The 111,271-nt window shown below is 72.1% G+C and carries 104 protein-coding genes and 4 pseudogenes; 48 read left to right on the plus strand and 60 right to left on the minus strand.

Annotated elements, in window-relative coordinates; translation table 11 throughout:
* Positions 1–327: 327 nt before the first annotated feature.
* Both ACZ63H_RS02845 and ACZ63H_RS02850 read right to left on the minus strand, forming a co-directional pair.
* Positions 328–648: a CBS domain-containing protein gene (locus ACZ63H_RS02845; protein ID WP_469861484.1), complete on the minus strand. Its 321-nt coding sequence runs from the start codon at positions 646–648 to the stop codon at positions 328–330.
* Complete coding sequence (locus tag ACZ63H_RS02850; RefSeq protein ID WP_469861486.1) at positions 536–2,920, minus strand: phosphoketolase family protein; 2,385 nt, start codon at positions 2,918–2,920, stop codon at positions 536–538. The genes ACZ63H_RS02845 and ACZ63H_RS02850 overlap by 113 nt, the downstream gene beginning before the upstream one ends.
* Before the next feature lie 406 nt (positions 2,921–3,326).
* On the opposite strand from ACZ63H_RS02850, the gene ACZ63H_RS02855 reads away from it, so the two are divergent.
* The 3 genes from ACZ63H_RS02855 to ACZ63H_RS02865 all read left to right on the plus strand — a co-directional run bounded on the left by ACZ63H_RS02855 (position 3,327) and on the right by ACZ63H_RS02865 (position 5,253).
* A complete protein-coding gene (locus ACZ63H_RS02855) occupies positions 3,327–3,881 on the plus strand; it encodes a GNAT family N-acetyltransferase (RefSeq protein WP_469861488.1) in 555 nt (184 codons plus the stop codon).
* Between the two features lie 404 nt (positions 3,882–4,285).
* On the plus strand, positions 4,286–4,774 hold the full coding sequence (locus ACZ63H_RS02860; protein ID WP_469861490.1) for an effector-associated constant component EACC1: 489 nt from the start codon (positions 4,286–4,288) through the stop codon (positions 4,772–4,774).
* Positions 4,775–4,929: 155 nt separating this feature from the next.
* Positions 4,930–5,253, plus strand: a complete 324-nt coding sequence (locus ACZ63H_RS02865) for a hypothetical protein (RefSeq protein WP_469861492.1) — start codon at positions 4,930–4,932, stop codon at positions 5,251–5,253.
* Between the two features lie 60 nt (positions 5,254–5,313).
* On the opposite strand, the gene ACZ63H_RS02870 is transcribed toward ACZ63H_RS02865, so the two are convergent.
* Positions 5,314–5,988 carry a hypothetical protein gene (locus ACZ63H_RS02870; protein ID WP_469861494.1) on the minus strand — a complete coding sequence of 225 codons (675 nt, stop codon included), beginning with the start codon at positions 5,986–5,988 and terminating at the stop codon, positions 5,314–5,316.
* 382 nt (positions 5,989–6,370) lie between these two features.
* On the opposite strand from ACZ63H_RS02870, the gene ACZ63H_RS02875 reads away from it, so the two are divergent.
* From ACZ63H_RS02875 to ACZ63H_RS02890, 4 genes are all read left to right on the plus strand, one after another.
* Positions 6,371–7,714: a uracil-xanthine permease family protein gene (locus tag ACZ63H_RS02875; protein WP_469861496.1), complete on the plus strand. Its 1,344-nt coding sequence runs from the start codon at positions 6,371–6,373 to the stop codon at positions 7,712–7,714.
* Entirely contained in the window at positions 7,711–9,039 is a 1,329-nt protein-coding gene (locus ACZ63H_RS02880; protein ID WP_469861498.1) for an amidohydrolase family protein, read from the plus strand. The genes ACZ63H_RS02875 and ACZ63H_RS02880 overlap by 4 nt, the downstream gene beginning before the upstream one ends.
* Positions 9,040–9,305: 266 nt before the next feature.
* Positions 9,306–10,292, plus strand: coding sequence for an isopenicillin N synthase family dioxygenase (locus ACZ63H_RS02885; RefSeq protein WP_469861500.1), 987 nt, complete (start codon positions 9,306–9,308; stop codon positions 10,290–10,292).
* A 4-nt stretch (positions 10,293–10,296) separates the two neighbouring features.
* Positions 10,297–11,670 (plus strand): nucleobase:cation symporter-2 family protein, encoded by a 1,374-nt coding sequence (locus ACZ63H_RS02890; protein ID WP_469861502.1) that lies wholly within the window; start codon positions 10,297–10,299, stop codon positions 11,668–11,670.
* Positions 11,671–12,032: 362 nt separating this feature from the next.
* Here ACZ63H_RS02890 and ACZ63H_RS02895 read toward each other — a convergent pair whose 3' ends face one another.
* Together ACZ63H_RS02895 and ACZ63H_RS02900 are read right to left on the minus strand one after the other, a co-directional pair.
* A complete protein-coding gene (locus ACZ63H_RS02895) occupies positions 12,033–12,683 on the minus strand; it encodes an NAD(P)-dependent oxidoreductase (protein WP_469861504.1) in 651 nt (216 codons plus the stop codon).
* A 227-nt stretch (positions 12,684–12,910) separates the two neighbouring features.
* Complete coding sequence (locus ACZ63H_RS02900) at positions 12,911–13,810, minus strand: NADP-dependent oxidoreductase (RefSeq protein WP_469861506.1); 900 nt, start codon at positions 13,808–13,810, stop codon at positions 12,911–12,913.
* 226 nt (positions 13,811–14,036) lie between these two features.
* Between ACZ63H_RS02900 and ACZ63H_RS02905 the strand changes: the two genes are divergently transcribed.
* Positions 14,037–14,450, plus strand: coding sequence for a winged helix-turn-helix transcriptional regulator (locus tag ACZ63H_RS02905; RefSeq protein ID WP_469861507.1), 414 nt, complete (start codon positions 14,037–14,039; stop codon positions 14,448–14,450).
* A gap of 108 nt (positions 14,451–14,558) precedes the next feature.
* On the opposite strand, the gene ACZ63H_RS02910 is transcribed toward ACZ63H_RS02905, so the two are convergent.
* From ACZ63H_RS02910 to ACZ63H_RS02950, 9 genes and pseudogenes are all read right to left on the minus strand, one after another.
* Positions 14,559–15,086 (minus strand): DUF6584 family protein, encoded by a 528-nt coding sequence (locus ACZ63H_RS02910; protein ID WP_469861509.1) that lies wholly within the window; start codon positions 15,084–15,086, stop codon positions 14,559–14,561.
* Positions 15,087–15,511: 425 nt separating this feature from the next.
* Entirely contained in the window at positions 15,512–16,567 is a 1,056-nt protein-coding gene (locus ACZ63H_RS02915) for a type II toxin-antitoxin system Phd/YefM family antitoxin (RefSeq protein ID WP_469861511.1), read from the minus strand.
* Positions 16,568–16,628: 61 nt separating this feature from the next.
* Positions 16,629–16,777: pseudogene (locus ACZ63H_RS02920) on the minus strand (telomere-protecting terminal protein Tpg); the annotation flags it as partial.
* A gap of 146 nt (positions 16,778–16,923) precedes the next feature.
* Complete coding sequence (locus ACZ63H_RS02925; protein WP_469861513.1) at positions 16,924–17,586, minus strand: hypothetical protein; 663 nt, start codon at positions 17,584–17,586, stop codon at positions 16,924–16,926.
* Positions 17,583–17,888, minus strand: coding sequence for a PadR family transcriptional regulator (locus tag ACZ63H_RS02930; protein ID WP_469861515.1), 306 nt, complete (start codon positions 17,886–17,888; stop codon positions 17,583–17,585). The genes ACZ63H_RS02925 and ACZ63H_RS02930 overlap by 4 nt, the downstream gene beginning before the upstream one ends.
* 251 nt (positions 17,889–18,139) lie before the next feature.
* Positions 18,140–18,911: pseudogene (locus tag ACZ63H_RS02935) on the minus strand (calcium-binding protein).
* Between the two features lie 249 nt (positions 18,912–19,160).
* A complete protein-coding gene (locus tag ACZ63H_RS02940; protein ID WP_469861517.1) occupies positions 19,161–19,685 on the minus strand; it encodes a DoxX family membrane protein in 525 nt (174 codons plus the stop codon).
* A 983-nt stretch (positions 19,686–20,668) separates the two neighbouring features.
* Complete coding sequence (locus tag ACZ63H_RS02945) at positions 20,669–22,228, minus strand: UbiD family decarboxylase (protein WP_469861518.1); 1,560 nt, start codon at positions 22,226–22,228, stop codon at positions 20,669–20,671.
* Positions 22,229–22,414: 186 nt separating this feature from the next.
* Positions 22,415–23,011 (minus strand): UbiX family flavin prenyltransferase, encoded by a 597-nt coding sequence (locus ACZ63H_RS02950; protein ID WP_469861520.1) that lies wholly within the window; start codon positions 23,009–23,011, stop codon positions 22,415–22,417.
* Between the two features lie 160 nt (positions 23,012–23,171).
* Here ACZ63H_RS02950 and ACZ63H_RS02955 point away from each other — a divergent pair, with 160 nt between their 5' ends.
* Entirely contained in the window at positions 23,172–24,089 is a 918-nt protein-coding gene (locus tag ACZ63H_RS02955) for a helix-turn-helix domain-containing protein (RefSeq protein ID WP_469861522.1), read from the plus strand.
* Between the two features lie 237 nt (positions 24,090–24,326).
* On the opposite strand, the gene ACZ63H_RS02960 is transcribed toward ACZ63H_RS02955, so the two are convergent.
* Positions 24,327–25,469, minus strand: coding sequence for a methyltransferase domain-containing protein (locus tag ACZ63H_RS02960; protein WP_469861524.1), 1,143 nt, complete (start codon positions 25,467–25,469; stop codon positions 24,327–24,329).
* Positions 25,470–25,732: 263 nt separating this feature from the next.
* On the opposite strand from ACZ63H_RS02960, the gene ACZ63H_RS02965 reads away from it, so the two are divergent.
* Positions 25,733–26,053 carry a transposase gene (locus ACZ63H_RS02965; RefSeq protein ID WP_469861526.1) on the plus strand — a complete coding sequence of 107 codons (321 nt, stop codon included), beginning with the start codon at positions 25,733–25,735 and terminating at the stop codon, positions 26,051–26,053.
* A gap of 75 nt (positions 26,054–26,128) precedes the next feature.
* Here ACZ63H_RS02965 and ACZ63H_RS02970 read toward each other — a convergent pair whose 3' ends face one another.
* Both ACZ63H_RS02970 and ACZ63H_RS02975 read right to left on the minus strand, forming a co-directional pair.
* The gene (locus tag ACZ63H_RS02970; protein ID WP_469861527.1) at positions 26,129–27,133 is read right to left on the minus strand and encodes an LLM class flavin-dependent oxidoreductase; all 1,005 of its coding nucleotides are present in this window, start codon (positions 27,131–27,133) and stop codon (positions 26,129–26,131) included.
* 107 nt (positions 27,134–27,240) lie between these two features.
* Positions 27,241–28,452, minus strand: a complete 1,212-nt coding sequence (locus tag ACZ63H_RS02975; RefSeq protein ID WP_469861529.1) for an MFS transporter — start codon at positions 28,450–28,452, stop codon at positions 27,241–27,243.
* An 89-nt stretch (positions 28,453–28,541) separates the two neighbouring features.
* On the opposite strand from ACZ63H_RS02975, the gene ACZ63H_RS02980 reads away from it, so the two are divergent.
* Positions 28,542–29,303 carry a DeoR/GlpR family DNA-binding transcription regulator gene (locus tag ACZ63H_RS02980; protein ID WP_469861531.1) on the plus strand — a complete coding sequence of 254 codons (762 nt, stop codon included), beginning with the start codon at positions 28,542–28,544 and terminating at the stop codon, positions 29,301–29,303.
* 65 nt (positions 29,304–29,368) lie between these two features.
* On the opposite strand, the gene ACZ63H_RS02985 is transcribed toward ACZ63H_RS02980, so the two are convergent.
* The 3 genes from ACZ63H_RS02985 to ACZ63H_RS02995 all read right to left on the minus strand — a co-directional run bounded on the left by ACZ63H_RS02985 (position 29,369) and on the right by ACZ63H_RS02995 (position 31,654).
* The gene (locus ACZ63H_RS02985) at positions 29,369–29,632 is read right to left on the minus strand and encodes a hypothetical protein (RefSeq protein ID WP_469861533.1); all 264 of its coding nucleotides are present in this window, start codon (positions 29,630–29,632) and stop codon (positions 29,369–29,371) included.
* A 227-nt stretch (positions 29,633–29,859) separates the two neighbouring features.
* Positions 29,860–30,354: a GNAT family N-acetyltransferase gene (locus ACZ63H_RS02990; protein WP_469861802.1), complete on the minus strand. Its 495-nt coding sequence runs from the start codon at positions 30,352–30,354 to the stop codon at positions 29,860–29,862.
* A 370-nt stretch (positions 30,355–30,724) separates the two neighbouring features.
* Positions 30,725–31,654 (minus strand): mechanosensitive ion channel family protein, encoded by a 930-nt coding sequence (locus ACZ63H_RS02995; protein ID WP_469861535.1) that lies wholly within the window; start codon positions 31,652–31,654, stop codon positions 30,725–30,727.
* 451 nt (positions 31,655–32,105) lie between these two features.
* On the opposite strand from ACZ63H_RS02995, the gene ACZ63H_RS03000 reads away from it, so the two are divergent.
* A complete protein-coding gene (locus ACZ63H_RS03000; RefSeq protein ID WP_469861537.1) occupies positions 32,106–32,315 on the plus strand; it encodes a hypothetical protein in 210 nt (69 codons plus the stop codon).
* Positions 32,316–32,802: 487 nt separating this feature from the next.
* Here ACZ63H_RS03000 and ACZ63H_RS03005 read toward each other — a convergent pair whose 3' ends face one another.
* The 3 genes from ACZ63H_RS03005 to ACZ63H_RS03015 form a co-directional block, all read right to left on the minus strand.
* Positions 32,803–34,020: a PP2C family protein-serine/threonine phosphatase gene (locus ACZ63H_RS03005; RefSeq protein WP_469861539.1), complete on the minus strand. Its 1,218-nt coding sequence runs from the start codon at positions 34,018–34,020 to the stop codon at positions 32,803–32,805.
* 613 nt (positions 34,021–34,633) lie between these two features.
* Entirely contained in the window at positions 34,634–35,002 is a 369-nt protein-coding gene (locus tag ACZ63H_RS03010) for an STAS domain-containing protein (protein ID WP_469861541.1), read from the minus strand.
* Positions 34,999–36,423, minus strand: a complete 1,425-nt coding sequence (locus ACZ63H_RS03015) for a PP2C family protein-serine/threonine phosphatase (protein ID WP_469861543.1) — start codon at positions 36,421–36,423, stop codon at positions 34,999–35,001. Before ACZ63H_RS03015 ends, ACZ63H_RS03010 begins: the two co-directional genes overlap by 4 nt.
* Before the next feature lie 43 nt (positions 36,424–36,466).
* Between ACZ63H_RS03015 and ACZ63H_RS03020 the strand changes: the two genes are divergently transcribed.
* Positions 36,467–36,820, plus strand: a complete 354-nt coding sequence (locus ACZ63H_RS03020; RefSeq protein WP_469861544.1) for a hypothetical protein — start codon at positions 36,467–36,469, stop codon at positions 36,818–36,820.
* A gap of 374 nt (positions 36,821–37,194) precedes the next feature.
* Here the strand turns inward: ACZ63H_RS03020 and ACZ63H_RS03025 are convergent, their stop codons facing one another.
* The 5 genes from ACZ63H_RS03025 to ACZ63H_RS03045 all read right to left on the minus strand — a co-directional run bounded on the left by ACZ63H_RS03025 (position 37,195) and on the right by ACZ63H_RS03045 (position 39,508).
* Positions 37,195–37,377, minus strand: a complete 183-nt coding sequence (locus ACZ63H_RS03025; protein WP_469861545.1) for an antitoxin — start codon at positions 37,375–37,377, stop codon at positions 37,195–37,197.
* A 409-nt stretch (positions 37,378–37,786) separates the two neighbouring features.
* A complete protein-coding gene (locus ACZ63H_RS03030) occupies positions 37,787–38,392 on the minus strand; it encodes a hypothetical protein (RefSeq protein ID WP_469861546.1) in 606 nt (201 codons plus the stop codon).
* The gene (locus ACZ63H_RS03035; protein WP_469861804.1) at positions 38,392–38,844 is read right to left on the minus strand and encodes a Ku protein; all 453 of its coding nucleotides are present in this window, start codon (positions 38,842–38,844) and stop codon (positions 38,392–38,394) included. Before ACZ63H_RS03035 ends, ACZ63H_RS03030 begins: the two co-directional genes overlap by 1 nt.
* 46 nt (positions 38,845–38,890) lie before the next feature.
* A complete protein-coding gene (locus tag ACZ63H_RS03040; protein WP_469861548.1) occupies positions 38,891–39,112 on the minus strand; it encodes a hypothetical protein in 222 nt (73 codons plus the stop codon).
* Between the two features lie 258 nt (positions 39,113–39,370).
* The gene (locus ACZ63H_RS03045; protein WP_469861550.1) at positions 39,371–39,508 is read right to left on the minus strand and encodes a hypothetical protein; all 138 of its coding nucleotides are present in this window, start codon (positions 39,506–39,508) and stop codon (positions 39,371–39,373) included.
* Between the two features lie 236 nt (positions 39,509–39,744).
* Here ACZ63H_RS03045 and ACZ63H_RS03050 point away from each other — a divergent pair.
* Positions 39,745–40,182: pseudogene (locus ACZ63H_RS03050) on the plus strand (SDR family NAD(P)-dependent oxidoreductase); the annotation flags it as partial.
* Positions 40,183–40,255: 73 nt separating this feature from the next.
* Here ACZ63H_RS03050 and ACZ63H_RS03055 read toward each other — a convergent pair.
* Positions 40,256–41,536 (minus strand): MFS transporter, encoded by a 1,281-nt coding sequence (locus ACZ63H_RS03055; RefSeq protein ID WP_469861552.1) that lies wholly within the window; start codon positions 41,534–41,536, stop codon positions 40,256–40,258.
* A 1,524-nt stretch (positions 41,537–43,060) separates the two neighbouring features.
* Here ACZ63H_RS03055 and ACZ63H_RS03060 point away from each other — a divergent pair.
* Entirely contained in the window at positions 43,061–43,798 is a 738-nt protein-coding gene (locus ACZ63H_RS03060; RefSeq protein WP_469861554.1) for a class I SAM-dependent DNA methyltransferase, read from the plus strand.
* Positions 43,799–44,245: 447 nt separating this feature from the next.
* On the opposite strand, the gene ACZ63H_RS03065 is transcribed toward ACZ63H_RS03060, so the two are convergent.
* Positions 44,246–44,731, minus strand: coding sequence for a GNAT family N-acetyltransferase (locus ACZ63H_RS03065; RefSeq protein ID WP_469861556.1), 486 nt, complete (start codon positions 44,729–44,731; stop codon positions 44,246–44,248).
* Between the two features lie 617 nt (positions 44,732–45,348).
* Between ACZ63H_RS03065 and ACZ63H_RS03070 the strand changes: the two genes are divergently transcribed.
* Together ACZ63H_RS03070 and ACZ63H_RS03075 are read left to right on the plus strand one after the other, a co-directional pair.
* Complete coding sequence (locus ACZ63H_RS03070; RefSeq protein ID WP_469861558.1) at positions 45,349–46,515, plus strand: cellulase family glycosylhydrolase; 1,167 nt, start codon at positions 45,349–45,351, stop codon at positions 46,513–46,515.
* Positions 46,516–46,791: 276 nt separating this feature from the next.
* Entirely contained in the window at positions 46,792–47,706 is a 915-nt protein-coding gene (locus tag ACZ63H_RS03075; protein ID WP_469861559.1) for a dipeptidase, read from the plus strand.
* A 276-nt stretch (positions 47,707–47,982) separates the two neighbouring features.
* On the opposite strand, the gene ACZ63H_RS03080 is transcribed toward ACZ63H_RS03075, so the two are convergent.
* Positions 47,983–48,537, minus strand: coding sequence for a helix-turn-helix domain-containing protein (locus ACZ63H_RS03080; protein ID WP_469861561.1), 555 nt, complete (start codon positions 48,535–48,537; stop codon positions 47,983–47,985).
* A 192-nt stretch (positions 48,538–48,729) separates the two neighbouring features.
* On the opposite strand from ACZ63H_RS03080, the gene ACZ63H_RS03085 reads away from it, so the two are divergent.
* The 3 genes from ACZ63H_RS03085 (at position 48,730) to ACZ63H_RS03095 (ending at position 51,951) form a co-directional block, all read left to right on the plus strand.
* The gene (locus ACZ63H_RS03085) at positions 48,730–49,854 is read left to right on the plus strand and encodes an aryl-sulfate sulfotransferase (RefSeq protein WP_469861563.1); all 1,125 of its coding nucleotides are present in this window, start codon (positions 48,730–48,732) and stop codon (positions 49,852–49,854) included.
* The gene (locus tag ACZ63H_RS03090; RefSeq protein WP_469861565.1) at positions 49,851–51,203 is read left to right on the plus strand and encodes a uracil-xanthine permease family protein; all 1,353 of its coding nucleotides are present in this window, start codon (positions 49,851–49,853) and stop codon (positions 51,201–51,203) included. Before ACZ63H_RS03085 ends, ACZ63H_RS03090 begins: the two co-directional genes overlap by 4 nt.
* 241 nt (positions 51,204–51,444) lie before the next feature.
* Positions 51,445–51,951, plus strand: coding sequence for a GNAT family N-acetyltransferase (locus ACZ63H_RS03095; protein ID WP_469861567.1), 507 nt, complete (start codon positions 51,445–51,447; stop codon positions 51,949–51,951).
* Between the two features lie 98 nt (positions 51,952–52,049).
* Here ACZ63H_RS03095 and ACZ63H_RS03100 read toward each other — a convergent pair whose 3' ends face one another.
* Positions 52,050–54,989, minus strand: a complete 2,940-nt coding sequence (locus ACZ63H_RS03100) for a type 1 periplasmic-binding domain-containing protein (protein WP_469861806.1) — start codon at positions 54,987–54,989, stop codon at positions 52,050–52,052.
* Between the two features lie 432 nt (positions 54,990–55,421).
* On the opposite strand from ACZ63H_RS03100, the gene ACZ63H_RS03105 reads away from it, so the two are divergent.
* Entirely contained in the window at positions 55,422–56,036 is a 615-nt protein-coding gene (locus ACZ63H_RS03105) for a DUF1326 domain-containing protein (RefSeq protein WP_469861569.1), read from the plus strand.
* Positions 56,033–56,791: a DUF2182 domain-containing protein gene (locus ACZ63H_RS03110; RefSeq protein WP_469861571.1), complete on the plus strand. Its 759-nt coding sequence runs from the start codon at positions 56,033–56,035 to the stop codon at positions 56,789–56,791. Before ACZ63H_RS03105 ends, ACZ63H_RS03110 begins: the two co-directional genes overlap by 4 nt.
* A 309-nt stretch (positions 56,792–57,100) precedes the next feature.
* Here ACZ63H_RS03110 and ACZ63H_RS03115 read toward each other — a convergent pair whose 3' ends face one another.
* The 5 genes from ACZ63H_RS03115 to ACZ63H_RS03135 all read right to left on the minus strand — a co-directional run bounded on the left by ACZ63H_RS03115 (position 57,101) and on the right by ACZ63H_RS03135 (position 63,800).
* Complete coding sequence (locus tag ACZ63H_RS03115) at positions 57,101–58,177, minus strand: DUF917 domain-containing protein (protein ID WP_469861573.1); 1,077 nt, start codon at positions 58,175–58,177, stop codon at positions 57,101–57,103.
* Complete coding sequence (locus ACZ63H_RS03120; RefSeq protein ID WP_469861575.1) at positions 58,170–59,744, minus strand: hydantoinase/oxoprolinase N-terminal domain-containing protein; 1,575 nt, start codon at positions 59,742–59,744, stop codon at positions 58,170–58,172. The genes ACZ63H_RS03115 and ACZ63H_RS03120 overlap by 8 nt, the downstream gene beginning before the upstream one ends.
* A gap of 61 nt (positions 59,745–59,805) precedes the next feature.
* Positions 59,806–61,215, minus strand: coding sequence for a purine-cytosine permease family protein (locus ACZ63H_RS03125; protein WP_469861577.1), 1,410 nt, complete (start codon positions 61,213–61,215; stop codon positions 59,806–59,808).
* 97 nt (positions 61,216–61,312) lie between these two features.
* On the minus strand, positions 61,313–62,632 hold the full coding sequence (locus ACZ63H_RS03130; RefSeq protein WP_469861579.1) for a hydantoinase/oxoprolinase N-terminal domain-containing protein: 1,320 nt from the start codon (positions 62,630–62,632) through the stop codon (positions 61,313–61,315).
* Positions 62,633–62,777: 145 nt separating this feature from the next.
* Positions 62,778–63,800, minus strand: a complete 1,023-nt coding sequence (locus ACZ63H_RS03135) for a DUF917 domain-containing protein (protein WP_469861580.1) — start codon at positions 63,798–63,800, stop codon at positions 62,778–62,780.
* Between the two features lie 89 nt (positions 63,801–63,889).
* On the opposite strand from ACZ63H_RS03135, the gene ACZ63H_RS03140 reads away from it, so the two are divergent.
* Complete coding sequence (locus tag ACZ63H_RS03140) at positions 63,890–65,479, plus strand: PucR family transcriptional regulator (protein WP_469861582.1); 1,590 nt, start codon at positions 63,890–63,892, stop codon at positions 65,477–65,479.
* Positions 65,480–65,733: 254 nt separating this feature from the next.
* Here the strand turns inward: ACZ63H_RS03140 and ACZ63H_RS03145 are convergent, their stop codons facing one another.
* Positions 65,734–66,162, minus strand: a complete 429-nt coding sequence (locus tag ACZ63H_RS03145; RefSeq protein WP_469861584.1) for a hypothetical protein — start codon at positions 66,160–66,162, stop codon at positions 65,734–65,736.
* Positions 66,163–66,723: 561 nt separating this feature from the next.
* On the opposite strand from ACZ63H_RS03145, the gene ACZ63H_RS03150 reads away from it, so the two are divergent.
* Positions 66,724–67,935, plus strand: coding sequence for an RICIN domain-containing protein (locus ACZ63H_RS03150; RefSeq protein ID WP_469861586.1), 1,212 nt, complete (start codon positions 66,724–66,726; stop codon positions 67,933–67,935).
* A 312-nt stretch (positions 67,936–68,247) separates the two neighbouring features.
* Here ACZ63H_RS03150 and ACZ63H_RS03155 read toward each other — a convergent pair whose 3' ends face one another.
* A complete protein-coding gene (locus ACZ63H_RS03155; protein ID WP_469861588.1) occupies positions 68,248–68,628 on the minus strand; it encodes a winged helix-turn-helix transcriptional regulator in 381 nt (126 codons plus the stop codon).
* A gap of 89 nt (positions 68,629–68,717) precedes the next feature.
* Here ACZ63H_RS03155 and ACZ63H_RS03160 point away from each other — a divergent pair, with 89 nt between their 5' ends.
* From ACZ63H_RS03160 to ACZ63H_RS03170, 3 genes are all read left to right on the plus strand, one after another.
* Complete coding sequence (locus ACZ63H_RS03160; protein WP_469861589.1) at positions 68,718–69,647, plus strand: NADP-dependent oxidoreductase; 930 nt, start codon at positions 68,718–68,720, stop codon at positions 69,645–69,647.
* Positions 69,648–69,906: 259 nt separating this feature from the next.
* The gene (locus ACZ63H_RS03165) at positions 69,907–70,491 is read left to right on the plus strand and encodes a sigma-70 family RNA polymerase sigma factor (protein WP_469861591.1); all 585 of its coding nucleotides are present in this window, start codon (positions 69,907–69,909) and stop codon (positions 70,489–70,491) included.
* Positions 70,488–71,237 (plus strand): anti-sigma factor, encoded by a 750-nt coding sequence (locus ACZ63H_RS03170; RefSeq protein WP_469861592.1) that lies wholly within the window; start codon positions 70,488–70,490, stop codon positions 71,235–71,237. The genes ACZ63H_RS03165 and ACZ63H_RS03170 overlap by 4 nt, the downstream gene beginning before the upstream one ends.
* A gap of 967 nt (positions 71,238–72,204) precedes the next feature.
* Here the strand turns inward: ACZ63H_RS03170 and ACZ63H_RS03175 are convergent.
* From ACZ63H_RS03175 to ACZ63H_RS03185, 3 genes are all read right to left on the minus strand, one after another.
* Positions 72,205–72,867, minus strand: a complete 663-nt coding sequence (locus ACZ63H_RS03175; protein WP_469861594.1) for a fasciclin domain-containing protein — start codon at positions 72,865–72,867, stop codon at positions 72,205–72,207.
* Between the two features lie 100 nt (positions 72,868–72,967).
* Positions 72,968–74,599: a molybdopterin-dependent oxidoreductase gene (locus ACZ63H_RS03180; RefSeq protein WP_469861596.1), complete on the minus strand. Its 1,632-nt coding sequence runs from the start codon at positions 74,597–74,599 to the stop codon at positions 72,968–72,970.
* A gap of 207 nt (positions 74,600–74,806) precedes the next feature.
* Positions 74,807–75,634: an alpha/beta fold hydrolase gene (locus ACZ63H_RS03185; RefSeq protein WP_469861598.1), complete on the minus strand. Its 828-nt coding sequence runs from the start codon at positions 75,632–75,634 to the stop codon at positions 74,807–74,809.
* A gap of 839 nt (positions 75,635–76,473) precedes the next feature.
* On the opposite strand from ACZ63H_RS03185, the gene ACZ63H_RS03190 reads away from it, so the two are divergent.
* From ACZ63H_RS03190 to ACZ63H_RS03215, 6 genes are all read left to right on the plus strand, one after another.
* The gene (locus tag ACZ63H_RS03190; protein WP_469861600.1) at positions 76,474–77,613 is read left to right on the plus strand and encodes an alpha/beta hydrolase; all 1,140 of its coding nucleotides are present in this window, start codon (positions 76,474–76,476) and stop codon (positions 77,611–77,613) included.
* A 231-nt stretch (positions 77,614–77,844) separates the two neighbouring features.
* Positions 77,845–78,444 carry a molybdopterin-dependent oxidoreductase gene (locus ACZ63H_RS03195; protein ID WP_469861602.1) on the plus strand — a complete coding sequence of 200 codons (600 nt, stop codon included), beginning with the start codon at positions 77,845–77,847 and terminating at the stop codon, positions 78,442–78,444.
* Entirely contained in the window at positions 78,444–79,187 is a 744-nt protein-coding gene (locus tag ACZ63H_RS03200) for a ferredoxin reductase (RefSeq protein ID WP_469861604.1), read from the plus strand. Before ACZ63H_RS03195 ends, ACZ63H_RS03200 begins: the two co-directional genes overlap by 1 nt.
* Before the next feature lie 32 nt (positions 79,188–79,219).
* Positions 79,220–79,507, plus strand: a complete 288-nt coding sequence (locus tag ACZ63H_RS03205) for a DUF6510 family protein (protein ID WP_469861606.1) — start codon at positions 79,220–79,222, stop codon at positions 79,505–79,507.
* Between the two features lie 167 nt (positions 79,508–79,674).
* Positions 79,675–80,085, plus strand: a complete 411-nt coding sequence (locus ACZ63H_RS03210) for a fluoride efflux transporter FluC (RefSeq protein ID WP_469861607.1) — start codon at positions 79,675–79,677, stop codon at positions 80,083–80,085.
* The gene (locus tag ACZ63H_RS03215; protein ID WP_436960755.1) at positions 80,082–80,453 is read left to right on the plus strand and encodes a fluoride efflux transporter FluC; all 372 of its coding nucleotides are present in this window, start codon (positions 80,082–80,084) and stop codon (positions 80,451–80,453) included. Before ACZ63H_RS03210 ends, ACZ63H_RS03215 begins: the two co-directional genes overlap by 4 nt.
* 127 nt (positions 80,454–80,580) lie before the next feature.
* On the opposite strand, the gene ACZ63H_RS03220 is transcribed toward ACZ63H_RS03215, so the two are convergent.
* Both ACZ63H_RS03220 and ACZ63H_RS03225 read right to left on the minus strand, forming a co-directional pair.
* Positions 80,581–81,486, minus strand: a complete 906-nt coding sequence (locus tag ACZ63H_RS03220; RefSeq protein WP_469861808.1) for an alpha/beta hydrolase — start codon at positions 81,484–81,486, stop codon at positions 80,581–80,583.
* A 393-nt stretch (positions 81,487–81,879) separates the two neighbouring features.
* Positions 81,880–82,731 (minus strand): helix-turn-helix domain-containing protein, encoded by an 852-nt coding sequence (locus ACZ63H_RS03225; protein ID WP_469861610.1) that lies wholly within the window; start codon positions 82,729–82,731, stop codon positions 81,880–81,882.
* Between the two features lie 94 nt (positions 82,732–82,825).
* Between ACZ63H_RS03225 and ACZ63H_RS03230 the strand changes: the two genes are divergently transcribed.
* Together ACZ63H_RS03230 and ACZ63H_RS03235 are read left to right on the plus strand one after the other, a co-directional pair.
* The gene (locus tag ACZ63H_RS03230; RefSeq protein ID WP_469861612.1) at positions 82,826–83,584 is read left to right on the plus strand and encodes an SDR family oxidoreductase; all 759 of its coding nucleotides are present in this window, start codon (positions 82,826–82,828) and stop codon (positions 83,582–83,584) included.
* Between the two features lie 14 nt (positions 83,585–83,598).
* The gene (locus ACZ63H_RS03235) at positions 83,599–84,372 is read left to right on the plus strand and encodes an SDR family NAD(P)-dependent oxidoreductase (RefSeq protein ID WP_469861810.1); all 774 of its coding nucleotides are present in this window, start codon (positions 83,599–83,601) and stop codon (positions 84,370–84,372) included.
* 603 nt (positions 84,373–84,975) lie between these two features.
* Here ACZ63H_RS03235 and ACZ63H_RS03240 read toward each other — a convergent pair.
* Positions 84,976–85,830 (minus strand): NAD-dependent epimerase/dehydratase family protein, encoded by an 855-nt coding sequence (locus ACZ63H_RS03240; protein WP_469861614.1) that lies wholly within the window; start codon positions 85,828–85,830, stop codon positions 84,976–84,978.
* 135 nt (positions 85,831–85,965) lie between these two features.
* Here ACZ63H_RS03240 and ACZ63H_RS03245 point away from each other — a divergent pair, with 135 nt between their 5' ends.
* Positions 85,966–86,814 (plus strand): helix-turn-helix transcriptional regulator, encoded by an 849-nt coding sequence (locus tag ACZ63H_RS03245; protein ID WP_469861616.1) that lies wholly within the window; start codon positions 85,966–85,968, stop codon positions 86,812–86,814.
* A gap of 80 nt (positions 86,815–86,894) precedes the next feature.
* Here the strand turns inward: ACZ63H_RS03245 and ACZ63H_RS03250 are convergent, their stop codons facing one another.
* From ACZ63H_RS03250 to ACZ63H_RS03265, 4 genes are all read right to left on the minus strand, one after another.
* Entirely contained in the window at positions 86,895–87,263 is a 369-nt protein-coding gene (locus tag ACZ63H_RS03250; RefSeq protein WP_469861618.1) for a hypothetical protein, read from the minus strand.
* A 246-nt stretch (positions 87,264–87,509) separates the two neighbouring features.
* On the minus strand, positions 87,510–88,049 hold the full coding sequence (locus tag ACZ63H_RS03255; protein WP_469861620.1) for a hypothetical protein: 540 nt from the start codon (positions 88,047–88,049) through the stop codon (positions 87,510–87,512).
* Positions 88,050–88,196: 147 nt separating this feature from the next.
* Positions 88,197–88,607 (minus strand): peptidoglycan-binding domain-containing protein, encoded by a 411-nt coding sequence (locus ACZ63H_RS03260; RefSeq protein ID WP_469861621.1) that lies wholly within the window; start codon positions 88,605–88,607, stop codon positions 88,197–88,199.
* Positions 88,608–89,217: 610 nt separating this feature from the next.
* Complete coding sequence (locus ACZ63H_RS03265; RefSeq protein ID WP_469861622.1) at positions 89,218–89,598, minus strand: winged helix-turn-helix transcriptional regulator; 381 nt, start codon at positions 89,596–89,598, stop codon at positions 89,218–89,220.
* 73 nt (positions 89,599–89,671) lie between these two features.
* On the opposite strand from ACZ63H_RS03265, the gene ACZ63H_RS03270 reads away from it, so the two are divergent.
* Positions 89,672–90,355: an NADPH-dependent F420 reductase gene (locus ACZ63H_RS03270; protein WP_469861812.1), complete on the plus strand. Its 684-nt coding sequence runs from the start codon at positions 89,672–89,674 to the stop codon at positions 90,353–90,355.
* Positions 90,356–91,016: 661 nt separating this feature from the next.
* Here the strand turns inward: ACZ63H_RS03270 and ACZ63H_RS03275 are convergent.
* On the minus strand, positions 91,017–91,832 hold the full coding sequence (locus tag ACZ63H_RS03275; RefSeq protein ID WP_469861624.1) for a MerR family transcriptional regulator: 816 nt from the start codon (positions 91,830–91,832) through the stop codon (positions 91,017–91,019).
* Positions 91,833–91,911: 79 nt separating this feature from the next.
* Between ACZ63H_RS03275 and ACZ63H_RS03280 the strand changes: the two genes are divergently transcribed.
* The 3 genes from ACZ63H_RS03280 (at position 91,912) to ACZ63H_RS03290 (ending at position 94,044) form a co-directional block, all read left to right on the plus strand.
* Positions 91,912–92,706, plus strand: a complete 795-nt coding sequence (locus tag ACZ63H_RS03280) for an SDR family oxidoreductase (protein ID WP_469861626.1) — start codon at positions 91,912–91,914, stop codon at positions 92,704–92,706.
* A 26-nt stretch (positions 92,707–92,732) separates the two neighbouring features.
* A complete protein-coding gene (locus tag ACZ63H_RS03285; protein WP_469861628.1) occupies positions 92,733–93,086 on the plus strand; it encodes a nuclear transport factor 2 family protein in 354 nt (117 codons plus the stop codon).
* A gap of 415 nt (positions 93,087–93,501) precedes the next feature.
* Complete coding sequence (locus ACZ63H_RS03290; RefSeq protein ID WP_469861814.1) at positions 93,502–94,044, plus strand: DUF4232 domain-containing protein; 543 nt, start codon at positions 93,502–93,504, stop codon at positions 94,042–94,044.
* A gap of 30 nt (positions 94,045–94,074) precedes the next feature.
* Here ACZ63H_RS03290 and ACZ63H_RS03295 read toward each other — a convergent pair.
* Positions 94,075–94,176: pseudogene (locus ACZ63H_RS03295) on the minus strand (IMP dehydrogenase); the annotation flags it as partial.
* 235 nt (positions 94,177–94,411) lie between these two features.
* Positions 94,412–95,044, minus strand: a complete 633-nt coding sequence (locus ACZ63H_RS03300) for a TetR/AcrR family transcriptional regulator (protein WP_469861630.1) — start codon at positions 95,042–95,044, stop codon at positions 94,412–94,414.
* A 101-nt stretch (positions 95,045–95,145) separates the two neighbouring features.
* Here ACZ63H_RS03300 and ACZ63H_RS03305 point away from each other — a divergent pair, with 101 nt between their 5' ends.
* The gene (locus ACZ63H_RS03305; RefSeq protein ID WP_469861632.1) at positions 95,146–96,078 is read left to right on the plus strand and encodes an NmrA family NAD(P)-binding protein; all 933 of its coding nucleotides are present in this window, start codon (positions 95,146–95,148) and stop codon (positions 96,076–96,078) included.
* Positions 96,079–96,398: 320 nt separating this feature from the next.
* On the opposite strand, the gene ACZ63H_RS03310 is transcribed toward ACZ63H_RS03305, so the two are convergent.
* Positions 96,399–97,055: a CGNR zinc finger domain-containing protein gene (locus ACZ63H_RS03310; protein WP_469861634.1), complete on the minus strand. Its 657-nt coding sequence runs from the start codon at positions 97,053–97,055 to the stop codon at positions 96,399–96,401.
* Between the two features lie 67 nt (positions 97,056–97,122).
* On the opposite strand from ACZ63H_RS03310, the gene ACZ63H_RS03315 reads away from it, so the two are divergent.
* The 4 genes from ACZ63H_RS03315 (at position 97,123) to ACZ63H_RS03330 (ending at position 101,086) form a co-directional block, all read left to right on the plus strand.
* Positions 97,123–97,887, plus strand: coding sequence for an AzlC family ABC transporter permease (locus ACZ63H_RS03315; protein WP_469861635.1), 765 nt, complete (start codon positions 97,123–97,125; stop codon positions 97,885–97,887).
* Positions 97,884–98,192 (plus strand): AzlD domain-containing protein, encoded by a 309-nt coding sequence (locus ACZ63H_RS03320; RefSeq protein ID WP_469861637.1) that lies wholly within the window; start codon positions 97,884–97,886, stop codon positions 98,190–98,192. Before ACZ63H_RS03315 ends, ACZ63H_RS03320 begins: the two co-directional genes overlap by 4 nt.
* Positions 98,193–98,373: 181 nt before the next feature.
* A complete protein-coding gene (locus tag ACZ63H_RS03325; protein WP_469861639.1) occupies positions 98,374–99,945 on the plus strand; it encodes an alpha/beta hydrolase in 1,572 nt (523 codons plus the stop codon).
* Between the two features lie 640 nt (positions 99,946–100,585).
* Positions 100,586–101,086, plus strand: a complete 501-nt coding sequence (locus ACZ63H_RS03330; RefSeq protein WP_469861641.1) for a DUF4232 domain-containing protein — start codon at positions 100,586–100,588, stop codon at positions 101,084–101,086.
* A gap of 51 nt (positions 101,087–101,137) precedes the next feature.
* Here ACZ63H_RS03330 and ACZ63H_RS03335 read toward each other — a convergent pair whose 3' ends face one another.
* Positions 101,138–101,485 carry a hypothetical protein gene (locus ACZ63H_RS03335; RefSeq protein WP_469861643.1) on the minus strand — a complete coding sequence of 116 codons (348 nt, stop codon included), beginning with the start codon at positions 101,483–101,485 and terminating at the stop codon, positions 101,138–101,140.
* Between the two features lie 327 nt (positions 101,486–101,812).
* On the opposite strand from ACZ63H_RS03335, the gene ACZ63H_RS03340 reads away from it, so the two are divergent.
* The 3 genes from ACZ63H_RS03340 (at position 101,813) to ACZ63H_RS03350 (ending at position 104,042) form a co-directional block, all read left to right on the plus strand.
* A complete protein-coding gene (locus ACZ63H_RS03340; RefSeq protein WP_469861645.1) occupies positions 101,813–102,640 on the plus strand; it encodes a class I SAM-dependent methyltransferase in 828 nt (275 codons plus the stop codon).
* Between the two features lie 152 nt (positions 102,641–102,792).
* On the plus strand, positions 102,793–103,605 hold the full coding sequence (locus ACZ63H_RS03345) for an LLM class flavin-dependent oxidoreductase (RefSeq protein ID WP_469861646.1): 813 nt from the start codon (positions 102,793–102,795) through the stop codon (positions 103,603–103,605).
* Complete coding sequence (locus tag ACZ63H_RS03350; protein ID WP_469861648.1) at positions 103,602–104,042, plus strand: nucleoside deaminase; 441 nt, start codon at positions 103,602–103,604, stop codon at positions 104,040–104,042. Before ACZ63H_RS03345 ends, ACZ63H_RS03350 begins: the two co-directional genes overlap by 4 nt.
* A 64-nt stretch (positions 104,043–104,106) precedes the next feature.
* On the opposite strand, the gene ACZ63H_RS03355 is transcribed toward ACZ63H_RS03350, so the two are convergent.
* The 6 genes from ACZ63H_RS03355 to ACZ63H_RS03380 form a co-directional block, all read right to left on the minus strand.
* On the minus strand, positions 104,107–105,330 hold the full coding sequence (locus tag ACZ63H_RS03355; RefSeq protein ID WP_469861650.1) for a chitinase: 1,224 nt from the start codon (positions 105,328–105,330) through the stop codon (positions 104,107–104,109).
* A gap of 550 nt (positions 105,331–105,880) precedes the next feature.
* The gene (locus ACZ63H_RS03360; RefSeq protein ID WP_469861652.1) at positions 105,881–106,597 is read right to left on the minus strand and encodes a class I SAM-dependent methyltransferase; all 717 of its coding nucleotides are present in this window, start codon (positions 106,595–106,597) and stop codon (positions 105,881–105,883) included.
* A gap of 235 nt (positions 106,598–106,832) precedes the next feature.
* Positions 106,833–107,510 (minus strand): HdeD family acid-resistance protein, encoded by a 678-nt coding sequence (locus ACZ63H_RS03365; RefSeq protein ID WP_469861654.1) that lies wholly within the window; start codon positions 107,508–107,510, stop codon positions 106,833–106,835.
* A gap of 209 nt (positions 107,511–107,719) precedes the next feature.
* Positions 107,720–108,979, minus strand: coding sequence for a cytochrome P450 (locus ACZ63H_RS03370; RefSeq protein ID WP_469861656.1), 1,260 nt, complete (start codon positions 108,977–108,979; stop codon positions 107,720–107,722).
* Between the two features lie 62 nt (positions 108,980–109,041).
* The gene (locus ACZ63H_RS03375; protein WP_469861657.1) at positions 109,042–110,445 is read right to left on the minus strand and encodes an NAD(P)/FAD-dependent oxidoreductase; all 1,404 of its coding nucleotides are present in this window, start codon (positions 110,443–110,445) and stop codon (positions 109,042–109,044) included.
* Positions 110,442–110,660: a ferredoxin gene (locus ACZ63H_RS03380; RefSeq protein ID WP_469861659.1), complete on the minus strand. Its 219-nt coding sequence runs from the start codon at positions 110,658–110,660 to the stop codon at positions 110,442–110,444. Before ACZ63H_RS03380 ends, ACZ63H_RS03375 begins: the two co-directional genes overlap by 4 nt.
* Positions 110,661–111,271: the final 611 nt, after the last annotated feature.

Here is a 111,271-nt window from a genome sequence, read left to right on the forward strand (position 1 = left end):
GCACCGCCACCCAGCGGCCGCCCTCGGCACGGCCCGACCAGACCTCTCGGAAGGGGAATGCCGCTCCCCCGCTCCCGTCGGCGAGGCGGCGGCCCGGGCCGAGCGGCCCGCCGGTACGGCGCCTGCTCCGCCGGCCCGGTCCGCCGGTGCGGAGCAGCGGCGGCCGCGAGTCCTGCGCCCTGGGCAACGCGGCGGCCGGGCCGCTGCCGGACCGTCCGGCGGGCCGTCGCCTCGTCGCGGTCCCGATCGCGGGCATGGCGGCCGCCCTCTCGCTCATCCCCGCGGGCTCACCAGGTGACATGGCGTCTTGATGTGTGCGACTTCGTTTCACACTCTGGCCCGGATCGCGCGGGCCGAGTAAACACGGTCGGCCAGGAGTAACACCTCCAACTGGTCAGCACGGCTGACGACACCGCACAGCCGGCCCTCGTCATCCATGACCGGCAGCCGTTTGGCGTGGTGTTCGGCCATGAGGCGGGCCGCGTGCGCCAGGGTCTGCCCCGCCCCCCGCGGGCAACAAGCGGAAGACGGCCGGTCAGCCGTCCCAGGTCCAGTCGGCGACCTCGGGCAGGTCCATGCCGTGCTCGCGGATCCATGCGTGATGGCGGTGGCGGGCGTCCTCCATGCGCTGGCGTACGGCGGCGGCACGGACCGCGAGGCCGGGGACGCGGTCGATGACGTCCATGACGAGGCGATAGCGGTCGAGGTCGTTGCGGACGACCATGTCGAAGGGGGTGGTCGTGGTGCCGATCTCCTTGTAGCCGCGCACGTGCAGGTTCCGGTGCCCGGTGCGGCGGTAAGCCAGGCGATGGATGAGCCACGGGTAGCCGTGGTAGGCGAAGATCACCGGCTTGTCGGCCGTGAACAGGCCGTCGTACTCGAAGTCGCTCATGCCGTGCGGGTGTTCCTCGCTGGGGAGCAGCCGGGCGATGTCGACGACGTTGACCACCCGCACGGCCAGGTCGGGCAGGTGCATGCGCAGCAACTGGGCGGCGGCCAGCACCTCCTGGGTCGGGACGTCGCCCGCGCACGCCAGCACCACGTCCGGTTCACGGGAGTCGTCCTCGGTGCCGGCCCACTCCCAGATCCCGGCGCCGCGGGCGCAGTGGACCTTCGCCTGCTCCATGGAGAGCCAGTCGAAGCAGGGCTGCTTGCCGGCCACGATCACGTTGACGTAGTCCTTGCTGCGCAGTGCGTGGTCGGCGACCGACAGCAGCGTATTGGCGTCCGGCGGGAAGTAGACCCGGACCGCTTCGGGACTCTTGTTGAGGATGTGGTCGACGAAGCCGGGGTCCTGGTGGGAGAAACCGTTGTGGTCCTGGCGCCACACGTGCGAGGTCAGCAGATAGTTGAGGGAGGCGATGGGAGCGCGCCAGGGCAGTCGGCGGGTGGTGCGCAGCCACTTGATGTGCTGGTTCACCATGGAGTCGACGATGTGCACGAACGCCTCGTAGCAGGAGAACAGCCCGTGCCTGCCGGTGAGGAGGTAGCCCTCAAGCCAGCCCTGACAGGTGTGTTCGGAGAGGATCTCCATCACCCGGCCGTGACGCTCGAGGTGCTCGTCCACCTGGAGCACTTGGGCCTGCCAGGCCTTGCCGCTGGCAGCGTAGACCGCCTGGAGCCGGTTGGAGGCGGTCTCGTCGGGACCGACGAGGCGGAAGTCGCGCCGTCCGCTCGTGGCGTGCATGACGTCCTGCAGCAGGTCACCGAGGACACGGGTGGGTTCGTGCAGGGCCGCCCCGGGCTTGTCGACCTCGACGGCGTACTTCTCCAGCGGTGGCAGGGGCAGCTCGTGCAGCAGCAGGCCGCCGTTGGCGTGGGGGTTCGCGCCCAGCCGGCTCCTGCCCTCCGGGATGCAGGCGAGCACGTGCGGGCGCGGGGCGCCATGCTCGTCGAACAGCTCCTCCGGCCGGTAGGACCGCATCCACTGCTCCAGCTGCCGCAAGTGCTCCGGATTGTCCCGCACGGCGGCCAACGGCACCTGGTGGGCGCGCCAGGTCCCCTCCACGGGCAGACCGTCGACCTCCGCCGGGCCGGTCCAGCCCTTGGGGGTGCGCAACACGATCACCGGCCAGTGCGGCCGCTCTGTCACACGGCCCTCGCGGGCGCCGCTCTGGATGGCGGCGATGCTCTCCAGAGCGTCGTCCATCGCGGCGGCCATCGCCCGGTGGACGGCCATCGGGTCGTCGCCGGTGACGTGGATCGGGACGTGTCCGTAACCGCGCAGCAGCTCGTCGAGTTCGCGCTCGGGCAGGCGGGACAGCACGGACGGGTTGGCGATCTTGTAGCCGTTGAGGTGCAGGATCGGCAGCACGGCACCGTCGTTGACGGGGTCGAGGAACTTGTTCGAATGCCAGGAGGCGGCCAGCGGTCCGGTCTCGGCCTCGCCGTCACCGATCACGCAGGCGACCAGCAAGTCCGGGTTGTCCAGGGCGGCGCCGTAGGCATGGGAGAGCGAGTAACCGAGTTCGCCGCCCTCGTGGATGGAGCCGGGGGTCTCCGGCGCGACGTGGCTGGGCACCCCGCCGGGAAAGGAGAACTGCTTGAACAGCCGCCCCATGCCGGCCGCGTCCCGCGTGATGTCGGGGTACGTCTCGGTGTACGAGCCCTCCAGCCAGGAGTTGGCCAGCACGGCCGGACCGCCGTGACCAGGCCCCCAGATGCACAGGGCGTCCAGACCGCGGGCCTTGATGACGCGGTTGAGGTGGGTGTGCACCAGGTTCAGGCCGGGCGACGTGCCCCAGTGGCCCAACAGCCGAGGTTTGATGTGCTCGGGGCGCAGTGGCTCGGTGAGCAGGGGGTTGGCCATGAGGTAGATCTGGCCCACGGCCAGATAGTTCGCGGCGCGCCAGTGGGCGTCCAGCGACCTCAGCTCGTCCTCCTCCGGCTGGGTGGGTGTCAGCTGCGTGTCGTCGGGCATCGCGGATCCTTTCCGGGTCGGGGCACGGCTCCGGGTGCCGTGTACGCCGATCTGCACACTCCACCCTCTGCCGCGGCGCCGAGTACCCGACAGGGCCGTTCGGGCTACACGCGCCGCGCGAGGGAACCGAACGGAGCACGGCCGGGCCCCTCCGTACACCCGGAGAGACTCGGAACGGTGTGGGGGCGCCGGTCTCCGGTCCGTCCTCGTACGACGTGTTCGCACCCCACCGCCGGGGTTTCGAGGCTGGTGCGTACTTCGGCCACCTCCGACGTCGTACGGATCGAGGACGGTGATGACCGAGCCCCGGCTTGAGTCATGGTGACGTCGGGTATGGGTACTGTCCGGCCCTGGTGGCAGCGGAAACCGGAGTGCGCTGAGGTGGCGGTCCCGGCAGCATGTGGGCATGGTTGCCCCCTTGGATGTCCCGCGTTTGGTTGCGGGCGACGGTTTTCTGCTGCGGGCCTGGGAGCTCGGGGATCTGCCCCTTGTCCAGGAGGTGTCGAGTGACGACTACATCCCGTTGATCACCAGTGTTCCCTCGACGTACTCGCAGGCTGCGGGCGAAGCCTTCGTCCAGCGGCAGTGGGAACGGGCGTCTACCGGCAGCGGGTATCCGTTCGTCATCGCGCGGATCGAGGACGGCCGCCCGCTGGGGATGGTCGGTCTCTGGGTGAGGGATCGGGGCGAGGGACGAGCGTCGCTGGGTTATTGGCTTGCCGAGTCGGCCCGTGGCCAAGGCATTGCGGCGAAAGCCCTGCGAGCGGTTGTCCGCTGGGCCCTCATGGACCTGCGGATTCCCCGTCTTCAGCTGCACGTCGAGCCGTGGAATGTCGCATCACAGCGAACGGCTGAGCATGTGGGCTTTCAGCGTGAGGGCGTGCTGCGCAGTTGGCAGCAGGTGGGCGACGAGCGCCGGGACATGATCATGTATTCGATGCTGGAGGTTGATCTGCCCTGACCGGCCGCCGGCCGGCTTCGGCGGCGCAGGCGCCGACGGAGGATCGTTGCCGGGCAACGGCTTTTGCGGGTGTCCGGACCGGCCTGGCCCACAGGCCGCCGACGCCCAGTGGAGCCGGGACCGGGCGTGGTAGGGGCCGCACCGGGTGAGCGGCGAGCTGACCGTGCTGCACCGGGTGGCACCCGAGGAAGCCGATCCCCGGGGGGCGGTGGCTGCGCCGACGGACGCCGTCCGGCGCGCCCCGCGGTCCCACCCCGCGGGTCATGATGGCGTCCGTGTGCGAGTGGCGGTGCCGTCCGCACCTGCCTATGAGTGATATTTGCCTCAATTCAGGCGTTACCGTGCGAAGTTGGCGCTGGTAAAGTCGACGGGCTCAACAGCCGTGTCGTCGTCTCGGAGGCGCAGTGAAGGTCACTTTGTTCTCGGCCGGTTCGGACGGTGGGCGGGTCGCGGGTACGAGTGAGCTACACAGATGGTTGCAGCGCCAGCCGGAACTGCGCGCACGCCTCGTACGGCAGTCGTCAACCGCGCCGCCGCCCGGGACCATGGGTGCGTCCGGAGAGTTACTGACCCTGCTGCTGGCCCCCGGAGGCGTCACCGCAGCCTTGGCGGCGGCCGTCGTGGCCTGGCTGCAGAACCGGCGCGGCGACCAGACCGTCACGATCACCCTGCCCGACCAGACGCAGATCACCGTCTCCTCCACCAAAGTGCGCGGACTGACCGCGCAGGCCACCGGTGACCTGGCCCAGCGTGTCGCGGCGGCGATCGACGGGGCCGGACGCACTGCGGACAACGGCGCTGAGCGCGGTGCGCCGGGAGCCGGTGCGGCCCCCGGGGAGGTGAACTCGGACAGACCGTCGCAACCGGCGGGAAACGACGGGGAAAGAGCCTGAGCGATGGCGATGGCGAACCAGGGAGACCCGCGAGGCTTGCTGAGCGACGACTGCCGGGCCCTGGTGGTCGGCACTGGCCGGCATGATCCGTCCGTCAGGAGGGTGGCCAGCCGACCGCCGGTGACTGGAAAGAACCTCGTCACAGTACCGGGCGGGTGCACTTCTGGAACATCAGCGACGTTGGGCACCCCGAACGCCAGGAGACCCTCCGGCTCGACCACACCGTGTTCTCCATCAAAGTGACTCCGGACGAGCGGCACGTCGTGACCGGCATGAGTCGTGACGGCCTGGAGCCGGGGCAGGAATGCCGCATATGGGACACCGAACCGGACGGACGATGGCGCAGCCCCGCCCAGACCAGCCTGGCGGGCGTGTCCGACCTTGGCGGGGGGACGAGGCAGTCGTCCAGCGTGAACTGTGGACCGAACGTGATCCGCGAGTGCCGCCGCACCGCCGAACGCACTGACTGCGTACGGTGACGGCCGATCGGCTCGTCCGACCGGCCCGGGCGCTCCGCTGTGAGGCGAAGGGTCATGCGGCTATCGAGCGGCGTGGGGAGCTGCCTGTGTGCGAACGACCAGCACGTCCAGGTGCAGCTCGTCAGGTGGCACTGGTATGTCGGACCATTCGGCAAGCAGAGCGAGGAGGTTAAGAGCACGTCGGGGTGCGCACTCGACGACAGGGAAGTCGGCCGAGCCCTCGGTGAGACAGGTCAGCGTAACGCGGGCGGCAGCCTCGGCATCGGCAGCGTGCTGGCCGGTGGTCACCGGCACTGGTTTGCCGGTGCCGGAGACGAACGCTTCGGTCAGCAGGAGGTTGGCCCCGCCGGCGGTGAAGCGCTGGGACTGAGTGGTCGCGGTCGCTCGCGGGGCGAGGGTACGCAGGCGGGAGAGCATCCAGGCCGTCTGGGCGAGTCCGGTGGCCAGCGCTCCGGCGCCGGCACCGGCGGACCAGGGCCGGTTGCCCTCCCCCGTGCGGGCTCGGCCCAACCGGCGCCACTCATCGCTGTTCGGCTCCGGGATCGGGACGGCCATCGGCGCTTCCACGGCCAGAACCGCGCTTCCGTCCTCTGCCAGGGCCTGGGCCAGAGCCTGGACAGCGCCCTCCGGATCATCCCCGCAGGAGAGCACCGCGTGCTCCGGCGAGTCGACGGCTGCCCAGGCGAACTTGGACGGCGATTTCACTGAGCCGATATCCACGCCCACGACACGCATCGGAGCTGATCCTTTCCTGGCGACAAGCTCGTTCAGTCGGCACTACCCATCCGTGGCTACGTACAGTGCCCGTCACCGCTCCAGTGGTACTGATTCCTCACGAACCCTGGCACAACTGCTGTGCATGGGGCGCGGATTGGCGCATTTTCGCTGGATCCGGTGCCCATCGCATCGCGGACCCCGTACCCCGTACCGTGACCGCACCCTGGAGACGACCATGCCCTCGGGTACGCCGCGGTTTCTTGAGCGCAACGCCGCCGAAACACCGCCTTCCTACCGTCACCCCTACACCGGTCATGGCTGCAACGGTCGGTGTGCGTCCGGGTGCGGGGCTTGCTTGGGCGCTAACCAGCCGTCTTCCGCCGAGCTGCGAGGAGGAACGATGGCTGTTGTCGAGCATGCCGTCGCGCCCGCACACCAAGGACCCCACCCCGTCGATGTACGGCCGCCGTGGCGGCGGCTCGTGCCGCTGAGCCTGCAGCATCTGCTCGTCGCGTACGCGGGCATGGCTACGATGCCGCTGCTCGTGGGGACCGCGCTCCATCTGCCCGAGGACCGGACAAGGCTGCTCATCAGCGCGAACCTGCTGGTCAGCGGGGTCGCCACCGTGTTGCAGTCGGTGGGTCTGAAGTGGTTCGGGGCGCGGTTGCCGATCGTGATGGGTTCCACGTTCACGGCGATCACCCCCGCCGTCCTCATCGGGCAGCAGCACGGGCTCGCCGCCGTGTTCGGGGCGACCGTCGTGTCCGGTCTGGTGACGCTGGCCGTCGCTCCCTGGTTCGGACGCTGTCTGCATCTGTTTCCGCCGCTGGTCACCGGGACGGTCATCGCTGTCATCGGGTTCTCGCTGGTGCCTTCGGCGGCCGGCCTCGTCGCCGGGGAGGGAACCGGCGGCAGCGGTGGCCGCGGGCTCGCGCTCGCCGCCGGGACGGTGCTGCTCGTGGTCGTCTTGGAGCGCGTCGCGCCACCCGCGCTCGCCCGGTTCTCGGTGCTTCTCGCCATGGCCGTGGGCACCGTGGCCGCGCTGCCGCTGGGACTGTTCGACGGGTCGGGGGTCGCGGACGCGCGCGTCGTCACGGCACCCGATCCGACCGCTTTCGGGGCTCCCGCGTTCGTGGTGCCCGCCATCGCCGCGATGCTGGTCGTGCAGCTCGTGAACATGGTGGAGTCCGTCGGCGACACCCTCGCGGTCGGCCAGATCGTCGGCCGTGGCAACGACGCGCCCACCGTCGTGCGGGCGCTGCGCGCGGACGGAGCCGCCACTGTGCTGTCGGGGGCACTCGCCTCCTTCCCCATCGTGACGTTCGGGCAGTCGGTGGGCCTGGTGAGCGTGACGCGCGTCAGGAGCCGTCATGTGGTGGCGCTGTCAGGAGCGTTGATGGTGGCTCTCGCGTTCGTGCCCGTACTCGGTGCCGCCGTCGCCGCCGTGCCGGGGCCGGTCCTGGGCGGCGTCTCGCTGGTCATGTTCGGGACCGTGGGCGCCGTCGGGCTGCGCATCCTCGCACGCGCCGATCTGGCGGAGCCGCGGAATCTGCTGACCGTCGCCCTCTCCTTCGCGCTCGGCATGATCCCCCTCGGCGCACCGGACTTCTACGCGCCGCTCCCCTCGTACCTGCGCACCGTCCTGGACAGCGGCATCGCCGTCACCGGGATCGTGGCGTTCCTGCTCCATCTGCTGTTCTCCCGCACGGGAGCTGCCCCTCGCCGGAAGGAGTCCACCCGATGACACTCGGGACGGTCACGGACGTCACTGTCCACACCGGGAGCCGCTGGCTGCCCGGGATGGATGTGCACATCGCCGACGGACGGGTCACGGCGATCTCGGCTCACGGTGAACTCCCCTGCAGTGGTGAGATATTGGAGGGACACGGCGGACACCTGACGCCTGGCCTCGTCAACACCCACACCCACCTCTTCCAGGCGGGACTGCGCGGCATCGGCGAGGGGCTCGGGCTGCTCGCGTGGCTGAGTGCCGTCGGTGAGGAGGCGGTGCGGCTCACGCCCGAGCGGGCCTACGCGACCGCCGCCGCCGCGGCGGCCGAAGCGCTGCGCAGCGGCACCACCACGCTCGTCGAGCACATGTGGCCGCACCCGTCGCCCGAGGTGCACGACGCGGTGCTTCGGGCTCTCAAGGACAGCGGCGTACGGGCCGTGCTGTGCCGGGGTGTCGCCGACCGGGCCGACCGGAGCCGCAAGTGGGGCTTCGATCCGCGGCTGATGCAGCCGCTGAAGGAGGCCCTCGCGCACACCGACGAGCTGATCGTGCAGGCGCGCGGCAGCCGGGTGAACGTCGGCGTGGCCGTACCCAATCCGCGGTGTCTGACGCCGGAGGGCATGGGCGCCGTGCGCACGTACGCCGAGGAGCGCGCACTGCCCGTCTCGCTGCACCTGCTGGAGACCACCACGGACGACACGATGTGCCGTGACCATGTGGGCGTCGGCGCCGTCGAGTACCTGGAGCGGGCCGGGTTTCTGTGGGAACGGCTGCTCGCGGTGCACTGCGTGGAGCTCGACGCCGAGGGGCGGGCCACCCTCGCCCGGCACGGCGTCGGTGTCTCGTACAACCCGCTGAGCAATATGCGGCTCGGCAGCGGGATCGCACCGGTGCCCGAGATGCTGGAGGCCGGCCTGAGTGTCGGTCTCGGGGTCGACGGGGCCGCCAGCAACGACACGCAGGACATCCTGGAGGCGCTGCGCATCGGCGCCTACCTGCAGCGGGCCGCGCACCGCAAGGCGGATCTGTTCGGGTTCCCCGAGATGTTCACGATGGCGGTGGGCGGCGCGAACCGGGTGCTCGGGATCGAGGAGAACCAGGACGGCGGGGTGCGGGTCGGGATGCGGGCGGACCTCGTCCTGCACCGCTTCGACCGGGACTACGCCTGCCTTCCGGTCCGCGATCCGGGTGCGACGCTGTTGACGTGCGCGGGCAGCAGGACGGTGGCGTCCGTGCTGGTCGGAGGCGAGGTGCTGGTACGTGACGGGGCGCATGTCCGTTTGTCGTCGCGGGAGTTGGCGGCAGGCCTCACCCGTTGGAGCTCGTGCGGCGACTGACCGGTGGAGCCCTGAGACCTCTGCGGGGGCTCCTTGGGCTTTACGGCGGTGTAACAGCACGATCCCCACCGGTAACACACCCCCTGCAAACTGAACCCATCGCGTGCGGGCCCCGGCGACCGGGGCCCGTGCCAGCCCACGGCGCCGGACCCACGAAGCGGTCCGCCGTGACCGTGCACGCGGGCGTCTGAGTGCCCGTGCTGGGGATCGCAGGGGCGGTGACTGCATCCCGTACGCAACTCCGTGCCAGAGGAGCAACAGCCGCGATGACGAACACCACGTACACCCTCGACGAGTTGGCCAAGGAGTCCCGCATGGGCGGGGCCGGGACGGAGACATCCGCCCGGGAGATCCGCCGCATCGACCTCACCGACTGCGAGCGCCGCAAGGCGGAGATCACCGAGGAACTGTGGGCCGCCGCCACCGGCATCGGCTTCTTCCAGCTGGTCAACCACGGCATCGAACCCGGCGTCGTGGACGGCGCGTTCGCCGACGCCGAGGCCTTCTTCGCCCGGCCGGAGGAGGCCAAGGCGCGGCACGCCCTGAAGAAGGGGCTCAACTCCGGTTGGGAGTCGATGACCCAGGTGCGCCCCTCGATCGGGACGCCCGACCAGAAGGAGTCGTACCAGGTGACCCGCCCGCACATGGAAGGGCTGTGGCCGGACGACGCGCTGCCCGGCTTCCGCGAGCGCGTGCTGGCGTTCGAGGGGCGCTGCCGGGATCTGGCGATGTGGGTGCTGTCCTGCTTCGCGGACAGGCTGGGGCTGCCCGAGGGGTTCTTCGCGCGCGCCCACGACCCGGTGAGCCCGCGCTACCAGTCGACCCTGAGGATGCTGCACTACTTCGCCGTGCCCGACGACGCCGTGATCCCCGCGAACGTGTGGCGGGCCGGGGCGCACACCGACTTCGACTGCCTGACACTGCTGTTCCAACGGGACGGGCAGGGCGGGCTGCAGGTGTGCCCGGGCAAGGAGGCCGAGGCGCAGGAGTGGACGCCGGTCGAGCCGGCGGACTCCGTGATCACCTGCAACATCGGGGACATGCTGATGCGGTGGAGTGACGACCGGCTCCCGTCGAACTTCCACCGGGTCAGGTCGCCGGGGCCTGGCGACGACCGGTCGGCCCGCCACAGCATCGCGTTCTTCGCGCAGGCCGACGGCGACGTGGTGATCGAGGGCCCGGAGGGCCGCTATCCGCCGATCACCGCGGCCGAGTACATCCGGCAGCGGATCGCCGCGAACTTCGCCCGATAGGAACATGATCGACGTGACGATGCCTGCGAAGGGCGGACGGCGGGCCGGTTTCGGGCGGCTCGCGGTGCTGGGGGTCCAGCACGTGCTGGTGATGTACACGGGGTGTGTGACCGTGCCGCTGGTGTTCGGTGCCGCGGCCGGGCTCGATGCGGCGACGATCGCGGTTCTGATCAACGCCGATCTGCTCGTCGCGGGCGTCGTCACGATGATCCAGGGTGCCGGTGTCGGCCGCTTCCTCGGTGTGCGGATGCCGGTGATGGCAGGTGCCGCGTTCACCGCGGTGACGCCGATGGTCCTGATCGCCGGGGAGTACGGCCTTCAGGCGGTGTACGGGTCGATGCTCGCGGCCGGAGTGTTCGGACTGCTGATCGCCTATCCGTTCGCGAAGGCGGTCCGCTTCTTCCCGCCGCTGGTGAGCGGTGTGGTGATCACGGTGGTGGGGCTTGCGCTGATCGGCGTGGGCGTGGACCTGGTCGTCGGGAACGACCCGAAGGCCGCCGGTCACGCGGCGCCTTCGCGGCTCGCGCTCGCCGCGTTCGTCGTCCTCGTGATCCTGCTGGTGGCACGGTTCGGGCGCGGGTTCCTCGCCCAAACCGGCGTACTACTGGGCCTGCTGGCGGGGACGGCGGTCGCCGTTCCGCTCGGCCTGGTCGACTTCTCGGCGGCACGGGCGGCGGACTGGATCGGGCTCAGCGCCCCGTTCCACTTCGGCGCCCCGGAGTTCCCCGCGGTCGCCGTGCTGTCGATGTGCGTGGTGATGCTGGTCCTGTTCGCCGAGTCGACGGCCGATCTGATCGCGGTCGCGGAGCTGACCGGGAAGCGGCTGACCACCGCCGACATGGCACGCGGACTGGCCGCGGACGGGCTCTCCGGGGTGCTGGGAGGCGTCATGAACGCCTTCCTTGACACGGTGTTCGCGCAGAACGTGGGCTTGGTGACGATGACGAAGGTGCGCAGCCGGCACGTCGCGACGATCGCGGGCGGCATCCTCGTCCTCCTCGGCCTGGTTCCCAAACTCGGGGCGCTGGTCGCCGGGTTGCCGCAGCCGGTGGTCGGCGCAGCGGGGCTCGTGATGTTCGCGACGGTCGCCGCGGTCGGTATCGGCACGCTCCGCAAGGTCGACTTCGACGGCACGCACAACCTGCTGATCGTCGCGGTGTCGATCGGCGTCGGCATGGCGCCCGAGATGGCGCCCGACCTGTACTCGCGCTTCCCCGAAGGCGTCGGCATCGTCCTCGGCTCACCGGTGACGAGTGCGACGCTGCTGGCGTTCTGCCTGAACCTGGCGTTCAACGGCGGGAATGCACGACGTGACGCCGGGCTTGTACGGGTGCCTGCGGCGGAAGGGAAGCGCGAGGCGCCGGCAGGGCGGACGTGAGTGTGACGACAGGCCCTGGTCCCGATTCACCCTGGCGACGGCGCGGCTGCTTCACGCAGGCATTGCTCGCCTTGGCCCACCTGTGGAAGAACGAGACGCTTGCCCCGCTCGCGACCGGGTCCGGCGTGGACGCCGGGCCCGCACGAGGTCCTGACCGGGCCAGCCATGGTTCGGCATGGTCCGAGCGGCCGCCTGCCCTGGCGTGATCCGCGGCGGTTGTGCGGGTGCTCATTGCTGAAGCGGTGACAACGACTGTGGTCGGCCGGCCCGTCGCCTGGCGGCTGCGCCGAGGCGTCGCGGTATGCGATCCGGCCCGCCGTCCTGCCGGGGGCGGGCCGGGGCCTGGTCGCGCGGGGCGGTGGTCAGTAGCCGACGGTGAAGCGCTGGTGGTGATGGCGGGGCCGCTCGATCTCGTCGAGGAGGGCGACGGCGTAGTCCTCGACGGAGATGGTGCTGTCGCCGTTCTCGTCCGTGACGAGGTCGTCCAGGGCGGTCCGGTAGACGCCGGTGCGGTCGCCGGGGGCGATCGTCGCCGCGGGGCTGAGGTTGGTCCAGTCGACGTCGGTGACGGTGCGGTAGTGGTCGAGTGCGTCGCCGTGGGCGTGCATGATCTGCAGGAGGGAGTCGGGCAGGCCGGGGGCGTCCCAGACCTGCTTGCCGTCGGGGGTGCGCAGGGAGCCGGCGCCGCCGACGGTGATCAGGCGGGGGGCCCGGGCGCCGAGGGTGCGCAGACCTTCGGTGAGGGCCTCGGCGGCGGGCCGGATGGTGGCGAGGTGGCCGGGGCCGTCGCCGCCGCCGACGGCGCTGACGACGACGTCCTGGTCCTTCGCGGCGGCGGTGACCGACTGGGGGGCGAGGACGTCGCCCGTGGTGACGGTGAGGTCGGGGTGCCGTTCGGTGACCTTCGCGGGGTCGCGGACGACCGCGGTGACGCGGTGGCCCCGGCGCAGGGCCTCGCGCACGATGGCGGAGCCGATGGTGCCGCTCGCGCCGAAGACAGCGATGTTCGTCATGGGATGTCCTCCGTGGTTGGTGGTGCGTGGTGCGGTCGTGGGGTGGATGTGGATCAGGTGACGGGGGGCGAGGTCCTCGCCCGGGGCGTCGGCGAGGAGGGCGGCGCCGCTGCCAGGGCCGCCGGGGCGGTCGACGCGGCCGGGAGTGGGCGGGCACCGGGCGGGGTGGGCGCTGCGGCGGGACATGCACAGGGCGCCGCCGGGGCCGTCGTCAGCGGGCGGGCGATTCACGGCACGAGGACTATGCGTCCGGGCAGGCCTTTGCGGGCGAGTCGTGCGTGGGCCTCGGCCGCGGCGGTCAGGGGGTAGGTCTTGGCGACGCGGGCGAAGAGCACGCCCTGGTCGGCCAGGCGGGACAGGTCGGCGAGGAGGGCGGCGTCGGACCGCACGCTGACGGCCTCGACGCGGATGCCGCGCTCGGAGGCGGGTTCGCTGCCGGGCCACAGGCCGGCGTAGGCGCCGCCGTCGCGGACGGCGGCGAGCGCGGCGGCGCCCAGGCTCGCGGTGTCCAGGACGCCGTCGAAGGACGCGGGCTCGGGGGTCTGGTCGCGGGGCAGGAAGTGATCGGCGCCGCGGGCCCGGACGAAGTCCTCGAAGGCGGCGTCCCCGGCCCCGGTGACCTTCAGGCCCCGTTGGTGGGCCAGTTCCACCGCGTGGGCGCCCACCCCGCCGTTCGCGCCGACGATCAGCAGGCTCTGTCCCGGGACAAGGGCGAGCAGGTCGAGCGCCTGGGAGGCGGTCGTGGCGTTCAGCGGCAGCGTGGCGGCATGGACGTCGTCGAGGGAGGCGGGGGACGGAGCGAGGATGCCGGCGTCCACGACGATGTAGTCCGCGTGGGTGCCCAGCGGCTTGTGGTGTCCGGTCACCACCGCGAAGACGCGCTCGCCCACCTGCCAGTCGGCGCCGGGGCCGACGGCGTCGACCACACCGGCCACGTCGAAGCCGAGCCCGACGGGGCCCTGGCCGCCGAAGACGCCGGAGCGCATGGCGACATCCACCGGGTTGACCGCGGCGGCCCTCACCTTGATGCGTACCTGCCCCTGGCCCGGTACGGGGAGCGGGTGCTCGGTGATCTCGACGGCCTCGGGGCCGCCGAAGCGGGAAACGGTCGCGGCGCGCATGGTCATGATCTTCCTCCAGAAGGCGGGCGGGTGCCGCTCGAGCGGTGATGGGGGGTGACGTTCCGTCTCGCGGGTGCCGGCGCCGCTCCTCACGGGATGCGCGCCGGGCCGATGTTCCTCTGCGCACCGATGGAGCCGTTACGTACGATTGGTGCGTAATCCCATGGTGCGTCGCCATGGAGAGGTCTACAAAAGGCACACGCGTGTGCGGAACCGGAAAGGCAGGTGCGTCATGCGGGCCGACGCGAAGGACGGGCGGGCCGCCGTGCTGTCGGGGCCGTGTGCCCGCTGGCCTGCCCAGCAGGGCGAGACGATCCGGCAGATCGTGGACCGGGCCGGCGACAAGTGGACCGTGCTCGTGATCGGCACCCTGGAGCACGGCCCCCTGCGCTACACCGACCTCCAGAACGCCGTCACCGGCATCTCCCAGCGCATGCTCACCCACACCCTGCGCCAGCTCCAGCGTGACGGCCTGGTCACCCGCACCGCCTACCCCGAGGTGCCCCCGCGCGTCGAATACGCCCTGACCGACCTGGGCACCACCCTCCTCGACGCCGTCACCGCCCTCGTCGACTGGGCGGGCACCCACCACGACGAGATCACCGCGAACCGCGCCCGCTACGACGGCGAGGCCACCGCCGGCTGACCCGCTGCGGCCCCTGAACTCACCGAACGCCTCACCCGGCCGCCGAGCCGACCGGTCCAGTGATGCCGAACCTTGAACGGCGCTTGTCAGCAGCCCGGGTGACCGGAGTCAGTCGAAGAGGGCGACGACTCCGTTCACCCAGATCGCGAGAAACCCGAGGACCGCCACCAGGCAGCCTGCGCCCGCCAGCACACCGCCGACCGTCCACGGCTGGGAAGGCGCCTCGTACACCCCGTCGAGGTCGTCCCGGTAGGAGGCGGGGTCCTCCCAGTCGACGGGGTGCCCCAATTCCTCGGCGCAAGCGGTCCGCACCGCGGCCAACTGCTCCTCCGCGAAGACGGTGGCGGCCTTCGTTTCGGGGCCCTGCCAGGCGAGGGCTTTCATACGCCACCCGGGAGACCCGTACCGCGCCTCGAAGGCAGCGGTCTCGTCGGCGTTCCGGTCCTCTTCGAGGTACATCCAGCGCCCGGCTTCGGCGGCGTCGCCGTAGAGCCGGTACACCTCGGCCAGACGACGGCGGAGCGTCAAGTCGTGCGGGAAGGACGAGACGAGGCCGCGCAGGCGCTGGCGCGCGACGGGGACCCGGCCTGCGGCCAGGTCTGCGTCGACTCGGGCAAGGGTCTCTCTCAGGGGCATGAACGCATGATCGGGTACTGCACCGCCATGCGTCGACCTGGATTCGCCGCTCAGCACTCGCCCGCTCTTGCCGGCAGCGGCCGAACCTCACTGAGACGGGACACCGCCAGTTACGGGACAGCCTTCACGAGCTCGTGCACGGTAGGCGGTGAGGCGTCGAGCTCCTGATCGCCGACTCGTGGCCGAGCCGGGCCCGTTGTGGCATGAACGGCACCAGGCCAGGGTTGCGTCCAGGCAGCGGAAGCGGGCCGTAGGCGCCGGCGCGAAGCACCTGGTCTTCATCGGATCGGCTCCTCGCCACCCTCGTGCACCTCCGTCACGGGCCGGGATCGTCGACGGCACCGGGATCCGGGTCCGGCGGTCGGCCGCCGGGCGCAAGGACCGGGACAGGTTCGTCTCCGACAAGAGCACCTCCCGCTTCTGGTTCAGCGGCGGGCCGGACGGGCGCAGCGCAGGTTCCCGGAGGTGATCGCGTCCTGGGGCAAGGTGAGGCCGAAGGCCCGTTCCAGGCCTTCGAAGAACAGCGCGATGTTGTCCGTCCAGTTGCCTGCCTTCTCCGCGATGCGCAGGTGCAGGTTGAGGAAGGACAGAGGTGCTTCCGGGGCGAATGGTGCCTCCCCGGGGGTGTACCAGATGATCTCGTACATGTCTCGCCGGTCTTCGGCGCCGTCCTCGATGGGGAAGGGGTTCTGGTACACCCCGTCCTCGAAGTAGCTGAACGCGTAAATGGCCTTGGCCGTGGTCGCGGCGAGCGTGATCTGCTGCTCGGGCGGCGGATCGAGGGGGCGCGAGAAGGCATGGTCGAAGTCGTGGTGGCCCAGCCACGTCCAGCCGTTCTCCTCCCCGAAGGCCAGCACGCGGGTGACGTCGTCGGTGCCCTCCCGGGCGTCTTGTTCCTCGACCTGGTGGAGCAGCAGCCCGTCGGCGATGTCCTGCGCATCGGCCCCGTAAGCGAGGGCGACATCCTCGGCGGTCGGCCCCTTGATGAACTCGATTCGAGTGAAGGGCTGTTGGCACCGCCAGCTATCGGCGATCCACGCCACTCCGTCGCCCACCGGGCCCTGGCGGGCGAGGAACTCCTCGAAGGCGGCCGCCTGCCGCGGGGGCATGTAGCTCTGGCGGGCCGTGCGCGCCCTCTCCTCCAGCCAGTCGATCTCCGCCACGGACCTCAGCTCGGCCACGACCACCCGGCCCCGCACGAAGGTCATCCGTCTCCCGTCAGCGTGGACGTATCGGATGTACGGGCCCTGCGGGTCCGGGCCGAACGGCTGCCCCGGCCCCGGCCCGCACCGGGGCCGGGGCCGTACGCCGCCGGGGGCTCGTTGGGCGAAGTGTTCCAGCTCGGCGAGTTCCGCTGCCGGGATGAGTACACTCGTCGGCTCGCCGCCGTCGGTGACGCACACCCGCTCGCCGGTCTCCTCGACGCGACCGACGAGATCCGCCAAGTCCGCTATGGCATCAGTCAGTTCAACGTTGTCCATATGAGGAGACATTACTGGCGGCGATGCGGTCCCCCGGCGGCGATCCCCTGGAGCCGCTGGTGCCGGTGCCGGCCTCCCGGGCGTCGAAAAGGCGGGCGGCGTAGGCGGGCGGCAGGGCGACGGTCAGGTGCCGAACGCGGTCTTCGTCCGTCGGCCCGATCGGCGCGGTGTAACCCAGCGGGCGCGGGTGTCGATGACGACACCGCCGGTCACAGGTTGAGCTCCGGCGTGTCGACCGATCGCGGACCTCTTCGCCCCACGGCATGGGCCGGGTGCCCCTCCGTGCTTGACCAGTGGTGCCGCCGGGCGGGGCGGTGGCCCGCCGGAGGGCGCGCGGACGGCAGCCGGAGGCGGACCTACTCCTTCGTCGTGTCGTCGTTGCCCGCCAGTTCGATGCCCCGTCGCCGGCCGAGCCAGCCGAGCAGTCCCCAGGCGGCCACGCCGGAAGCCGCCAGCCAGGCCCAGCCGTAGGTGACGAGGGTGTGGAAGCCGTCGTGCCAGGCGATGTAGACCGCGTGCGCGCCGACCACGGCCGCGACGAAGGCCTCGCGCCGGTCCCGCGTCTTCAGGAGCCAGTCCAGGGGGACGGTCACGGGCCGTGTGAGGTCGTGGAGGCGGTAGCGCAGCGCGGACAGGAAGTAGCCGGCCACCAGCCCGGCCTTCCGCCGCCGGCTGAGGCTTTCCCCTCGCTCGGGGTCACCACGGAGGTCGTCCAGCCATGCGGAGCCTACGTTGCGGCGCTCGCCCGCGATCCAGGCGGCGAGGCCCGTACCGCGCTCGGCCAGGCGGAGGCGGACGGGCGCCGGCCCGAAACGCACCTCCAGCACGACTTCCTTGCCCCAGGCCCGGCCGCCGGAATCCGTGAACCACCGGGTCGCCAGACCGATCGCGCCTCCGAAGACCGAGACCGCTCGGAGCAGGGTATCGAGCTGGAGCCAGCTCCCCACCGCAGCCGTGCCGGCGAGCGCGACGGTGCTGCCGATCATGACGAGGTGGCCGTTGGTGATCCGGATCTTCACGCCGTACCCCCGATCGGACGCGGGCCGAAACGGCTGCGGCGCTGTTCACGAGCCTCCAGCGCCTGTATGGCGAGTTCACGTCCTTTGCCCGTCAACTCGTAGAAGCGACGGGCGGGCCGGCCGGGGTGCGGTTCGGTCTCGTCCCGGCACACGACCCACTCCTGCTCCATGAGGCGGTCCAGGATCGGGTAGACGGTGCCGGAGCCGAGGTCGGCGTCGCGGCAGATGCTGTAGCCCCAGGGCGGGCTGTCGGGGCGGGCCGCCAGGAGGACTTCCAGCACGCCGATCGTGGGCTTCGTCAACCGGATCGTGGGCCTTGAACCTGCCGCGCCGGGGCGCGGCTCTCTCGCGTCACGCGAGTCTGCGGAACGTGCCATGGACCGAGTGAAGCATGTGTCGAGAACGATACACAAGACCGCCGGGCCGGAGTCGCGCCCGCTCCTCCACCGGCCTTCCCGGCCGAGCCGTGGCGGACCCTTGTCCGCGGGAAGGAGCCCCGTACCGCGCCGAGTTCGGTGCGGGGCTCCCCCGCTCCGGCCTGCCCGGTCCGGAACTACTGCAGGACGACGTCGCGGCCCGGGCCGCCCTGCACGGTGTCCCGTCCGGGACCGCCGACGACCAGGTCGTCGCCGTCCTCGCCGTCCAGGTTGTCGTCACCGGGACCGCCGAGGAGGGTGTCCCGGCCGTCCCCGCCCAGGGCGCGGTCGTCACCCGGGCCGGCGTACACGATGTCCGCGCCGCCGTACGCCTCGATCATGTCGTCGCCCCGGCCGCCCCACAGCCGCTGGTCCGTATCGTCGCCCATCAGGTGGTCGTCGCCGTCGCCGCCGTCCAGAACCACGCGTCCCATGACCATGTCGTTGCCCGCGTCGCCCCGCACCGTGTGCGCGGTGTGGGCGTGCAGTACGTCGTCGCCAGGCCCGCCCCGCACGGTGCCCACCCCAAGGTCGCTGGTGACGATCTCGTCGTCGCCGTCGCCGAGGAAGATGTCGATCCTGTCCGGCTGGGCGCTGCCGGTGGGCAGTTCACAGACGACGAAGGTCTCGTCCGCGGGATCGAGGTAGGCGCAGTGGTCGCCGGGAGAGAGCGGGACCGCGTCGCGGAAGCCGATCTGCCGCACGTCGGCGCCGCGTTCCATGGGGGAACACGTGCAGGTCGTTGACCTGTCCCGCGGCGGCAGTGAAGGCGATCGACTGGGTGGCCCAGTCGGCACCGACGCGGGCCTTCGCCCCGGTGGCGGGAACGGCGGCGGCCGGGGTTGCGGCGAGACCGGCGGCGAGCAGCGCCACGGCGGCCGCGCGGGCGGTGACCGGGTGTCGGTTCATGAGACCTCATCTCGATACGGCGACCGTGGGTCGGCCGGACGACAGGGAATGCGGGAGATACGGGAGATGCGGGGCACTGATGGCGTACGCGCTGCGTACGCCATCCGTACGGTTCACTGGGGCGTACCCGGCAACGACGGCAGGCGGCGGCGTCCACGCGGCCGCGCCGTACCGGGGCGGAGCACCGTGCGAGCGTCCCGTGCCGGAGGGCCGTGCGGCGTTCCGGTGCGCTCCGGGGCCGGAAGGTGATCAGGGCGGTGCCGTGCGGCCCCACTCGTCGGCCGCCACCACGGCGCAGGCCGCGACCAGGACGAGGTTCTTGATGATGTACTGGCCCTCCAGGGTGGGTACCGGCATGCCCGGCTGCCACATCTCCCCGGACAACAGCAGCAGCGCCGAGAAGACCCCGGCCATGTGGGCGAAGAAGGCCGCCAGGGCCACACGGAGCAGTACCCCTGTGACCAGGCCGAGGCCGATGGCCGTCTCGGCCACCGCCAGCATCCGCAGCACCGCGTCCGGCGGCAGCAGCCCGAGGGTGAGCTTCGTCGCGGCCCGTACGGCGACCCCCTCGGCGGGGCTCGTCGCGGGGAAGAACTTCAGGACGCCGAACCAGAGGTAGACCACGCCCACGCACAGCCGCAGCAGCACCGGTCCGCGCCGCTGGACCCGGCAGGCCAGTGTCCGCGCCGCCCGGGCGGCCCGCCCGTCGCTCCCGATGTCCGTCCCCGCCGGCCCCTGGGGGGCGCTCGGGCTTCGCTCGCCGACTCTCTCCACCGTCGTACCCGACCTTCCGCGCGCTCGTCCGAGGCCTCCGGCCGCCGCCGGGCGGCCGGGACACCGGCCGGTCCGGGGACCGGCCGGTGTCCCGGCACAGCCGGCCTGACGCTGTGTCAGCCCACGGTCACGCAGGACAACATCCGCATGCCGAGCGGCAGTCCCGAGACCGCGGGGACGGACACGATGCGAGGGGAGCGTACCGTGCTTGGTCTAGACCAGACTAGGGTCGCGCGGCCAAGGAGGAGCGCAGCCGCTCGGTCCGCCGACCGTGCCGACGTGTCAGGCCGGGTATCTGCGCGACGAAGGGACCCTGTTGGTTCCGCAGCCTGCCACGCTCGGCGTCCCGCACCGCGGATCGGGCACCTCCCCCTTGGCCGACGGGCCGGCCCGCTCACGGGAGCTTTCGGACTCTGCTTTGACGTCTTCGCAAGCGAAGCCGGTAGCCTCGCCGACGGTCATCGGCAGTTGACCTCGCCGAGAGGCCAAGCGGGCCGGCAGCCGCCTCCTCGGTGCCGCCGCAGCGGGCAGGGACGGGCGGCGGGGCTGCCAACACGTTCCGTCGGCTGGGCACGACCTTGGCCATCGCCGCCTTCGGCACGCTCTTCACCAGCCGGGCGGCCGCGGCCGCCGTGCTCGCCGGACCCCGCACGGTGCCGGAGCCACGGAAGGGTGCCTCGGCGCCGGCCGCGGGGCAGGCCGGCGCCTGGTGGACGCGGCGCACGCCACCGACCGGAGCGCGGTGCGCCAGTTGGCGGACACGGCCTTCACCACCGGCCTCGATCGGGTGTTCTCGGCCTCGGCGCCGCCGGCGGCGGTCGGCGGGCGCGTCGGACCACGACCTCGGCCATGGTCGTCCTCGTCTCGAAGACGACCTCGTCGTCGATGCCGGCCCGGCGGCACCGCGCCCGGTCGATCCTGCCGGGGCCGGTGTTCGTCACCGCGCGCCCCGCGGTCACCGCTGCGGTCAGGTCCCCGGACCGTCAGGCGTCGTAGCCGTAGTCGGTCCAGTTCTCCAGCACGTGCTCTTGCAGTTCGCGGGGGTAGGACGTGCGGAAGGAGGCGGTGGTGCCGCGGAAGCCGTCCGGCAGCAGGCAGTCCGTGACCGACTTGCCGCCCCGGGCGGCGCGGACCTCCTCCGGGGTGAGATAGGGGACCATCGGAATGCCGGGAGCCTGGGGGAAGGTGTGGTGGCCGGTGTCCGGGTGGCTGCGGGTGGCGAGCGCCCAGACGACCTGGCCGATGTCGGTGACGTCGATGTCGTCGTCGACGACGATCACCTTGGGCACCAGCCATCCGGCGTGCGAGGCGAACAGCACGTCGGCGATCGAACGGATCAACCCGGCGCGGTCCAGGCCGAGTTCGGTCCGCCGGGCGCGGTCGACGGAGACGGCGAGCCAGCAGGTGGCGGCCTCGTAGGGGCACCACGCCAAGGTGACCGGCAGCCCGGCGGCGCGCAGCACGTCCAGGGCGGCGGCCGCGATCATGGTGCCCCAGATCGTGTGGTTCTCCTCCGGCGGCACCCCGGCCGCGCAGACCGGCAGGATCGGGTCGTCGCGGTAGGTGACCGCCTCGACGTGGAAGACGGGCTGCTCCTTGCCGTCGGGGAACGCGTACCCGTGGTACTCCCCCATCGGGCCCTCGGGGGCGGTCTCGTCGCTGCTGAGGTACCCCTCCAGGACGATTTCGGCGTTGGCGGGCACGTACAGCCCGTTCGTCTCGGTACGGACCACCTCGACCGGGCTGCCGGTGAGCGCGCCGACGTAGCCGTCCTCGTCGACGTGCGCCGGGAGCGGCATCCCCGCGGCGGCGAGCGCCGCGGGCGGGGCGCCCAGGACCATCGCCCACGGTGTGTGCCGGCCCGTCCCCCGCCACGCCTCGCGGATCATGCCGACGTGCTGCTGCGCCATGGCGGGACCGACCAGGGTCCTGCGGTCGCGCAGCATGGTGCGGGCCACCGACCAGCTCGTCCACGAGCCGTCCGGGGTGCGCACCACGTGGAAGCCATAGGTGCCGAAGTACCGTCCGCCGTCCTCCTGGTGGAGCAGGGGTACGGGGAAGAGTTCCAGGTCGACGTCGTCACCGGTGCGGACGTTCTGCTTGCACGGGCCGGTGGCGACCTCGACCGGCGCGACGGGGTCCGCGTGCATGGCGGCGACGAGGTGTTCCACGATCCGGCGCGGACCGGCGTCGCGGGGCAGCCCGACGTGCGCGGCGAGCCGGGCGTGGGCGGCGCCCGACCGGGGGTCGCCCAGTCCGGCCGGGGCGCCCAGGACGCGGTGGCCGGGGGCGGCGCCGGTGAGGGAGGTGAACAAGGGGGCAGGTGCGCCCGTCTCGTACGCCCGGCGGGTCACGGCGCCCACTTCGAGGTGCGGATCGACGCTCCTGCCGATCTCCACCGCGTCGCCGTCGGCCAGCAGCCGTGCGACGAAGGCCCGGAAGTCGAGGGCGGGGTCGGGAGCGGGGTGCCGGGAGTGGCCGGGGGCAGGGTCGGGGTCACGGCGGGTGCGGGGGGCGGGGCTGGGGTCGGAGTGCGTGGTCATGGCGCGGGCGGGCTCCTGTTCGTCTGGACTGGACGTGGGGTGGGTCGGGGTCGGGGACCGGTCGGGGGCGGGTCGCTGGGCAGGTCGAGGGGGGCGCCGGTCGGGGGCGGGGCGTCGGGCCGCTCAGGGGGCCGCCGATCGGGGCAGCGGCGTCGGGCCGGTCGTCCGTGAACGGGGTGGGGCCGGTCAGGGGGCGCCGGCGGGTCGCTCGGCGCGGGCTGGGCGCATGCCGGCCCAGCGGCCGTGGGCGGGGCTCTCGACACCGAGCTGGTCGAGGACGCGTACCACCAGGTGGTCGACGAGGTCGTCGACGGTGCGCGGATGGTTGTAGAAGGCGGGCATCGGGGGAACGATGCGCACGCCCATCCGTGCGAGCGCGAGCATGTTCGCCAGGTGGATCTCGTTGAGCGGGGTCTCGCGCGGGACCAGGACGAGCGGTCCGCCTTCCTTGAGAACGACGTCCGCCGCACGGCCCACGAGTCCGTCGGCGTGCCCGGCACGGATCCCCGCCAGGGTCTTCATGCTGCACGGCACGATCACCATGCCGTCGGTGCGAAAGGAACCGGAGGACAGCGGCGAGCCCTGGTCCTCCGGGCGGTGGGTGGCGTCGGCCAGTGCGCTCACCTCACGCACCGTGCGGCCCGTCTCCAGTTCGATGGTGGCGCGCGCCCAGCGGCTGATCACCAGGTGGGTCTCGATCCCGGGATCGGCGGCCAGCCGTTCCAGCAGCCGCACCCCGAGCACGGCCCCGGTCGCCCCGGTCATCCCCACGATCAGCCGCATCCGCCGTCCTCCTCCGCTCGGCGCACGGCCCGGTGGCCGGGTGCGCAGAATCAGTCGCCGGGTAGGCCGCCGACGCTCGGCGCCACGCCCGTTCTCCGGCCGTTCCACAGCTCACGCTAGGGATCCGTGGACGCTGTCCGGCGATAGACTCGGGCACGAGATGAGCAGAATCGGACAGGATTCCGGCCCCGTCGCCTTCCCCTTCCCCACCACACCCGGCGGACCGCCCGGCGTGGAGGTCACCGACCTGCCCGGGCTGCTGACCAGGATCGGGCGGCTCGGTGCGACGGCCGACACGCCCGTGCGCCTGGAGTTCCACCTAGTGATGTCCGTGCGCTCGGGGCTCCTGCGCTGCGTGGTGGACACCACCGACTGCCAGGTGGCGCCCGGGAGCTGGCTGTGGATCCGGCCCGGCCAGTTCGTACGGTTCCCGGACGGGTGCCGGGGCGGCGCGGACGTACCGGATACGGCGGTGGTGCTGTTCCAGGCGAGTTTCCTCGACGCGGCCACCGTCACCGGGGCGCAACTGGACCGCAGGGCCTGGAGGCTGCCGATGTCCCCCGCGCCGCAGGCCGCGCAGCCCCTGGATCGGACGCTGGAGCTGTTGGAGAGCGAGTACCACCGGCTGCGTGACCTGCCTCTGGAGGTCCACGTCGCGGTCGTCCGACATGCCCTGTCGGTCCTGGTGTTGCGCCTGGCGAACCTGCCGGGCGGGCAGCGCAGGCATGCCGGAAACGCCGCCTTCCGCCGCTTCCGTGACGCCGTCGAGCAGGACTTCGTCCGTCACCACCAGGTCGAGGCGTACGCGGCGCGCCTCGGCTACAGCGTGCGGTCGCTGACCCGCGCCACGAACGCCGCAGTCGGGCGCGGGGCCAAGGCGTTCATCGACGACCGGCTGGTCCTGGAGGCCAAACGGCTGCTGCTGCACACACAGCTCCCGGCGTCCGAGGTCGCGGACCGGCTCGGCTTCTCCAGCACGACGGTCTTCACCCGCTTCTTCCGCCACCGCACCTCGGAGACACCCCTCGGCTTCCGCAGACGCGCGCGCACGGAGACACAACGGCCCCCGGCACCGTGACCCGCGGCGGGACGGGGCCCGGACCGCCGGACGGGGGTGTGACGCGCAGGGCGGTGACGGCTCCCGGAAGGTGCCTCGGCGTCGGGCAGTCAGGTCGCGAACAGCGCCCGGCAGCCGGCCTGCGCACCGGTCCGCGGCGGCTGGTTGCGACCGGCATTCCCGCACGGGGCGGATCCCACCTGTCCGCGCGCGGTCATGACCCGGTCCTTGCGGGTCGGATCGTCCGCATGGGTTGCGTCAGGGGATCAGCCAGCGGGGTTGTGCCGCGGGGTCGTTGACCCAGATGTACTGCGTTGCACCGTTGTCGGTGACGGTCATGCCGAAGTCGTACAGGTCGGGGCTGCCCAGGTCCAGCCATGTGTCCCAGGCCGCCTCGAGTTCGTCGGCCAGGCGTCGGGGGCCGCCCTGGGCGGCGATCGTCCGGCCGCCGCCGATGGCCGAGAGCATGGCCCAGGACTGTTCGGCGTCGTGGATCCATGCGTTGAGGCCGTCAGCGTCGTGGGCGAGCGTGGTCCTCAGGTGAGGCAGGACGACGCGCAGCGCGAACCGCAGGTGTGCGTTGTCCTGGAGCGGGGTGAGATCGCGGAGGAAGGGGCGCTCCTCGGCCGGTTCGCTGCGGGCGCGTACCTGTGTGAAGTCCGGTTCGCGGCGCAGCGCGCCGCGGTCGGGCATGAACTGGGCCAGGCCCTGGACCCAGCCTGTCGCGGACCTGCCGTCGTCGGCGACCGTAAGGGCGACGTGTCCCAGCCGGCCCCAGGGGGTGACGATGCGTCCACCCGGCCGGGCCTGTGCGATCCAGGGCCACGGGATCCGCTCGACGGCGTAGGTGGCTATGACCCGGTCGTAGGGTGCTGCGGGGCCCCATCCCTGGTTTCCGTCACCGACTTCGACGTGCGCGGTGAGTCCGGCTGCGGCCAGTGCCCGGCGTGCCGCCTGTGCCAGGCCGCGGTTCGCCTCGACGCTGACGGTGCGACCGGGGCCGGCCCGCCGGCTGAGCAGGGCCGCGTTCCATCCGCTGCCCGTTCCCAGCTCCAGGACGCGATGGCCGGGTTCCAGGAGCAGGGAGTCCAGCATGTCGACCACGACGGCCTGACTGGACAGGCTGGATGTCGGCAGCCCGTCGGTGACCTCGGTGACGGTCGCCGTGTCGGGGCCCGGATACACCTCCCTCGCCCAGCCGGCCGGATCGCTGCGCTGGTCCACCGGCACATAGGCGTGCCCGTCCCACCGCCACACGCGGTCCGAGGCGAACCGGTGCCGGGGCAGGGCATCGACGGCCTCACGGATCCAGGGGGACCGCTCGGGCCAGTCGCCCCGCTGCTCCATGGCGGCGGCCAGCGATCGCCGCAGCCTGTCGATGCCGGATGCGGTCGTCAGCACCGTGCTGCTACTTCTTGCGCTTGCCGGTACTGGGCGGCGGCGGAGGGACCTGTCCGTCGCTGTTGCCGGGCGGCGGGGTACCCGTACTCGGGTCGGCCGGCGGCTTTTCGTGCTTACCCATCGCTGTCTCCCCAAGATCGGCCGGAAAGATGGTGCTTCTATGGTGAGGCTCCCGAGGGGCGCTGTCCGCCAAGAGCCGGAAAGAGCCAACCAACGGCTCGAACCGGCACATCGGTGGACAGCCGGAACAGCGGCCCGGGGTGGTGCGCGGTGCACCGGAGTCGTGGCGAGGGCGGGAACGGCCGGACGACCGCAGCCTCCTGAACGGGATCGTGGGGAGGTCCCGGACCGGGACGGCCTGGCGGGACGTACCCGAGCACTATGGTCCGGGGACGACGCGGCACACGCGGTTTCGCGGAGCTGGTCTGCCGTGCGGCCCGTCCCGGCGGCCCTCCCACCCCTGCGGGCCGAGGGTCCGTATCTCCGGGGCCGTTCGGGCGGTTGAAGAGCCGCCCACGCACGGGGTGCGCCGCTCAGGGCGGCCGTTTCGTCCATGGCGTCTGGGCGTTGCTCGCATGCGATGACGCCGAAGAGGTCGAACAGCACGATGGGGCGGCGGGGGAACATGGCGAGGGTTCCTCCAGGTCCGGTGGCGGGTGTCAGGGGCGGTGGGGCAGGGCGCGGGCGAGGGAACCGAGGGATGCCAGGGGGTCGGGGCCGGCGGGGGCGAGGACGACGCTGGTCGCGCCGGCCGCGTGACGGGCTGCGATCGCCGCGCGGGCCTGGTCGGGGGTGCCGGCGACGCTCAGCTCACGGACCCAGTGGGCGGGCATGGTCTCGGCGAACGTGCGGCCGTCGGGGCAGGCGGCGCGGTGTGCGCGCAACTCGGCAGCGAAGGGCAGGGGCTCGATGTGCGCGGCCCAGTCCGGCTCGCCGATGGCCTCCAGCCCGGGGCGGACGCGGGTGAGGGCGGTCTCCTCGTCATCGTCGACGGCCGCTGCGTCGTAGGTGACGATCTCCAGGTCGCCCCCGGCGGAGGCGGCGCTGCCGTCCATGTGCTGCAGGGAGGCGGTGATGTAGGCGGGGGCGGCGGGTTCGGCCAGGAGGAGTCCGTCGGCGACCTCGCCCGCGGCCTGCTGTGAGCGGGGGCCGCGCACGCCCAGGACGACCGGCGGGATGGCCTCGGGGATGGGGGTCTCGGTGAGGACGACGCCTTCGCAACGTACGTAGCGGCCGCCCGCGGGCCCGGGTTCGCCTCGCAGGAGCAGGCGCAGGGCGGTCGTGTATTCCTTGATCAGTGTCAGTGGGCTGGCGGGCCAGTTCCCGGCCCGGCGCATCCAGTCGGGCATGCCGTGGCCGATGCCGGCGATCAGGCGCCCGGGGTGGAGCTGGGCGAGGGTGGCCAGTTCCATCGCGGTGAAGCACACGTTGCGGGCGCCGGCGGGCAGGATGCCGATGCCGACGGTGATGTGCGTGGTAGCGGCCAGGACGGTGGCGGCCTGGGCGATGCCGCCCCGCCAGCCGAGGTCCTCCACCACCCAGATCTGCTCGAAACCCAGTTCCTCGGCGCGCCGCGCGTACGGCACCAGGTCACGGGCGGGGAGGTCACGGGGCAGCAGGACACCGACACGGCCGCGGGCGGGCTGGGTGTGGGGCACGGGCATCAGGGGCTCCTTCGGGACGGCGGCGGATTTCGGCCTCCCGGTCCTCGGCGGACCGGGGAGTTGGGGGGCTTGTGCGGCACGGGGTCAGGTCCGTGCCGCACAAGCGGTCAGTGGACGCCGGCTGCCATCTCGCCCTCGCGGGTGCGGACGGCTCCGGTGCGCAGGACGCGGGCGCCCACGGCGGTGGTCGCGCACAGCAGGGACAGCAGGACGAAGGCGTGGTTCAGGGCGACGAGGTGGGTCAGCCAGCCGATGACAGCGGGGCCGGCGAGCATGCCGACGTAGCCGAGTCCGGCAACGCGGGAGACGTTGGCGCCGGCGGCTGCGGGGTCGGCGTGCCCGGCCGCGCTGAACAGCTGCGGTACACAGCCTGACAGTCCCAGCCCGAACAGTGCCCAGCCGGCGAAAGCGGCCCACATCCACGGGCCGAGGGCCACGAGTGTGATGCCGGCGGCGGCCGTGGCCGCGCCGCGGCGCAGGATCGCCATGGAGCCGAACCGGGCGACGAAGCGGTCCGCAAGCAGCCGGCCGAGGGTCATGGCCGCGGCGAAGGTGCCGTACGCGAAGGCGGCCGTGCCGGCGGGTGCACCGAGGACGTCCTTGAGGTGCAGGGCGCTCCAGTCGTTGGCGGCGCCCTCGCACAGCATGACCATCAGCGCCAGAGTGGCCAGCAGCCGGACCCGCCCCCTGGTGCTGCGGCGCCTGGCGGTCGGTGCCGCATCGGGCTCCGTAGCGGAGCCGGAGCAGGCATCGGGGCTCTCAGTGGCGGGCAGCAGGGCGCGTGCCGAGGCCAGGGCGATCACGATGCCCACGGCTGCCATGGCGGCCATGCCCGCGGCCGGGTTCAGGCCCGCGCTCGCCGCGCCCGCTGCGACGAGCGCGGCGAGGACGCCGCCGACGGAGAACGTGGCGTGGAAGCCCGACATGACGGGCCGGCCGTACGCCTTCTCCACGTGCACGGCGTGCGCGTTCATGCTCGCGTCCAGGCAGCCGTTGCAGAACCCGAAGACCAGCAGTGCGCCGGCCAGCGTCCAGGGATCACGGGCGAGACCGGGCAGGACCAGGGCAGCGCCGCACAGGATGCCGCTGGCGGGGACCACGATGCGCGAGCCCAGGCGGTCGGTCAGGGGGCCGGCCACCTGCATCCCGACGAAGGCTCCGAGTCCGAGCAGCACCAACTGGCCGCCGAGGGCGGCGTGGCCGATGCCCAGACGGTCCTCGATCGCGGGGATGGCCACCACCCAGGTGCCCATCAAGGTGCCGCACAGGACGAAGTAGACGTAGGTCGCCACACGGGCGGCTCGGAGCGAACGTTCCATGCCCCCACGGTAACGAACGGCAGTCATGTTCAAAAGGCCAATTAATGAACAGGTTTTCTGTTTGTTGTCTGGTGGTGTTCAATCGCGGTATGAGCAACGCAGACCGGCACGGACTGATCGCGAAGGTCGTCAGGGACTCCGGCGGCGCCACGGTCCAAGAGCTCGCCGAGCTGACCGGCGCCTCGGAGATGACCATCCGCCGCGACCTCGACACCCTCGCCGCCCAGGGCGTCCTCGAACGCGTCCGCGGCGGGGCACGCACCCTGCTGCTCCGCGGCGAGGAGCCCCCCTTCGCGCTGCGCGCCCACGAATCGGTCGAGGCCAAACGCCGGATCGCTGCGGAGGTCTCCGCGCTCATCGCCGACGGCGAGAGCGTTCTGCTCGACAGCGGCACCACCTGCCTGGAGGTCGCCCGCCTCCTGCGCGAGCGGCCCGTCACCGTGATGCCGCTGTCCCTCCAGGCCATCCACCTGCTCGGCGAGACACCCGGCCGGGCCACACTGGTCGTGCCCGGCGGACAGCCCCGCGCCGCCGAGGGAGCCCTCACCGGCCCCCTCACCCTCGCCTCCCTGGCCGCCCTGCGCTTCGACACGGCCGTCATCGGCTGCTGCGGGCTGAGTGCGGCCGACGGCCTGACCGCCTACGACCTCGACGACGCCGCGGTGAAGAAGGCGGGCATCGCCTCGGCCCGCCGCACCATCGTCGCCACCGACGGTGCCAAATTCGGCCGCACCGCCTACGCCTACGTCGGCCCCGCCACCCTCCTGCACACCCTCGTCACCGACACCACCGCACCCACCGACGACGTGGCCGCGCTCGAAGGCGCGGGCACCACGGTCAAGACCGTCTGACCACTCCGCCGTGCGGGCGCGCCACCAGCGCACGGCGGAGGCCGGCCTCGCGGCCCGCTTCCCGCTCACCCCTGGGGGCCTGGTGACAGCCTGCGCACCGGGAGCCCGGAAGCGGAGTCCGATGCGGACGGCCGGAGTTCGGCGGCGTGGACGAGGGCGGGCAGGTAACGGTGGCGGCGGAGGAAGGTGCGGTCGGCGCCCGCCTGCCGGGCGGTGCCGCTCACACCGATCGTGCTGCCGTCCTGGGTGGCGCGAGGAACGGCGCCCTTCACGCGCTGGCGACGGCGTTCGCCATCGGCCCGCCGGCCGTCGGCCACGGCGGTGCTCATGCGCTCCTTGTGCGGTGGACGTCGGGCAGGGGCCGGCCGATGCGGGGCATACCGAGCACCACGCCTCGGCTGCGGCGTACGACGGCGACGGCCTCGCCCGACCTGGGCCTGTTCCTCTGCGGTGAGGCCACCGAGATCGGCCGCCACTCTCTCGATCAGCCGACGCATCCGGCGGATCTCCTCCTGGCAGGGCACCGCCGCACCGCCTCGCTGCGCACCGTGGCAGGTCAGGCCTTCGTGTCCGCCAACGCCCCCGGTGGGCGCATCATGAAGACGTCGATATCGTCCTCGGCTTCCACGACGAATCCATGGCGCTCGTAGAGCCGACGGGCACCGCTGCCCTGCAAGACGTTCAGGCCCACGGTCATGCCCTGCGCGTCCGTTCGCTCCAGTACCGTGCGCAACACACCGGATCCGAGCCCCCGCCCCTGATAGTGCGGAGCAAGGTAGAAGTGCTCCAGCCACTGCCTGCCTTCGGCGGGCCGGACCGTGACGCATCCCGCGAGTTCACGGCCGATCATGATGATCGACGTGTACTGCGGGGAGAAGGAGTCCCGCAGCCGCTGCCGTACCCGGTGGTCGTCGTAGCGCCCAAGGCGTTCCAGGTCCGCACGCATGACCGTGGCCCGCAACTCCGCGATCACCTCGATGTCCGCTGCCACCGCAGAACGCAGCGCCCAGCCCGCAGCATGCGACGACCCGGCCCGGGCAGGCGGTGCCATGTCCGATCGCGGCCCGCTCCCCATCCCCCCAGCATCCATGGCCGCAGTATCCCAGTGCATCTGCCCGGAACAGGCACAGGGGCATCCCGTCCCGGAATGAACCATCCCGCCCCCGACCTCCATCGTGGACCGGGTCGTTATACGGACCCCGACCTACACAGCCGATTCGGCTCGCTGCCGCTGCTCCACGACGGCACCGCGCGCAGCACCTAACGCGGCCAGGTCGGGGCCGTCCGGGCCGGCGCGGTCGGCTCCGGCTCCGGCAACGCGGTGGTGCTCGCCGCCGCGGCCCGCGCGGGTGAGACCCCGCCGCGCCGCGCCGGCCTCACCTGGAAGCCGGGGCCGGGCAGGGCGACGGCGGCCGGGAGGATCAGCGGGCCGACGGCAGCGGACCCGTCGTGTCGTCTGTGCGCAGCCAGATGGTGCGCTGGGGGTAGGGGATGTCGATGCCCGCCTCATCGAGGGCGTCCTTGACGCGGCGGCGCAGTTCACGGGTGACTGCCCACTGCTGCGACGGGACGGTCTTGACCGCGATGCGTACGACGACCCCATCGGCATCCAGGGACTGCACGCCCCACACCGAGGGGTCCTCGAGCAGGAGGTCCGCGAAGGCCGGCTCCTCACGCAGCGCGCGTCCGGTGTCTTCCAGGACGCGGTAGACGGCGTTGAGGTTCGCCTCGTAGGCCACAGCGACGTCCACGACGGCGCGGGCCCAGTCCTGACTGTCGTTGCGAACCCGAAGGATCTCGCCGTTGCGGATGTGCCACAGACCGCCGTTGAGGTCACGTACGAGTGTCAGGCGAAGGCCGACGTGCTCCACTTCGCCGACGGCCTCGCCAAGGTCGACGGAATCGCCGACGCCGTACTGGTCCTCGATCATGATGAGGAGCCCGGACAGGTAATCAGCCACCAGCTTCTGTGCACCGAAGCCGATCGCCAGACCGACTACACCTGCACTGGCCAGCAGCGGTCCAAAAGCGATGCCGATCTGTTGGAACACCATGGCGACACCGACCAAAGTGAGGATGATCGTCACGGTGCTGCTGAGCACCGAGCCGATCGTCCGGGCCCGCTGCTCGCGTCGCTGGCGGGCGCGGGTCCGGTCACGATGCAGTACAGCAAGCCCCCGCACGGGCGATCGCGACGACCTGGCGCCGGCGTCACCGGACGCAGGTTCCAGCACATGTCGCACGATCCGGGTGATGGCCCGCTTGGCCACCCAGCGGAGCACCGCCAGGACGGCGACGATCAGGGCGATACGCAACGGAATCGCAATCAGCGCAGCGGTGTGTTCTCGCATCCAATCCGTCCATGACGCGGCCAACTGGGTGCTTGCGTCCGCATCCGGCCCGGCGGGTGGGGGTGTCATCGGCACAGGGTCTCCGTTCCTCGGCGTACTAAGGTCGTCGACCGCGCCTACCCACTGTGCAGCCAGCCATGATCACCGGCATCTGCTCGCCCCGGCCGGCTCGGAACACAGCAGAAGACGAGGATGGCGGCGCGCCCAGTTCGGGTGCGCTTTGGCTCCGACGGGGCCCGGAGAAGAATGCGTCCCCCGCATGACCGGAACGGGAGCAGCGGTCACTGCAGCTCGAGAGCGAGGTCGAACGCTCGGTACGACGTTCGACTGGTGTGCCGCGCGCCGCCTGGGGTAGCCGCACCGACCGGAACGATGTACTCCGCTTTTGGGGTACGCCGCTACACGAGACCGGAGGTCAGATATGACAAGGCTGCTGCGGCACCTTGCGACCGTGAGCGTCCCCACCGTGGTCACCGCGGTCGCACTCCTTGGCTCCGGTGGCCACGCAACAGCGGCCACCGCGCAGCCGTCCACTCAGAAACCTGCCTTGGCCAACGAGCGGGCGGCTACCCACCGGCACATGGATCCTTGGATTGCCGATCAGCTGACGCTGTTCGACCAGCAGCCGCCCGCCGAATTGCGGTTGACGACGCCTGAGTGAAGGACCGGCTGGCGCAATTCGCCAAGCAGGTGAGGTCACCGGCGGAGGGCGGGACGGCGGTCTACACGTGCTCCCGCCACCCGCTACGGCAGCCACCGCCGCAGCTGAGATACGACCGTCAGGGCAGGCAGAAGGCGCGTGTTCCGTGACCGTCAAGGTCTCCTCGCGCCGGCCGCTGCCCGACCCCGGGACGGCCATGGGCGGGGCCGGCTGCGACGTGGCCTTCAGTCTCGTCCTCTCCCAGTCCTGGGACAGGACAATCATCAGACGTTCACGCTCTGCCGAGCAGACGGCGGGCAAGCACTCTCTCACGAGGCGGGTGGGCGCGATCTTCGCCGAGGGGTCGGTCACCTTCGGCTCGGAGCCGAGATCATCGTCTCGGCCCCCTACCGGGTCTCGGCCGGGCTGACCGAGGGCCCGCAACCCGCGATCGAACAGCGGCCACAGGGCTCATCACATGTGCTGCGCGATGACCGCTGGCTTGGAATTACAGCAGGACGACGACCAAGGCGGTGTCATCGCTGACGCCTTCGGCGGGGAGCAGATCGTTCACGACGGCGTCGGCCAGGGACTCCGGATCAGCGACTGCTCTGTGGCGGACCAGTGATGCAGTGAGACGGCTCAGTCCGACGTCGATGTCCTGGCGGCGCCGTTCGATCAGACCGTCGGTGTAGAGCAGAAGGACGTCGCCATCGGTGAAGGCGATCGCGGCCTGTGTGCGCGGGGCCGGTGTCGGGGCGGCGTCCAGGGGCGGGTCGGTCGCCTGGTCGAGCAGCGCCGTGGTGCCCTCTGCGCGCAGCAGGACCGGCGGAGGGTGCCCGGCGCTGGAATAGGTGATGACGTGGCGGTCCCAGTCGATGAAGGCGGTCACCACGGTGGTGGACTCGGCGCCGTCGAGGGAGTGTGCGTAGCGGCCGAGGACTTCGAGGGCTTGCGCAGGCCCGGCGGCGACACGGGAGGTCGCGGACAGGGCGCTGCGGAGCTGGCCCATGACGCCCGCGGCTTCGAGGCCGTGGCCTACGACGTCTCCGACGGCGACGGCGATCTTGTCTTCCCCGTGCAGTTTGACGAGGTCGTACCAGTCACCGCAGACGTTGAGGGATCCGACGGCCGGCCGGTAGCGGACGGCGACGCCGTGGTGGTCGACGGGGCCCGGCACCGGGAGCATGGCACGCTGGAGGACGAGGGCGACCTCGCGTTCGCGGGCGTGAGCGCGGCGCAGGCGTTCATTGACCTGGTGCAGTTGCCGCATCCGGCTGAAGAGCTCCGCCTCGAGCTGGCGGCCACCGTCCGGCTGGCTGGTGGCGCGCAGCACTTCGGTGACGTCCTCGACCCGGTGGATGATCAGGGCGATGTGACCGTCGGGCGCGAAGACGGGCGCGTTGACCGGGCTCCAGTAGCGCTCTTCCCAGTGGCCGGGGTGCGCGGTGGATTCCACGTCGTAACGTTGCAGCGCCATCGTGTCGATCTCGCGGTTGGCCAGGACGGCGCGCAGGGACAGCTCCAGATTGCGGGCGCCGGAGGCCGCGGGGTCGGCCGGGTTGTCGGGGAAGGCATCGAAAAGGTAGCGGCCCACCACCTGCTCCCGGGTCCGGCCGGCCTGCCGCAAGAACGCGATGTTGGCATCGGCGAACGCCAGATCGGGCGTCAAAAGCGCGACCGCGCCGGGCAGCGCCTGAAAGACCGCCTCATAGTCGATACCCATTTACGCAGCATATGGACATATAGGGAGATCTACGGCTTTTCACGCGCTGATCCTGCCCCACGTGCGCGGGAGACGGCGAGGATCCCGAGGTCGTCCTGCCCCCCTCCGTCATACACAAAAGCTACACAACAGAGGCCTGGAGATCACGATTCAGCAGAGGGCAGCTTTCACGACCCTCCAGTCAGGCGCGTTGCCGGACACGGCCGCTGCCTCCAGGGATGGGCGGCAGAGGACGCGGCCCGTCCCACCCTCGGAGACCTCACACCCATCCGCAGGGAACTTGCCGCGGCCGCCCGCGCGGCCGCCCCGCACTTCACCACGTCCGCTCGCTCCCCCATGCGGGAGGTCGACAAGATCCACCAGCTCCCTCGCCGACACCCGCCGCGATGCCCGCTCCCGGCATGGGGTGGCCGTGTCCTGGGCCGAGCGAGAGGCCGGCGTGCCGGTCCGCAGCCGCGCGTCGCCGCTCCGGATGGCCGGGGCACGTCGCGGGCGGGTGCGGACCGGCACACCGCACGGTCGTTGAGTTGTGGACTCTGTCACGCACTCCCCACCGTTGGAGCGCGCCGAGTTGTGCGGTGATGGCCAGTCAACGCATGGCGAGCGATGGGTTTCAGGTGGTGGTGCTGTTGCCTTGGCGTGCGGCGAGAGCGGCGTCGGCGCTGGAGTAGGCGGGCAGGAAGGTGTCCATCCCGGTGACGCTGAGCAGGCGCCCGAGCCGGTCGGGGATGGCCGCCAGGGTCAGGGAGCCGTCGGCGTCCGTGGCGCAGCGCCAGATGCCGATGAGGGCGCCCAGGCCTGAGGAGTCGCAGAAGGTGACGCCTGAGAGGTCGGCGACCAGATCAGGGTGGCCGTTCGCGATGAGTTCCAGGGCACGGCCGCGTACGGCGGGTGCGGTGGTGATGTCGAACTCGCCGGACAGGGCGATCACGGCGAGGGTGCCGTCGGTGTGGGGGACGTCGATGTGGAATGCGTCGGTCATGGGCGTGGGTTCTCCTGCCCGACGGAGGTGTCGGCGGTCGGGGCGGCGGCGCTGTGGGCGGTGGTGGTGATGCCGGCGGGAGCAGCATCGGGGGTGGGGACGGACAGGGCCAGCAAGGCCACGTCGTCGCGTTCGGTGTCGGGGAGGGTGTCCAGGAGCGCGACGGTGTCGTCGATCAGTGCGCCGGCACTGACCGGCGCCGGCCGCTGGGCCAGGAAGTCGGTCAGGCCCGTGTCGGCGAGCATGCGGCCATCGGCGGTTCGGGCCTCGGTCAGCCCGTCGGTGTACAGCAGCAGTCCCTCGCCGGGTGCCAGGCGCAGGGTGCGGGAGGCGAAGGCGGCTTCTGCGAACGCGCCGACCAGCATGCCGCCCTGGGCGCGGGCTGCCTCGACCCGCACGCCGCCGCCCTCCATGGGGCTGAGGTGGTAGGCGGGCGGGTGACCGCCGGTGGCCAGCGTGACCGTGAAACCGCCGTCCCGGGCTGGATCGAGCAGGCCGAAGATGGCGGTGCAAAAGCGGGTACCGACCGCCGCGTCCAGCAGCAGCGCGGTATTCAGGGCCTTGAGCGCAGCCGTGGGGTCCGCGTCGACGAGGGCTGCGGCCCGCAGGGTGTAACGGGTCAGTGAGGTGATCGAGGCGGCTTCGGCGCCCTTGCCGCACACATCGCCCAGGAAGAACGCCCACCGGCCCCCGTCCACGGGGAAGACGTCGTAGAAGTCCCCGCCCACTTCCTGCGGGGAGGCGGTCTTGTAATGGCAGGCCAGCTCCAGCCCTGGTACCGCGGGCAGTGCCGGGGGCACCAGGGTGCGCTGCAGGGTGGAGGCGAACGCGGCGATGGCCGCCTTGTCCCGCTCCGCGCGCCGGCGGGCCTCTTCCTCCGCCTGGCGCCTTTCCTGCTCGGCCTTGCGTCGCTCCTGCTCGGCGCGCACCGCGTTCAGTGCCGACAGCCGCAGCTCAAGCTGGTCACGCACGATCGCGGCCAGGTCCCCGAGGGTGGAGGCATCGGCCTCGCTGATCTCGCGGGGGCGGGTGTCGAGGATGTTGACCGTGCCCAGCCGGTGCCCGTCGGCGGTGATGATCGGAGCGGCGGCGTAGAACCGGACTCCCATCGGGCCGGCGACCAGCGGGTTGGAGCAGGCGACCGGGTCCAGCAGCGTGTCGGGGATGACGGTGGTGTCATCGGTCAGCACCGCCGAGGCACACAGGCCCGGATCGCGGCCGATCTCGCTGACGCCTTCCAGACCGTGCGCGGCCTTGAACCAGATCCGGTCCTCGTCCACGATCGTCACCGTCGCCACCGGCACCTCGAACAACCGTGCCGCCAGCGCCGCGACCCTGTCGTAGGCGCCGTCCGGTGGAGTGTCGAGAATGTCGTAACGGCGCACCGCCGCCATCCGCGCCGCCTCGACCGCCGCGGCCACAGGCCGGCTCGGTGTTATCACAGGCGGGCTCGCTTGCTCCGGCATGTCCCTCGTCTCGTCATCCCCCCCAGGAAGGCACCGACCGGACAGCCAGCACCCCGGAACCCTATCGAACGTTCCCTGTGTCACCGCTCAGGAGGCGCCACCGAGCCTGCTGCTCGGCGCGGCCGGTGCCACCATCGACGTCGACCTGCCCGTGACCAGCGGCACCACCGGTACGAACACCGCCACGCTCAGCGGCACCGCCACCGTCACCGTCGCCGGCGCGCTCCCACTGTCCCTCTCGGCCACCGCGCACCTGGCCGGCTCCGGCAGCACGCCCGGCCTCCAACTCACCGTCGCGGGCGTCACGCTGCCCGTCCTGCCCATCGGCAACAGCGGCATCGAGATCGGCTGACCATCCCACCCTCACCGGCACGCGCACCGATGATCTGGCAACAGCGCGACGGGACCCGACGCTTTCAGTGTCGGGTCCCGTCGTCAGTGCGGTCAGGAGAGCGCGCCCGATCCTGTGGAACACGCCAGGTGTTTCACGCCCCCGTGGGGGTGGCTGACGCCCAGTGGGGGCGGATCGAGCTGCTGCTGCCGGACCGGGCGCCCAGGGGGGCGGTCGGTGGCGCGATCAACGTGGGAGCAGCGGCTGAGAACGCCCGTCAGGCGGCCGCTTCCCCTTCGTTCGCGCTCTGGCCACCGCTCCGTGTCCGGAACACAACCGGGCCCCGGCGATCGACGCCGGGGCCCGGTTCCGGGTGCCGCGGGTTCAGCGGTCCCTCACTCGCCGCCGCCGTAGGAACGGTGCACGGCGTCGGCGGCCTTGTCGGTCTGTGCGTCGTACTTGTCCCCGGTACGCTCGTCGACCATCCGCTCGACGCCGTCGACACCCTTGTCGGCCTGGTCCGGATGGGCCTTCGCCATCTCCTTGGCCTTGTTCGCCATGTCTCCCAGCTTGCCCATGAGGTACCTCCCTGCGCTACGTGTGTGTCGTACCGGGCGGGGAGTACCCCCGGTGTCCAGTTCGAAGCATGCGTGGCGGATCCGCCGTCATGCCGGGCCCAGGCTCCCTCCCTCCTTGACGGCGCGGCAGCGGGCGCCGGCCTGGTGCGGCAGCGGGCGGGGTGCGTGCGGTGCGGATCGCATTCTGGACGGCGAGGCCGGCGCCCCGGGCCCGCTCGTACCGGCTCGACTCGCGGGGAGGCTACAACTACCAGACCTGCAGTTTCTGACATCAGCCGCTCTCCGGCGCGATGAGGCCCCATCCTCCCTTCCCGCCACTGGCCCGCAGCCGCCCGGCTGCGGGCCTCGCCCGTGTCCGGTCTCCCGAGGGCGAGCCCGAGCACGATCAGCTCGCAGTCGGAACAGGACTTCAGAATGGAACGGCCAGCCCGGCCTCGCGCAATCGAATCAGGGCCCTGCCCATGCACTCGGCGACCGAGGCTCCGTCGGCCCTCAACCCACCGTCCAACGGCCCACCGGAAGCGGCGAACGTCCACGCCGGCTGACCGTCGCGCATGCGCTCCGCGTCGATCCGGATCATGGCACCGACCCCCTGCTCGCCAAGCCACTCCAGGATGGACAGCGTCACGTCCTCGACGCCGCTGTCCAGGCCCACCCTGGTTCGCCGTTCCATCCCCTTGGCCATGATCACAACCCTACTCAGCGTCTGATCGGGTCGCGTCACGCACTCTCGAAGCCGGACCGGACCACAACGAACAAGCTGAGCAACGAGCCGGGAAGACACGCTCCGAGCCGGCCCGCGGCGGAGGCGCCGGTCCGGGATGCCGCGCTCTGCCGCACCAGGCTCAGGACTGCGCGGCCGGCGACACGCCGTCTTCCTTGCCCCGGCCTGCTTGGCCGACTGGTTCTTCGCGTCCGTCTTCTTCTTCGGCTGCGGCAGCTCGTACACGTCGGCCGGCCCGGCGCCGCTGCGGAAGGACTTCGCCTTGGACACCGACTCCTGCAGGGCGGCCATCAGATCCGGCACCCGGGCGGGCTGCTCCGGCTCGGGGGCCGCGGGGAGCGGCGGCTCCTCCTCCCGTTTCGCCTCGACGATCTGGCGAGCGCCTCGGTGCAGCGGTCGGTGAACTCAGGGCCTTCCAGGTCGTCGACGCTCATGGTGTCCATGAGGGCGAGGGCGCCGGCGACGCCCTCCTCGGAGACCTCCGTGGGCCGGGGGGCCGGAGGCGGGTGTGGGCGCGGATCTCGTCGGGGCCGACGCATGGCGTGCAGGACCAGGACGTCGTCGCGAACCCGCAGCAGCCCGAGGCGTTCACGGCCGGACCAGGCGTACTTCGCGACGGCCGCTTTCGCCGAGCGGGACAGGGCCTTGACCAGCAGCTTGTACGGCTCGTCCCCGGCTTGGCCGGAGGGCTGGGGGTAGAAGCTCCCGGCGATCCGGATCGGGGCGGGCGACTCCAGCGGCAGGAGGCGGGAAGCGGGCCTGCCGAGGGCGGCGCCGGGCGAGGGGCTGTCAGGCGTGCGGCCGGCCGGTGACGGTCGGCAAAGTCGTTGTCTTGATCCGGCGGTAGGTCCTGAAGCCGTACGCGGTCAGTCCTGCCCAGATGACAGTACTGACCAGAGGCCACCACAGATCCCGTCCGCCCTCACCCCGGGCGAGATTGACGACCCAGTTCACCGCCCAGCTGATCGCAAGGACGAGCGCCACCCACCTGGCCCACCGCCAGATTCCCATGGTTCCCCGGGCCCGCGCTTCCTGGGGGCTCCGCTTGTCTTGCCGCAATCGTGTGCCATCCATACCTACGCGCCTACCCCCTGCCCGTCCCTTGCCTCCCGGTACCTGAGGGATGGCCGAAAACGAACGGACCCACCCGGCCTCAGAGATCTGGCCGGCGCACGGGTGCCCGCCCGTGCCGAAGAGGTCGCGCGGCTACGCCTCGGTGACGACGTCGCCCGCCGCCAGGCCGAGGACGGCGGGACCCCGACCCATCCCTCACCCGGCCGGGATCCCGGCCTCTTCCTGTGGCCGAGCGCGGGGCTTGCGGACCGGTCGGCGGCTGTCGCCAACGACGACCTGACGCAGGTAGTAGCGGTACACCTGCCCAGCGGTGATCAGCGCGATACCCACCATGGAGACCACCTCACACGGTCCTGACCTGGAATCGACGGCCGATCGGCCGCACGCCCAGCCGGGCGGGAGCAGCGGCCGGGCTCCACTCTCAGACGCTGGTCAGGCGGGAAGCGGCTCCGGCCGGTGAGCCAGTGTCATCTGTGCCCCGGAAAACTGATACCGGTACGGTCGGTCCCCCGGGCGCGGTCGGAAGGCCTGTCGTGCCCGACGGTGCGTTGCGAACCCTTGGCCGGGCCGTGCGGGTAGTCCAGCGCCGGCAGACGCCCTCGGCACCTCACTCCCGACGACATCCCCGACCAGACCGGCCGCACCGCGCTGATCACCGGCGGAACGGCGGGATCGGAATCGAGACCGCCCGCGCGCTCGCCCGGCACGGGGCCCGCGTCATCCTGGCCGGCCGCAGCCAGGCCAAGCTGGACCAGGCCGCGGAAGCTGTGCGCGCCGCGACCCCCACAGGCCCGGACCGACACCCTCGTGCTCGACCTCTCCGACCTGTCCTCCGTCCGCGACGCGGCCACCCACATCGCGAGACCGAGACGGTCGACCTGCTCTTCAACAACGCCGACGTGATGAACCTGCCCGAGCGACGGACCACCCACGACGGCCTCGAGATGACGGTCGGCACGAATCACCTCGGCCACTTCGCCTTCGACGCCCAGGTCTGGCCCGCCGTGCGCCGCTCGTCCGCACCGCGCGTGGTCACCGTCAGCGCCATCGCGACGCGGTGGCCGATGGGCAGACTGCCCGCTATGCGGAGGGGCTATCCGTGGCTGGGGACGGAGCGGCTTCCGTCGTGGGCGCCGGAACCCTCCCCGCGACGATGCGTTCCCTCCGCCACGGCAGGAGCAGCGCGCTCGCCAGGCACAGCAGCCCAGCGATGAGCAGGGCACCGCGGACCCCCACTGGGGCGGCGATGAGACCACCAGCGATCACGAAGGCCGCCTGGCACGCCTTCGAGCCGACGGACCAGGATGTGCCGACGCGGGACATGAAGGCGTCCGGTGTGGCCGCCATGCGATACGTGGTGAACGACGGGTTGAAGACCCCGGCGGAGAAGAGCAGGCCGAAGTCGGCGGCCACGATGACGAACACGCCGAGGGCCCCGGAGGGCGTCAGTGGCAGCAGGATCGTCCAGAGCGTCCGCGCAACACCGGACAGCAACAGAATGCGGCGCAGCCCACATCGCTGGGTGAGCAGCGGGGCCAAGCGTGAGCCCAGCACGCCGCCCAGGCACGGCAGTCCCAGGGCGAGTCCGTACTGCCACGGTGCCAGGCCGAGGTCGTTCAGCATGAGGACGGCCATGAGTGGTGACGTCATCATGATGGATCCACCGAAGAGCAACGCGTTGAAGAACAGCGGCCGCAGTCCTGGGTGCCGCAGGAGGTACTGCCAACCGGCAGCGATGTCGCGGCCCAGGTGCGAGGTGGCGGCGCGGGCCGGTGGCGCGGGTTCGGGCTGTCGGATACGGCGGATGCCCAGGGCCGATCCGAGGAAGGACAGCGCGTCGACCACCATCGTGGAGGCCGTGCCCAGTGTCCCGACGAGAAGCCCGCCCACGGGCGGGCCGGCGCTGACGCTGATCCAGTTGGCCGTCTCGAACAGGCTGTTGGCACGAAGGCGGTGCTCGGGCGGGACAAGTGCTTTCAGGTGCGCGCCACTCGCCGCGTCGAACGCGACAGACGCTGCCGTCTGGAGAACGCCTACGACGCACAGCTGGGTGTAGGTGAGTCTGCCGAAAGCCATGGCGACCGGGACGCTCGCCAGCAGAACGCAGCGGGCCAGGTCGGCGGTGAGCATGACCGGCCGCTTGTACTGGTGCTCGATACGCACACCGAGCGGCAGAGCGATCACTCCGCTGGCCACAGCAGACAACGCAGCGAGCAAGGAGACCTGGAACGCAGAGGAGTCCAGCTCCAGGAGGGCAATCAACGGCAATGCCCCCATGCCGACGGCACTGCCCGCTGCGCTGACCGCGTAGGCACCCCACAACTGCCGGAAGTCCTGTCCGAGCGTGCTCAGCCGTACCAACCGAACCTCCAGGGGTGTGAAGGCGCTCAGCGTAGTGACTCGGACCAACCGCCACGGCGTGATGCCGGAGACCGGCCGACCCGGTCGACGACGCGCCGACCACGGCCGGTGCGCGGAGCCGGCACGCGCCAGGCGGGATGCGCGGCCGTCGGCGCGGGACTGCGGGGCCGAACGAGACGGCATGGTGACGCGGCGGCAGGGTGGGGCGTGGGCGGGCCGCAGCGGTGGTGGACGCAGGCGGAGCGGCGGCCCGGGGCCAAACGGCGATCCGGAGCAGCAAGCAGCACCGTCCCACGACAGCTCCCCCATCCGTGCGGGCGCCGTCGTGTACCGCCTCCGGGTGCCCCGGGCCCTGATCCGCACTGTCGCGGCTCCGCGCGTCTGCGGGGGTTTCGCCGCCGTACCACCGCCCGCCTGCGTTCGCCCGGCCAGCAAATGCCTCCTCCGGCCGGTATGCCCGCGTTCCGCTGCGCACCCGCACGACCGGTAACTGCCCGGTCGTTCCCCGTCCAGACGGCGCCGTGCGACGCACCGCCCGGGAGTACGCGCCGCGCTGCCGCCCGGCTGCCGCGCCGCCCTCGGTGCCGCTCGGCCGCTGCCCGGTTCCCGGCCCGCGCGCTGCCTCCCCGTTTCCGCGCCCATGTTGGTCGCCCCGATACGACACGACCGCCTTCTGCCCGCCGTCGGCGTGCCCGCGCTCAAGGCGGGCTCGTAGATGTGCGCCGGGATCGGCGCGCTGTGCCGGATAGGGGGGCGGGCCAGGTGCGCCGAGGAGACCGCGCCAGGGCCGCGCGGTACAGCGGCCCGTCCATGAGATGGATGTACTGCTTGCGGCAACTCACCTCTTCGGTGGTCTGGGTGGTGAAGCCGGCCGCATCTGCGGCAGGGACGGTGCCGGCACCCTGCCCGTACCTCCGGCTATCACTTGACTCGAAGGATAGACCGAGGCGGCAAGGTCATTACTGCTGCAAGGTGGTCCATCGTAAAGCAGTAGATTCGGCCTGACGGCGACCTTTTCGTCGTAGAGCAGGGTCGCCCGCAATTTCAGTACGGCAATGGCGCCGTCTGCGCACACTTCGAACTTCAAGGGTGATGTGACTGCGACTGCTACGGCATGTCCGAGTTTCGTCTTCACACCTCGCACACCCAGGCTTGTCGGATAGCGTAGGTACGGCGGTCTGCGGGAATGAAGTTCTCAGGCGGGGTGTGGGGCGAGCGGTTCCCCGATTCGTGTTGCCAAATCCAGCAAACCACCCTGCTCACGGGGCAGCAAACCCGGGAGGGTGACCGCCGCCGCGAGCTCCCGCCGCACCAGCGCGCGCTGGTCGGCCCGATGCGTGCCCTGACGGCGGCGCGCGCTCACTCCAGGGTGGTTGGGCCACTCCGCGACCGATGATCCGGGGTGCCGGGCGGTTCGGCCGAAGCCCTGGCCAGGCGACGACGAATCGTGGGCGGTGCACGCTGCGCCGCGGGGAACGTAAATGCGTCGACAGCACCCCTCGGCACCCGGCAGAGTGGCCACCCGTGACGAGCAGTGAACTGTGGACCCGCGCGACCGCCGAGTGCTACGACGCCGAGGAGGCCGAAAGGTCCTCGGCGGCCGCTCTCGGACCGACCCTCGCCTTCCTCGCCGAGCTCGCCGGAGAGGGCCGGGCGCTGGAGTTCGCCATCGGAACGGGACGGGTGGGAGTCCCGCTCCGGGAACGCGGCGTGCCGGTGGTGGGCATCGAATTGTCCGAGCACATGGCAGCGGTACTGCGGCGCAAGGTCGACGAGGACACCCTCCCGGTGGCCATCGGGGACATGGCCACCACCGTCGTCACCGGCGGGTTCACCCTGGTCTACCTCGTCTACAACACCATCACGAACCTGCTGACGCAGGACGAGCAGGTCGAGTGCTTCCGCAACGCCGCACGGCATCTGGAGCCCGGCGGTCGGTTCGTCATCGAGCTGGGTGTGCCGCCGCTGCGGCTCCTGCCGCCCGGCCAGGTCGCGGTGCCGTTCGACGTCTCCCCGCAACACCTCGGTTTCGACACCTTCGACCTGGTCGAGCAGATGCTCGTCTCGCACCACTTCACCCGCGACGACGACGGCCGCTACCGCCGCGCGAACTCCCGGCACCGCTACGCCTGGCCGGCCGAGCTCGACCTGATGGCGCGGATCGCCGGCCTCGAACTGGAACGCCGCGTCGCGGACTGGGACGGGGCCCCGTTCACCCAGGACTCCACGAAGCACGTCTCCGTGTGGCGCAAGCCGGCCTGAGGCCGCCCACCGGGCCATCAACGTCGGCCGTGCCGGTCTTGGACCTCTGCCGGGAGTTCAGGCGGCGCCGGCAGATCAGTGCGCATCCGAGGGCGAGGAAGGCTTCGTGGATGTCGTCGTGGATCTCCCGGCGGATCCGCATACGGCGGGACCAGTGCAGGTGGGCCAATGCTCGCTCGCTCCACCACCCGGCGTTGCGCGCCCAGGCCCTGGCCGTGCTCGGTGCCCCGGCGGGCGATCAGCGGCTTCACGCCGGGATCCCCGGACGAGGCGACGGTACTTGACGTGGCCGTAGCCTCCGTTCGCCCAGCACCACGTCCGGGTGGCGCCTGGGCCGGCCAGGTACACCCAGCCCGGACGCCGTCATCGCCTCCGCCTGGCCAGGGCCCCGACCGCGCAGAGGACGGCCGAGGCCCGGCGCGGGGACGTCCCCGTACGGGGACAGGGTTACGGTCGGCCGCCCTGGCCCCCCAGAGCGGTCAGCGCTTGGTCCGTGAGCCGGTACACCGCCCACTCGTCCTGGGGACGGGCGCCCAGTGCCTCGTAGAAGTCGATCGCGGGACGGTTCCAGTTCAGTACCGACCATTCCAGGCGCTCGTAACCGCGTGCGACGCAGATGCGGGCGAGCTCCGTCAGCAGGGCCTTGCCGTGGCCGCCGCCGCGGGCTCCGGGGCGGACGTACAGGTCCTCCAGGTAGATGCCGTGCGCACCCCGCCAGGTGGAGAAGTTGAGGAACCACAGGGCGAAGCCCACGACTTCACCATCGGCGTCCTCGGCCACGTGTGCGTAGGCGGCCGGGCGCTCGCCGAAGAGGGCCTCGGTGAGTTGCTCCTTCGTCGCCCTGGCCTGGTCGAGTGCCTTTTCGTACTCGGCGAGCTCGCGGATCAGAGTGTGGAGGACGGGGATGTCGGCGGGGGTCGCAGTACGGATCATGCTGTGAGTCTCACACGCGGGTGCCCGCCCGATGACGGGCCGGGTGGCGCTCGGCCTTGGCGGGCCGGCTCCGGTGGCCTCTGCCCACGTCCGGCCGACGGTCCCTGCCAGGCACTTCGTGCTTCGTGAGGTGACCCGACCGACGTCCTCCAGGACCTGCGGAACGGCCGAGGATCTCCCCGTACGGCCCTGCCCCCGAATCGGCGCCTCGTCCCACGGTCGGGACTGCCACCAGGAATGAAGCGGCCGGACACCGGGCTGTCGGGACCTCACCCAATGGCGTTCCGGGCGGCCGCGCCACCCACCTCGGGCGTCAATTTAAGGCAAGGTGAGTTGTTGGGCAACAGCCCCGACAGGCGCAAGAAGAATTTAGTAACGGTTTAGCTGAGTGAGCGAAACGCATCCCGGAGAGAAGCACAAATCAGTTGCCGTCTCTATTGACATGACCGCAACATAGAGTGCTCTCATTGAGCCATCACGGCGCAGCCCGGCGTGTATCCGCCTATCCGGTCGGCACTGCCACTTCGCCACCTTTGGACAACGTTGTCACACTTCGGTGACCGGGTGCGGATACCTCCGTCCGCCACCCCGTCCGCCGCCATTCCCTGAGGAGCGACATGACACATGCACAGCAAAGACGCGCAACTGCCCGGCGGGCAACAGCCGCCGCGGCGCTGACCGCGGTCGTCGGTCTGCTGCTGTCCGTACTCGGCAGTTCCGTCGGCGAGGCGCAGGCCGCCGCCACCGGTCTGCGGGTGAACAACGGACGCCTCTACGAGGCGAACGGCAACGAGTTCGTGATGCGTGGGGTCAACCACGCACACGCCTGGTACCCGGACAAGACCAACTCCATCGCCGACATAGCGGCCAGCGGCGCCAACACCGTCCGAGTCGTGCTCGGCAGCGGCGACCGCTGGACGAAGACGACCGGTGCCACGGTGTCCTCCCTCGTCAGCCGCTGCAAGGCCGGCAAGGTCATCTGCGTGCTGGAGGTGCACGATACGACCGGCTACGGCGAGGACTCGGCCGCCGTGTCCCTCGACAAGGCCGCCAACTACTGGATCGGCATCAAGAGCGCGCTGGTCGGCCAGGAGAACTATGTCGTCGTCAACATAGGCAACGAACCGTACGGCAACAACGGTTACAGCGCCTGGACGCAGGACACCAAGAAGGCCATCGTCAAGCTGCGCAACGCCGGTATCAACAACATGCTGATGGTCGACGCCCCCAACTGGGGCCAGGACTGGTCCAATACGATGCGTGACAACGCCGCTTCGGTGTTCGCCGCCGACCCTGACCGCAACACCGTCTTCTCCGTCCACATGTACGGCGTCTACGACACCGCCGCCGAGGTCCGGGCCTACCTGAACTACTTCGTCGACCACCGACTCCCCGTCGTCGTCGGCGAGTTCGGCAACATGCACAGTGACGGCAACCCCGACGAGGACGCCATCATGGCCACCGCGCAGTCCCTGCGCGTGGGTTACCTCGGCTGGTCCTGGAGCGGAAACGGCAGCGGCGTCGAGTACCTCGACCTGGTCGACAACTTCAACGCCCGCTCACTCACCGCCTGGGGTCAACGCCTGTTCAACGGCGCGGACGGCATTCGCGCCACCTCGAGAATCGCCACCGTCTACGGCGGCGGGGGCTCCACGGGCGGCGGAACCGCGCCGAACGGCTACCCCTACTGTGTGAACGGCAGCTCCTCCGACCCCGACGGCGACGGCTGGGGCTGGGAGAACAGCGCCTCCTGCGTCGTCCGGGGCAGTGCCGCCGACCACTGAGGGAGAAGCCACCCGCCATGTCTGAACAGCCGGGGCCCGGACCAGGGCCCCGGCCGCCGTGCGTCCCACCGCGGTCGAGCGCGCCTCCGGCACCAGGCCGACAGGGCCCGGCCCGCCCCCGGACTCAGCCGGTTACCCCAGCCAATGCGGAGGAATCCTGGCTGACGGGGCCCGGTCTGGGGGTGGGAAGAGATGGGCACGATCCCTGTTATGGCACACGCAGATTCAGTACCATGCCGCCCGCGCTTGCTGTGGGAGCAGCACTGCTGTCTGCCCTTGGAGCGGCATGCGGATGTCGGTGAGCTGGCCCGCTACCGCAGGCCGGGCGGCAGCTTTGTGTCGGTGAACGTGGGTTACGTCCCGCATTCCGCGGATGACGTCACCGGTCTGATCACGAGCTGGCGGGAGCGGATCGCCGCGGATGACCGCTTGCGGCCGGCAGAGAGCGTCGGTGACGTCGACGCCGCCGGCCGTGACGGGAGCGTGGCGGTGGCCTTCGACCTGGAGGATTCCGGTCCGCTCGCGGGGCGGCTGGAACGGGTGCGGCAGTTCTACGAACTCGGTGTCCGCACGATGCTGCCCAGCTACAACAACCGCAACGCGGCGGGCGGCGGCTGCCTCGATGCGGTCGACGAGGGGCTCACCGCCTACGGCCGGGCGCTGGTCAGGGAGATGAACGCCGTCGGCATGGTGGCGGACGGGTCTCACTGCGGGACCCGCACCGGGCTGGACATGTGCGGAGTCTCCGAACAGCCGGTGATCTACAGCCACTCCTGCATGCGCGCGCTGTGGGAGCACCCCCGCAACATCACCGACGAGCAGGCCAGGGAGTGCGCCGCCACGGGCGGGGTCGTCGGCATCACCGGCGTCGGCATCTTCCTCGGCCCCAACGACGCCACCCTCGACGCCCTCGTACGGCACATCGACTACGCGGTCGAACTCGTCGGCCCCGAACACGTCGGAGTGTCGACCGACTACCCGTTCGACCACGACGACTTCAACGCGATGCTCAGGCAGAGCCCGGAACTGTTCCCCGACTCCTACACCCGCTGGGGGCCGATCGACTTCCTGCCCCCGGAAGACCTGCCGACCGTCGAAGACGCGCTGATCGCCCGCGGATACCCCGACGACGCCGTCACCGCGATTCTGGGCGGCAACTTCCGTCGCGTCGCCGCACAGGTGTGGCGGTAACCCCCGGGTTCTCAGACCGTCCGCCCGCCACGCTCCCCAGCCTCTCGGGCGGGACTGTGTCGGGCGGGACGACGCGGACGTCTGCCGGCCGCCCTTGCGGCCCAGCAGGTCCGCCACCGCGTCGTAGGTCACGGGGTGCGCCGGGCAACGGCGTACCGTCGTGCAACGGGGGCAGCAGCACCGGGCCGGACAGGCGTGCGAAGGCGTGGGGCCCGGCCTCCACGGCGTAGCCAGCCGGGCCGGGCACGCCGGCGTACCGGCGCGCCGTGTCACCCGTCAGGGCTCGACCACCTCCACGTGGTCGCCGACAGCGACCACCAGGACCCGCGCGCCCGGCTCGGTGGAGCACCAGCGGTGCCGGACGCCGCCGGACAGCAGCAGCGTGTCCCCGCGCCCCAGCCGGTGGATCCGCCCCTCGGCCTCCACCTCGACCGAGCCGTCCGCCACGTACATCAACTCGTCGTTGCGGTGCAGGAACTCGCGGTCCGCCTCGTGCTCGCCGACGAACTCCAGCGCGTGCAGCTGATGTCGGCCGCGCACCACCGGCCGGACGCGCGCCTGCCGGTCGAGGCCGCTGTCGTCGCCCGCGCGCACCACGTCGACCGTGCGGGTCTCGTCCGAGGCGGCGAGGAGCTGTACCGCCGTGGTGCCGAGGGCGTCCGCGATCCGCTGCAACGAGCGCATGCTGGGGCGCGCCCGGTCGTTCTCTATCTGGCTCAGGAACGGGGAGGAGAGCCCGCTGCGCCGCGCCACTTCGGCGAGCGTCAGATCGAGTGCCCGGCGGCGACGGCGTACGGCAGCGCCGACCCGAGGTGTGTTCCCGGCCTCCATGGTTGTCCCGTCCCTTCCCGCCCCGCGGCGCCGTTCTCGCTGGTCGCCGATGCCTGACGGCACCTTACGCGGCACACGCCGAGAGGCCGCAGGCGGTTTCGTACTGCCGACACACGCCCGTCACACAACATCTCTACTGTCAAAGCCGATTGATCTCATCAAAGAAACTTTGACACAATGAGGAGTTCCGACGTGCCATCGATCGACCAGAACTCACGCCGCCGGCGTCCCACCGGCCTCATCGCCCTCGACGAGACGGCCGTGTGCGACGGCTACACCCTCTACGCACCGCTCACCGGCAGCGGCGAGGTCTACCTCGTCGACATCCATGGCCGCACCGTCCACCGCTGGGACCTCCCCTACCGGCCCGGCCGTCACGCCCGCCTCCTGGCTGACGGAACCCTCGCCTACAACGGGGTGCTCCCGGGAGAGAAGGCCCTCTTCCCGATGTGGCACAAGTACCGGGGCGGCGTCATGCTCCGCGCCGCACCCGACGGCACGGTGCTGCGCGAGCATCGCGACCCCCTCCAGCACCACGACGCCCACCACCTCGAAGACGGCCGGATTCTCTATACGGCCCTGGAGGCCCTGACCGGCGCCCAGGCGGCGGCCGTACGGGGCGGAGCCCCCGGCTCCGAAGCCGCGGGCGGCATCGTCTGGGCGGACACCATCAGGGAGGTCGGCCCGGACGGTGAACTCCTGTGGTCCTGGCGCGCCGCCGAGCACCTCGACCGCGCGTCCTTCCCGCTGCACGAGGCGTACGCCCGTGAACACTGGCCCCTCGTCAACAGTGTCACGCCCCTGCGGGACGGCAACATCCTCGCCAGCCTGCGCAGCGTGTCGGCCGTCGTCGTCATCAGCCGCGAGACCGGCGAGATCCTCTGGCGCAGCCGCCCCGGCACGGTCAGCCAGCAGCACGCACCCACCGAACTGGACGACGGCCGGCTGCTGGTCTTCGACAACGGCGTCTTCCGGCCCGGCCACGACGTGCCGTACTCCCGCGTCATCGAGATCGACCGGGCGGGCGGAGACATCGTGTGGGAGTACCACGACCCGGCCCGCGAGTTCTTCTTCGCGCCCTTCATGGGCTCCGCGCAGCGCCTGCCGAACGGCAACACGCTCGTGACCGACTCTCCCTCCGGGCGGTTGTTCGAGGTGACGAAGGACGGCTACCTGTGCTGGGAGTACGTCGTCCCGTACTTCGCCGGCTACCGCGAGAGCGAGGTCCGGGGCCTCTTCCCGTCCGAACCCAACGCCGTCTTCCGCGCCTACCGTTACACGGCGGCCGACATCCCGTGGCTGGACGTGACGGCATGACGAGCACCCCGGCCCCTCCTGTCCCCCGTTCCACCGAAGCCGTCGACGCCCGGGTGCCGTTGCGACGGCTCGTGCCGCTCGCCGCCCAGCACGTCCTGGCGATGATCGCCGCCCCCGTCTCCACCGTCTTCCTCGTCGCCGGCACCCTGCGGATGCCGCCCGGTGCGACGGCCTCGCTGCTGAGCGCCGTCCTGCTGCTGTGCGGCGCGGGCGCCCTGCTCCAGTCCCTCGGGGTGTGGCGGATCGGTGGCCGCCTGCCGTTCGTCATGCTGCCCGGCGGTGCCGCGACGGCGCTGTTCCTCCAGATCGCCCAGGAACACGGCGCGCCGACCGCCACCGGTTCCGTCCTCCTGGCGGCAGCGCTGCTGCTCGCCGTACTGCCCCTGTACACCCGTGTCGTACGGCTCTTCCCACCGCTGGTCATGGGCGTGACCGTCCTGCTCATCGGGATCGCGATGATCCGCGTCGCCGCCCGGCTCGTCACCGGCCCGGACGGCAGGGGCGAGCCGCGCGCGGTGCTCCTGGCCGCGTTCACGGTCGCGGCGACCGTCACCGCGTACGTGCTGCTGCGCGGAGTCTGGCGTCAGACCTCCGTCCTCATCGGGATGGCGGCCGGAACCGTCGTGGCCGTGACGACCGGTCTCGGCGCCTTCGCCCCCGCGGCCGGGAAGGGCTTGGCGCTGCCCGCTCTCCTGCCCTTCGGTCCACCGCGCTTCGACCTCGTGGCCGCCCTTCCGCTGCTCGTGTTCAGCCTCACCACGCTGGCCGAGATCACCGGGCAGACCGTGCTCAACAGTGAGACCGTCGGCCGAACCCCCGCTCCCGAACGGGATGTTCCGCGCGTCGCCCGCGCCGACGCCCTCGTTTCTCTGGCCGGCGGGCTGTTCGGCACATCCCTCATGATCACCAGCGCCGAGAACATCGGCATCGGCCGGCTCACCGGGGTCCGCAGCCGCTTCGTGACGGCCGGGGCAGGCGTGCTCCTGATCGTCGTCGGCCTGGCCACGCCCGTGTCGCGGGCGCTGGCCGGCATGCCCGAGGCCGTCGTGGGCGGCTCCGCGCTCGTCGTCTACGCCGTCATCGCCGTCATGGGCGTCGAGATGCTCCGCCGAGCCGACCTGTCCGGCCCGGGCACGGGCAACCTGACGGCCGCGCTCGCGCTCACGGTGGGACTGCTGCCGTTGCTCAGCCCGGAGCTGTACGCGGGGTTCCCCGAGTGGGCCCGTACGATCCTCGGCAGCGGCGTCGTCGCCGGAACCCTGACGGCGGTCCTCCTCACCGCGCTGCTCGGCCGGTTCGACCGGGTGCCCCGAGCTCCCGTCCCGGCGGAACCGCGTGTACCGGAGTGACCACGCCGGCGTCCGGCGGCACCTGCCCGCGCAACGGGACCAGACGGACACCGACAAGGCGTTGCGGGACGCCTTCTGCGCGCGCTGACCGGCCGAACCGTTCGCCCGGGGCTCCCCGACGCCACCGCCCTCACAGCCGTGGACGGGGCGTCCGGCGACACGGCCGGTCCCGAGGAGCGGACCGAGGGGGAACTCCCGCCCTGCTCGGCGGCCCGACCGGCCCGTCCCGGACAATGGGCGCATGGACATCCGATCCCCTCGCGTGAGTGAGCTGCCCGTTCTCCAGGACATCGAGAGGGCCGCCGGTCAGCGGTACCACGAGACAGGCATGCCGGAGATCGCCGAGGACGAGCCGCTTCCGCTGGACGCGCTCGCCCGGTACCAGCGCGACGGGAGGGCCTGGGTGGCGGTCGACGCGGCCGGCACCCCGGTCGGCTACCTGATCGCCGACCGCGTCGACGGCAATTTCCATGTGGAGCAGGTTTCGGTGCACCCCGGCAGCGCTCGGCGCGGGGTGGGCAGGTCCCTGCTGGAGCATCTGGCCGACCATGCCAGGAGCCGGCAGGTGCCCGCCCTGACCCTCACCACGTTCGCCGACATCCCGTGGAACGCCCCTTACTACACGCGCTGCGGCTTCCGGGTCCTGGCCGAGAGCACGCTCACACCCGGTCTGCGGGAGATCCGTGAGCGCGAGGCGGCCCACGGCCTGGACCGGTGGCCGCGCGTGTGCATGCGCAGGGATCTGTGACGTCGGGGGCGGCCACCGCGGGCAGGGCTCTTCCGCCCGCTCCACCGCGCCGCCCCGGAGCCACCGCCCGGCCCGTGAGCCGCCGAAGCGGTCCAGGGTCAGCGCAGGCGGCAGATCGTGTGCGGGTCGGCCCCCTTGGGGCCGGGGGGCGGGGTGAGCGGCGCCACGCTGCCGGCGGGCCGCCCGCACACGTTCACCGACCGCACCCGACCGCCGTCGTAGCTCACCCGCACGATCTCGTAACCGTGTCCGCGCTGTTCGGCGTAGGGCCGGCTGCCGGTGAAGTCGACCGTGCCGACCGGCAGGTTCGGGACGGGGTGCCAGCGCAGGTCGGCCCAGGTCTCCGCGGCGGTCTGCGGGACGTCGCCGTTGCGCGCGGCCCGGTACAGGACGGCCGTGGCGCTGTAGGACAGCACCGTCTGCCCGTTGGAGAACAGCGCGTCGGTCCAGGGCCGGGTGGGATCGGCGAGCGCCGTCCGCCGTGCTCCGGCCGGCAGCAGTTCCATGAGGACGCGGTGGGCGTCGATGTAGAAACCGGTCGTCGCCGCGAGGTCCATGGGCGCGAGGGCGAAGTGGTAGAGGGTGACCTCGTCGGGGATGCGGAGCGCCTCGCCCTCCTCGTAGTTGCTCTTGGTGAGGTCGTCGCCGGTGAACACGGTGATGCCGCGTCCCGAGCAGCCAGGGGTGGAACCGAGCTGGGACATCAGGTTGGGCACGTCCTCGACCCGGCCGGCGAAGTAGAGGGCTCTCGGCACGGGTCGGCTGCCGCAGATGTCGCCGATGGGGGTGGTCAGTTCGGGTTCGCCCTCGGCGCTGAGTCGGTACGTCCTCGAGGGCGCCGGAGCGAAGTCCGCTTCGGCCAGCATGCGCTTGCCCACCCTGGCCTGTTCGGTGGTGTAGAAGTCCTTCTCGCTGCCGACCGACCGGGACAGCACGGCGCCCTGGGCACCCTTCTCCCGGGCCGCCAGCTGACGGGCGACGACCCCCAGGGCGTTCGCCTCCTCCTCGTCGGTGGCGGCCAGCCCGAACCAGTTGGACAGCCTGCGCGCCAGGTGGCTGCCCGAGTTGGTGGTGCTCACCACGGGCAGGCCGGCCCCCTTGAGGATGCGGGCGGCCTGCTCGGTCTCGGTGGTGTCACGGCCCATGCCCACGACACCGACGACGGAGCGGTCGCGGCGCGCCAGGTCCGCGATGTGCCGGGCCATCGGGACTACGTGCAGCATGTTCTGGTCGGCGTTGGCGAGCAGCACCTTGATCTTGGTCGGCTGATCGGTGCTGACGTTGGCGTAGTGCTGGTAGAGGTACACCCCCGTGATCTCCTCCAGCCCCTTGCGGGTGCCGGCCTGCCTGGCGGCGGTGACCGGACCGGCGTAGACGATCGTCACATGGGCGTCGCGCGGTCTGATGGCCGCGTTCTCGGCCCTGATCGCACGCTCCACCGCGTCGAAGGTGACGCCCTTGCCGGCGCCGGACAGACTCAGTGTGTTGCCCTGCGCGAGCCGCACGTTCCCGGTGGCGACGCCGACGCACTGACCGTCGTAGCGGCCGGAGTCGGTGTTGGAGCCGAGCAGCCGACCCTCGCAGTAGCGTCCGGCGAGGTAGTGGTTGCCGAGGAAGCCCGCGGCCAGGCCCAGGGCGAGGACCACGGCGAGGCAGGGGCGGGACCACAGGAGCCAGGCGGGCGTCCGGCGGATGCGGTCGGTGGAGTGCTGGGCGGAGCGCCGGTGGCGCAGTTCGTCGCCGGGCATCGGGATGTACAGGATCCACGGCAGGGTGGCGGCCCGGCCCGGGGACTGGCCGGCGTTGAGGTTGGTCACCCACCGCTGGTACCTGGCGTCCGCTCCGAAGGCATCTTCCTCGGTGTCGGCCCGGCCCGGTGCGGCGGCCGGCTCCGGATCGGCGGGGGCCTGCGGCCGCAGGCGTTCGGCCGCCGGGACCGCGGCCAGCACGAGCAGCGGGTCGACCTCGCTGCGGCGGCTGCGCACGTCGCTGATGGTGCGCAGCAGGAGCAGACCGCCGTCCTCCTCGGTGACCCTGGGCAGATACACCACGGGCGGCACGGTGCGCTTGCGGCGGCGCAGGTCCAGCGCCCGCGGGCGGAAGTTCTCGCGCAGGTCCTCCAGCAGCGCCAGCACGCGTAGTTCCAGGTGTAACTGTCGTGCCGTCGTGTCGCCCGCCTGTGCCGCGGCCACCTGCTGGGCGACGGCGAAGGCACGGCCCCGGATGGTCTCCCAGGACTTCGCCGGCCGCCAGCGCGACCAGTCGGCGGCGGCCGGCCGGTCGCTGAGCGGGGCCAGGAAGGTGGTCGTCGCGAACCAGCGGGTGGCCCGGCGCAGCCACAGCAGCGGCGGCGCGCTGCGCGCGAGCAGGTGCACCAGGCCGAAGACCGTCAGTGCCAGGGCGCCGCCCCACAACGCCGTACGCCAACCCCCCTCGCCCAGCAGCACGCTGAGGCAGGCGATGAACATGGCCCCCACGAATCCGGAGGGGTTGACGACGGCGCCGACGGTCTCCGCGAGGGCCGGGACACGGCGTCGGCCCTCCTCGCCGGGGGAGCCACCGTCGGGACGCCAGCGCAGCTCGGCCAGCCGGCGCATCAGGCGCTCGCGGCGCTCAGCCGCCGTCCACACCGTGGTCACCTCGGCGCCGACCTCGGGCGCGGCCTGCTCGATGGCCCGCAGCAGACGTGAACGCGGGAAGCCGAAGGGTTTGTACTGCGACTGCCGTGCGTTGTCCCAGGGGTGCTCGCACAGCTGGCGCACCATGTCGACGGCCGAGGAGTACGGGTCCGGGCCGCCCCCGCCGTCGAGCCGCTTGGCGATCAGCCCGCGCGGCTGCTGGCTCTGGCGGACGAACTCCACCACCTGGACGACCCGGCGGTCGAGGGTCCCGGTCTCGTCCTCCTCGGTGGCCTGCAGCACCACCAGCGGAGTCACCGGAGGGTTCACCCGGAAGCCGTCGATGAGCCGTCTCATCAGCGCGAAGACCGCGTCGGCGGCCTCCACCCCGGCGCTGCCCGTCCAGACCCGTCTGCCCATGCGCTCCGCCCCCGTCGCGTCGACCTCATCGAACACCGAGTTCGATGGGAATACCCACCCCCGAGCGCCGCTGCACCCCGGGACCCAGATGAATGTCGGGACGCCCATGGTGGCGCGTTCGGACGTTTTGGATCCGGTTTGCGCCACATATCGGCCGTTTACTAACGCAATATATCGACTTTGTGGGAATGACCTCCTCGATCGCCGGGCGGGCCAGAGGAAGATGCCAGCGATGCGGAGTCCGGCCGGGTACATGGTCGCGGTCTTTCGTACAGCACGGCCGGACGACCCGTCCGCCGGCGCCGACCGGCGCCGGGCAGCGGATCTGCGTCACCCGCGCCGGTGGGAATAGCCTGGAGGTGAGCGGCAACGGGACGGAACGGGCCCTCCCGATGCCTCCCCTCCACGGGGGACGTAGGGAGGCGAAGAGCCATGCCCTGGAATCTGAACGGCACGTATCTGGAGAGCTGCAACTGCGACGTGGTGTGCCCCTGCACCACCTCGGGCCTGACCGCACCGGCCGACCACGAGCGCTGCCAGGTGACCTTCGCGTTCCACGTGGACCGCGGGACCGTGGACGGCACGGACGTCTCCGGCCACAACGTCGCCGTCTTCATCGACGCGCCCCGGGTGATGGCCGAGGGCGGGTGGCAGGTGGCGCTGTACCTCGACGCTGCGGCCGACGACGGCCAGGCGGAGGCGCTGGGCAAGGTCTTCTCCGGCCGGGCCGGCGGGCCGATGGCGGCACTCACCCCGCTCATCGGCGAGGTCCTCGGCGTGGAGCGCGTTCCCATCGACTACCGCGACGACGGCCGCCGCCACTCCGCACGGGTGGGCGGCACCATGGACATCGAGATCGAGGATCAGGTCGCCCCGCAGTTCGGGGAGGGCGGTCCGGTCATGGGACTGACCGGCATGTTCCACCCCGTGAACAGCACGCTGACCATCGCCCGGTCGACCCGGGCGAGGGGCCAGGGCGTGTACGGCCGGTCCTGGGACTTCTCCGGCGGCAACGGACACTCGGCGCCCTTCACGTGGTCCGCGTGAGCGGCTCGCCGGCCACCGTCCGCCGCGGGGCGGGCCCCACCGCAGTGCTGCTGGCCGCCGCGGCCGCCGCCTGGGCCTGGGTGGTGACGCGCTGGGGCGACATGCAGGCGATGCCGGGGACCATGGGCCTGGACCTGCCCGCTTTCCTCGCCGTGTGGACGCTGATGACGGCCGCGATGATGCTGCCCGCCACGGCGCCCGTCGCCGCGCTGTACGCCCGCACCATCACCGCGCACCGGGCATCGCGCATGGCCGTTTTCACGGCCGCCTACCTGCTTGTCTGGGCTGCGGCCGGGCTGCCGGCGTACGGGCTGGCGGCCGGCCTGGGCGGGGCGGCGGACCTCCCCGCGGCCGCGGGGACCGCGGTGGCCGCTGCCGTGTTCACGATCGGTGGCGCCTACCAGCTCATGCCCTTCAAGGACCGCTGCCTGGCGAGGTGCCGCTCGCCGGTCGGGCTGATGCTGCGTTACGCCTCGTACCCGGGACCCTCGCGCGATCTGCGTGCCGGAGCCCACCACGGAGCCTTCTGCCTGGGCTGCTGCTGGTCACTGATGGCGCTGCTGGCGGCGTACGGTGTGATGAACCTGTGGGCCATGGTGGGTCTGACCGCCGTGATCACCGCCGAGAAGCTCGCTCCGGCCGGCCGCCTGGTGGCCCGTGCCGTGGGAACCGCCTCGATCGGCCTGGCCGTCGCCGTCTTCTGGGTCCCGGCGCTGGCCGCGGGCCTCACCGGCGGCGGTACGGGCGGGATGTGAGGACAGGATCGGAATCCTCGGCACGCCATGGCGCACCGAGCACCTCCGAAGGATGCGAACCGATCACCGGCTGGCAGCTCAGTTCGGCTACGTCTTCCTGCGTGGCATCACCGCCGTCGGGTACCGCGTGCGACCTACCGCCTACTGCGACCACCACCTGCTGTACACCGACCTGACCCGACCCGGCTTCCGGGGTCACCGCGGCCGGGAACCCGCGGTCGCGTCGTTGCCCGCCGCGCCGCCCGGGCCCGCCCCGGCCCGTACCGGGCGGCCGGGGAGGTGCCTCCGCACGCGCGCCGGATCACGGAGTCAGAGCGCGCTGCCGAACGGCAGGTAGTCGGTGTCGTAACCGAAGTAACGCGGCCCGGCGAGGGCGAGCCCGTCCGCGGAGGTCCAGCGCGGATCGCAGGGGGCGACCAGGGCGCAGACACGCAGCCCGTACCGCAGGCCCTCGGTGGTCACCGGGTCGCCGGTCTCGCTGTCGAGCACGCAGATCAGGTCGGGCGTGGTGGCGACGGTGACACCGTCGCGGACGGCCAGCAGGTGCTCGTTCTGGAAGCCGAGCTCCAGCGTGTGGCCGGTGTCCTCGCCGATGCCCTCCAGGATGGCCCGGCCACGGGCGAAGCCGCCCTCGGTGCGCCGGGAGACGTCGACGACCTTGCCGGTCAGCAGACGGATGCCGCGCAGCATCGTGACCGCGGCGGCGACCGGGTCCTCGTGCCTCGCGCGGGCCTCGCGGACGGCGGCGCCGAGCCGTTCGGCCAGGGTGAGCGTCTCGGGCACCAGGCCGGCGGCGAGCTGGTCGCCCCGCAGGACGGTGTCGGCGCAGGAGATCTGGCAGCCGAGCTCCACGCACACGGCCCGGGCAATGCGCTCGGCGGCGTGGTTGGAGACGGCGTCCACCACGATCGTGTTGCCCTTGTCGTCGGCGAGCGCCATCGGGGTGTTGGCGACCCCGATCAGACCGGGCAGCACCATCTGCGCCTCGGGGAAGGCACGGCCCATGGCGTCGCCGTCGACGAGCGGCAGCCCGGCCTGCGCGGCGCAGGCGATCGGCAGCATGGAGTTGACACCGCCGATCTCGATCGGCACCAGATGGGTCGCCGACCGGCCGAGGTGCTTCTCCAGGGCACGCAACGCGGTCAGTTCCTCACCGCCGTTGGGGACGCGCTCCAGCAGCACGGTCGGGGCGCCCATGCCGGAGACCGGGACGACCAGGGCGTCGCCGGGGACCTCGTCGATGCCGACGACGGTGACGGGTCCGTGGGCGCGGATCGCCTCGCGGGCGAGGAGCTTGCCGATGTAGGGGTCGCCGCCGCCGCCGGTGCCGAGGATGCCGGCGCCGCGGGCGATGTCGTCGAGGTTGTCGAGGGTGATCTCACGCATGGGTCGGGGCTCCGGTGTTCGTGACGTGCTGGATGCGGTGCAGGTCGAGGTCGCCGACGGCCTTGACGCGGATCCGGGTGGCCCCGCCGGGGAGGTAGGCGAGCGGCACCTCCTCGATGTCGACGATCCGGACGGTGCCGTCCTTGGCGCCGGCGTCCAGGGCGCGGCCGGTGGCCTCCTCGCGGGCTTGGGCGAGCACCTGCGCGCGGTGGCCCTCGCGGACGCGGAAGACCCGGTCGACCTCGCCACCGACCTGGGCGATGGCGGCGCCGACCGCGTTCGCGACACCGAAGTTGGCGGGGCGGCGCACGTCGTCGAAGCCGGGCAGGGTCTCGGGGACGAGGATCGAGCCGCCGCCGACGGCCACCACCGGCAGCGGCGCTGCGGAGGTACGCATCCGGTCGACGGCCTCCGCGAGTCGGCTCGCGATGCGCGTCAGGGCGCGCTCGGCGAAGGCCCGGTCGAGGTGGGCGACGCGGCCCGGGTCGCCCACCTCGGCGCGGCCCGCGGCGACGGCCAGGTCGGTGGCGGTGAGGGTGGAGCCGCCGAAGACGAGCGCTTCCTCGGTGAGCCGGTAACCGACGGAGCGCGGCCCGGTCTCGCCGTCCCCGGCGACCAGGGAGCCGCCGCCGATGCCGAGCGAGAGGACGTCGGGGATGCGGAAGTTGGTGCGGATGCCGGCGGCCTCCGACTCGCCTGCGGCCTCGCGGGGGAAGCCGCCGGTGAGGATGCCGATGTCCGCGGTGGTGCCGCCGACGTCGACGACGGCGCAGTCGGCCAGGCCGGACAGGAAGGCCGCGCCGCGCATGGAGTTGGTCGGCCCGGAGGCGAACGTGGCCACCGGGTAGGTGCGCGCGTGGCCGACGTCCATCAGGGTGCCGTCGTTCTGGGAGAGGAAGAACGGGGCGGTGATCTCCGCCGCGGCCAGCGCCTTCCCGAACGACTCCACGATGTGGTCGGCGAGGTCGCGCAGCGCGGCGTTGACGATGGTGGCGTTCTCCCGGGCCAGCAGCCCGACCCGGCCGATCTCGTGGGAGAGGGAGAAACGGGTGCCGGGGCCGAGTTCCGCGGCGAGGATCTCGGCGGCGCGCCGCTCGTCCTCCTCGGCGACCGGGGAGAACACCGAGGAGATCGCGACCGACGACAGCCCGCGGGCCGCGATGTCGGCGGCGGTTCGGCGCAGTTCGTCCGCGTCGAGCGGGGAGAGCGGCCGGCCGTCGAACTCCCGGCCGCCGTGGCAGAGGTAGGCGTGGCCGCCGACCGCGGCACGCTGCCGGTCGGGCCAGTCCGTCATCGGGGGCAGCGCCGCGGTGGCGGGCAGGCCGAGCCGCACGGCGGCGACCGGGGCGAGCCGGGCACCCTCGATCAGGGCGTTGAGGAAGTGCGTGGTGCCGATCATCACCGCCGTGATGTCGCCGACCGGCGGGTTCAGGGCCCGGATCGCGGCGCCGACGCCGGATGTGACGTCCGCGGTGGTGGGCGTCTTGGCGGCGGCGAGGACGCGGTCGTCGTCCGCGAGGAGCGCGGCGTCGGTGTTGGTTCCGCCGACGTCGATGCCGATGCGCATGGTGTTCCTTCGTCCGTACGGGTGGGGCGGGGGTCCGGGGCGGCCGGCCCCGGCGATCGGGTCAGACGGCGGCCGGGTGCTGGGCGGCCGTCGCGGCCTCCGCCTCGATCTGGGCGGCGGGCCGGGCGGGCTGCACGGTCGGCCGGTCGCCGAAGGAGCGGACCAGGCCGAGGCGGCCGAGCACCACGTAGCCGAGGCCCGCCACGACCAGGGAGTTGAGCGCCGGCACGCCCCACCACTGGTAGTGGTCGCAGAACCAGCCGAAGACCGACGAGACCAGCCACAGCGCGAGGGTGGCGGGCACCCAGCCCGGCTCGGTCTCCGGCAGCCGGCCGCGGGAACGGGACGCGTCCAGGTGCGGCCGCCACTGCTTGACCACGAAGTACTCGGCGACCATGATCCCGGCCACCGGCGGAGTGAGGACTCCCAGCACGGTCAGGAAGGTCGTGAACCGGTCCAGGATGCCCGCGGCGGCCGCGCCGGAGCCCAGCACACCGAGGGCCACGGTCACGGCGACCCGGTTCAGGCGCAGGTGCAGCAGCGCCTCGGCGGCGTTGACCAGGCCCAGGGTGGCCGAGTACAGGTTCCAGTTGTTGATCTTGACGGTGGCGGAGACCAGGACGATGACGCCGGCCACGCCCGAGGAGGAGGTGATGATGGCGATCAGGTCGGACGACTTCACGGCGTAGGCGAGCAGCACGCCCGCCAGGCCGAGCACGTACTCGCCGAGCGAGATGCCGATCACGGTCTGCTTGACGACGTCACCGGCGTTGCGGTTGAAGCGGGTCATGTCCGGGGTGACGATCGCTCCCGCGATGTACGAACCGGCCACGATGGTGGCGCCGGTGGCGACCGACAGGTGGGCGCCGAACGGCTGGGCATGGACCAGATCGAGCATGTCGTGGCGGGCGAACTCCACGCCCATCGCCCAGCCGGCCAGCCCCAGGAAGGCGGGCACCGTGACGAACGCGGTCCAGCCCATCGCCCGGAACCCGCGCAGCACGAGAGCGGTGACGCCCAGCCCGCAGATCAGGCACCACGCCCACATCGGAACCGCGCCGACCAACTGGTGCAGGCCGGCGGCGAACACCGCGGTCTGCACGCCGAACCAGCCGAACAGGGAGACCGCGATGACCAGGCCGATCAGGCTGGCGCCGTAGCGGCCGAAGCCGGTCCAGCGCACCAGTGTCGAGGTGGACAGGCCCTCCCGCATGCCGGCGATGCCGACGAATATGCAGACGACCTCCAGGATCACCGAGCCCAGGGTGAACGCCCAGAAGGCGCCCCAGAAGGACAGGCCGGCGCCCAGGGTGGCACCGAGCAGGAACTGGGTCAGGTCGGAGAGCTGCCCGAAGCGCTGCACGGCGACGCCGAACCAGGAGTGGCGGGCCGCGCGCGGCACCCTCTCCAGCGGGTATTCCTCGTCGGTGTGGGCCCCGGTCGTCTCCGGGGTGCCCTGTGGTCTGGGCATGCTGGTCCTCGCTACGGGGATGGCGGTGTACGGCGGCTCGTTCATGGGCCGCCGCCAGGGGCGGGAGGGGCGGCCGCACGGCGTTCGGCGGCCGGTGTCACAGGGGCAGTGGCGGTCCCGCGGCCCGTGCCCTGACCAGCACGGCGCCGGGCAGATACGGGACGGGCAGGTCGGGTTCGAGCACGGTGGACAGGCGTTTCGGATCGGCCCCGGCGCGGACGGCGCCGGCCCGGGCGAGGTCGAGGACCTCCGCACGGACGTCCTCGGCGGAAATCGTGCCGGGGCGGACGATCCGCTCGTGGTGACCGCCCACCGGGCTGGCCGCGGCGCCGAACGCGCCCGCCACCGCCCCGTGCGGCGGCCGCACGACGGGAAAACCCGGCACGTCCGGTACGTCGTCCGCGCCGCCGCCGACCAGGATCAGCGGGAAGTGCCCGGCGCCCGGGCGCATGCGGTCGGCGGCCTCCGCGAGGTCGCGGTGGGCCCGGGCGTCCACCGTGATCAGGTCGGGGAAGCGGAGGTTGACGGGGACGCCGCCGATGTGTTCGGTGGTGCCGGAGACCTGCGGGTAGCCGCCGCTGAGGGTTCCCACCCGGGCGCGGCGGGCGCCGATGTCGGCGACCACGGCGTCCTCGCTCCCCGCCAGCAGGCCGGCGCCGCGGAGGGTGCAGGCGGGGCCCGAGCCGAGGCTGAGGCCGGGCTGGCGGCGCAGATAGTCCAGGGTCATGAGGGTGCCGTCGTGCCGGGTGACGAACACCGCGGCGCCCGGCGCCAGCCCGAGCCGGGGCAGGGCCTCCTCCACCCGGCCGGCGATGCCGTCGACGAGGGAACTGAGGGCGGCGTCCAGCACGGTGGCGTTCTCCCGGTGCAGCAGGCCCAGCGGGCCGACCTCCCCGGAGAGCAGGACCGGCACGTCGGTGCGGGCCCGCAGGATCTCCGCCGCCTCGCGCTCCTGGCTGCCGTCGGCGGGCGCGAAGACGGCGCTCACCGCGAAGGCGTCGGCGCGTCCGGCGAGCCGGTCGCCGAACCGTGCCACCGCGTCCCGGTCGAGGGGCACCGCGGCACCGGGGCCGAGGCCGCCGCCGCCCCTGGCCTCCGCAACGCCGGCCAGCACCGCCGCCCGCAGGTCGGCGGGCCACCCGTACAGCGGCCGTACGGCGTCGGCCGTGCCGATGCGCAGCACACCGACGCGGCCGAGGCCGCGCCGGGCGGCGACCGCCCCGGCGGCGGCCCGCAAGCCGAGCGCGACCTGCCCGACGTCCGCGCGGACGGCGGCCGGGACGGCCCGGGCGGCGGCCAGGAAGGAGGCCACCGGGTCACCGGCCAGGGACGGGACCTTCGCCGTGGCGACCACCCGGCCGTCGTCGAGCAGCACCGCGTCGGTGCTGGTGGAACCGATGTCGATGCCGAGGATCACCGGACACCTCCGTCGGCGGGTGCGGTGACGGTGGGGCGGACGGGTGCGCGGGCGGCACGGGCCGCCGGACCGGTGCGGGCGGCCCGTGCCGCGGTCCGGGCACGGACGGACCGGATGCCGGCCCACCGGGCGCCGCTGCCGGGGATCACCGGGTGCCCGCGGCGGACTCGGTGGCGGCCGGGCGGACCAGTCCGGTCAGCCCGAACGCGGCCGGACCGGCCAGAGAGAGTCCCGCCGGGGTGTACCAGGCAGGCGCCCCCGGCAGCACGTGCAGCGCCACCCGCATGCCGTAGCGGACCTCCTCCACCGGCAGAGCCCAGCCGGTGCGGCTGTCCACCAGGGAGATCACGTCGGGCACCAGGGCACGGCAGGCGCCGTCCTCCACAACCGCCAGGAACTCGCTGCGGGCCTCCAGCCGCAGCAGCCGCCCGTCGTCGCCACCGGTGCCCTCCAGCAGCACGTGCGTGGCCTCGCCCGCCCGACGCAGGTCGGCCACCTTGCCGGTGAGCAGCGGAGCGGGCACCTCGCCGCGGCCCAGAGCCAGGGCGCGGGTCACGGTGCCGGTGGCCGCGTGCGCGGCCGCCAGGGCCGCGGTGAGCGGGTAGTCGCTGGAGGCGGCGCGGCCGCCGAGCGCGTCGACGACACCGCGCACCAGGAGTTCCAGATGGACGCCGTCGACGTGGTCGAGGACCGCGGTGTGGCCGTACTCGTCGACCAGGACGGCGGGCCCGGGCCGCAACCCGGCCAGTTCCAGCACGTTCTGGTTCATCCGTGGGAAGGCCCGGCCCATGCTGTCGGCGTCCAGCAGCGGCAGCCGGAGCCGGGCGGCCCAGGCGAGGGCGGCGGGCCCGTTGAGGCCGCCGATCTCACTGCTCAGCACAGCGGCGACGGGCCGGCCGTGGAGCTGCTCCACCCGGTCGCGCAGCCGTGCCGGCTCGTCGCGGCCACCGATCCGCTCGGCCGCCACGGCCGGCGAACCCACCAGGCTGAACGGCATCACCAGGGCGTCACCGGGCAGGTCCCGCGGGTCGGCGACCGGCACGGGGCCGCACTCCTCCAGCGCCTGCGCGGCGACCGGCAGGGTCACCGAGACGGGGCCGCCGCCCCCCGAACCCAGCAGGGCGCAGCCCCGGGCGAAGGCGGCGAGCGCCGCGGCGTCGAGGTCCATGGGAAGAACCATAGGAAGCATTCCGTCCGCTTTCAGTGTCCCGCAGCACACCGTTCAGCGCTCGGATGTGCGCAGGGCACACTGGGGCCATGGTCCTCCTCACCGATCTGCTCTCCGCGCCCGGCCTGCGTGACGTGCGCCACCTGGCGGGCCCCCTGGACGCCCGCCCCGTCACGTGTGCCCGCCTGGAGACGCGGCGCGAGGGCCTCGTGCGGGTACCCGGAGGCTCGCTCGTCGTGCTCACCGCGCCGGTTCCCGGCCTCCTGCTGGACGTCGCCCTGCGCGAGGCCGCCGCCGCGGGCGCGGCAGCCGTCGTCCTCACCGGCGGGCACGGCACCGCGGACGTGGGCGGCGGACCGGGCGCCCCGGCGGGGACCGGCTTCGCGGCGGCGGACGGCCCTCCCGCTGACCACGGCAGGCCGCCGCTGCCGGCGACCGTGCGGGCACTGGCGGAACGAGGCCGGGTGGCGCTGCTCGCCGCGGACGGCGACCTGGCGGCCTTGGTGGTGGCGGTGGAGCGGGCGGTGGCCGGAGACGCTGCCGACGCGCTCGCCCGGGTGTCCGCCGCGGCCGCCGCACTGCCCGGCGTGGCGGGGGACCCGGCGGGCGCGGCCCGGGTCGCCGCGCGGGCGCTGGGCGTGCCGGTCGAGGTCCGCCTGGCCGGCCCGGGCGAGGCGGGCGCCTCGGCGACGGGCCCGGACGGCGAGGTACGGCTCGCCGCCCCGCTGCGCGCCGGCGGTCACACCGGGCAGGCGGTGCGGTCCGTGCTGGCGATGGCGGCGCTGGCCGCGGCGGGCGGCGGCCGCGGAGATGTACCGGTGCGTTCGCGCGGCCGTCTGCTGGCGGAGATCCTGGTGGCCCCCCGGGAGCGGACCGCCCGCCTCGCGGCCCGCGGCCGGGCGCTGGGCCTGCCGGTGGACGGTCACCACATCGCACTGCGCCTCGAGACGGGGGCGCCCGGCGAGCGCTACGAGGTCCTCGAACCGGTCATGTCGGAAGCCCTCACCCTGTTGCGGGACTGGTCGGCAGGCGGCACCGAGGCGAGCGCCCCGGCCGGAACCACGGCCGTTCGCTGGAACGCCGCCCTCGCCGACGAGGCGCTGATCCTGCTCGCCACCTGGCAAGCCGGGCCGGGCGCCGAGGATCGCCGGCGGCTGGGCGACGACGTGCGCCGGCTGGCCGGCCGCCTGGAGCGCGACCATCCCGCGGCCCTGCGCTGCGGTGTCGGCGGCGCCCACCGCGGCGTGCTGGGCATCCGGGCCACCGCCCGCGAGGCGGCGGCCGCGCTGCTGCGGGAACCGGACGCACCGGTGGTGGTCCACGACGCGGCCGGCCTGGACCGCATGCTCACCGAGTGGTACGCGTCCGACTCGGCCCGGGAGGCGGTCGGCGAGCTCCTCGCACCGGTGCTGGCCCTCGGCCCGGAACGGGCCGGGCCGCTGGTGCGCACCCTCCAGGCGTACCTGGACCACAACAACTCGCCCGCTCGTGCCGCCGAGGCCCTGCATCTGCACCGCAACGCCGTCGGTGCCCGGATCCGCCGGGTCACCGAACTCACCGGCGCCGACCTCGCCGATCCGGAGGTACGCCTCGCCCTGCAACTCGCGTGCCGTGCCGTCGCCGCCGGCGCCGGTCCGGCAGGCCCTGCCCCCTCGGTTCCGGGGGGCCGCGAGGGCTGAGGCCGACGACGTGGCCGCGCAGCCCGTGCCGCCCTGAGCACTCCGTCCGGGGCCGGGGAGACCGGACGGAGTGTTCGGCCGGGTCAACGGTGCCTCAGCCGAGAGGCCGGAACGGAACGGCCGAGCGGTCACGGGCCCGTTCGGGGCGGAACCGGTGTCCGGGCGCCGGCCGGCCGCTCGATGCGGCGGTGGACGGTGCTTCGTGAGACGGGTGGGAGCGGGCTGACGGTGAGGGTGCCGCCCTGGCTGGTCCCTCAACGACGTGGTCCGGGCCCGCCGGCCGCCCCCGGTCGGCGATGGCCGGTCGGACGCGCAGGCCGAGGTCGGGCCGCGTTGGATCCGTTGGGTCCGACGGTCTGGCCGGGCCGATCCCGCCACCGGCAGCGGCGTGCCTTCGTGACGAGGGCGCCGACGACAGGGAGGGGCTTGACACGGATCTGCGGTGTGGCCGCGCTGTTGCCCCAGGGCGCCTTGCCGGAGTCGGTCCCCTGCTCCGTGCCGCCCGCAATGACGCCGAGCTTCCGGGCGGCCGCGGCGTTGGCGAGGGTGTCGGCGGGCTTCCCCGAGGTGGCGGCGGAGAACAGGCCGCCCGAGACGGCTGCGGCGCCGCCGTCGGAGAGCAGGGTTCCGGTGCGGGCCGCGACCACCAGGGGACGGGTCCGCCGGGCTCGTGTGATGCGCATGCTGTTTCCTCCTGTGCTGAAGGGATGAGTGGGTGCCGGGCAGCCGGGCGCCTGTGTGGGGGGCATGCCGGGCGCGTTCCTCGCCTGCCTGCGGCCGTCGACACCGGTGAGCGGCAGAGCGGGCCCGACATCGCGCGGGGCAGCACCTTCGACGTGGCGCGGCCCGGCGGTGCGGGGCGATGAGCAAGAGCCTCGGGGCGTCCGGCGCGCTCGGCAACGGCCTGGGGTGTCCGAGACAGTCCAGGTACGTCTCTCCTGGTCAGCGGTGATGTCCGGCTTGATTCCGCCGCCGCTTGGGACACCGCGAACGGGCCGGAAGCAACGCGGCACCGGTGAACGGGGCCAACGACGCGCATGGCCACCCACCCCCGCCCCCGGCAGCGTCGTCGGCTACCGCCGCATAACGGTGATGAACGGTGCGAAACAGTGCAACTGACGTGGGGTCAGGCGGCTGAAGGCACCCCGCCGCGGAACTCGGCCGGACAACGTTGGGTAACGGCACTGGTGGACGGAGCAACGGTCTCTAAGCTTCCTTGGTAGTCACGAGCCAAGGGAGCGGTGATGGAACGGGGGCCCGATCCGGCAGCGGCGCACAGCCCTGCGGAGTTCGTGGAACTGATGCGGCAGTTACGCCGCTGGGCGGACCTGAGCTACCGGCAGCTGGAGCGCAACGCCGCCGAGGCGGGCGACGTCCTGCCCCGCGCGACGATCTCCACCGCCCTCAGCCGGAATCATCTTCCCCGCGAGGAGCTCCTGGCCGCCTACGTACGGGCCTGCGGCGCCGACGACGACACGGTGTCCGCCTGGCTCGGCGCCCGCCGACGCCTGTCCGTCTCCCCCGTCGGGGTCCCACCCCCCGCACCTGCAAAGGCCTCGCAGACCGCGGTTCCGACCGACGCCGACACCCCACCGGGAACACCGCGGGGCGACGAGGAAGCCCCCGACGAGGAGCGGACCCCGGACACCGGTCCGGTCGGCGAAGCGGACTCCGGGCCGGCCGGTGACGGCTCCAGCCCCCCGCGCGCTCAGTCGAACTGGCAACGGCACGGGCCGCTGGTCGCGATCACCGCCCTGACCGTCGCCGGAGTCCTGACTCTCGCGCTCTGGCCCCACGACGACCGCGCCGACGACAACCGCGCGGACAGCGCGTCCTCAAGCGCCCCGCCGTCGAGCACCGCGCCCCGCACGGAGCCCGAGCAGCCCACCTCCTCCCCCACCGCAAGACGTTCGGTCACCGCCGAGGCCCCGGACGAGCACGAGGAGAAAACAGCCTCCCGCTCCAGTGCCCCACCCGCCGCCGCACGGACACCGGTTCCCGCCCGACTGCCGGCCACCGGCTGGACCAGCATCCACCCCGCCTCCTCCGCCTCCCTGTGTCTGACCGAGGGCCGCGAACGCAACGGGCGCACCGACCGGGAGATCGCCGTCCAGCACTCCTGTGCCGACGCCCCGCTGCCCCGCGTCTATCTTCAGAGGCTGGGCGGGCGGAACTACCGCATCCAGTGGCACCACCCCGACGCCGACAAGGGTGTCGGCTGCCTTGCCGTCGACGACGGCTCCACGTTTCCCGGCGCCCTGCTCTCCCCCAGACCCTGTGCGGACAGCGACAGCCAGACGTTCCGTCTGGAAGCCTCCGGCGGCGGTTTCCGGCTCCGGCCACTGCACAGCGACCTGTGCGTGGGCTTCCTCCCCCCGGCCACGGACGGCGCCGAGGCCGTGCAGGCCACATGCACCGGAGGCTCCGGCCAGGCCTTCACCTTCACCGCAGGCTGAGACGGCGCGGGGCCGCCGACGCAGCCGGCCGAGGGAAGACGCGTCGCCATGGCCGACGGGGGCCGCCTGTCGCCAGGCGGTCGCGGTCGATGTCCCGCCCTATCGGACCGTCAAGGGCCTCCTGGTCGTCGGCTCCCGTCTGGCTGGACGGCAAAGGTCAGGGCATGCGGTCGCCGGCGGACTTCCTGATCGTCGACACGGCCACGGCTATCTCATCACGCAGGACCGGCTCCGGCGGAATACCGGCTTCGGTTGCGCCCACGACCGGCCCGCGCCTACGGACCGTCAGCAGGTCACCGCCCCAGCGGGGCCTCAGTCGCCATGGGCGACCGGCTCGGGACCGGCGTCGAGTGCGTCCAGCACCGCCTCGCCGTTCGCCCTCGCCCACTCGGTCAGCGTATGGATCGGTTCGATCAGCGTCGCCCCGAGCGGTGTGAGCTCGTACTCGACGCGGGGCGGGACCTCGGCGTAGGCGTGACGGCGGACGAGTCCGTGCGCCTCCAGCCGTCGGAGCGTCTGGGTGAGCATCTTGCGGGAGATGCCACCGATCAACTCGACCAGCTCGCCATGGCGCACCGGGCCCCTGCTGAGACCGGCGAGCACGACCACCGTCCACTTGTCGGCGATGAGCTCGACCGCCAGACGCGCCGGGCAGTCGGCGAGAAAGAGACCACCGGGGCAGAAAGCGCTCATGCGGCCAAAGGTACCCGCGCCTGAGGTACCTGCTGGTTCCTGTCGGAAACCTAGCCTGGGCTCCCTCCCCTTCGAAAACCAGGAGAGTCATGCGAGTCGTCACCCAGCAGTCACTCGGCGGTCCCGAGGTGCTCACCATCGTGGACACGCCCGAGCCCCAGCCCCTTCCGGGCGAGGTCCTCGTCCGCGTCAAGGCGATCGGGCTGAACCCGCTGGAGGCGCGCCTGCGCGCGGGCGAGTTCCCGCTGATCGGCCGGCCGCCGTTCACTCTCGGCTGGGACATCAGCGGCGTGGTCGAGGAGGCGCCGCAAACGTGGCGGTTCAAGCCCGGCGACGAGGTGTTCGGGATGCCGCTGTTCCCGCGGGCGGCGAGCGCGTACGCCGAGGTCGTGTCGGCGCCTGCGTTGCACCTGGCGCGCAAGCCGGCGTCGCTCTCGCACGTCGAGGCGTCGGCACTGCCGGTCGTCGGGCTGACGGCGTGGCAGGGTCTCGTCGATCTCGGCGGCGTCAGCGAGGGCGACCGCGTCCTGGTCCACGGCGGTGGGGGCGGGGTCGGCCACGTCGCGATCCAGATCGCGAAGGCGCTCGGCGCGCACGTGATCACGACCGCCGGCGGGAGCAAGCGGAAGTTCGTCGAGGGGTTCGGCGCCGACGAGGTGATCGACTACACGGCGGTCGACTTCGCCGAGGCGGTCCGCGACATCGACGTCGTACTCGACACGGTCGGCGGCGACACCGTCGAACGGTCGCTCGGAGTGCTCCGTCCAGGCGGTCACCTGGTGACGGCGGTCGCCGAGGAGGATCAGGAGCTCGCTGCCCTGTACGAGGCGGCCGGCATGCGCTTCAGCGGCATCGCGGTCGACCCCGACCCGGTCGCCCTGCGACGTCTCGTCGAACTCGTCGAAGAGGGCAGGCTCCGGGTCCACGTGCAGGAGACGTTCCCGTTCGAGCGTGTCGCCGACGCGCACCGGCTGCTCGACGGCGGTCACCTCCAGGGCAAGCTCGTCCTCACTGTCTGATTCCGTCGCGGGGCCTCGGTGCAGTCCCCTGGATGCGCGCCGACGGGGTTCTTGCCCTCGGGCTGCCGTGCTTGCCGAGCGCGCCCCACTAGGAGTCGAGTCCCTGCCCGAGGGGAAGCAGCGGGCGTAGCAGTTGTGTACGTCCGCGCTCGGCAGGTCCGGGACGGCATCCGCGGCACCGACACGGGACCAATCCGCCGGCCGTGCGGCCTCGGATTACAGGGAACGTTCCGGACCGTCATCCCCAGGGAGAACCGTTGTGAAGGAAGCCGTCTACATCGGCGCCCATCCGTCATCGAAGCCCGACCTGCAGCAGTTGGTGCACGAGGTGGCCCTCGGAGATCGGGAGGCGTTCGCCGCGGTCTACGACACGGTGGCCGGCTCCGTGCTCGGCGTGGTCCGTGCGGTGCTGCGCGACCTGGCGCAGTCGGAGGAGGTGGCTCAGGATGTTCTCGTCGAGGTGTGGCGCACCGCCCCGCGCTACCGGCCCGAACGTGGTACGGCACTGAACTGGATCCTGACGCTGGCGCACCGACGCGCGGTGGACCGGGTCCGGTCGGTCGAGGCGGCCGCCGCCCGTGATGCCAAGGCCGCGCTGCTGGACCGGACGCCCGCCTACGATCAGGTCACCGAACAGGTGGAGACCCGGCTGGAGCAGGAGCAGGTACGGCGCTGCCTGCGCACCCTGACCGAGCTGCAACGGCAGGCGGTCACGCTCGCCTACTACCGCGGCCTGACGTACCGGCAGGTCGCCGAGGCCCTCGCGCTGCCGCTGGGCACGGTGAAGACCCGGCTGCGCGACGGCCTCATCCGGCTCCGCGACTGCCTGGGGGTGGCGGCATGACCACGACCGACCTGCACACGCTGACGGGCGCCTACGCGCTGCACGCCCTGCCCGACGACGAGCTTGCCGCCTTCGAAAGCCACCTGGCGGCCTGTTCCTCGTGCGCGCAGGAGGTCGCGGAGTTCACCGCGACGGCCGCCCGGCTGGCGTCGGCCTCGGCGGTGCCGATCCGGCCCGCCTTGCGCGAGCAGGTGCTGCGCCGGGTGACCACCGTGCGGCAGATCGGCCCGGGCACCCCGGCTGTTGAACGGGTCCGGCGTCGGGTGGCACACGGTGGCCGCGTGACCCGCTGGGCGCTGGCCGCCTGCGTGGCCGCCGCCGCGGCCTTCGGCGGTACGGCGGTGTGGCAGTACGAGCGCGCTCGGGAGGCCCGCCATCAGGCGGCGGAGGCCGGGCGGTACGCCGATGAGGTCGCGAGGGTGCTGGCCGCGCCGGACGCGAAGACGCGTTCGGTCCGGCTGGCAGGCGGTACGGGCGCCCTGGTGGTCTCCGGGCGTCGTGACCGGGCCGTGTTCGTGGCTTCGGGCATGGCCGAGCCGCCCCGGGGCAAGGTGTACCAGTTGTGGTTCGCCGACGCCGGGACGATGCGTCCGGCCGGGCTCATGAGCCGTGACCGCGTCGACCAGAGCGTGCTGATGCGGGGCCGGGTGGGCGGGGCCACGGGAGTCGGGATCACCGTGGAGCCGGCCGGTGGCTCGCCGCGGCCGACCAGCACGCCCATCGGCCTGCTGGGAATCCCGTCCTGAACCGGGCACCCCGTCTCGCGGGACGCGTGGCCGTCAGCCGGGCGGTGACGGCGTCACGGGCGGCTCGGGCCACGTCGACGGCTCGGGCCTCGGCGCCGGTGACGATCCGCGCGTCCGTCCTCCACGGCCCGGCGGGACCGGTCTCACCGCCGTCCCAGGTACGCGGCCGCACCGGCAGAGGCCCGCCGGGCGCGTCCTCGGCAAGAGCGGCGAGCCGCCGCGCGGCACTCGATCATCTCCACGCTGACCACCGCGTCATACGTGCCGCCGACCTCGCTGTACCGGATGCATGAGGGCGGTCTTCGCGGCCCGGGATCACACGGCGGACACCACCGGCGTCATGAAGTGGGCGCGGGAGTACGACGTGAACACGGCGCCGTCCGGGAAGGTGCCGGGCATCGGCGCCCGCCGCCGGCAGACGCCGGGCGGCCTGGTGGAAGCGCGGCATTTCGCCCGGCATGCGCAAGCACGGCCCGCGCAGGGTGTCGCGGGGCCGGGCGAAGAGTCCGCGGAGAGCGCGGGCACCGGCGTATTCCGGCCCGCGGCCCGCGCACCGGACCGGCATGCTCACCGCCGACTCCTGCGTGACCAGGTCCCGAGCCGGACGTCGGCCTCGTGGTGTGACGTCGTGTGCGCGAGCCAGCGGGTACGCGGCGGTCGGGCCCGCCACTCCACCGCCGATGGCGGCCGTGGGCGCGGGCCCTCCGCACGGGCCGCCCGTCCGTCCGGCGTCGGGTCGGACGGTTGCCGCATGGTGGTGTCCCCCTCCCCGGGCGGGCGAACGGCCGGCTCAGAGGGCTGGTACGCAGGCCCTGAGGTCTGCGGACCAGCCCTTTTTTGAGGGGGCACCCGCCAGGCTCTGCCGGTCGGGCGGCCGGCGGATGCCCGGGGCGGGAGGACGCGCCCCGCCCGATTCGCTCCCGTCAGGACGACCGGTCAGAGCGTGCGTCCTTTGCTCGTGATGGTGTCAGCTCTTGGGCATCAGGACGGTGTCGATGATGTAGACGTTCGCGTTGGCCGTCTTGACGTTGCCGCAGACGACCTTGGCGGAGTCGTTGACGGTGTAGGACTCGCCCGAGCCGGAGGCCGTGACCTTCGACTTCTCCAAGGTGTCGAAGGAGCCGTTCCGGAGGTCGGTCGGGGTGAGCTTCTTGCCGACGACGTGGTAGGTGAGGATCTTCGTCAGCTGGGCCTTGTCGTTCAGGACCTTGTCCAGGGTGGCCTTCGGGATCTTCTTGAAGGCATCGTCGGTCGGGGCGAACACGGTGATGTCCTGAGCGTTGTTGAGGGTGTCGACCAGACCGGCCTTCTTCACCGCCGTCACCAGGGTGGACAGGGCCGGGTTGTTCGAGGCGGCGGTGGCGACCGGGTCCTTGGCCATGCCGTCGAAGGAGCCGGCGCCGTTCTCCGGCACCGCGGAACAGGCCGGACCGAACGGCTGGTCCACGCTGCTCGCGGAAGCCGTCGAGCCGCTCATGTCGTCGCTGCCCTCGGTGGCCGGAGCCGACGCCTTGCCGGAGGAGTCGGCCTTGCCCGAGTCACCGCTGTCGTTGGAACAGGCGGTCAGGGCCAGCGGAAGCACGACGGCCGCGGCGAGGAGACCGGCACTGCGGCGGATACGGGTGTTCATCATGTTCTCCTGTCGGATCACGCGGCGCTGTGCCGCGTCTCGGGGGTGATGCGCGAAGGTGGTTCGGGAAGGGCGTGGAGCCCTTGGGGGGAAGGGGTGGTCACTCGACGCTCACGACGACGGAGTGCCATCCGCCGGCGCCGTCGGGGACGGTGCGGGTACGTGTGCCGGTCTGCATCGCGCCGGTGCGGTCGGTGGCGCGGACGGTGAGGGTGTGGCCGCCTTCGGTGGCCAGCCAGGGAAACGACCACTGGCGCCATGTGTCGCGGGTGTCCTCGTCGGCCAAGCGGGCTTCCTGCCAGGGGCCGTCGTCGACGCGGACCTCGACCTTGTCGATGCCCCGGTGCTGGGCCCAGGCGACCCCGGCGACCATGACCGTGCCCGCCGTGGGCCGGGCGAAGGGCTTGGGGGTGTCGATCCGCGAGGAGGTCTTGACCGGGGCTTCGCGGGCCCAGCCGCGCCTGACCCAGTACGGATCGTAGGAATCGAACGTGGTGAGTTCGATGTCTTCGATCCACTTGCACGCCGAGACGAACCCGTACAGGCCAGGGACGATCATCCGGACCGGGAAGCCATGTTCGAAAGGCAGCGGCTCCCCGTTCATGCCCAGGGCGAGCATCGCGTCGCGGCCGTCCATGAGGTCCTCGACCGGGCTGCCGATCGTCATGCCGTCCACCGACCGGGACACCAGCTGGTCCGCCGCACCTCCCCGGGACGGCGGCCGGACCCCGGACTCGGCGAGCAGATCGGCCAGCCGTACGCCGATCCACCGGGCATTGCCCGCGTAAGGCCCGCCGACCTCATTGGAGACACAGGTCAGGGTGATGTCCCGCTCGATCAGCTCTCTGCGCAGCAGGTCGTCGAAGGAGTAGGTGCGGGAACGGCGTACGCCCTTGCCGTGGATCCGCAGCCGCCAGGTGGTGGCGTCCACCTTGGGCACCACGAGCGCGGTGTCCACCCGGTAGAAATCGTCGTTCGGGGTGACGAAGGGGCTGATCCCTGGGACGCGCAACCCGGCGCTCTCGGGTACCGGACGCGCCGGTGACCCGGGAGAAGGCAGCACGAGCTTCCCGCGGGAGGCGATCGCGTCCTGGCCGCGCGAGGCGTTCAAGGACCGGCCGAGCGCGCCCACCGCGGCAGAGGCCGCTGCCGTGGACGCGGCCGCGAGGACGAATCCCCGCCGGTCCCACCCCGCGGAGGCGGGCAGTCCGGCACCCGCCCGTCCGGTCACAGCCCCGGGGACCGGCGATCCCGACCGCCTCACCGTGGTCAGGCGGTCCACCAGCACGTACAGGAGCAGCGCTCCGGCAACGGCCCCTACCATGGAGGGGAGTGCGTCGGTGAGGCTGGTGGAGTCGGGCCGGCTGACGGCGGCCGCCGCCCCGACGGCTCCGAAGAGAAGGACACCGCCGGCTCCGGCCCGCCGGAACCGGACCGCCAGCGCGCCCAGCACCAGGGCCATTACGGTCAGCACGGCGAGGATGCCGAGTTGCAGCACGAGCTTGTCGTCGGTGCCGAAGTGGCGGATCGCCCAGTCCTTGACCGGGGTGGGCGTCGCGTCGACGGACGCGCCGCCCACCGCGATGACCGGACCGGACTGCGGACGCACCTGAGCCGCGACCAGTTCGGCCACCGCCAGCGCGGCGAAGCCGGCCAGCGCCCCGCTCAGCGCACCCAACGCCACACGTGACCAGGCCGGCCGTGCTCGCTGATCCCTCTCTTCGTTCCTCACGGGGGGAATCCGGTTCCGCCCGCCGGGCGGATTGGTCCCAGACCTGATCGGGTGAGAAAAGATCCGGGACCAATCCGCCGTGCGGTCCGCTACGGATACGTCAGACGCCGTTGCGGTGCGGGTCGCCCCGGCTGCAGGGTCCTGGTCACGCGTGTGTCCGGTGCCCCCCGCGGGGAGCACCGGACACGCCGTTCGGGCCCGTGCCGGTCAGCGGCCGAGGAACTCGATCAGGTCCTGGTTGAAGCGCTCCTTGTCGCCGGGCACCATGGCGATGCCGTGGGAGCCGCCCTCGTACACCTTGAGTTCGGCGTCGGCGATGATCTCGGCGGACTTGCGGCCAGTGGCGTCGATGGGGACGACCTGGTCGTCGTCGCCGTGGACGACGAGGGTGGGGATGTCGAACTTCTTGAGGTCGTCGGTGAAGTTCGTGTAGGCGAAGGCGTCCACGCAGCGTACGCCGCCCTCGATGGTCTGGGCCATGGCCATGTACCAGAAGGCGTCCTTGTTGCCCTGTGTGACCTTGTTGCCGGGCCGGTTGGCGGAGAAGAAGCCCTCCGCGGTGTCCTTCCAGAACTGCGAGCGTTCGTTGAGGATGCCGTTCTTGATCTGCTCGAACACCTCGTCCGGGACGCCTTCGGGGTTGTCGTCGGACTTCACCATGATGGGCGGGACCGCCGACAGCAGTACCGCCGAGCGCAGGCGCCCGGTGCCGTGACGGCCGATGTAACGGGCGAGTTCGCCGCCACCCATGGAGTGCGCGACCAGCGTCACGTCGGTCAGGTCGAGGTGGTTGATCAGGTCGTCGAGGTCGTCGGCGAAGGTGTCGAAGTCGTAGCCGTCCCAGACGGGCGTGGAGCGGCCGTGGCCGCGGCGGTCGTGGGCGATGCCGCGGAATCCGGCGTCGGCGACGGCCTTGAGCTGGTCCTGCCAGGCGTCGCCGTTGAGCGGCCAGCCGTGGATGAACACGACCGGGCGGCCCTGGCCCCAGTCCTTGTAGAAGATGTCGGTTCCGTCGCGGGTGGTGCACACCGGCATGGTCGGGTCCTCTCGGTGACGGGTTCTCGGGGTGCCTCCGGCGAGGTGCGGGCCGGGAGGCGGTGGGGGACGGTTCAGGCGAAGGTGTCGGCGATGCGGCTGCCGGTCGTCGCGTCGATGTTCTTCCACCGGTGCTGGAGGGCTTGCTCGCGTACGGCGGTGGAGACGCCGCCTGCGCAGACGGCGGGTGACGGTGCCGACGAGCCGGTCGGGCCGGGCGTCGTCCATGACCTCGCGGACCAGGCGGCCGGGCTGGGAGAAGTCGTCGTCGCCCGCGTGCGGGGCGTAGGCGGCGCGTACCCTTTCCGCCGTCTCGACCCGCCGGCCGGCCGGGTGCCGCTCCTGGAAGCGGGTGGAGTGCCGGAACCGGTGGTGGACACGGGGTCGGCCATGACGGACTCCTCCACGGTGACAGGGAACTCCGCGCGAACGACAGTGGCGGCAACAGGGGACGGCGGAGTCTTGGGCCGGCCGGGGCACGTACCGTCGGCGGGCGAGGACACACACACGACTGCGTCCACGACGACGGTGCCGCTCCTCGTCCTCTCCCCACTATCCGGGCTCGGCCGTGAGGCGGCAATCCGGGCGTTCCACACGTGCCGCCCGGTGTTCCGGGCACGGGCAGGGCCATCCCCTCAACGGCGACATCCTGCGGGCGCGGATCGATGAAAAGCGGGAGCAACAGCAGGAACCGGCTCGGGCGGACTGAAACCGGTTCACCCCGGCTGTCACCCCGACAGCGGGCCCCGATCACCCGAACGGCACGGTTGCCGGGCAGCGGAGGAAGCCGCCCGCAACGGTATGCGAAGGGGGGAAAATTCACCCAAAAGGAGAAGTTGATGCGTGCAACCGACGGACACGCCCGCCGCAGGACCCTGTCCGCAGTGGCGGCGACCGTGGCCGCAGGCGCGGTCCTGACCGGCTACTGCGCCGCGCCCGGCACCGCGTCCGCCCTTCCGGCATCACTCATCACCGGCGGCGGCACGAGCGACGGCGACACGTCCAACGGCAACGTTCCCTGCGGGATGCCCTCCGTCTCGCTCGACCGCACCACCCAGTCCTTCCTCAACCAGCTCGCCCACCAGGGCGGCAAGCCGCTGTTCGAGCAGACGCCCCAGCAGGCCCGCAAGGTCCTCGACAAGCTCCAGGCCGGCCCCGTGCCCGAACTCCCCGCCGACATCACCGAGAAGACCGTCGACGGCGGACCCACCGGACGGGTGTCCCTGCGCATCGTCCGTCCCGCCGGAGTCAAGGGGACCCTCCCCGGCCTCGTCTACATCCACGGTGGCGGCTGGGTCCTCGGCAACGCGAAGACCCACGACCGCCTGGTGCGCCAGCTCGCGAACGGGGCCCGCGCGGCGGTCGTCTTCGTCAACTACACGCCCTCCCCCGAAGCCCGCTTCCCCGTCGCCATCGAGCAGGCGTACGCCGCCTCCACGTGGGTGGCCCGGCACGGCAAGGAGATCGGCATCGACGGCAAGCGCCTCGCCGTCGCCGGCGACTCCGTCGGCGGCGACATGACGGCGGCCGTCACCATGATGGCCAAGCAGCGCGGCGGAGTGACCTTCCGCCAGCAGGTCCTGCTGTACCCCGTCACGGAGGCCGACTTCGACACCGCCTCCTACAAGCGGTTCCAGGAGAACTGCTGGCTCACCCGCGCCAACATGAAATGGTTCTGGGACAAGTACGCCCCCAACGCCGCCGACCGCGACAACCCGCTGGCCTCGCCCGACAAGGCCACCACCGCGCAGCTGCGCGGCCTGCCCCCCGCGGTCGTCGTCACCGACTCCGACGTCCTGCTCGACGGGGCCAAGACCTACATCGGCAAGCTGCGCGCCGCGGGTGTCAACGTCCAGCACCACCACTACCCGCACACGGTGCACGACTTCATGATGCTCAACGCCCTGCGCGACACACCGTCCGCCAAGGACGCCGTCGCTAAGACGACCGCCGCCCTCCGTCAGGCGCTGAACGGCTGACGCAGGCTCCCGTGCCCGGCCGGAGGCGTGATCGTGCCGCCGGCCGGGCACGGCCCGCACACGGGCCACCGGACCGGCCGCTCCTGGCGGCTCGGCACCCGACGCCCGGTGCCGGATCCCGGTGCGCCTGGAGTGGCTGCCGGGCCCACCGGTACCCCGCATGTTTCCCCGTCTCCGCGCCGTGTCCGCCGCGAAGTCGTCCGGCGTGGACCGAGCAGGAGGAGCAACACGATGACAGGCTTCTCACCGGGCTTCCAGGGTCGGACCCACGCCTTCGAAGGACGTCTTCCGCCGGGCCAGTATCCGACGGAGTCCTTTCCCGTGCTGTCCGCCGGGCCGACCCCGCACCTGGATACCGCGCAGTGGTCCTTCACCGTCACCGACGAGAGCGGCCGACAGCGTTCCTGGACGTGGGACGAGATGACGAACCTGCCGCAACAGGAACCCACGGTGGACATCCACTGCGTCACGCGCTGGTCGAAGTTCGCCACCAGGTGGCGCGGCGTCTCCCTCGACGTCCTGCTGGACGGCATCGACACGGCAGCCGGCTTCGTCGTCGCCGAGTCCTACGACGGATACACCGCGAACCTCCCCCTGGCGGACGTGACCGGCGGCAAGGCGTGGCTGGTCCACTCCTACGACGGCTACGCCCTCTCACCCGAGCACGGTGGACCGGCCCGCCTGCTGATCCCGCACCTGTACTTCTGGAAGTCGGCCAAATGGGTCAAGGGCCTGCGTCTGACGCTCCAGGACGAACCGGGCTTCTGGGAGTCCGTCGGCTACCACAACTACGGAGACCCTTGGCGCGAGCAGCACACCTGGAGGGACTGATGAGCACGCCGGACGCGCCGGGCCGCCCGGTCACGCCCGCGCGGCCGGGGCGATGGTTTCCGGCCCGGCTCGTGGAGCGGGAGGAGCAGACGGAGACCGGACGCACCCTCCGGTTCGACGTGCCCCGGTGGCCTGGGCACCTGCCGGGGCAGCACGTCGACGTCCGGCTCACCGCCGATGACGGCTACCAGGCGGTGCGCAGCTACTCCCTGGCCCGCCCCGCCGACGGCGACGTGGTCGAACTGGGCGTCCAGGCGGTGCCTGGCGGTGAGGTGTCGCCGTACCTGGTCGGTGACCTGCCGGTGGGCGCGCGGGTCGAGATGAAGGGCCCGCTGGGCGGGTGGTTCGTGTGGGACGGCGCAGTCGACTCCGCGCTGCTGCTCGTCGCCGGCGGCTGCGGGGTGGTGCCGCTCATGGCCATGCTGCGGGCCCGCCGCGCGAACGCCGCCGAGACACCCTGCGCCCTCCTCTACTCCGTACGCGGCCCCGACGAGGTCTGGTACGCCGACGAACTCGGCACACCGCGGCCCCACGAGTCCATACGCGTGCTCTACACCCGCCGGGCGCCCGGTGGAGCGAGCCGCCCGGCCGGCCGCGTCACCCTGGACGACCTGGAGGGCCTGCCACCGCCGGGCGCCCGCTGCTACGTCTGCGGTCCGACCGGCTTCGTCGAACACGCCGGCGACCTCCTGCGGGCCGCCGGACATTCCGCCGACCGGATCAGGACGGAACGCTTCGGCTGAACCGCCCGCCCCCTACGCACCGGGAGAAACCCGTGAACCAGCACTTCGCCCGCCACCTCGACGGAAACGCACTGGCCGGGCCGCTCGCCGACGTATTCACCGTCGATCCCACCACGGCCTGGCGCCTGTGCCCCACCTGCCGCGTGCCGGCAACCCTCGGGCAACTGCACGTGTACGGCCCAGGCCCCGGCCTCACCGGACGCTGCCCCGGCTGCGCCGACATCGCTGTCCGGGTCGTCACCCAGCCCGGCTTCCTCTGGCTCCAATTGGGCAACGGAGGCGGGGCGTTCCGCCTCAGCGTGCCGACGGCCACGCCGTGACCCGGAACCCGGTGACGCCGCGGACCCCGATCGGTCGCGGAGCGCGTCACCTTTTGAAGGGCCGGCCGGCGGGCGGGAGCGGTCCCTCCCCGTCACGGGCCGGACCGCCCCGCGAAGACCGGACGATGCTGTTCCCACGGCTGTTCCCGCACCCGCACCACTGCGGGATGACCGGGACACGTATGACGCTCCTGGTGGCATCGGGCGGCGCGGCCGGAGCGGCGGCGCGTGCGGGAGCAGACCTGACGGGCCCCGCGACCGGAACGGGATTCCCGTGGACGACGTGGGCCGTCAACCTGGCCGGCTGCGCGCTCATGGGCGTACTGATGACCCTTCTGAACCACAAGCCCGGCCGCCGCCCGATGTGGGCCGGCCCGGTGCTGGGCAGTGGATTCCTCGGTGGCTTCACCACCTTCTCGGCCTTCTCCGCCGACGTCCAGCGCCTGCTCACCGACGGCCACGCGCCCACTGCGGTCGTCTACGCCGCCGCCACCGTCGCGGGGGCACTGGCCTCCACAACGGCGGGCGCGGCACTGACGTCGGGCCTGCTGGACCGGGATGCCCGGGGTGACCGGTGAATGCCGCGGACTGGGCCTGGCTCGCGCTCGGCGCGGCCATCGCCTCACCGGTCCGCTACTGGGCCGGCGCCGCCGCCAAGTCGACGCGTCGGCGTCCCTTCCCGGCCGGCACCTTCGCCGTGAACTGCGCCGCGTGCCTGCTGCTGGGAATCGCACTGGAGATGCGGGTCCCGCGGGCCTGGGTACAGTCGCTCGTCGCGGTCGGCGTCTGCGGCGCCCTGTCCACATGGTCCACGCTGGCCTGGGAGACGGTCGATCTGCTGCGCACCGACCGACTCCGCACGGGCGCGCTGTATCTCGCGGCGAGTCTGCTCGCGGGCGTCACGCTGGCCTGGGCCGGCACCATGGCCGGACGTTGGATCTGGTGAGACCACCCAGAGGTGCCCCGTCCTCCCGCATGCGGCAAGCCCCCGGAACACGGGTCCGGCGTGAGCACTTCGCGAGGGCGCCCGTGCCCCGACGGGTGAATCCTTCCTCGCGCACCCGGGCGCGGCCCTAGCTCCCCTGCCCTGCGAGCGTGTCCAGGACGTTCGCAACCGGGGTGGGGTCCAGAGGGCCGACGTGTGACGCCTCGGGGAAGTCGTGCACGCGGAAGCTGTTGCCGGGTGTGGACGCGTCGGCTTCCGCGATCATTCTGTCCTGGAGCGCGGTGGCGATCGTACGGTCCCTGCCGAAACGCAGGTAGGTGCGGGGAATGCGTCCCCAGCTCGCGGCCCGGCCGACCGCTCGGCCCGCATAGGCGGCGACGGGCTCGTCGGTCTGCATGCCGGCCAGTATCCGGCGGAACTCGGCGTCGGGGTAGTCCGCGCAGATCATCTCCTTCAGGAGGGCCAGCTCACCGCTGACACCCGTACGGAAGTTCAGCCGCAACACCCCGAGCCGGTCCGGGTCACCCACCGTCAGCTCCACCGGGCTGACGGCGTTCGCGTTCTCGGGCGCCGCCGTGCAGGCGTCCGCCGTGGGCAGGGCGCGGCTGGGACAGAAGGCCGCCATGTAGCAGATGTGGTGAAGCAGGTGCGGGACGGCGTCGCCGACACGGCTGACCGACACGCCACCCAGGCTGTGCCCGACCAGCACCACGGGGCCGTTCCGCGCGGCCTGCCGCACGATGCCCGTGACGCGCGCCTCGTAGTCGTGCAGCCCGAGCCCCCTCAGCGGGGAGGGCTCGACCGCCATCGCTGTGAGGTCCTGGCTCTGGTACGACTCCGGCACGAAGGCCTCGGCGCCGTGCCGTGGCTGGTCCACCATGACGACGCGGTGGCCGCGCAGCACCAGTTCCCGCGCGATCGGCATCCAGAACGCGCCGGCGCTGTGGGTACCGTGTACCAGCACGTACGTCACGGGCCCGCGACGCGGGGCCGCCGCGGCCGGCGCGGTGCCGAGCCCGGTGGCCAGCGCCATGCCTCCCGCCGCGAGTCCCATCCCCCGCAGTGCCATCCGCCGGGTGGCACCTTTTCGTGCTTCGTTCGTGTCATCCATCATGAAGACAACGCTATGAAGGGCCCGTTCGGCCCACCAGCGGTCCAGCACCCCCACAGGGGTGTACCCAGAACCACCCTGCCGCGCGGCTCCCAGGGTCCGATCCGCGCGCCGTGAGTGGCCGGACCGCCCGGATCGCACCTGCTCTTGGTAAGGGGGCGGCCGCGGGTGGTGCAGGTGCCGGTCCAGCACCTCGGCTGGACAGCGCTCCTCGGCGTCGAGAGCTGCCACGGAGAAGGGGCCTCCGCGAACACCTCCCGGTGAGCGGCCTCGCGTTCCTCCTGGCGTCGGCGGGTCTGCGCGCATCCAGGCCCCTCACACGGCTGGTCTCCGGATGGGCGGGACGGCGGCCAACGAGCCGAGGAGAGTGAGGGCGTCGTTGCTGGGAGAGGCCGGCTCGGCGTGGTAGACGACGAGTTCCTGGCCCGGAGCCGAGCGGATGTCGAAGGTCTGCATGGTCAGCGTGAGCGGGCCGACGTCGCGGTGGGCGAAGCGCTTGACCTCCAGAGCCTTGCCGCGGGCGTCGTGACGGGACCACAGGTCGGCGAATTCCGGGCTCGAGTCGAGGAGTTCGGTCAGCACCCGGCGGACGCGAGGGTCGTCCGGTGCCGCGCCGTGGCCGAGGCGGAAGCCGGCGACGGAGTTGCGGGCGACCTCGTGCCAGTCTCGGTAGAAGGTGCGGGCAGCCGGGTCGGTGAAGACCACGTGCATCAGGTTGCGGGAGTGCGTCCAGTCGTGGAAGAGCGCGTCGGCGATGACGTTGGAGGCGAGGACGTCGTACGCCCGGTTGTAGACGATCGCCGGGTTGTGGGGCCAGGCGTCCATCAGCGCCAGCAGGCTGGGCTCCACGCGGTCCGGCACCGCGGCTGCCACGGCGCGCGGGCCGGCACCGGCGAGGCGGAACAGGTGCTGCCGGGCGTCCTCGCCCAACCGCAGCGCGGAGGCCAGCGCGTCGAGGACCTGCGCCGAGGGGGTACGTTCCCGGCCCTGCTCCAGGCGGATGTAGTAGTCGGCACTGATACCCGCGAGGAGGGCTACCTCCTCGCGCCGCAGCCCGGGCACCCGCCGGTATCCGGTGACCGGGAGGTTCACATCGGCCGGGGCGACCTGGGCGCGGCGGGCGCCGAGGTAGGCACCGAGTTCGGAGCGTGCTGCCATGCGCCCCATCGTAAGTCCGTGGCCGGCCGTCTTCCTGGGTGCGCTGCACCCAGGAGAATCCCGCCTCTGCCGCGGCCGCGGCGGACCGGCCAGGCTCGGGGCCATGAACACACCACTTCCTCAATCCGCCGGGCAGGCCGGCGACAAGGTCGTCCTCGTCACCGGCGCCAGCAGCGGCATCGGCGCGGCCGTCGCCGAACGGCTGGCGGCGGAGGGCCACCACGTGATGGCCGGCGCGCGGCGCACCGACCGGTTGCGCGCGCTCGCCGACCGCGCCTCGGCCTTGCCCGGGAGCGTGCAGCCGGTCCGTCTGGACGTGACGGACCGCGACGACGTCGCTGCGTTCGTCGCCGCAGCCCGCGAACGCCACGGCCGCGTCGACGCCCTCGTCGCCAATGCCGGCGTCATGCCCCTCTCCCGCCTTGACTCCCTGCTCGCCGACGAGTGGGACCGGATGATCGACGTCAACATCCGCGGCCTGCTGCACGGCATCGCCGCTGCGCTGCCGCTCTTCACCGCGCAGCGCGCGGGCCACTTCGTGACCATCGCCAGCATCGGCGCCCACGAGGTCGTGCCCACGGCAGCCGTGTACTGCGCCACGAAGTACGCGGCCTGGGCCATCACCGAGGGACTGCGCCTGGAGTCCGACCCGGCGATCCGGGTCACCACCATCTCTCCCGGAGTGGTCGCATCCGAACTGGCCGACACCATCACCGATCCCGGAGCCGCCGAGGCGATGCGCGCCTACCGCGCCCACGCCATCGGCCCCGAGGCCATCGCCGGCGCCGTCTCGTACGCCCTCGCCCAACCCCCGGACGTCGACGTCAACGAGATCGTCGTCCGTCCCACCCGCCAGCGCTGAACTCCACCGGAGGCATCCTCGTGACCGCGCCCCTGCCCACCCCCTGGGACCTCACCGGCCGCGTCGCCGTCGTCACCGGCGCCGCCCGCGGCATCGGCCACGCCACCGCCACCCTGCTGCGCACCCGCGGCGCCCGCCTGGTCGTCACCGACCGCTCCGCAGCAGTCCAAGACCTGGCCGCGAAGGACCCCGACAACATCGCCGCCCTCGTCGGCGATGTCGCGGACGAGGACCACGCCCGCGCCGCCGTGGCCCTGGCCACCGACCGCTTCGGCTCCCTCGACATCCTGGTCAACAACGCCGGCCGCACCCTCAACAAACCCATCACCGAGACCACCGCCGACGACTTCGACGCCATCCTGCGCGTCAACGCCCGCGGCAACTTCCTCCAGGCACGGGAGGCCTTCCGTGCCATGGAGGCGGCCGGCCGCGGCGGAGCCATCGTCTCCGTCGCCTCGGTCTCGTCCGTCGTCGCCTTCGCCACGCAGACCGCCTACGCCGCCTCCAAGGGCGCCCTGGCCCAGATCACCCGGGTCCTGGCGATCGAGGGCGGCCCGCTGGGCATCCGCTCCAACGCCGTCCTCCCCGGTGTCATCGACACCGACATCATGGAAGGCGTCGTCGACAACGGCCGCGAGATGCTCGCCTCCTTCGGCCCGGCTCACCCCCTCGGACGTATCGGCCGCCCGGAAGAGGTCGCGGAATCCATCGCCTTCCTCGCGTCCGATGCGGCCTCCTTCATCACCGGTGCCCTCCTGACCGCCGACGGCGGTTGGACCGCCCAGTGACTCATCGCCCCGGGGCCACCTCGCCGCCGACGTGTCCCGGGGCAGCCGGCGTGGGTGAACAGCGGATGCCCGGGCGGTGCCGCGCCCGCTCGAAAGTCATACCCACGACCGTGCCGCACGGCCGCGGTGCGACGGATCAGGGATCGCCCCCGACAGCACCCTGATCGGTCCCTGATGCCGGGCGGCTTCGGCGGCTTCCCCGCGGGCGACGCCGTAGGCGTGACAGATGCCCCCACACCGACACACCCCCCGGCGTTCCAGGCCGTCCGGCGCGTGGTGGTCTCCCTCCCCCAGCGCTGATCGGCCGACCGGCCTCCTCCAGCACGGCGACCGGGCCGGCGGGTGATTCCACCGCCACAGGGCTTCGCGTAGCCGACGTGCTCGATCGCACCGCGGCCTCGGTGGCGGCCATGCCGCCGGCGCGCCGGCGGACCGGCGGCGGCCGATGGTGGCGCGCCGCATCGGTGACACCCACTGTGCTCCGCTCGGCTGAAGCCGCTGTCCGGGGGAAGCCGGTGGGATCACCTAGGGTGCTTCGGCTCACGTACGGAGTGCCGGCTGTTGGGGATCACCGGGGTGTGAACCGACCCGGTCGGTGACCCGTCACAGGGCTCCGGCGTCCCTGGCCGTCCAGACGCTCGGATAGATCGGCCGGAAGCCGAGTTCCCGGCGGATGCGCTGGTTGGACATGATCCCGAACCACGGGTCGGGGTCCGTGAACTCTCGGAGCGCGGCAGGCACCTCGACGCCGTTGAGCCGGTACAGCTCAACCGTCGTGACGGGGGCGTCATCGGCGATGTTGTAGATCCGGCCGGCGATGCCCGGCGCGTACAGCAGACGCATCAGCCCCTGGGCGACGTCCGCGTGATGGGCCATCTGCAGGCGCTGGTGCGGTGCCCAGCGGGCGGCCCACCGCAAGGAGTCGGCAAGGTGCGGGTCGCCGTCGCCGTAGACGAAGGGGAGCCGCCCGATGCGTACGTCCAAACCCTTGAGCGCGAGCAGTTCGCGCTCGGCCTCGGCCTTGGACTCGGGGTAGGCGCCCCACATCTCGCCGCCCGGCCGGCTCTCGTCCTCCTCGGTCAGCGGGCGCCCCCGTCCCACGCCGTACACATTGTTCGTGCTCACCTGCACGAACCTCTCCACCCCGGAGGCCCGCGCGGCGCGGCCCAGGGCCACTGCGGCATCCCGGTTGACGGCCCACGCCTCCTCGTCGGGCACCCCGCGGAAGGAGGCGGCGACGTTCACCACGGCGTCCACGCCGGCGAGTGCCTTGCCGAGTGTCTCCGCGTCGCGCATATCCCCTACGGCGACCTGGGCGCCCAGCTCCGCGAAGCGCTCGCCACGAGCCGCGTCCCGCACCAGGACCCTCACCTGCTCCCCCGGCTGCAGCTGGGTCAGCAGTCGCGGCACGAAGCGGCGTCCGACCTGTCCCGTCGTACCGGTCACCAAAGTCAGCATGATGTGCTCCTCACGCATGTGTCGCCTGTCGTTGAAGACCAGCTTCGGCGGATGCGGGGAGGACCGGCAGAGACCTCTGCATCAGGGGATCGGCAGTCCCTGGATAAGCCGGCCCGGGTCCCGCACCCTGGAGGGGTGAACCGAGTCGAACTCACCGACTTCCTGCGCCGCGCCCGTGCCCGCCTGACCCCTTCCGACGTGGGTCTGCCGGCCGGTACCCGCCGCCGTACACCGGGGCTGCGCCGCGAGGAGGTGGCCCAGCTGGCGGGCATGTCCGTGGACTACTACACGCGGCTGGAACAGTCCCGGGGCCCGCGCCCGTCCCGCCAGATGCTCACCGCGCTGGCCCGCGCCCTCCGCCTGACACAGGACGAACACGACCACCTCTTCCACCTCACCGGTGAGGAGCCTCCGCGCCGCGAGACGACCAGCACGCACGTCCGCCCGGGTCTGCTCCTGGTGCTGGACCGGCTGCACGACACCCCGGCGATCGTGGTGACGGACTGCGGCGAGGTCCTGGCCCAGAACGCACTGTCGCGGGCGCTGAGCGGAGACGCTCTCGCCCGCCCACCCCGGGAACGCAACATGATCCGCCGCTTCTTCCTGGACCCGGCGGCCCAAGAGCTGTTCCCGCCCGAGGACCGCCCGGTGCGCGCCCGCGAGCACGTCGCCGGCCTGCGAGCGGTGGCCTCGGCCCGCCCCACGGACCCCGGACCCACCGACCTCGTCGCCGAACTGCGCGCCGCGAGCGAGGAGTTCGCCCACCTCTGGGACGAGCACGAGGTCGCCGTACGCCGCGCCACCACGAAACGCTTCCGCCACCCGGCGATCGGTATCCTCGAACTCGACTGCGAGGTCCTCGTCAACTCCGACCACAACCAGCAGCTCGTCATCCACACCGCCCGCCCTGGCACGGAGTCGTACGAGCGCTTGCAGTTGCTGCGGGTGGTGGGCTTGCAGGACCTGACGCCGAGGAGTTCCTGACCGCGTGCTGACCTCTCCCGGTCCGTTCCCTGCCCGACGGCCACGCCGAGCCCCCGGACGAGGCGGTCGACAAGGGGATTTCAGCACCCCGCGGTCACGTTCCCGCAGTAGATCCACCCGCGCGTGAACCCGTTGTCCACGTAGTACCACAGGTTCCCGTATTCGTTATAGGCGTTGTGGCTCCACAGCAGTGTGTCCCCGGGGGACGTGCGGTAGTACCAGTCGCAGCTTTCCTTGTAGCACGCTCTGATCGGCCCGCCCAGCGACGTGGTGGTGTACCAGGTTGCCGCCCCCGCCGTCCCGGAGTCCGCGGTGCCTGCCGCAGGCGTCCCGGTGGCAGCCGTCGGCGTGGCGGGTGCCGCCGGGGCGGGAGCGGTGGACATGGCGGTCAGCGCGCCTACGAGGACCGCACTGGTCGTCACAGCGGTGAGCACTGCTCGAAAGGTCATGATCTCTCCTCAAGTGCGCTTGCTGCGTCGGTTGTCGTACAGGGGACGGATCGCACGTTGCCGGTCCGTCCCCTGGGGTGGCGAGCGCCCCTCCGTCAGGTCCGAGCGTCGGCCCGGCACTGTCCGGCGGCGGTGGGAACCGCGTGCGTCGGCCGCCGGGACCGCGCTCGGGGGCCGGCGGCCGAAACGCGTGGAAGGTCTGTCAGCACCGTCGCTGGACAGCCCGGGCTCCGGAGCGGCCGGATGTCACCACTGGCAGTGCACGTGCGTGGAGTGGCCGGCGTCCCCCGGGCCGAGTACGAGCACCGCCCCGTAGGCCTTGCAGGCCTTCATGAACTTCTTGGCCTTGGTGTAGCCCGGCCCGCCGAGGCTGACGTTCGAGCCGTTGACGGTGCCGACGTCGAAAGCCCTGCCCTTGTAGTGCTTCGAGCCGACCGAGTGACTGCCGCCGGCGACCTCGGTGACCCTGAAGGTGAACCGCTTCGAGGTCCTCAGCTTGAGCATCGCGTTCAGCATCGTCTTGTTGAGCGCGACCGACCCGCCGGGCGCGTTCCCGTAGTTGCTGCGCTTGGCCTTCTTGCCCTTGGCGGTGTCCTGGATGTTCTTCTTGGCGGTGGCGCCGTCCTTCACCCTGCTCTCGTGCACGGTGGCCAGGGTGATGCCCCGGGTCTTCAGGATCGACTTCGCGATGTCCGCCTTGCCGGCGGCGTGCGCGGACGTGGCCGGTGCGAGGACGATCAACGAGGTGGCCAAGGCGGCCGAGGCCAGGAACTGTGTGCTCTTCATGGGACGGGATTTCCTTTCACGAACCGTGATCGAACGTAGCCGTGCTGTGTCGTGGCGGGCTCCGGCTCGCACCGGTGTCCGGCCGGGACGGACGGGAACGGTCCTGCGCGGTGGCCCCGCGCCTGACGGGTCGGGCGAGCTGACGGGTCAGGCAGGGCACGCGCTGCGCAGCGCCGCCCAGGTGCGGACGCCGACGATTCCGTCGACCACCACCAGGGGATTGCACTCGGACTGGTACATGGCCTGGAAGCTGCGCACCGCGGAGCGGGTGGCCGAGCCGAAGACGCCGTCCACTCCGCCGGAGGAGAGGTACCCGGCGAAGTACAGGAGGCACTGCGCCTCCTTGACCTTGGCTCCGGTGTCTCCGTAACTGGTCGTAGCCGTGCCGGTGTACCAGTAGCCCTGGTAGGGGCAGTTGCTCGCCGCGGCCACGGTGCCCGAGGCACCGGCGGTTCCTTCGGCGTGGACGGCCTGTACGGCCTGGGCCGGAGCGGACAAAGCGCCCAGCGCCAGCAGAGTGCCCGACGCCGAGACGGCGGCGGCATGACGAAGCCTCATGGTTGCCCCTTGAGCCGGTGGTCGTTGGTGGTGCCCCGTACGCAGACAACGATGCAGAGCCGGGCTTGGGAGAGTCCTGAAGGAACCTTGAACGGCGGGCTTCCCACCGGCCGCCGAGGTCGAAGGGGCCATAGCGATATCGCGCGCGCACCCCAGACCGGCCACCCAGCCCTGCACCGACGAACACCCCACCAAGCGCCACCAAGGAGACGCTCAGCCGCGCCGACCGGAGCGCGGGCAGGGCCGAACCGGACAGGGTGCCTGCGGCCGGGCGAAGGCGTGCGGCAGGGGCAGCAGCGAGTGCCGCCTCCGAAGCAGCCGGAGACGAGCCGGTCGGGCTTGACCAGGAGTTCGCCCCGGGGGTGCGGCGAGTGGGTACCGAAGTAGCCCAGCTCGGGCACGTCCACCAGGTTGTGGCCGGTCACCGACGGGCGCAGCACCCGGCCGTCGAGCGAGATGATCCCTGCCTCGGTCGGCCCGTAGGCGTCGTGCACCCTGGCGTGCAGGCGGCTTTCGGTGCACGCCCTCGTCTCCGCGCTCAGCGGGGCCGAGGCGTCGGCGGCCCACAAGAGGCGACCGCCGCGAGTCCGCGCTCACGCCGTCGACCCGTCTAGCGAGCCGGAGGAGGCGACTGCGGGTCCGGAGTGCATGCTGCTTCCTGGGCGGCCATAACCTCGTCGCCGTACTCGAAGGCCCAGGCGCCGACGGCGTCGATGGGCGCCAGCAAGGTCCGGCCCAGAGCGGTGAGCCGGTACTCGACCCGTGAGGGTGCGCCGGGGTCCGCCAGCCGCTCGACCAGTCCGTTGAACTGCAACCGGCGCAGAGTCTCGGTGAGGACCTTGGAACTGATGCCCCCGATCCGCTCCCGTAGGACGACCGGGCGCCTGGGACCATCGCGCAGTGCCCAGAGCACCACCGCATTCCAGGTGTTGGAGAGCAGGTCGAAGGCGAGGCGGGCGCGGCAGTCGGCGAGGAAGGCGTCGGTCGTCACGTACCAAATGGTGCCCCAACCGCCCTCTAGCGTCGGTGTGAACGGCGAAGCAGGCACGGAGAGGGGACGTGTGATGAGAATCGGCGTGCTGGGAACGGGCAACATGGCCGACGCGCTCGCCACCCACTGGGTGCGGGCCGGGCACCAGGTGGCCATCGGGGGACGGAACGCATACAAGGCGGAGCGGCTCGCGACGCGCATCCGAGGCAGCGTGAAGCCCGCCAGTCTGCGCGGGGCGGCCGAGTTCGGTCAGGTGGTGTTGGCCGCGCTGCCCTTCGGGGCGGGAGCCGACGTGGCACGGGACCTGCACACGGCCCTGGAGGGCAAGGTGCTGATCGACTGCTCCAACCCGGTCGGCCCGGGCTTCCGACTGCTGACGGAAGGAGGTCCCTCAGCCGCGCAGCTACTGGCCGCAGCGGCGCCAGGAGCCCACGTGGTCAAGGCTTTCAACCTCTGCCACCAGGACGTGTGGCGCATGCGGCCGCCCGTCTTCGACAGACGGCCACTGGCCGTACCGGTCTGCGGGGACGACCGGACAGCCCTCGCGCGCGTACGCGAGTTGGTGCGGGACCTGGGCTGCGAACCCGTGGCCGGCGGCGGCCTCGAACGTGCGGGACTACTGGAGGCGACCGCCGCGCTGTTCATCGCCCTGTGGGTCGGCGAGGGAGCGGATGCGCAAGCAATCGCACCTCCGCTGGCCTATGCGTCCGGACCGAGCCCCCGGGAAACGGAAGGTGGCACGGGGGCATTCCACTAGGGGTTCTCAAGGTGCACAGGGTCGAGTTCGATCACATGGTCCGGCTCGGACGGGTCTGCTCCCCGCAGCCGACCGAGGTCCGTTTCGGCACCAGCCGGGCCGGAGCCAGGGGCCGGCCGCCGGGCAACCGTACGAGCTGGGTGGACAGGGCGACCCCGCCGCCGAGTTCCTCGGCCCGCCAACCGGTGATGTCCGGCGACAGGCCGTACAGCGGGCGCCGACCAGTTCGGCGCAGGGCCGGTGCGCAAGCGCGCCGGGGGCGGGACCGCCGTGATCGGCGGCGTGGACCCGGGTGCGCGGCGGGCGAGCCACCCGCACGCCCCCGTCCGAGACCGGTTCGCCCTCGCCGACGCCGGGGAGTTGCCGCCCCGGCTCGGCGACGAGACGTTCCACCTGAGTTGCCCGTCCGTGCTCGTGCGCAAGGACCCCGACACGTACGCGCCGCTCCCCCCCCGGAGCGCGCGACGACCTGACCCACCTCCGGCCGTCGTCCGATCGGCAGGCGGCGATCGCCCATAGGCCGTGTATCGAAATGGCAGCCCGGGGGTGAGGAAGAGCGGCTGATTCAGTGGCTTCGCTGACTGCCGGCCCGCTGCGGGGCCGAAGCCGGGCTCGATGGGATCGTAGCGCGGCCCAGCGTCCCCGCCGGGCCGCGCTAGGCTCAGACCGGGCGGGGGCCGGCACCGGCGACCCGGAACACCGGCCAGCCGATCTCGGTGCGCCACTCCTCGGCGGCCGGGGTGTCGCGTGGGCCCACGAGGTAGGTCTCGCGCACCGGCCCGGCCACGGCGAGTGCGTGGTCGGCGACCCACCTGCCCAACTCGCCGTAGGTGACGTCGATGGTGTCGTGGGACCCCGGGTGCACGGTGACCGCCAGCTCGGCGGCCGGCAGCTCGGTGCCGTGGACGCGTCCGAGGTCCGGCACGGGCGCGGCGACCGGGACGTACACGAGCACGTCCCCGCGGCCCTCGCTGAACAGCGCGTTGTCGTAGAGGCCGCCCGCGGGGCCCGTGGGCGCGTCGATGACGGCGTCCAGCTCGGCCATCGCGCCCGCGTACCAGGACAGCACCTCCTCGTGGGAGACCGTGCCCCGCACCGCGGCCACGCGCCGCGCGGGCGCGTGGCGCAGCTCGACCGCGACACCGGCCGGTTCGGGGCGCAGCAGCCGTCGCAGCGACGCGACGGCCGCCTGGGTCCGCGACAGCTGGTCCTGGAGCCGCTGGAGGTGCTCGCCCACGAGGTCCGCGCGCACGGTCGGGTCCGGAGTGAGCAGGATCCGCCGGACGTCGGCGAGCGGTACGTCGAGTTCCCGCAGCCGGGAGATGACCTGTGCGGTGGGGATCTGGCCGGGGTCGTAGTACCGGTAGCCGCTCGACGGGTCCACGTGCGCGGGCTCCAGCAGCCCGGCCTCGTGGTAGCGGCGCAGCGTACGGATGCTCAGGTGGGTCAGCCGGGAGAATTCGCCGATCGTCAGCACGCCCCTACTGTGCACCCTCCCCCGGGGGGAGAGTGCAGCGCTTGACCCGGGTGCCGCGGGAGGCGGCACGCTCCGGCACATGACCAGCACTCCTTTCGTCTCCCCCGACCTCGCGGGGCGTCTCGCCGTCGTCACCGGCGCCGGACGGGGCACCGGCGCCGCGATCACGGCCCGCCTGCGCGCGGCCGGCGCCACCGTGCTCCCGACGGCCCGCACGGCGCCCGCGACCGGGGCCGCCGACCCGCTCTTCGTCACGGCCGACCTGACCACGCCGGACGGCGTCGACACCGTGGTCTCGGCGGTGCGCGACCGGCTGGGCACCCCGGACGTCGTCGTGCACACGCTCGGCGGCTCGCACGCGCCGGCCGGCGGATTCGCCGCCCTCACCGACGCCCACTGGCAGGACGAGCTCGCCCTCAACCTGCTGGCCGCCGTACGCCTGGACCGCGCACTCCTCCCGGCGATGCGGGACGCGGGCCGGGGCGCCGTCGTCCACGTCTCCTCCATCCAGCGCCGGCTGCCCCTGCCCGACGCCACACTCGGCTACGCCGCCGCCAAGGCCGCGCTGACCACGTACAGCAAGGGCCTCGCCCGGGAACTGGCCCCGCACGGAGTACGGGTCAACGTCGTCTTCCCGGGCGCGATCGCGACGGAGGGCACCACCGCCCTGGTCGCCCGCATCGCCGACGCACAGGGCATCGGCCGGGCCGCGGCCTGGGACCAGGTGCTGGCCTCGCTCGGTGGCATCCCCCTCGGCCGCCCGGCACGCCCCGAGGAGGTGGCCGAACTGGTCGCCTTCCTCGTCTCCGACCGTGCCGCCGCCATCACGGGCGCCGAGCACACCATCGACGGCGGCGCCGTCCCCACCCTCTGACCCCACCCCACAACCTAGGAGCGCACATGACCCACATCGGCCTCCCCGGCCTGCCCCTTCGGATCCAGACGTACCTCGACGCCCACACCCGCCACGACGTGCCCACGGCGGCCGACTGCTTCGGCCCCGTCCCGGTGGTCACCGACGACGGCCGCACCCACCACGGCCGCGACGCGGTCAGGGCCTGGCTGGAGAGGACCTCGACCGAGTACACCTACACGACCACCCCCCTCAGCGCCGTCCGGCACGACGACCGGCGCTGGACGGTGACCCAACGCCTCGAAGGCGACTTCCCCGGCGGCTCCGTCGACCTCGCCCACGCCTTCACGCTCGACGACGACGGACGCATCACCGAGCTCACCATCGCCGCGTGCATGTGAACGGGTGATCGCCGCCGGCAAGCTCCGTTTCTGCGGCACCGTCCGCCACGAGGTCATGCCCTCCTCGGCCGGCCGCGCTCGGCGCCCCCGACGTGACCGGTGAGAAGGCGGCCGTGACGGTGTTCGTGGTGCGCCGGCTCGTGGACCGCCACCTGCTGGCCGGCCTGAGCGCGAACCCGGCCGGGATGCCGCGCCATCCCGGCCGGGTCGACCAGGGCTGCCGGCGCGAGGACCTGGCGGGCCTGGTCCCAGGTGTGCCAGCGGCTCGGGCAGAGGCGGTGCCACGCCCCCACCGTACGCGGCGGAAAAGGTCGCCCGGCGCACCGAACCTTCGCCGGACATCGAGCGTCTCCAGGTGCGAGGGTGCGCACTGACCTCGCGCACCGAGTCGTATTCGAGGGGAACCGAACACGTGATGAAGACCAAAATGACCACCGTGGCCCTTGCGGCGATCGTCGCCGCCGGCACCGTCGGCACCGCCGTCCCGGCCTCGGCCGCCACCGCCAAGGCCGCGCCGACGCGTTGCCACACCGCCGACCTGAAGGCCGGTTTCGCCACCGGGGACGACGCGAAGCCCAAGATGGGGCGGACCGGGAAGCAGACGCAGGCGTTCATCTGGTTCACCAACAAGAGCAACCGCACCTGCACCCTGTCCGGCTTCGCCGGTGTCGACATGGTCGGCGCCCAGAAGACCGACGGCACCTGGTCCCTGGCGCGCTCCTCCAAGAAGCCCGCGAAGATCACCCTGAAGCGAGGGGGCACGACGGACTTCAGTATCAGCCTGCTCCCCGTCGCCAAGTCCACGCCGCAGAAGGAGAAGTTCGTCCCCGCGAAGTTCCTGGTCACCCCGCCGAACGAGACGAAGCCCTTCACCCTGAAGTGGCCGTTCGGCGGCCAGATCCTGAAGCAGGACGGCGCCACCCACCCGGGCACCTACCTCAACCCGGTCGGACAGTAACCCCCCGCGGCCGCGCGGCCGGAACTCCGGGAGGGCTTTGACCGCACCGCGCTCGTCCATCACCCGGCAACCCTCGGCGACCTGGTCCAGGGGCAGGGTGCGGTCGAAGACCCGGCCCGGCTGGAACCAGCCGGGCCCGCGACCGTGCGGGTGGTTAGGGGCCGGCGGCTCGGCCGCCGGGTCTGCCAAGGGGTGCTCGCAGGACCGCGTGTTCAGGGCGACGAAAGGTGCGGGCCACGGCCAGAACGCTGCGCATCGGCCCGCCGCATGACCCAAAGCCCGGAAGTTCTCACCGGCGACACCGGATGAGCCGGTGGAGAAGGCCGGTCGAGGCAGCCTTGTTGTCACCGGCCAGGCATCCCGCTCGTCACACGCGCTCATCCGGCAGGCTCGCTGTCACCAGAGCCGAAGGGCCGGGGTTCCCGGGCACCCCGGCGGTGCAGGGCCCGGGGCTGAGCCCTTCCACAGCGAGGCGGAAGAGGCGGTCGGCCTGGGCGCCGGGGTCCTCGTGGTGCTCGGTGGCCAGGGCGATGCCGACGGCGAGGGTCAGCAGGTCGTGGAAGGTGACATGCGGTGCGACCGCCTTGTCGCGGATGGCTCGCTGCAGCAGGGGATTCCCTGCCGCCTCGATTCTGTTGCCACAGGAGTGCGGGGCAGGTTCCTCGGTGGGGGGCTCGTAGCTGAGGATGTGGGCGAATCCACGGGCCGAGACCGCGTAGGCGACGAGAGCGCGGAGCCACTCCAAGAGGGCGGTGCGGCTGTCGTCGGCCGCACTCAGCCGGTGGGCATGCTCGCACAGGACTTCGATGCGTTCCTGGAAGACGGCTTCGAGGAGGGCCCGACGGGTGGGGAAGTGTCGGCGTACGGTCGCCGATCCGACGCCTGCGGCCCGGGCGATCTGCTCCTGGGACGCGTCGGCACCGTGCGCGGCGACCTCGGCCTCGGCGACGGCGAGGATGAGCCGGTAATTGCGTCGGGCGTCTGAGCGTTGGCCGGTCATGATCTCCCCATTGCTAAACGGCGGGCCCCGCCATATCGTAGCGGCAGACGAAACGGCGGGCCCCGCCGTTTTCATTCTCCGCTTCGTGAGGAGCAGCGGCCATGCCCGTCGACAGCGATACCGTCCTGGTCACCGGAGCGACAGGCCAGCAAGGCGGGGCCACGGCTCGCGCACTCCTGGCCGCCGGGACACCCGTGCGTGCACTCGTACGCGACCCGTGGTCGCAGCCCGCACGCGCGATCGAGGCGCTCGGTGCCGAGCTGGTACGAGCGGACCTTTCCGACCGGGCCACCCTCGGCCCGGCGGTCGAGGGGGTCCGCGCCGTGTTCTCCGTGCAGATGCCGCCGATGAGCGAGGCCGGTGTGGACTTCGCGGGCGAGCTCACCCAGGCCACCAACCTGATCGATGCGGCGAAGACCGAGGGCGTGCGGCAGTTCGTGCAGTCCTCGACCAGTGGAGTCGGTGAGCACACCCAGGCCCCCGGCTGGGCCGAAGGCCGCTGGGCGGCGATGGCCGACTACTTCCACACCAAGCAGGCGATCATGGAGGCGGTACGGGGTGCGGGCTTCGCCCGCTGGACGGTGATCAAGCCCGCCTTCTTCATGGAGAACCTACCGCAGTTGGCGCCCCGAGGGCCCCGCGGGGGCCTGCTGACGGTACTGAGACCGGACACCGAACTGGCCCTGGTGGCCGTGCGGGACATCGGCACGGCCGCGGCGCACGCCCTCCGAGACCCCGACCGGTTCCACCAAGTGGAACTGGAACTGGCCGGTGACCTGCGCACGATGGAACAGATCGCGCAGACCTTGTCCGCCGCCTGGGGCGTGCCTGTGTCCGCGCCTTCCATGAGCCTGGAGGAGGCCCTCGACGCGGGCATGCCGAAGTGGGGAGCCGGGCACGAGTGGAACAACGTGGTCCTCCAGCCCGCCCGCCCCGAATTCGCCCGGGAGTTGGGCATCCCGATCACCACCTTCGCCGAGTGGGCGGATGAGCAGCTGACACCCGTGTCCGGCCAGGGGGATCCGGCGCTGTGACCTTCGGCGGCGCCCGGGGCGGATGCCGGATCCACCGGCCCGCCTGCCGCTGTGTCCACGGAGACGGTGCCGACCGACGACGCGGGAAGACTTTCCGAGGAACTCCAGCCTCCACCCCGTAGACCCCGACTACCCCGTAGACCCCGACCGCGATGCCGTCGACCGCGCGCTTGGACGGCCTGTCCGGAGAAGGCGCCACCGGGCCATCCATCGGACACCGCTGCGGAAAGCTCGGCTCAGGACCCGAACCACCGCTGGAGCAGCACGCCGGGACGAGCGGCCTCGGCCCGCCGCGTAGGCGTGGCGGGGCCGCGGGGCGCTCAGGTGCGGGACCGGTGGTAGTGGCGGCGGGCGCGTTCCCGGTTGCCGCAGTCGCCGGAGCTGCACCAGCGGCGCGTGCCGCTGCGACTGCGGTCGAGGAAGAACCATCCGCAGCCCGGGCCCTCGCAGCGCCTGATCCGCCGCACGAGCGGACCTGCGAGGAGTTCGTCGGCCTGCAGGGCCAGGGCATGGGCGAGGTCCGCGAATCCCGTCGCCTTCACTTGCCAGCGCAGCGGCAACGCCGCCGGCAGGTCGGCTCGCTGACGAGCCGCCAGGATCGATCGGCGGAGTACCCCCCAAGGACCGTCCGGCAAGTGACTGTTGTCGGCCAACGCGTCCAGCACCTCCCACAGGGCGCTTCTCAGGGCCTCCAGGGCTGCGAGTTCGTGCGAGGTGCGGGACGGGTCGACCCGCTCGTCCGGTGAGGCGGGGTCCAGGAGCGCTGTCGCCTCCTCGGTGGTGAACAGCTGGACGCGGCCCGCCCAGCGGATCCATGCCTCGACGCCCTCCACACGAGCGACGCGGCGATCGGGGTCCGTGCGCCAGGCGACCGTGTTGGCGAAGTCGAGGACGGGGTGCCCGCCGATGAGGGCCACCTCCAGGTGGGTCGAGCGCGCCTCGGGTCCCTTGCCGGTCGTGTCCTGGGCTCTGTTCACCTTCACCACCCTAACCACCCGCTTCCATCTAATGGCCATAATCACTTATGCTTGTTAGGTTGCGCTCATGTTCAAACAACTTCCTTCGCAGGAGGGCGCGTTACCCCGGCAGCGGCTGCGCGCAGGACTGCGCGTCGGACTCGCCCTCGGGACGGCCTCGTTCCTGCTGGCCGTGAGCTTCGGGGCGGTCACGCAGTCCCAGGGGTGGGCCGCGGCCGGTGCCGTCCTCTGCTCCATGGCCGTCTTCTCCGCTTCGGCGCAGTTCGCCCTCGTCTCGACGCTCGGCGCGGGCGGCGGGGTCGCCTCGGCCGTCGTCGCCGCCGCCCTCGTCAACGCGCGTTTCCTGCCCATGGGTGTGTCGGCCTCCGGTGCCCTTCGCGGAGGGCGGCTGCGCCGGGCGGTCGAGGCCCAGGCGGTGGTGGACGGCTCATGGGCCGCCGCGCACCGGGGAGACGGCCGCTTCGATCGGCGGGTGCTCTTCGCCTCCAGTGCCGTCCAATGGGTCCTGTGGGTCGCGGGCACCGCGCTCGGCGCCGTGCTGGCGCCCAGCCCGCGGTTGCTGACCTCCCTGGGGCTGGACGTGGTGGCGCCCGCCATGTTCCTGTTCCTCCTTCTCGACGCGCCGGGAACCGGCCGTCCGTACTGGACGACCGCACTGCTGGGCGGAACCATCGCCGCGGGACTGTCCTTCCTCCTCCCTATGGGGCCCGCGCTGATCGGCGCCGCCTGCGCCTCCCTGACGGCCCTGGCGCGCCCCCTGTCGAAGGAGGGCCAGGACGGTCCGCGCCGGCGGCACCCGGGCGAACGGACCGGAACGGAGCCTCCACGATGACCCCGTGGCCGGCCGTCGCCGCCGTCGCCGCCCTCAGCTTCGCTCTCAAAGCCGCCGGTCCGACTGCGCTCGGCGAGCGAGAGCTGCCCCCTCGCGCCCGGGCGGTGATCGCGCTCATGGCCCCCGCGCTGCTGGCGGGACTCGTCACCGTCGAGATCGCCGGCGACAGGTGGCGAACGGTCGATCCCGCCCTCCTCGCGGCCCTGACGGCCGTCCCGCTCCTGCGCCGGTGCCGGCTGCCCATGCCCGCCGTCCTGGTCGGCGCGGCCCTCCTGGCCGCCACCGTGCGCGGACTGACGACTTGACCGCCCGCCAAGCCACCCGCCCCTGCCGGCAGGGCCGCAAGCGCCCTTGCCCACCACGGACCACCGCGTCGGCCAGGGAATCTCAGGGGTGGTGCCCTGAGTGCCTCCGGGGCACCACCCCACTCGCTTTCAGGGCTTTCCCCGAGTGCGCTGACGCATCCTCCGCACCTAGCGTGTAGTCATGCCAACTTCCCGACACATCACGGCATTCGCGACATGTGCGGTGGTGCTCGCCGGCCTCGCGACGACCGCGACCGAGGCCACCGCCGGGACCGACCCATTGGCCCGCTTCCACCGCCGGCACGTCGACTGGCACGCCTGCGCCCTCGGCCTCGGAGACGAGCTCGGCCGGAGGCTGGACGCCGCCGGCGCCGACTGCGCCGACATCGCCGTGCCGCTCGACTACACCAAGCCCGGCGGCCGCACCCTCAGCATCGCCATCTCCCGCCTGAAGGCCACCGACACCGCCCACCGCGTGGGCCCGCTGCTGTTCAACGACGGCGGCCCGGCCGGCCCCGGGCTCCACATGCCGCTGACCAAGTCAGAGGTGATGGGAAGGATCGCCGACCGTTACGACCTGATCGGCATGGACCCGCGCTTCGTCGGCCGGAGCACCCCGCTGGACTGCGGCTGGCATCTCGGCTCGGCACCGCTCCGCTCCGCGGGCGCCGACGCGGCGGCCTACCGCGAGGAGGTCACCGTCGCCCGCGAGCTGGCCCGGCAGTGCGAACGCGCCCAGGGCGACGTGCTGCCTTATGTGACCACCCGCAACACCGCCCGCGACATGGACGTCATCCGCGCCGCCCTCGGCGCCGACACCTTGTCCTACGTCGGCTACTCCTACGGCAGTTACCTCGGCGAGGTCTACACCCAGCTCTTCCCCGGCCGCACCGAACGCATGGTCCTGGACGGCGTCATGTTCCCGCCGCGCTACAGCCCCGCCCTGCTGCGCGGCGCCGAAGCGGCCAACGAGGCGGCCCTGCGCGCATGGGCGTCATGGGCCGCCGCACGGGACGGCACCTACGGCCTGGGCGCCACGCGCGGCCAGGTCCTGACCACGGTGAAGCACGTCCTCGACGCCGCCGCACAGAGGCCACTGAGGATCGGAAAGGAGTACCTGCTGGACGAGCACGTGCTGCCCACCGTCCTCCTCGGCGGTCTCGGCAGCGATCTCGACCAGCGGCGAGCCGACCTGGCCGACACCGTACGGCTGCTGGCGCGCGCCGCGGACCGCGAACCGGTCGAGCCGTCCGACCGGCTGGCTGGGCAATTGGAATTCCTGCTGACCGGCGCGGGCTCGGCCTCCGCCGGGCAGATGACCGCGATCGTCTGCGGTGACGTGGCGGAGCGGCGCGGTGTCGGCAGCTACTGGCGTGCGGTCGAGGCCTCCCGCGAACGGTTCCCCCTGACCGGGCCGGTGGCCGGCAACATAACCCCTTGCGAGTTCTGGGACCGGCCCGCAGAAGCGCCGACCGTACTCGACAACGACGTCCCGGCCCTGCTGGTCGCCGCCACCGGCGACCCCCGCACCCCCTACTCCGGCGCCGAGGCCATGCGCGGGCAGTGGCCCGGCTCCCGGCTCCTCACCGTGCAGGGTGCCCGCCAGCACGGCCTGTACGGCGAGTACGGCAACGCGTGTGTCGACAGCCTGGTCAACGCCTACCTGCGCACGGGACGGCTGCCCCCGCACGACCCGACCTGCGAGGCCTCGGGTCCGCGGGTGGCCGAACGGCAGACACCTGCGAAGCGATAGGTCACCCTCGGCGGAGCCGGTCCCGCTCCCGGGCGGGGCGGTTCCCACCGACGGCTCTGGCGCAGGGGGCTCGGCATCGGGAGGTTCCATGTGCACGGCTGCCTCGCCCATGGAACGTCGTCCGTCACGCGCCTGCGCTTCCGCATCCCCCACCGTCGCCCGCGCCGGCATATCCGCACTGCGAGGTCTGCGAGGCGGCCAGCCCGCCAAGGGCCACCGCGCCGACAGGGGTGACGGCAAGAGCGGTCAGAGCACCGGCCGGACGCCAGGGCGCCGGACATGCTCATTCACCGCGCAGGATGTCGAGAGTCGGCCGGACGCGGTACGGCACCCGGACCCGGGCCGGCTTGACGAGCTTTGTACAGCATCGCCATTCCCCGGTGGCCTCCGTCCGCTCGGGGTGGTTGTCCCCACGACGGCAGGTCGACGAGCTCACCGGCGGCGAGGCCCACAGGTACCGCCATGCGGGATCGTTCGCCCAGCGCCGGGGTGGCGCCCTCGCGCGTCCGGCGGCCGCGGTCAGTACTTCGGCGCTCAGTGGTTCAGCGTTCAGTGGTTCGCGGTTCAAGAGGGGTCCGTCGTCCCGTACGCGGTACCGGATACCTGCCAGCCACTGTCGCCGCACTCATCGGAGGCCCTTATGCAGCGCGTCCGGAACCTCGCACGCTGGGTCGCAGCCGGCGCCCTGGTCTCTTCCCTCTCCGTCGCCGTCCCGGCCACGGCCGCCCCCGGCTCGCCTGCCTGTGATCGCGTCACCCTGTCCTGGGCAGGTGGTACGGCCAAGCCGGGCGGCGGCAGCGACCGGCAGGAGACGGCCCGCGTCCAGGTGAGGAACACCGGGGACCGTGCCTGCTCCCTGCTCGGCGCCCCGTCGGTCAAGCTCACCACGAACGGCGTGCCGGAAACGCTTCTCCAGCAGCGCGGAGGCGACAGCGTGAATCTCGCCCCCGGCAAGACCGCGACGTTCACCATCACCTTCCTCGGCGACACCGGGAAGAACGGGAACGAGACCATCCGTCCCGACCAGGCCGTGGTCACCCTGCCCGGCGGCACCCTGAAGACCCTCACGTGGCGGTGGGGCAGCGTCACCCGGCAGGAGGCCGCCAGCCGCCCGGGCAACTACGTCAGCCCGCTCACCTGACCCCGACCAGCCGCCCGGCCGATCCGGACCCCGGAGGGAGAACGGGCGGTGTCATGAGGTCAGTGTGATGTGCCGGGACTCGTCGGCCGTGTCCACGCATTCCTGGTACGGGTTCGGGTCGCCCTGCCGTTCCTGGCAGCGCCATACGGCACCGTCCGCGTCGACCGTGGTGACCGCTCCGCTCCCCCGCGTCCCGGCCTTGGTGTAGGCGCCCGCCACCCGCAGGGCGACCGCGCAGTCCTCCGCCCTTCCGGCCGACACCGCCAGACCCGTGGCACCGTCCGTGCCACACAGCACGCTCCGTGCCCCGGCGCCCCCGCTCCCGGCGGAGACCGCCGCCGGGGCGGAGAACCCCAACAGGGCGAGGCTCACCAGCGCCCCTGCCCCCACTGTTCCCATTCGGTTCATACGCAGATCCCATGATCTCGATCTCGGCAGTTGTCCGGACGACGGCTGTCACGGGCCCGGGACCGGTAGGCAGAGCCTACGGACCAGGAGCCCGGCGCCCTCGCCCCCACGATGAGCCCGCCCGCAGAGCCGCGCCACTTGTACGACCCACCCCGGGTACTCGGCGAACCACTGCTCGCCGCTCGGCCGCTACCGTCCGCCGGCAGCCGTTCGGCGCCCCCGGACAAGGATGGCGGCGAGGCGGAAGGCGGCCTGGTAGGCGGTGGCACTTTTCCGGTTTTCCGCCCCCCGCGCGGCGGAGCGCGGTTGGATGTCCTCATGACCTCCGCCGAGCACGCGCGGCTGATGCGCGCCAACCAGGCGAACTGGGACGCCCGCACCCCGGTCCACGTCACCAGCCGGTTCTACGGCCTGGACGAGGACCTGAATCCGGAGCGCTGGTTCGCCGCGTTCGAGTGGGAGGACCTCGGCGAGTTGTCCGGCCGGGACGTCCTGCACCTCCAGTGCCACCTCGGCACGGAGACGCTCGCCCTCGCCCGGCGTGGGGCCCGGGCGGTCGGCCTGGACTTCTCGGCGGCGTCCGTGACGGCCGCGCGGGACCTCGCCGAGAAGTCGGGCCTCGACGTCACCTACGTCCAGGCCAACGTGTACGACGCCGTGGCGGCGCTGGAGGGCCGGCGGTTCGACGTCGTCTACACCGGCAAGGGCGCCCTGTGCTATCTGCCCGACCTCGAACGGTGGGCGGACGTCGTGGCCAGGCTTCTGCGCCCCGGCGGGCGGTTGTACGTCGTGGAGTTCCACCCGCTGCTCAACGCGCTCGGCCCGAAGCCGGGTCCGGGTGAGGGACCGGAGCTGCTGCTGCGCCACGACTACCTGGCGGGCTCCGGTCCGGTGCACCGGGATGCCACCTACACCTACACCGACGGGCCGGCCGTGCAGGGCGCCACGGACAGTTACGAGTGGATGCACGGAGTCGGAGAGGTCGTGAACGCGTTGACGGATGCCGGACTGGGCGTCCGGCGACTACGGGAGAGCGACGAGCTTCCCTGGCCGCGCTGGCCGCAGATGGTCCGTACGGACTCTGGCTGGTGGCGGCTCCCCGAGCCGCGGATCCCCCTTCTGTACGGCCTGCTGGCCGTTCGCTGAGCGTCGCCCACACCGTCTCACCGCGCCCGTACGATGAGCAGGCCGAAATTCCCGGCCATGCAGCGAAAGTACCAACAAAAACACGGAGAAGCGGCAGCTACGCAGGGAGGTTTCTGTTCCGTACGCCATGATCACCGGGATAGCCTCGGGCCATGCAACTCGGCGTCAACGTACCGAATTTCGGCCTGGGGACCGATCCCGGCATCCTGCGTGAATGGGCGCGGCTCGCGGAGGGCCTCGGCTTCGGCACCCTCATGGTGTCGGACCATGTGGCGGTCACCCCGGACGTGGCCGAGCGGTACCCGGAACCGTTCTATGAGCCGTTCACCACCCTGTCATGGCTGGCCGGTCTCACCACCACGGTGCGGCTGGGCACGACCGTGCTCATCCTGCCGTACCGGCACCCCCTCCTGGTGGCCCGCATCGCCGCCAACCTCCACCAGCTGAGCGGCGGCCGGTTCGTCCTCGGGGCGGGCGTCGGCTGGGCCCGGCAGGAGTTCGAGGCACTGGGCGTGCCGTTCGCCGCGCGTGGCCGGTTGACGGACGAGTGTCTCGGCGTCCTCCGGGAGGCCAGGGACGCGGGGCGCCAGGGGGGCGGCTTTCCTGTCTGGGTCGGCGGCCACAGCGAGGCGGCCCTGCGGCGCGCCGTGAGGTTCGGTGACGCCTGGCACCCGCTGCGGCTCTCCCTCCCCCACATGCGTACGGTCCTGCGACGGCACGCGTTGCCGGGATTCGCACCCCGCATCGCCCTGCGCGTCACCGGCGCGCCGGTCGACGCCTGCGACCGGCCCGCCGGCGTCGGCACCGTCGAGCAGATCCTCGACGATCTGGACCAGTTGCGCCTGCTGGGCGCTGACACCGTCGTACTCGACCCCTACCACGGAGACCCGGAAGAGACCCGTCGGCCCGACGCGGCATGGCGGGCACTCACCACCGTGGCCACCCACTGGAGCACTCGATCATGATCACCTCGGCCGACGAGGCCCTTCTGCGGCGTGCCATCGGCATCGCCGCCCACGCGGTCGCCCTGGGCGACGCGCCGTACGGTTCCCTCCTGGCCGGGCCGGACGGCACCGTGCTCGCGGAAGCCCACAACACGGTCCGGCGGGACAACGACATCACCGCCCACCCGGAACTGAAGCTCGCCCGCTGGGCGGCCCGCGAACTCGACCCGGACACGGCTGCCCGAACCATCCTGTACACCAGCTGCCAGCCGTGCGGGATGTGCGACGGCGGCATCGTCCGCTCCGGCATCGGCCGGGTCGTCTACGCGCTGTCGACCGAGCAACTCGTCGCGCTCAATCCGCCGTCGGGCGCCTGGCCGACGGTGCCGCACGACGGGCCGGCCCTCCACGACGAGGCACGGACCCCCGTAGCGGCCTATTACCGGCCCACCCGATGACCACCACCGGCGGTCCGTCCGGCACCCGAAGGCGGAAGGGCACGGGAACAGCGCACTGCACGCCTCAGCAGGCGCCCTCGTCCTGCCACGGCCCCCACTGCGAGGCGCCGGGCGTCTCGTTCTGGGTCCACCACTTGGCCTTCCAGTTGTGCTTGCCGTACGAGACCTCGGCACCGGCCGTGTAGGCCGTCGTGCCGCTCCAGGCCGGCTTGCAGGAGGCCGGGGTCGTCGGGGTCGGCGTGGGGGTGGGGGTGGGCGTGGGCGTGGTGGTCGGCGGGGTGACCCCGGCGAACTTCACGGAGTACTTGGCGAAGTCCCAGGCGTTCTGGGCCACACTGGAGCAGGTGCCGGACGTGCGGCCGCCGTTGTCGGCCGGCGTGCACTGCCGGTCGCGGTTCAGCGACCAGAACGTGAACCGGTCCATGTGGTGGTCGGTGGCGTAGTCGAGCACGGTCTGGAAGTCGGCCTGGGCGAAGTACTCACCGGTGTCGCTGCGGCCGTTCATGCCCGAGAAGCCCTCGTGGGCGTAGGCGGTGGCCTCGTCCCAGCCGAAGGTGGACTGGAGCACGCCGTTGAACTTGGTGAGCGCGGCGGTCTGGCTCGCCGCGCCGTTGAAGCCGCCGTCGAACGGCATGATGGAGAAGTTGTTCGGGGTGAACCCCTGCGCCTTGGCCTCCAGCAGCATCTGCTTGCCGAACCAGCCGGTGCCGTCCGCCGTGCCGGCCGTGGTCACGGACACGTACAGCCCGGGGTTGTTCTGCTGGAGGATCTTCGCGGCGCCGATCTCGTTCCTGATCGCCGCGGTGTTCTCGTACTCCGGCTCCTCCAGGTCGAAGTCGATGGCGCGCAACCCGTACTTGGTGATGACCTGCTGGTAGGCCGCCGCCGTGGACGCCGGGTCCGCGCAGGCCTGGCCGAGCTTGGTGCCGCCGTAGCCGCCGATGGAGACCGAGACGTCCCCGCCCTTGGCCCGGATGGTGTCGATCACCGACCGTACGGCGGTGTCCGAGCCGACCGGCGCCGTGCCGTCCCAAGTAGGCGTGCAGCCGCCGCCGCTGGGCGCGAGGATGAAGGCGAGCTGGAACGCCTTCAGACCGGTGGCGTCCATGATGGCGGCCGGGTCCGGCGGGTCGTTGTCCAGCGGCATCAGATAAGGGGCGGCGGCGTACCAGCGGTTGTCGAGCGCGCTGGTCGCGCCCGAGGCGCTGCCGGCGACCAGCGCGGTGGCGCCGGCGGCGGCGAGGCCGACGGCCGCCGCCGCGCCCAGGCATGCCCGAAGACGTCTCATGTGTGCCTCCAGAGGGAAGGGTGAGGACCCCAGAGCGGGGAGCCCTACCCTCCGGGAGCTGTTGCGGCCACGTCAATAATTTGGACTAGACCAACTTCCTCTTTGGACTAGACCATACGTTTCCTTTACCTCGCGCCTACCAGGCACGGCGAGAGCCGCGTCGGCCAGGTGACGGATCGGTGCGGTGAACCCCTTCGCGGGAGGTCGACAGCAGGCCGGTCAAACCCTCACCGTCACCATCGAGGAGTGCGCGTGGCAGGCCCGCACCGTCCCCAGGGCGTAGGCGGGCAGCGGCGGAACACCCAGGTGACGGGGATGAGGTCGTCCGTGGCGGCGTAGTCGCCGGCCGGTTCGGCGGCGATCTCCCAGGTGGGGGGCGGGAACCAGGTGGCGGGTTCCGTCGAAGGCGGCTGCGGCTGCCGACCCCGCCGTGTCCGGCACCTCGCCGGCCAGCCGAACGCCGGCGCTCCAACCGGGGCTGGAGGACGGAGGACGGAGTGGCCCGGGTCGGCACGGGAAAACGATCCGGGCGGCGGCGCGCCCACCCGGATCAGCAGAACGGCCGGAACTCCCTGAAGTCGGGCGTCGGGCGTGGATCGGGCAGCCGGTAGGCACCGATCCGCGGCCGGCCACTGGCCGGGGCGGCGGTCCCGTCGGCCGGAGCGCCGAGCATCGGACGCCACCCCAGGTTGATCTCGAAGTACGCCACGGCAGCCCGGACTGAGGGCCACCAGACATCGTCGAGCAGCACGATGCCACCAGGTCGGACGATCTCGCCCAGGAAGTGGAGGTCGACGAACACGTTGTGGAAGTGGTGGCTGCCGTCGACGAACGCCGCGTCCGCGGCGAAGCCCGAGTCGGCCAGCCGGGTCAGGAACCGCTGTGATGGCTCGGTCACCAACTCGGCGATGTCGTCCAGGCCGGCGCTGCACAGCAGCTCCCACCCGACACCGTCGTATGCCGTGTACTGGAATGGGTCGATGACCACATGCCGCGGGTTTCGTGCGCCGGTGCGCAGCAGTGCCTCGCCGATCGCCAGTGCCGAACCGGCATAGGCCAGCCCGATCTCGACGACGGTGCCGGCTCGTTCCTGCACCAGAAGGTCACGTACCTGATCGCAGTCGCGCTCCGGCAGTGAGACGGTGGCGAAGTCCGGACCGCCATCGGGACTCCGCAACGGTCCGTGACTGGTGAGGGCGCGGCGCACGGCGGCCACGCGGTCCGGCCACTGGCCTGCACCTCCGTCCGATTGCACGAGCGGGTTCACCAGGCACACTCCTTCGGACTGGTCCTGCCCCGCCGCACGGTCGACTGGAGGCGGTGGCCCGGTCATCCAGTCTGCCCGTATGCCGGTGCTTCTGTGAGCGATCGACCGGGTGCCGTATCCACACCGGATGGCGGCCGCCGGGGCGGGCCGTCGTCCGGCGGGCGGCCTCAGTTGCCGGACGGTCTGACGGCCCTCACACCGGCTGACCCGGACGTCGCTCACCGTTTCCAGTCGATCAGTGCTGGGGGTGCGGACGTACGTGGAACCGGGAGCGCCGCTGGGCGGCCGTACCCGAAGCGAGCTGGCCGATCTCGACGCGTGTCCTGATGGCGCGGACGACTTCGGTCAGGCCCAGGATGATGGCCATGACGCCCGCCACCAGGGTGAGGGTCGCGATCGAGGCGAACGGCATGACGATCATCACGACGCCGGCCAGAGCGCCGATGATCCCGAAGGCGATGTGCCAGCCGCGCCCCGGCATGGCCGGTGCCGAGGCCGCCGCGACCGTCTCCGTGGTGCCGCGCAGCAGCCAGCTGAAGCCGATCCACAGGGCGAGCAGCAGGAGCGACTCAAGGGTGCCCCGGAAGCAGATCAGTCCCAGCAGGATGGATGCCGCGCCGGTGATGAAGTGCAGGACGCGCAGGTGCCGGGGGACGTGGGTGCCGAACGCGGCGACGAGTTGGAAGACGCCGGTGGCCAGGAGGTAGACGCCGAAGAGGATGCCGACGACACGTAGGGTCGCGCCCGGCCAGACCAGGGCGATGACACCCAGGGCGATGGTGGCGAGCCCCATCGTGAGCAGGATCTGCCAGCCCAGGTTCGCCAGGGCGGCCATGCCCTCGGCCAGGGGGCTCTCTTCCGGTTCTGCGCTGCGCGGGGGAACGTGGCCTTGGGGACCGGTGGGGGATGTCATGACGCCTGCCTCCTCCTTGGAGCTGCGTTGTCTCGGTAGTGCATGTAAGTCGTCACCCGACCGGTCCCCTGTGCGTTCCGGTCGCGTCGACGCCGGTACCCACGGGCGGGGGATGACGGCGCGTTCTCGGATCTCGCCGTCGTGCACGAACCGGTACGCGTCGTGGGTCTGTTGAAAAGCCCGCATGCCGATCCCTGACACACGCCTGGTCAGTCGCGGATGCCGTCGATGTCGACCAGGACGTGCCGTGGTCCGCGGAAGATCTGGCTGTGCCGGTACGGCGGCGGGTCCTCGACGAGCCTGGGGTTCTCCACCCGGCGGACGAACTCGCCGACCGCCGCCTGGACCTCGAGCCGGGCGAGCGGGGCGCCGAAGCAGAAGTGGATGCCCTGGCTGAAGCCGAGGTGCTGGTTGTCGGGGCGTTCCAGATCGACTTCGTCGGGGTCGGTGAACCGTTCCGGGTCTCGGTTCGCCGAGCCGTACGCCAGGAAGATCGGCGCCCCCTTCGGGATGGTGGTACCCGCGATGTCGATGTCCTCCAGCGCGGAACGGGTGTGCCAGAACTGCACCGACGACTCGAAGCGCAGCAGTTCCTCCACCGCGGGCACGATCAGCTCGGGTCGGCGGCGCAGCGTCTCCAGTGCGTCGGGGTGCCGTAGCAGGGTGAGGACGCCGTGGGCGATGAGATTGACCGTGGTCTCGTGCCCCGCGAAGATCAGGAGCAGGGTGTTGCTCACGAGCACGCCCTTGGGCATCCGCCGTTCCGGGCCGTTCCCGTTCACCAGGGCGGAGAGCATGCCCGAGCCGGGCCGGTCGGCGTACCGGTCGAGCAGGCCGGCCGCGAACCGCCCGAAGTCCTGCACGGCCCGCCTGCCTCCGGCCAGTCGTCCCCGGATCTCCTCGGAGGCGGCTTCGGGGCCGAAGTCGAGGGCGTCCAGGGCCGTCTCGATCCAGTGGTGGAAGCGTGGCTCGTCCTCCAACGGCACGCCCAGCACCTTGCAGATCACCGTCACCGGCAGGGGGTACGCGAAGTCGTCGACGGCGTCGATCCGGGTCTTGCCCCTCATGCCGTCCAGGAGGCCGCCCACAAGGCGGCGGATGTCGGGTTCCACATCGGCGATCAGGTGAGGCGCATGGGGCGGCCCGGCGAAGTGCGGCATCATCGTCCGGCGGTCACGGTCGTGCTCGGGCGGATCGCAGCTGATGATGTTCGGCTCGGTCAACACCTCCCTGATCGGCTCGGCCGCCCGCTCCCCCGCGCCCTCCGCGGCCGGGGCGGGGCGCTTTCGCGGATCCGAACTCACGCGGGGATCGTGGAGCAGTGTGACGATCTCCCGGTAGGTGCTGACGACGTAGGTGCCGTCCGGCTGGCGCGCCACCGGTGTCTTGCGGAGCTCCTCGTAGAAGGGGTACGGATTGGCGCGGTTGGCGTAGCGGAGGGCCTGCTGCCAAGGGGTTTCCTCGACCACGAGGCTCCCCTCCTTCCTCCTGTCGGTGCTGTCCGCTTGCACGCTCGGCCCGTCGGGCCGGGTCAGTGGGGCCGGGGCCGGAACTCGGCCGTCCGGTCGCTCGGGGCATGGCCGGTCAGGACGACGTCGGGGATCGCCGTCGGAACCCTGGGATCCGGGAACTCGGCCGGTATCGGCTTCGTGTCGGGCGGCCGGTCCCAGCCCGGCATCGGGGGCGGGAACGGACCGGACTGCTCGATCAGCTTCCCGTAGTACTCCAGCCACTTGCCGTGGTCGAAGGCGACGGCGGCGACGATGCGGCCCCGGCGCCCATACGCGGCGGCGAAACGCCGGTCCGCCACAGACCCCTGGGTGAAGACGATCTCGTCACCGAAGGGAGGCACGCCGACGGACTTGATGTTCACGCCGAACTGACCGGACCAGAACCCGGGCAGCAGCAGGTGCGGACGGTAGTGGGGTTCGAGGTTCACCATGTTGTGGGCCGCGGCCTGGGCGCCGAGAACGGCGTTGTCCCAGTGTTCCATCGCGAGGAACTGGTACTCGTAGAGCACATGCGGAGCGCGCGCCACGTCCCCTGCCACGAAGACGCTGTCGGTGACCACGCCGTTGATGTCGAAGGCCCGTCCACCGGCGTCGCATCCGACGCCCCAGAAACCGGCCGCCAGCCCGGAGCCCTCCAGCCACTCCACGTTGCGGATCGACCCCAGCGAGGCCACCACCACGTCGGCGTCGACGACGCTTCCGTCCGACAGACGCGCCCGCCGCACATGTCCGCCCGAGTCCCCCTCCAGCGACGACACACCCAGCCCACAGCGGAGGTCCACACCGTGATCGCGCTGCAGCTGCGCGGCGATCCGCCCGATCACCCCGCCCAGGGCACCGACCAGCGGCGCCGAACCCCGCTCGACGACGGTCACCGGAAGGTCCAGCTCCCGGCAGACCGAGGCCACCTCCGAACCGATGAATCCGGCGCCGATGACCAGGACCCGCGACGGTGGCTCGGCCAGCGCCTTCTGCAACCGCTCCGCGTCATCACGCGAGCGAATGGTGTGCACCCCGTCCAAGGCGGCCTCGTCGGGGTTCGGCCACTGCCGCGCGCGGGTGCCCGTGGCGATCAGCAACCGGTCGTACGGCACCTGTTCGCCGTTCGCCAGCCGCACTTGCTTGGTCGTCCGGTCCAGCCCGGTGGCGGCCACCCCGAGCCGCCACTCCGCGTCCACTTCCCGCCTGCGGGGCAGCTTGGTGTGGTCGGCCGGCACCCAGCCCTTCAGCACCTGCTTGGACAGCGGGGGACGGTCGTACGGCTCGTACGGCTCGTCCCCGATGACCGTCAGCGAACCGGTGAAGCCCTCCTCGCGCAGGGACTCCGCGGCCCGCAGCCCGGCCAGAGAAGCACCCACGATGACGATCCGGCCGTTGGCCCGGAACTCCCGCACCAGCTCCGCGACCGAAGCCCGCAAGGTCATGACGCCTCGCCCCGTTCCTCGCCGTCCGAGCGGTCGATCAGGATCGCCTGCACCGGGCACGCCGCAACGGCTCGCTCGACCTGCAGGCGCCGCTCGTCATCGGGATTCGGCTCATAGGTGAGCGCCTCCTCGCCATTCAGCCGGAAGACCTCGTGCGCCAGATACACGCACTGTGCGTAGCCCTGACACCTGTTCAGGTCCACGACTATTCGCATGGGCAGACTCCTTCGGGCAGGCGCGCTTCTCAGGAGACGGAAGGCCCCCGCAACGCGCGCCCCCGGATTCGCTGCCGCGTTCCGTGGCTGGGCGCCCGTCAGGGAGGCGGGAGGCGGATGGACGTCACCGGGCCCGGCAGCGGGGTACGGCCCGGTCTTCAGGTGTCACCGCAGCGCTATGGAAGGGACGACCTCTTCGGCTTCGCTCGTCCAGCCTAGTCCCGCTTGCGCTGCACGGCATATCGAGCGAGTTCGCCCGCCCATCGTCATCGTCATCGCCGACCGGCAACGCAAGGACTCCCCCGCCGGCGTCCGTCCGGGTCCGTCCTTCGCGCCCGCGGATCGGTGACGTACGCGGCACAGGCCCGGCCGCGGTCGGTGAAGCCGCCCTTGCGCTTCCGTCGTTGGCGAGCAGCGACCCGGACACGCGGGGATGCGATCGCGTACGGAGATCCGGGCACGGACCGTACGGGCGGGCGCTCAACCGGCGCAACGGACCGTGCACGCGCCCCTCGTTCGGCCGCCGCGCGCAGGCGCCACCGGGTCTCCACACGAGAGGAGCCACTCACGCCGGCGGCGGCCCACGGCCGGCGCGTTCAACGCGTTCACGC

This window comes from Streptomyces sp. NPDC104831, assembly GCF_055583025.1.

What these genes read in the sequence shown, in the direction of transcription:
- ACZ63H_RS02850 (WP_469861486.1), bottom strand. Translation starts at nt 2,920, where the DNA reads ATGCCCGACGACACGCAGCTGACACCCACCCAGCCGGAGGAGGACGAG.
- ACZ63H_RS02855 (WP_469861488.1), top strand. Translation starts at nt 3,327, where the DNA reads ATGGTTGCCCCCTTGGATGTCCCGCGTTTGGTTGCGGGCGACGGTTTT.
- ACZ63H_RS02870 (WP_469861494.1), bottom strand. Translation starts at nt 5,988, where the DNA reads ATGCGTGTCGTGGGCGTGGATATCGGCTCAGTGAAATCGCCGTCCAAG.
- ACZ63H_RS02875 (WP_469861496.1), top strand. Translation starts at nt 6,371, where the DNA reads ATGGCTGTTGTCGAGCATGCCGTCGCGCCCGCACACCAAGGACCCCAC.
- ACZ63H_RS02880 (WP_469861498.1), top strand. Translation starts at nt 7,711, where the DNA reads ATGACACTCGGGACGGTCACGGACGTCACTGTCCACACCGGGAGCCGC.
- ACZ63H_RS02885 (WP_469861500.1), top strand. Translation starts at nt 9,306, where the DNA reads ATGACGAACACCACGTACACCCTCGACGAGTTGGCCAAGGAGTCCCGC.
- ACZ63H_RS02890 (WP_469861502.1), top strand. Translation starts at nt 10,297, where the DNA reads ATGATCGACGTGACGATGCCTGCGAAGGGCGGACGGCGGGCCGGTTTC.
- ACZ63H_RS02895 (WP_469861504.1), bottom strand. Translation starts at nt 12,683, where the DNA reads ATGACGAACATCGCTGTCTTCGGCGCGAGCGGCACCATCGGCTCCGCC.
- ACZ63H_RS02900 (WP_469861506.1), bottom strand. Translation starts at nt 13,810, where the DNA reads ATGACCATGCGCGCCGCGACCGTTTCCCGCTTCGGCGGCCCCGAGGCC.
- ACZ63H_RS02905 (WP_469861507.1), top strand. Translation starts at nt 14,037, where the DNA reads ATGCGGGCCGACGCGAAGGACGGGCGGGCCGCCGTGCTGTCGGGGCCG.
- ACZ63H_RS02910 (WP_469861509.1), bottom strand. Translation starts at nt 15,086, where the DNA reads ATGCCCCTGAGAGAGACCCTTGCCCGAGTCGACGCAGACCTGGCCGCA.
- ACZ63H_RS02915 (WP_469861511.1), bottom strand. Translation starts at nt 16,567, where the DNA reads ATGGACAACGTTGAACTGACTGATGCCATAGCGGACTTGGCGGATCTC.
- ACZ63H_RS02945 (WP_469861518.1), bottom strand. Translation starts at nt 22,228, where the DNA reads ATGACCACGCACTCCGACCCCAGCCCCGCCCCCCGCACCCGCCGTGAC.
- ACZ63H_RS02950 (WP_469861520.1), bottom strand. Translation starts at nt 23,011, where the DNA reads ATGCGGCTGATCGTGGGGATGACCGGGGCGACCGGGGCCGTGCTCGGG.
- ACZ63H_RS02955 (WP_469861522.1), top strand. Translation starts at nt 23,172, where the DNA reads ATGAGCAGAATCGGACAGGATTCCGGCCCCGTCGCCTTCCCCTTCCCC.
- ACZ63H_RS02970 (WP_469861527.1), bottom strand. Translation starts at nt 27,133, where the DNA reads ATGCCCGTGCCCCACACCCAGCCCGCCCGCGGCCGTGTCGGTGTCCTG.
- ACZ63H_RS02975 (WP_469861529.1), bottom strand. Translation starts at nt 28,452, where the DNA reads ATGGAACGTTCGCTCCGAGCCGCCCGTGTGGCGACCTACGTCTACTTC.
- ACZ63H_RS02980 (WP_469861531.1), top strand. Translation starts at nt 28,542, where the DNA reads ATGAGCAACGCAGACCGGCACGGACTGATCGCGAAGGTCGTCAGGGAC.
- ACZ63H_RS02985 (WP_469861533.1), bottom strand. Translation starts at nt 29,632, where the DNA reads ATGAGCACCGCCGTGGCCGACGGCCGGCGGGCCGATGGCGAACGCCGT.
- ACZ63H_RS02990 (WP_469861802.1), bottom strand. Translation starts at nt 30,354, where the DNA reads ATGGCACCGCCTGCCCGGGCCGGGTCGTCGCATGCTGCGGGCTGGGCG.
- ACZ63H_RS02995 (WP_469861535.1), bottom strand. Translation starts at nt 31,654, where the DNA reads ATGCGAGAACACACCGCTGCGCTGATTGCGATTCCGTTGCGTATCGCC.
- ACZ63H_RS03005 (WP_469861539.1), bottom strand. Translation starts at nt 34,020, where the DNA reads ATGGGTATCGACTATGAGGCGGTCTTTCAGGCGCTGCCCGGCGCGGTC.
- ACZ63H_RS03010 (WP_469861541.1), bottom strand. Translation starts at nt 35,002, where the DNA reads ATGACCGACGCATTCCACATCGACGTCCCCCACACCGACGGCACCCTC.
- ACZ63H_RS03020 (WP_469861544.1), top strand. Translation starts at nt 36,467, where the DNA reads ATGTCCCTCGTCTCGTCATCCCCCCCAGGAAGGCACCGACCGGACAGC.
- ACZ63H_RS03025 (WP_469861545.1), bottom strand. Translation starts at nt 37,377, where the DNA reads ATGGGCAAGCTGGGAGACATGGCGAACAAGGCCAAGGAGATGGCGAAG.
- ACZ63H_RS03030 (WP_469861546.1), bottom strand. Translation starts at nt 38,392, where the DNA reads ATGGCCGCCCTGCAGGAGTCGGTGTCCAAGGCGAAGTCCTTCCGCAGC.
- ACZ63H_RS03040 (WP_469861548.1), bottom strand. Translation starts at nt 39,112, where the DNA reads ATGGGAATCTGGCGGTGGGCCAGGTGGGTGGCGCTCGTCCTTGCGATC.
- ACZ63H_RS03045 (WP_469861550.1), bottom strand. Translation starts at nt 39,508, where the DNA reads ATGGTGGGTATCGCGCTGATCACCGCTGGGCAGGTGTACCGCTACTAC.
- ACZ63H_RS03065 (WP_469861556.1), bottom strand. Translation starts at nt 44,731, where the DNA reads ATGATCCGTACTGCGACCCCCGCCGACATCCCCGTCCTCCACACTCTG.
- ACZ63H_RS03070 (WP_469861558.1), top strand. Translation starts at nt 45,349, where the DNA reads ATGACACATGCACAGCAAAGACGCGCAACTGCCCGGCGGGCAACAGCC.
- ACZ63H_RS03080 (WP_469861561.1), bottom strand. Translation starts at nt 48,537, where the DNA reads ATGGAGGCCGGGAACACACCTCGGGTCGGCGCTGCCGTACGCCGTCGC.
- ACZ63H_RS03090 (WP_469861565.1), top strand. Translation starts at nt 49,851, where the DNA reads ATGACGAGCACCCCGGCCCCTCCTGTCCCCCGTTCCACCGAAGCCGTC.
- ACZ63H_RS03095 (WP_469861567.1), top strand. Translation starts at nt 51,445, where the DNA reads ATGGACATCCGATCCCCTCGCGTGAGTGAGCTGCCCGTTCTCCAGGAC.
- ACZ63H_RS03100 (WP_469861806.1), bottom strand. Translation starts at nt 54,989, where the DNA reads ATGGGCAGACGGGTCTGGACGGGCAGCGCCGGGGTGGAGGCCGCCGAC.
- ACZ63H_RS03105 (WP_469861569.1), top strand. Translation starts at nt 55,422, where the DNA reads ATGCCCTGGAATCTGAACGGCACGTATCTGGAGAGCTGCAACTGCGAC.
- ACZ63H_RS03115 (WP_469861573.1), bottom strand. Translation starts at nt 58,177, where the DNA reads ATGCGTGAGATCACCCTCGACAACCTCGACGACATCGCCCGCGGCGCC.
- ACZ63H_RS03120 (WP_469861575.1), bottom strand. Translation starts at nt 59,744, where the DNA reads ATGCGCATCGGCATCGACGTCGGCGGAACCAACACCGACGCCGCGCTC.
- ACZ63H_RS03125 (WP_469861577.1), bottom strand. Translation starts at nt 61,215, where the DNA reads ATGCCCAGACCACAGGGCACCCCGGAGACGACCGGGGCCCACACCGAC.
- ACZ63H_RS03135 (WP_469861580.1), bottom strand. Translation starts at nt 63,800, where the DNA reads ATGGACCTCGACGCCGCGGCGCTCGCCGCCTTCGCCCGGGGCTGCGCC.
- ACZ63H_RS03140 (WP_469861582.1), top strand. Translation starts at nt 63,890, where the DNA reads ATGGTCCTCCTCACCGATCTGCTCTCCGCGCCCGGCCTGCGTGACGTG.
- ACZ63H_RS03145 (WP_469861584.1), bottom strand. Translation starts at nt 66,162, where the DNA reads ATGCGCATCACACGAGCCCGGCGGACCCGTCCCCTGGTGGTCGCGGCC.
- ACZ63H_RS03150 (WP_469861586.1), top strand. Translation starts at nt 66,724, where the DNA reads ATGGAACGGGGGCCCGATCCGGCAGCGGCGCACAGCCCTGCGGAGTTC.
- ACZ63H_RS03155 (WP_469861588.1), bottom strand. Translation starts at nt 68,628, where the DNA reads ATGAGCGCTTTCTGCCCCGGTGGTCTCTTTCTCGCCGACTGCCCGGCG.
- ACZ63H_RS03160 (WP_469861589.1), top strand. Translation starts at nt 68,718, where the DNA reads ATGCGAGTCGTCACCCAGCAGTCACTCGGCGGTCCCGAGGTGCTCACC.
- ACZ63H_RS03170 (WP_469861592.1), top strand. Translation starts at nt 70,488, where the DNA reads ATGACCACGACCGACCTGCACACGCTGACGGGCGCCTACGCGCTGCAC.
- ACZ63H_RS03175 (WP_469861594.1), bottom strand. Translation starts at nt 72,867, where the DNA reads ATGAACACCCGTATCCGCCGCAGTGCCGGTCTCCTCGCCGCGGCCGTC.
- ACZ63H_RS03185 (WP_469861598.1), bottom strand. Translation starts at nt 75,634, where the DNA reads ATGCCGGTGTGCACCACCCGCGACGGAACCGACATCTTCTACAAGGAC.
- ACZ63H_RS03190 (WP_469861600.1), top strand. Translation starts at nt 76,474, where the DNA reads ATGCGTGCAACCGACGGACACGCCCGCCGCAGGACCCTGTCCGCAGTG.
- ACZ63H_RS03195 (WP_469861602.1), top strand. Translation starts at nt 77,845, where the DNA reads ATGACAGGCTTCTCACCGGGCTTCCAGGGTCGGACCCACGCCTTCGAA.
- ACZ63H_RS03200 (WP_469861604.1), top strand. Translation starts at nt 78,444, where the DNA reads ATGAGCACGCCGGACGCGCCGGGCCGCCCGGTCACGCCCGCGCGGCCG.
- ACZ63H_RS03210 (WP_469861607.1), top strand. Translation starts at nt 79,675, where the DNA reads ATGACCGGGACACGTATGACGCTCCTGGTGGCATCGGGCGGCGCGGCC.
- ACZ63H_RS03220 (WP_469861808.1), bottom strand. Translation starts at nt 81,486, where the DNA reads ATGGCGCTGGCCACCGGGCTCGGCACCGCGCCGGCCGCGGCGGCCCCG.
- ACZ63H_RS03225 (WP_469861610.1), bottom strand. Translation starts at nt 82,731, where the DNA reads ATGGGGCGCATGGCAGCACGCTCCGAACTCGGTGCCTACCTCGGCGCC.
- ACZ63H_RS03230 (WP_469861612.1), top strand. Translation starts at nt 82,826, where the DNA reads ATGAACACACCACTTCCTCAATCCGCCGGGCAGGCCGGCGACAAGGTC.
- ACZ63H_RS03240 (WP_469861614.1), bottom strand. Translation starts at nt 85,830, where the DNA reads ATGCTGACTTTGGTGACCGGTACGACGGGACAGGTCGGACGCCGCTTC.
- ACZ63H_RS03250 (WP_469861618.1), bottom strand. Translation starts at nt 87,263, where the DNA reads ATGACCTTTCGAGCAGTGCTCACCGCTGTGACGACCAGTGCGGTCCTC.
- ACZ63H_RS03255 (WP_469861620.1), bottom strand. Translation starts at nt 88,049, where the DNA reads ATGAAGAGCACACAGTTCCTGGCCTCGGCCGCCTTGGCCACCTCGTTG.
- ACZ63H_RS03260 (WP_469861621.1), bottom strand. Translation starts at nt 88,607, where the DNA reads ATGAGGCTTCGTCATGCCGCCGCCGTCTCGGCGTCGGGCACTCTGCTG.
- ACZ63H_RS03270 (WP_469861812.1), top strand. Translation starts at nt 89,672, where the DNA reads ATGAGAATCGGCGTGCTGGGAACGGGCAACATGGCCGACGCGCTCGCC.
- ACZ63H_RS03280 (WP_469861626.1), top strand. Translation starts at nt 91,912, where the DNA reads ATGACCAGCACTCCTTTCGTCTCCCCCGACCTCGCGGGGCGTCTCGCC.
- ACZ63H_RS03285 (WP_469861628.1), top strand. Translation starts at nt 92,733, where the DNA reads ATGACCCACATCGGCCTCCCCGGCCTGCCCCTTCGGATCCAGACGTAC.
- ACZ63H_RS03290 (WP_469861814.1), top strand. Translation starts at nt 93,502, where the DNA reads ATGAAGACCAAAATGACCACCGTGGCCCTTGCGGCGATCGTCGCCGCC.
- ACZ63H_RS03300 (WP_469861630.1), bottom strand. Translation starts at nt 95,044, where the DNA reads ATGACCGGCCAACGCTCAGACGCCCGACGCAATTACCGGCTCATCCTC.
- ACZ63H_RS03305 (WP_469861632.1), top strand. Translation starts at nt 95,146, where the DNA reads ATGCCCGTCGACAGCGATACCGTCCTGGTCACCGGAGCGACAGGCCAG.
- ACZ63H_RS03315 (WP_469861635.1), top strand. Translation starts at nt 97,123, where the DNA reads ATGTTCAAACAACTTCCTTCGCAGGAGGGCGCGTTACCCCGGCAGCGG.
- ACZ63H_RS03320 (WP_469861637.1), top strand. Translation starts at nt 97,884, where the DNA reads ATGACCCCGTGGCCGGCCGTCGCCGCCGTCGCCGCCCTCAGCTTCGCT.
- ACZ63H_RS03325 (WP_469861639.1), top strand. Translation starts at nt 98,374, where the DNA reads ATGCCAACTTCCCGACACATCACGGCATTCGCGACATGTGCGGTGGTG.
- ACZ63H_RS03330 (WP_469861641.1), top strand. Translation starts at nt 100,586, where the DNA reads ATGCAGCGCGTCCGGAACCTCGCACGCTGGGTCGCAGCCGGCGCCCTG.
- ACZ63H_RS03335 (WP_469861643.1), bottom strand. Translation starts at nt 101,485, where the DNA reads ATGGGAACAGTGGGGGCAGGGGCGCTGGTGAGCCTCGCCCTGTTGGGG.
- ACZ63H_RS03340 (WP_469861645.1), top strand. Translation starts at nt 101,813, where the DNA reads ATGACCTCCGCCGAGCACGCGCGGCTGATGCGCGCCAACCAGGCGAAC.
- ACZ63H_RS03345 (WP_469861646.1), top strand. Translation starts at nt 102,793, where the DNA reads ATGCAACTCGGCGTCAACGTACCGAATTTCGGCCTGGGGACCGATCCC.
- ACZ63H_RS03350 (WP_469861648.1), top strand. Translation starts at nt 103,602, where the DNA reads ATGATCACCTCGGCCGACGAGGCCCTTCTGCGGCGTGCCATCGGCATC.
- ACZ63H_RS03355 (WP_469861650.1), bottom strand. Translation starts at nt 105,330, where the DNA reads ATGAGACGTCTTCGGGCATGCCTGGGCGCGGCGGCGGCCGTCGGCCTC.
- ACZ63H_RS03365 (WP_469861654.1), bottom strand. Translation starts at nt 107,510, where the DNA reads ATGACATCCCCCACCGGTCCCCAAGGCCACGTTCCCCCGCGCAGCGCA.
- ACZ63H_RS03375 (WP_469861657.1), bottom strand. Translation starts at nt 110,445, where the DNA reads ATGACCTTGCGGGCTTCGGTCGCGGAGCTGGTGCGGGAGTTCCGGGCC.
- ACZ63H_RS03380 (WP_469861659.1), bottom strand. Translation starts at nt 110,660, where the DNA reads ATGCGAATAGTCGTGGACCTGAACAGGTGTCAGGGCTACGCACAGTGC.